The organism is Streptomyces sp. NPDC048590 (genome assembly GCF_043199535.1).
In the GTDB taxonomy this organism is placed as follows: domain Bacteria; phylum Actinomycetota; class Actinomycetes; order Streptomycetales; family Streptomycetaceae; genus Streptomyces.
In genome coordinates this window covers 99,141-211,170 of record NZ_JBICWC010000005.1, presented here as the reverse complement: position 1 = coordinate 211,170, position 112,030 = coordinate 99,141, and the positions used below count along the sequence as shown (strand labels likewise).

The following is a 112,030-nucleotide window of genomic DNA, read 5'->3' as shown; positions in this document are numbered from 1 at the left end:
GGAAGCCTTCGTACGCCGCGGTCCAGTCCTCGCGGTGCTCGATCAGGAAGTCCCTGGCCTCCCGGAACGTCTCCGTCGCACTCGTTGCCGGCATGTGTCCTCCTCGTTGCTGCCACGTCCCTTAACATCATGCGAACAGTGACCCGGATCTCACCACCCCCGGACGGGGGTAGGGGCGACGGGGCGGGGAGTCGACGACGTGCCGGAACCTGGCGAGGCCATCGAGCTGCGGTCCGCGCTGCTGGGCCTTCGCCGGACCAGCGGGCTGCCGGTGGTGTTCGGCGGGCTGCTGTCGGACGCCCGCCATGCCCGGATCGTCGAGCTGAGCGGGGCCCGGTCCCCGGCCCTGCGCGGACTCGTCATCTCGGCGGGGAGCGGTCTCGGCGGCAAGGCCATGGCCCTGTCCCGGCCCTGCGCGGTCACCGACTATCCCTCGGCGCGCCACATCAGTCACGAGTACGACACGGCGGTCGCCGCGGAGGGCCTGCGTTCGGTGGTGGCGGTGCCCGTCGTCGTGCGCCGCACGGTGCGCGGTGTGCTGTACGGGGCACTGCGTGAACCGCTCGCGCTCGGCGACCGTGTGTACGACGCCGCGGCCTCGGCGGCCCGGGACGTGGAACAGGCCCTGGCCGTACGGGACGAGGTGCAGGGCATCCTGGCGACCACCCGCGAGCAGATCGCCGGCCCGGGAGTCGCGGCGGGGCCCTGGGAGGACGTCCGCGAGGCGCACCGTGAGCTGCGGGCCCTCGCGCCGAGGATCGTGGATCCGGTTCTGCGTGACGAGCTGCTCGCGGTGTGCGGGCGGCTGGCGTCCGCCGCCGGGCCGGAGGCGGCACGGCCCGTAAGGGTGCCTCTGGCTCCGCGCGAGATGGATGTGATCGCCTGTGTGGCGTCGGGGGCCACGAACGCCGCGGCCGCCGAACGGCTGGGGCTCAGGCCGGAGACGGTGAAGAGCTATCTGCGGTCGGCGATGCGGAAGCTCGGTGCGCACACCCGGATGGAAGCGGTCGTGGCGGCCAGGCGCGCGGGGCTGCTGCCGTGACGGCCTCCCGGCGGTCCCGGCCGGTTGGCCGCGACGGTTACCGGGATCAGGCCGCCCCGAAGTCGATGAAGGTATCGAAGCGGACGTCGTACGTGGCGGAGGGCGACATCACCGTCATCAGGTGCGCGGCCTCCTCTCTGATCTCCTCCCGTGCCGTCCCTCCGAGTGGGCCGAGCGGCTGGACGGTGACGGTGGACTCGTCGGCGTTCCGGTCGAGGCGCCACACGGCGGCGAGGAATCCGTCCGCCAGCACCGTTCCGTAGGCCTGGTTGCCTGTTCCGTTGCGTCCCTTGTAGGCGGGCGGGATGACCCGGGTCCGGTCGGCGTGGCCGAGGAGTACGTTGTCGAACTCGGGGAGGAAGCGGGCCGGCGCCGGGGTGTCGGGGTCGGGGCGCGGTGCGTCGGGGAGGTCGAAGAGCTCCGCACCGTGTTCGTCGCGGAAGGTCACGAGTTCCGGCCTCAGCCGGTCGAAGACCTCCCGCATCCGGGTGAGGCCGGACCATGACTGCATGTCCTTCACCGAGGCGGGGCCGAACGCGCCGAGGTAGCGCAGGACCGTCGCGTCGGGCGACGCAGCCGGCCTGGCCGGGCTGTCGAGCCAGTGCTCGGCGGTCGTGAGGGCGACCTGCCCGCCTCGTTCCCAGAGCCCGCGCGGGGTGACCTGGACCAGGGGCAGCAGGCACCGGGCGGCGACCGCCAGTGCCCGGGGGTCGGCGTCCGGCCAGTGCGGGAGCAGTTCCTCCCGCAACTCCTTCATGGTGCGGGGCCGTTCCTCGACGAGCCTGCGGGCCAGCGAGGCCAGCCGGTCGAGGTCCACCCCTTCAAGCCCTCTGCGGAACACCCTCAGTTCCCGGTCGCGGGCCGGCTGGACCAGGGGCCGCAGGGTCAGGGCGTCCTCGGCGGTGTGGGTGTGGATGGTGGAGCGGATGGTCACGATCCTGACCACCTCACGCTTCTCCATCAGCGCCGAGAGCTCGGCCGGGTCGAAGTCCCGCAGCCGTGAGAAGAGCTGGAAGTACGGCGGTCTGGTGTTCTGCGCCTGCAGGCCCACGAGGCGGCTCACGGCCTCCTTCGCCGGGAGTGCGGCGCGGCGCAGCAGCAACTGGCGTTCCAGCGTGGCCCTGTTGAGTGCGCGTGCGGAGAGCAGGGGAGCGTTCGCGGCGGCCATGGCGGGCAGACTACGCGGACGGCCGTGGCGGCGTGGTGGAGCGACGCCACCGGACGCCGGTCCGAACGGCGACACCCCCAGGGTCGGCTGCATCACCGGCGAAGCGGTGCCCACCCTCATGATGGGGCGGTGATCAGTGTCCTGTTCGCCGTGCTGACGGCTCTCAGCAACGGCACCGCGTCGGTACTGCAGCGACGTGCGGCCCTGCGGGTGCCCGACAGCGAGGCGATGCGGCTTTCCCTCATCGGGCACCTTCTGCGGCAGAAGGTGTGGCTGGGCGGGATCGGACTCGTGATCGTCGCCGCCGTGTGCCAGGCGGTGGCGCTCGCCACGGGGCCGATCGCCGTGGTCCAGCCGATCTTCGTGATCGAGCTTCCGGCGACCCTGCTCATCGCGGGTTTCGTGATGCGTGTCCGTGTGGGGCGCACGGTGTGGGCGGGGGTGGCCGCCGTGACGCTGGGCCTGGCCCTCGGTATGGCCGCCGCCGCGCCGATCGGCGGCAGCGAGGACGTACAGGGTGCGGCCTGGATCCCTGCTCTGGTGGCGACCGGGGCGTTCGAGGCGGCCCTGATCGCCGCCGCGCTCTCCACCTCGGGAAACACCAGGGCCGCGCTGCTCGGCCTGGGCGCGGCCTGCGGTTACGCGCTCACCGCGGCGCTGATGAAGGACGCCATGGCCCGGCTGGACAGCGACGGTGTGGTCGGCCTGCTGACGGCCTGGCAGCTGTACGCCACCGCGGCTGCGGGTGTGGGCGCGCTGTTCCTCCTCCAGAACGCTCTGCAGGCCGGGTCGCTGGTGGCGGTGCAGCCGATGCTGACCCTGGGGGACGCGCTGATCAGCATCACCTACGGGGTGACGTTGTTCGGCGAGGAACTGCGCACCGGCTGGTGGCTGCTGCCGCAGCTGGCCGGGCTGGCACTGATCGCCGTCGGCTGTGTCGTACTCGCCCGTTCCCCGCTGGCGAGCGCGAGCACGCCGCAGGAGGCGCGGTGAACCGTCAGGGGCGTCCGCTCGCGGGGACGGCTTCGCCGGGCGGCACCGGTCCGGGAGGAGTCCCGTCGCCGAACGGACGGCCTCCCAACTGCTCCCGGTGGTGCGGGGTCAGCCAGCCCGAGAGGTCGGGACCGAGCGGGACGATGCCCGTGGGGTTGATCCCGGTGTGCACCTGGTAGTAGTGGCGCTTGATGTGGTCGAAGTCGACGGTGTCGCCGAAGCCGGGCGTCTGGTAGAGGTCGCGGACGTACGCCCACAGAACGGGGTCCTCGGCGATCTTGGAGCGGTTGCACTTGAAGTGCCCGTGGTAGACGGCGTCGAAGCGTACGAGGGTGGTGAACAGCCGGATATCGGCCTCGGTGATCGTGTCGCCGACGAGGTAGCGCTGTCCGGCGAGGCGTTCGGAGACCAGGTCGAGGCGGCGGAACACATCGACGTAGGCGGCCTCGTACTCCCCCTGTCCGGCGGCGAACCCGGCCCGGTAGACGCCGTTGTTGACGTCCCGGTAGATCCCGTCCATGACCGAGTCGATCTCGTCGCGCAGCGGCTCGGGGTAGAGGTCGGGTGCGCCCACGCGGTGCAGGGCGGCCCATTCGGTGGCGAGGTCCAGGGTGATCCGCTGGTAGTCGTTGGTGACGAGGGCACCGGTCGGTACGTCGACGATGGCGGGCACGCTGACTCCGCCGGGGTAGTCGTTCTCCCGTGCGTCGTATGCCTCGCTGAGGTAGCCGATGCCGAGCACCGGGTCCTTGCCGTCCTCGTCGAGGGTGAAGCGCCAGCTCCGGTCGTCCTGGATCGGGTCGGCGACGGCCAGCGAGAGGGCGCTCTCCAGACCCAGCAGCCGCCGCGAGACGAGGGCGCGGCTCGCCCAGGGACACGCTCGGCTGACGACGAGCCGGTAGCGACCCGCCTCGACGGGCCAGCCGTCGCGGCCGTCGGCGGTGATGCGGTCGGCGAAGTGGCTGCGGGACCGCTTGAACGGTTTGCGGCCGTACGAGTCGTTCCCGTCCTGCTCGCGGCCCTCGGTGTCGCTCATGGTGTTCTCCTCGGCGAGTGGGTGGCGTCCGCGGGGGTGGTGGCGGCCGTCTCCGCACGTCTTCTTCCCCGTCTGCCCGCCACGACGTCGGCGAGTGCGATGATCAGGGCGGCGAGGACGAACGCCACGGAGACGAGCAGTCCGTGGTCGTACGCCCCCGCCCAGTCTCCGGGGCCGAGCCGGGCGAAGAAGACGGAGCCCACCGCGGCGATCCCGATGGCCGAGCCGACCCGCTGGCTGGTCTGGAGCGTGCCGCCGGCGCTCCCCGCGTTGTTCACCGGGACCTCGGCGAGGGTGAGGGTCTGGTTGGGGGCGATGACGAGGCCGCTTCCCAGCCCGGCCAGCAGCAGCGGAGCGGCCATCGCGAGCCCGGCACCCCGGCCCGGTACCAGCTCCGCGGCCAGGGCGGTGAGCCCGAGTCCTGCCGCCACCATGACGAGACCGACGACGATGAGCGGCCGTCCGAACCGGCCGACGAGCCGTCCGCCGATGCTCGCGGAGGCGCCCGCGCCCAGGGCGAACGGGGTGATGGCCAGTCCGGCCTCCAGAGCGCTGTAACGCAGTCCGGACTGGAGATAGAGGGTGCTGATGAAGAAGATCGAGGTGAACCCCGCGAAGTACAGCAGGATCATCAGGCAGCCGAGCCAGAAGGACCGGAGCCGGAAGAGCGCGATGTTCAGCACCGGCTCGACACGGCGCCGGGCACAGCGGGACTCCCAGGCGACGAACACGGTCAGCAGCACCACGGACACCGGCACGAGGAGCCACTTGGCGTTGCCCGGCCACTGCTGGGCCTGGACGAACGGCAGCAGCAGGGTGAGGACGCCCGCCCCGAGCAGCAGGACGCCGACGGGGTCGAGGTCGCGGAGGCGGACCCGGCTCGCGGAGGGGGTGTCGGGGAGCAGCCGTCTGGCCAGCAGGAGACAGACGATCCCGATCGGGAGGTTGACGTAGAAGACCCAGCGCCAGCCCTCCTGCGCCCCGGCCCCCTGGATGATGAGGCCCCCCAGGAGGGGGCCGACCGCGGTGGAGATGCCGACGACCGTGCCGAACATGCCGAAGGCGCGGCCCCGCTCGCGTCCGGAGAACATCTGCTGGATGAGCGCGGAGATCTGGGGCGAGAGGAGACCGCCGGCCGCGCCCTGGAGAAGGCGGGCGATGACGAGCCAGAGGCTGGACTGGGCGGCACCGCACGCGGCGGACGCGAGGGTGAAGAGGGTCAGCCCGACCATGAACATCAGCCGGCGCCCCCGCGCGTCGCCCAGCCGGCCGCCGGGGATGAGGACGAGACCGAAAGCGAGCGCGTACCCGGAGAGCACCCATTGCAGGTCGGACTCCGGGGTGTCGAGCCCCTCCTTGATGGACGGCAGCGCCACGTTGACGATCGAGACGTCCAGCAGGGTCATGAAGCCCGCCACCAGGCACACGGCGAGCGCGCGCCAGCGACGTGGGTCGGTGGGGTCCGGGCCGGATGAGGGCGTGTCCCGGTCGCTCGCGCTGGCTGACATGATCCGCACCCTAGGCCGCGGTCCGCCGATCTCCGGCCGGGCACGCCGTACAGCCCGGCGTCGGGCCCCGGCGGGCCGCACGCCGGGTGAAGACGGTGCGTCTCCCCTACGATTCGCGGCGTGTGACGTCTCATCGGGGGTAGCGATGGGACATGACTGTCGGGAAAACGAGCGTTCTCGTCCTGGACTGCGCCGAACCCATGGAGCTGGCGCACTTCTACGCGGCCCTCCTCGACGCGGAGACGCGGATCGGGAGCGATCCCGACTTCGTCGAGATCGTCGGCAACAGCGGGGTGCACCTGGCCGTGCGCCGCGACCACGGATACGCGCCGCCCAGCTGGCCGCGACCGGAGGACTCCCTGCAGGCGCATCTGCGGGTACTGGTGGACCCGGGGGACATGGACGAGGCGGAGCGGGAGGCGATAGGCCTCGGCGCCCGGCCGGTGGACACGGGCGACACCAACAGCGGGCCGCGCGACGTCCGCGTGTACACCGATCCGGCCGGGCACTCCTTCTCCCTGGCCGTCTATCCGGCGCGCCGGCCGGAGCACACCGACGGGTGAACCAGTCCTGAAGGGTGCACCCGTGAGGTGCCGTCAGTTCGGGGACACCCACGGGGTGCCGCGCGCGGGCGTGTACACCGGCGCGCGGCTGCTCCGTCTGCCGGATGTCGCGCGAACCGGTGCCAACTGTCCTGCGGGCAGGAGGGAATGACGTCCGGAATTAACCTCCGGTCTCTTGCCACGACGGATCTACGCGCATAGCTTTTGGCCCCTCACCACACATTTGGGGGCAGTTCCCGTGCACATAGCCAGACCCGGTTCCGCCTTGCTGGCCGCCGCCGTCGCCGTGACCCTGTCGGTGACCGCGCTGCCCGCCGCGTTCGCGGCGCCCTCGTCGTCGGCCGTCATCTCCGAGGTGTACGGCGGCGGTGGCAACTCGGGCGCGACGCTGACGCGCGACTTCATCGAACTGGCCAACGCCGGGCAGAGCGCGTTCGGCCTGTCCGGCTACAGCGTCCAGTACCTCCCGGGCACGCCCTCCGCGGGGTCGCTCTGGCAGGTGTCCCCCCTGTCCGGCGCCGTTGCGCCGGGCGGCAGGTACCTGGTGGCGCAGGCCGCGGGCACCGGCGGCACGGTGGCCCTGCCGACCGCCGACACGACGGGCACGGTCGCGATGTCCGCGACCAGCGGCACGGTGGCGCTCGTCTCCGGCACGACACCGCTGACCTGCAAGACCCCGGCGGACTGTGCCACCGACACCCGGATCGTCGACCTCGTCGGCTACGGCTCCGCGGTCGTGCGGGAGGGATCCGGTCCGGTGCCCGGCGCCTCGGCGACCGCCTCCGTGGCGCGCGGGGCGGCCCTGGCGGACACCGACGACAACGCCGCCGACCTGACCGCGGGCGGTCCGACCCCCGTCAACACGGCGGGTGAGACGTCCGGTGGCTCAGGACCGGGCGAGCCCGGCGGGCCGACCGAGCCCGGCACGGTCCGGGTCCACGACATCCAGGGCACCACCCGTCTCTCCCCGATCGCCGGGCAGCCGGTCACCGGAGTCCCCGGCGTCGTCACCGGCGTGCGGACCTCGGGCTCGCGCGGGTTCTGGATCCAGGACACCGCGCCGGACGGCGACGACCGGACGAGCGAGGGCCTGTTCGTCTACACCGGCTCCTCGGCCCCCGCCGTGGCCGTCGGGGACTCCGTACTGGTCAGCGGCAAGGTGGCCGAGTACTACCCCGCCACCGGAGCCCAGTCGCTCACCCAGATCACCGCGCCGCTGACCACGGTCCTCTCCTCCGGCAACCCGCTGCCCGAGGCCGTCGTCCTCGACGCGTCCTCGGTGCCGGACGCCTATGTGCCGTCGGCCGGCGGCGCTTCGGTGGAGGGGCTCGCCCTCGAACCGTCGGCGTACGCCCTGGACCTGTACGAATCGCTGGAGGGCGCGCGCGTCACGATGGCCGACACCCGGGTGACGGGTGCGACGACCGCGTACGACGAGGTCTGGGTGACGGTCAAGCCGAGGGAGAACCCCACTCGGCGCGGCGGCACGCTGTACGCGTCGTACGAGGACCAGAACACCGGCCGGCTCAAGGTGATGTCGCTCGACCCGGCGCGGCCCGTCCCGGTCGCGAACGTGGGGGACGTGCTCTCCGGCACGACGACGGGAGTCGTCGACTACGCCTCGTACGGCGGGTACAACGTCCAGGCCACCGAACTGGGCGCGCTCCAGGACAACGGGCTGAAGCGCGAGGTGACGCGGAAGCAGAAGCGCAAGGAGCTCGCCGTCGCCACGTACAACGTGGAGAACCTCGACGCGGCCGACGCCCAGGACAAGTTCGACACCTTGGCGCAGGGTGTCGCGGTGAGCCTCTCCTCGCCCGACATCGTGTCCCTGGAAGAGATCCAGGACGACAACGGCGCGGTGAACGACGGCTCGGTGGGCTCCGAGGCCACCCTGAAGCGCTTCACCGACGCGATCGTCGCCGCGGGCGGCCCCAGGTACTCCTGGCGCTATGTCGCTCCCGAGGACGGCAAGGACGGCGGCGAGCCCGGGGGCAACATCCGCAACGTCTTCCTCTTCGACCCCGAACGGGTCGAGTTCGTGGACCGTCCGGGCGGGGACGCGACCACGGCGGTCGAAGCGGTGAGGACGAGGAAGGGCGCCGCCCTCTCCGTCTCACCGGGCCGGATCAACCCGACGAGCACGGCCTGGGACAGCAGCCGCAAGCCTCTGGTGGGAGAGTTCCGTTTCCGTGGTGAGTCCGTCTTCGTCATCGCCAACCACTTCGCCTCCAAGGGCGGTGACCAGCCCCTGCACGGCCGTTACCAGGAGCCGGCGCGCAGCTCGGAGACCCAGCGGGTGCGCCAGGCGGCGGAGGTGAACGCCTTCGTCACCTCGCTGCTGAAGGCGGACAAGTCTGCCCGTGTGGTGGCCCTGGGCGATCTCAACGACTTCGCCTTCTCCCCCACGGTGAGGACGCTGACCGGCGGGAAGGTGCTCAAGCCGCTGATCACCACCCTGCCGGCGCGCGAGCAGTACAGCTATGTGTACGACGGGAACTCGCAGACGCTGGACCACATCCTGACGAGTCCGGCCGTCCGGCGCTTCGACTACGACGTGGTGCACATCAACGCCGAGTTCGCGGAGCAGGCCAGCGATCACGACCCGCAGATCGTACGGATCGACGTGAAGGGCGGCGGCCACAGGCACTGACCGGATCCGGGTGGCGGCGCGAGCCGCCACCCGTTCCGCCTGGTGGGCGTGTGTCCGGCCGCCGATCCGGACCGCGACGCCCGTCGCCGACCGCCGGCGCTGCGGGACATGCCTCAGGCGACCGGTACGTCCGCTCCGGGCTGTGTCTGGTGAGGGAGCCGGGCGGCGGGTTCGAGCGGCTGGTCGGTGAAGAAGCGGGTCACCAGGGCGGCGACCTCCTCGGAGTGCTCCAGCACGACCCAGTGGTCGGACTCCGGGAGGGTCAGGAAACGGCTCCCCTCGATCGTCCGGGCGAACTCCCGCTGCAGCTCCGGTGGGGTGACCGTGTCGTGCTCCCCGGCGAAGACCAGGGCGGGTACGCCCGACAGTCCGCCGGTGAAGTCCGGCCGGTCCGCGAGGGCCCGGTGCAGCGAGTCGGCCGCGTGCGCCGAGTGGGTGAGGGCGTGCAGGAAGGAGCGGCGTACGTAGCGGCGCGCCAGCTCCCTGCGATGCACGGGTCTGGCGGGGTCCAGGCACATCAGCCCGTCGGCCGCCAGCGCCGCGAACCGCTCGGGATCCCCTTCGGACAGGGCCCGTTGGGCACGGTGCCAGTAGGCCAGCCGGTCCTCGTCGATGTGGGTGGGGACGCCGCCGAGGACGAGCCGGGCGACGCGGCCGGGATCGTGCCGGGCACAGCTGAACGCGATGGCGGCGCCGTAGGAGAAGCCGAAGAGATTGACCCTGGCGATGTCCAGGTCGTCCAGGATGCCGGTGACCGCCGCCCGCAGGACCTCGGCGCTCGGGCCGGGGGGCAGGGGGTCGGCCGTGCCCATGCCGGGCAGGTCGGCGGTGACCACATCGGTCAGCGGGCCCAGGTGGTCGTCCATCTGGGGCCAGCCGAACATGCCCTGGAGGGCTCCGCCGATCACGAGTACCGGTTCGGTCGCCGGAGCGCCGGCCGCCCGGTCGCCGGGCAGGACCCGGTAGCCGTAGCTCAGTCCGTCCACGGTCAGGGACCGGATGATCTCCTCGGGCATCGTCGTGCTCCTCGCTTCCCTCAGGCCCTGGTGAGCACGAGCGCGGCGTTGTGACCGCCGAACCCGAGTGATGTCTTCACCGCGCAGTCGAACGCCGCGCGCCGGGCCTCCTTGCTCACGACCTCCATGGGGATGGCGGGGTCGGGTGCGTCGAGGTTGACGGTCGGCGGGACCAGTTGGTGCTGGAGGGCGAGGACGGTCAGGGCGGTCTCGATGCCGCCGGCCGCTCCGAGGGTGTGCCCGGTCATGGCCTTCGTCGAGGTGACGAGGGCGTGTTCGCCGAGGACGCGGCGGAGCATGGTCGCCTCGATGAGGTCGTTGGCGACGGTCGATGTGCCGTGGGCGTTGACGTGGCCGATCTCGGCGGCGTCGATGCCCGCGTCGTCCAGGGCGGTGCGCAGGGCACGTTCGATACCGAGGCCGTCGGGGTCGGGGGCGACGGCGGAGTGCGCGTCGCTGGAGGCGCCGTAGCCGGCGACTCGGGCACGGATGGTGGCGCCCCGGGCACGGGCGTGTTCCGGACGCTCCATGACGAGCAGGCCGGCGCCCTCCCCCACGACGAAGCCGTCGCGGTGCGTGTCGAAGGGGCGGCAGGCGGCCGAAGGGTCGTCGCGGCGGGTGGAGACGGCCCTCATCTGGCAGGCGCTGGCGATGAGCAACCGGGAGCGGACCGATTCCGCGCCGCCGGCCACGACGATGTCGCAGGCCCCGGTGCGGAGCATCTGGTGTGCCGTGCCGATGGCGACGGTGCCGGAGGAGCAGGCGGTCGAGACGGCCTGGCTCGGGCCGTGCACCCCCAGGTCCATGGCGACGCTGCTGGCCGCGCCGTTGACGACGCTCAGCGGTGCGAGCTTCGGGGAGACCCGCCGCGCCCCGCGCTCGGTGAGGGTGGTGTGCTGGTCGTCGTAGAACGGCAGTCCGCCGTGCGCGGATCCGATGACGACGGCGACCCGCCCGCTGTCCCAGACCGCGGGGTCGAGTCCGGCGTCCGCGACCGCCTCGCGGGCGGCGACGACGGCCAGTTGCGAGAAGCGGTCCATGAGCCGCTGCGCCGCGACGCCCAGCACCGCCTTGGTGTCGAGGCCGTCGACGGTGTACATGAAGTCGCAGGGCAGACCTTCCAGTTCGGGAAGGTGCGGGACGGATGGGGCACCCGCGGTGTCACAGACCCCGCGCCAGGCGGCGTCGGCTCCCACTCCGGACGCGGTGACCAGGCCGATCCCGGTGACGGCGGCGCTGAAGGGTTCGATGCCCGGACGGGGCGACCTGCGCGCGAACGGCCCGCGCCCCGTCACGCGCCGGCCTTGGCGCACACGGCCGTGACCAGATGGGCCACGGTGTCGCGCGACGAGAGCACGACGTCCTCCAGGTCGACGTCCAGACGGTCCTCGATGAGGAGCCGGAGCTCTTCCAGCGCGAGGGAGTCCAGCCTCAACTGACGGAGCGGCACTTCGGGCCGGATGGCCTCCGGATCGGTTCCGAACCTGGTGACGAGCAAGGCGCTGATCTCTTCCGAGGTGCTCATGGCGACGCTCCTCCGCTCTGGGTACGCGGTGACGCCGGCCGCGTGGTGGGTGAGAGGGCCATCGGGGGCGCCGGCTGCTCGGGAACGACCCTTTATACGCCTTCGTGGCCGGCGATCCGGACGCCGTTCCCCCGTGAGGAGGGAGAGCGGCCAGGTGTGCGAATTCCCCAAGCCCCTACGGCCACTTCCATGCGCACGGGCGTACGGACGGGAAGCCCCCGAGGCCCCGCGCGACCGGTCCCGCCCACCGCACCCTCCGACAACTCGGCTGTCCGCGATGCCAGTTGTGGGGACCCGCCCCACGGCTGACGCCGACGACGACCGACCCGTACTCCCATGACCTCGCGCCGACCAGGCGGACCGGCACGATGTGCCGTCCAACAGGGCTCCCTCACGAGGTCTTTGAGCCGTAAACTTCGCGATCATGACCTTCGAAACCGTGTACTCCGCGCCTCCCGCCCCTGACGGGCCCGCCCTCTTCCCGACCATGTCGACGATGCGCGCCATGCGCCGCCTCAAGCCGGACGCCGTGCCCGAGGAAACCCTCGAACAGCTGATACAGGCGGCCGTCTGGGGTCCCAGCGGCGGCAACATGCAGCGCTACGAGTACGTGGTGGTGACCGATCGCGCGGTCATGGCCGACCTCGCGCCGCTGTGGAAGCGGTGCGTGGACGCCTATCTCGCGACGACCGGCAAGCACGCGCCCGAGGGCATGCCCGCCGAGGCGTACGGGCGGATGGTCGCGGCGATCGAGTACCAGCGTGACCACTTCGCGGAGACCCCGGCGCTGATCATCCCGTGCTACCAGTTCCCGGAGGCACAGTTCGACGAGGAGGGGCTCGGCGTCTACGCCGAGGCCCTCGGCCCGGCGGGCCTGGAGAACATGGCGGCCACCCAGACGCGCTTCCAGGCGCTCGCCGAGGGTTCCTGCGTCTACCCGGGCGTCCAGAACATCCTGCTCGCCGCCCGGGCACTGGGGCTCGCGGCCAACGTCACCATCTGGCACCTGATGCTGGAGCAGGAGTGGAAGAAGGCGCTCGGGATCCCTTCCGACATGCACACCTTCGCCGCCATCCCGGTGGGGTGGCCGCAGGGGAACTTCGGGCCGGTCCGTCGCCGCCCGGTGGCGGACGTCATCCACCGGGACCGCTGGTAGCGGATCGGCGGGCCGCCACCCTGCCGGGGTGACGGCCCGCCGATCCTCATCCGCCGCCGCGCACCTCCGCCGAGTCCACGCGCAGGGTCGCGTGCCGCACCTCGCCGTCCGGCCAGGTGACGCGCACCGATCCGCCGTCCTCGACCCGCACCCGGGGCAGCGGCGGCGGTGCGCCGGTCCCCGTCAGATACCCGCAGCAGACGAACAGCCCTTCGCCCGCGTCGCCTTCGAGGACCGGCACCGTGGTCCGGCGGGCGTAAGCCGTGGAGCCTGTCCGGACGGGGCGCGCGGGGCCGTCGAAGCCGTGCACGGCGTGCAGGGCGGAGATCATGCGCTCGCCGTCCGCCGCCCATCCGGAGGCCCGTACCCGGGTGCCGGGCGGTGCTCCCTCGACGCGGTGCACGCGCACCTCGACGGCGCCGCGCGCCAGGGTCATCGAGGCCGTGCGCACTCCGCCGCCGGGTTCGCGGGGCGCGGACGCCGCCCACCCGGGGCCTGAACCCAGCGGGGTGATCCGGCCGCGCGGGGCCGGCCTGCCGTCCTCGCCGACCGGGCCGAAGTGGTTGTCGGGTACCGCGTCCGGCTCCGTCGGGCCGGTGTGCGTGGAGTACGCCAGCCGGGCGTACAGCGGGTCGTCGCGGTCGGGCCGGACGATCTGCCCGTCGCTGCCGTGGTTGTGCACCCGTACGACACCGTCGGCCGCGGTGGACTGCACCAGCCAGCAGGGAGCCGCGAGAGCGGTGACCGCGTCGCCGGTCTCGGCCGGAGCCGGGCGTTCCACGGCCGTCCACTCCGGGTGGTCCGCGGGGAGCAGCAGCCCCACGAAGGCCTTGCTCGCCCAGTACGGCGAGGCCGGGCCCGATTAGTCCTGCACGATCGGCGGGTAGGGGCCGTGCCAGCCCCTGGAGAGCAGTCCGCCGTCCGCCGCGCCCCGGTCGAGGAAGTAGCGCAGGCTGCCCGAGGCGATACGGCGGGTGGTGCCCGTGGCGAGCGGGGTGCGGCCGGTGAGCGCGCCCGCCCACAGGGCGGAGGCGGCGGCGAACCTGTAGGTCAGGGAGCGGCCCTGGTGCAGCGGGGAGCCGTCGGCGCCGAACAGTCGCGCGTGGTCCTCGAGGTGACGGCCGAGCCGCTCGCCGTACTTCTCCAGCAGCGCGGCGTCGCCCGAGAGCCGTGCGTGCAGCACCGGGTAGAGGTGCAGGGCCCAGCCGTTGTAGTGGTCGAAGGAGCGCTCGGGGCCGTCGGTGTACCAGCCGCGGCCCGTGTACCAGGTCTCGATCTTCGCCAGGCCGCGGTCGACCGCCGACGACGAGGCCTCCACATGGTGTCCGGCCTCGGCGAGGAATCCGCCCACGGTCAGCGGGAAGAGCCACCAGTTGTTGTTCACCGGTGGGGTACCGAGCACCTCGGACAGCCAGTCGGCGGCGCGTTCCTGTACCTCCCGGTCCAGGAGGTCCCAGAGCCAGGGCCTGGTCAGCCGCAGGCCTAGTGCGACGGAGGCCGCCTCGACCCATGCCTGTCCGCACTCGGACGGCCTGGGCCAGGACTCGGCGTCGTCGCGGCCCGGGGTCCGGGTTCCGGCGGCGAGCCCGTCCGCGTAGCGCCGGAGGACACCGTGAGGATCGTGGCCGTCCGCTCCGGCCACCCGGAACGCGGCGAGCAGGAACGTACGGGCGAATCCCTCCAGGCCGTCGGACCGTCTGCCCGAGGCGCTCGGCTCCCCGGGCAGGGCGATCAGTGCGCCCTCGGGGGAGGCGTACGGGCGCACCCCGGCCAGCAGGGCATCGGCGACGCCCTCCCAGTGGGCGCGGGTCCAGCCGGTGTACGGGCTCGCGGTGCGGTCCTCGGGCGGCGGTGCGTCCATGTACTGGCTCCTGATCAGGGGTTCGGCCACGAGGGCGGGCGCGGCACGGCCGGGGTCAGACCAGTCGCAGGCTGCGGCGGGCGGTCGCCGCCGAGCTGGTGCCGGCGTACACGTCGATGCGGCCGCGCTCCAGCACGTAGGTGCCCGACGGGTCGTTGGTCCAGTAGCCGAGGTCTTCGGCTCCCAGGGTGAAGCGCACCCGGCGCTCCTCCCCCGGCCGCAGCGTGACGCGTTCGAAGCCGCGCAGCCTGCGGACCGGCTGGACGATGGCTGCCGCGACGTCGTGCACGTACAGCTGGACGACCTCGTCGCCCTCACGCTCGCCGGTGTTGGCGACGGACACCGTGACCTCGACGCACTCGCCGCGCTCCAGGGCGTCGAGTGCGATCTCCTCGTGGCTGAGCTGCGGCTCGCCGGTCACGAATGTGGTGTAGCTCAGGCCGTGACCGAAGACGAACTGCGGTCCGTCCGGCAGGTCGAGGTACTTCGAGACGTACTTCTCCACCTGGTCGTAGGGGCGGCCGGTGGACTCCCGGTTGTAGTGGACGGGGATCTGGCCGACGGTGCGGGGGAAGGACACGGGCAGTTTGCCGCCCGGGTTGACCGCGCCGAAGAGGATGTCGGCGACGGCGTTGCCCGCCTCGATGCCCGCGTGCCAGGCCTCCAGGACGGCGGGGGCGCGGTCCACCCAGCCGCCGACGGTGAGCGGCCGGCCGTTGACCAGGACGACCACGAAGGGCTTGCCGGTGGCGGCGACCGCCTCGATCAGCTGCTGCTGACCGGCGGGCAGGTCGATCTCGCTGCGGGAGGCGGCCTCACCGCTGATCGCGGAGTCCTCACCGACCACGACGACGGTGACGTCGGCGGCCCAGGCGGCCGCCGCGGCCATCGAGGGGTCACTGCCGGAGTGCCGGACGTCGGCCTCGGGCGCGGCGGCGCGGATCGCGTCGAGCACGCTGACCGATTCCAGCACGAGGCGTCCCGGCCCCGCCCAGGTGCCGTGCTGGTCCACGGAGTCGGCGTGCGGGCCGACGACGGCGATCGAGCCGCCCGCCGCGAGCGGGAGGACGGGACCGTCGTTCTTGAGGAGCACCATCGAGCGGGCCGCGGCGTCCCTCGCGGCAGCGCGCGCCCCGGCCGTGGGTCCGGTGATCTCGGTGGCCTCGTCCGTGTACGGGGAGTCGAAGAGGCCGAGCGCGAACTTCAGGCGCAGGATGCGGGTCACGGCGTCGTCGAGCCGTTCCGAGCTGATGCGCCCGGCCTCGAGCAGTTCCTGGCCGTGATCGAAGATGTGGGTGGACACCATCTCCATGTCGAGACCGTGTGTCAGGGAGAGTTCGGCCGCGTGAGCGGCGTCCTCGGCGTAGCCGTGTGCGACCAGCTCCATCACGCCGGTGTAGTCGCTCACCACGAACCCGTCGAAGCCCCACTCCCCCTTGAGAATGGTGTTCATGGTGTGGTCGTTGGCGTGCGCGGGCACACCGCCCACGGTGTTGAACGCCGCCATGACGGTGGTGACTCCCGCGTCGAGCGCGGCCTTGAAGGGCGGGAGGTAGTGGTTGCGCAGCCGCTGCTCGGACACGTCCACGGTGTTGTAGTCGCGGCCGCCCTCGGCACCCCCGTAGGCCACGAAGTGCTTGGCGCAGGCCGCCACATGGTCCTGGGTCGTCAGACCCGAACCGTCGGACGGTCCCTGGTAGCCGCGCACCTTGGCCACGGCCAGGACGGAGTTGAGGTAGGGGTCCTCCCCGCTGGACTCGGCGATCCGGCCCCAGCGCGGCTCGTGGGTCACGTCCATCATCGGGGAGAAGGTCCAGCGCACGCCCTGCGAGCGGGTCTCGGCCGCGGAGACCCTCGCGTCGGTCTCGGCGACGGCGGGGTCGAAGGCCGAGGCCTGCGCGAGCGGGATCGGGAAGGTCGTCCAGAAGCCGTGGATGACGTCGAAGCCGAAGAGCAGCGGAATGCCCAGCCGGGACTCCTCGACGGCCAGTCGCTGGAGATCGTTGGTCCACTTCGCACCGTGCAGGTTCAGCACCGAGCCCAGACGGCCGGCGCGTGCCGCCGCCTCGATCTCCTTGGTCTGGCCCCCGCCGGGACCGGTGGCTCCGGTCCAGGTCAACTGCTGGATCTGGCCCAGCTTCTCCTCGGTCGTCATCCGGCCGAGGAGTTCCTTGACCTTGTCGTCGTGCGCTCGGAGCATGTCGGGTCCTTCGTTGCCGGATGGCTGGGGCGGTGCGGGGACTCTTGCCGGACGGAACGGCTGGGGCTAACGTCACCCGAAGCAGAATGTAAGCGCATTCAGTTACGGGGGCAAGGAGTGGTCGCCCTTCGTACCGGAATCGACGGGACGACACCGGGGACAGCCTTGACCGAGAGAGCGCCGGCCCTGCGGGTCATGAGCTTCAATCTGCACGTCGACTGGGACGGTTCACCACGCCCCTGGGCTGACCGGCGGGAGGAGGCGGCCGCGCTGCTACGGGCCGCGCGGCCCCATCTGCTCGGCACCCAGGAGGGCCGCCTCCACCAGGTGGACGACGTACTGACCGCCCTCGGACCGGGTTACGCCAGGACGGGGCAGGGCCGGGAGGGCGGCGGGCGGGGCGAGCACATGGCCCTCTTCCACGACCGCGAGCGGCTCGAAGCCCTGGAACACGGCGACTTCTGGCTCTCCTCCACCCCTGAGGTCCCCGCCTCGGAGACCTGGGGCGGCGGCTGCCCGCGCATGGCCACCTGGGTCCGCTTCCGCGATCTGGCGACCGGGGGCGAACTCCTCGCTCTCAACACCCACCTGGACCATGAGAGCGCATACGCGCGTGCTCGTGCCGCCGCGCTGCTCGTGGAGCGGATCGACGCCCTGGCTCCCGGGCTGCCGGTCCTGGTCACCGGTGACTTCAACACCCCGGCCGGTGATCCCGAGGTCCACGGCGCCCTGCTCGCGAAGGCGGGCGCCGGCGGCCTGGTGGACGGCTGGGACGCCGCCGAGGTGCGCGGGCCCTCGTACGGCACCTTCCACGACTACGGTCCGCCCGCCGTGGAGGGGCCCCGGATCGACTGGATCCTCGCATCGCACGGAACCCGTGTGCGCGAGGCGGCGGTGGTCCTTCCGGGCTCCGTGGCGCCGAGCGACCACCTTCCCGTGACAGCCCTGCTTGAGCTGCCGGTGGGACATCCGGTGCCGTGACACGCTCGCGGCCTCACGCGACCCGCCGCCACACTCGCGCTCGCGCCGCCGACCGGCCGAACCGCTCACCCGGGGCCGACGCCGTACACTCCCGGCTCGTCCGGCCCGGCGCCGCCGCCCTCGATCCGCCCGCCCCGCCCCGTACCGACCCCGACCGTCCGCGTCCCGGAAGGACTCGCATGTCATCCCCACGCCCGGCCACCGAATGGCTCGCCGACGCCGTGCTCTACCAGATCTACCCGCAGTCGTTCGCCGACTCGGACGGCGACGGCATCGGCGACTTCGCGGGCGTCGAGGCCCGGCTCGACCATCTGCGGTGGCTGGGCGTGAACACGGTGTGGTTCAACCCGTGCTTCGCGTCGCCGTTCGACGACGCGGGCTACGACGTGGCCGACTACCTCCGCGTCGCCCCGCGCTACGGCACCAACGAGGACCTCGCCCGCCTCACCCAGGCCGCGGGCCGGCGCGGCATCCGCGTGCTGCTCGATCTCGTCGCGGGGCACACCTCCGACCAGCACCCATGGTTCAAGGCGTCCGCCGACGACCCGGCCGACCGGCGCTTCATCTGGGCCGACACCGATCAGGCCCCCGAGGGCTTCGTGGCCTCGCCCGGTACCCGGCCCGGTTTCTACCAGCCGAACTTCTTCGAGTCGCAGCCGGCGCTCAACTTCGGTCACGCGCGGATGGATCCGGCGGAACCGTGGCGCGTGCCCGTGGACTCCGAAGGCCCCCGCGCCAACCGGCAGGCGCTGCGCGACATCATGGACCACTGGCTGGGCCTCGGACTCTCCGGGTTCCGGGTCGACATGGCAGCGTCGCTGGTCAAGGACGACCCGGAGCACGCCGAGACCGCGAAACTCTGGAGAGAACTGCGCGGCTGGCTCGACCGGACCCACCCCGGGGCCGCGCTGCTCTCCGAATGGGGCGACCCGCAGGTCTCGGTCCCGGCCGGTTTCCACGCCGACTTCTTCCTCCAGTTCGGACCGCGCGGCGACGGCCTGCCGCTCCGCTCCCTCTGGAACAACTGGGAGGGGACGGTCAGCGAGCCCTGGGAGCCCCTCCAGCCGTACTTCGGAGCCACCGGCGAGGGCACCTTCTCCCTCTTCCACGACGCGTGGCGTGAGGCGACGGAGATCATCGGTGACGCCGGATTCATCTCGCTGCCCACCGCCAACCACGACTTCTCCCGGCTCTCGACGGGCCCGCGCACCGCCGAACAGCTCCCGGCGGCCTTCGCGTTCCAGCTGACGTGGCCCACGCTTCCCGCGATCTACTACGGCGACGAGATCGGCATGCGCTACGTGCCGGGCACGCCCACACGTGAGGGGAGCAGGCTGGGTCCGCGTTACGACCGGGCCGGGTCCCGTACGCCCATGCAGTGGGACGACTCACCGAACGCGGGCTTCTCCACCGCGCCCGCCGAGGACCTGTACCTGCCGCTCGACCCGGACCCGGACCGTCCGACGGTCGCCGCCCAGCGTGCCGACGAGGGCTCACTGCTCCATCTGGTCAGGCGCCTGATCGCGCTGCGCAAGGCCACGCCCGAGCTCGGCCCGAAGAGTTCCACCGAGGTGCTGCACGAGGGCTATCCGCTGGTGTACGTCCGTGGAGGCCGCTTCCTGGTCGTGGTCAATCCGCGGGCGGCGTCCGCCGAGGCCACCGCTCCGGCCGGTCGCGCCGGTGTGGTCGAGGCCGCGGGAGTCACCGTCACGGACGGCGTGATCCGGGCCGAGGGCTTCGGCTACGGCATCTTCGACCTCGGCGCGGGCTGACCGTCCCGTCCGCGTACCTGGGCGGGAGTGGCTCCCGGGGGCTTTCCCCGGGAGCCACTCCCGCCCCTTCCCGTGTCAGCCCTTGCGTACGGTGAACTCCGCGCGCCTCACCCGCAGTACGGTGCGGCCGCCCTCCGTGGTCACCCTGGCACCCTCGCAGCGTGCCGGGCCGTCGACGGCGACGACGGCCTCCTCGCCGAGGGTGCGGAAGGTGACCTCGTTCTTCCCGGTGCCGGTGATCCCGGCGGTCGCGTACGCGATGTGCATGCCGCCCGCGTCCAGACCGAGCGGGAGCACCGCGGCGGAGCGGCCGGGGAGGGTGAGCCGTTCACCGCCGAAGAGCGCCCTGCCCTTCTCGGTCACGGTGAGGGATTCCTCGTATCCCGAGGTGAGGTTGAACGCGTGCATCACCCTGCCGTTCTCGCCCCTGCTGGTGTGCAGGAGGACGGCGGGGCGGGTCGCGGAGTGGGTGATCGCCGGTCCGCCGCCGAGGACGGCGAGTGCCTTGCCCCAGAATTGGAGGTCGCCGCGGTACATGCAGGTGACGACCACGGCCCTGCCCTTGCCGACGGTGATGTCGAAGCCGCAGCCCTTCCCGGTGGTGTACTCACGGAGGACCGTGGTGCCGCGTCGGGCGGCGTAGAGGTGCGCCTGGCCCATGCGGATCTCGGCGATGCCCTCGGCCCAGCCGTGCGCGGTGACCGAGAGGCGGAAGCGGTCCGCGTCGGTCATCGTCCGCTGGAAGGTGAGGCCGAGGGCGTCGGCCAGCGCGGTGTACGCGCTGCCGTCCATGTCCTTGGCCGGCACCATGCCGGAGAGGAGCAGCTTGCCGCCGGCCTCCAGGTAGGCGACCAGGCGGTCCTGCGAGGCCCGCCCCAGGTACACGCCGGTGGCGAGCGCGAGTACGGGAGTCCTGGCCGGGTCGAGGTCGCGCGCCTGGATGTCGACGCTGTCGTAGCGCACCCCGTTGAAGAGGAGCGAGCGGGACAGCGCGGCGCGCGGGCCGAACCCGCGGGTCCCCTGTACGTCGGCGAGGACCGCGTCCGCGGACTTCCGCTCGGGCGGGTGGTACTCGGTGAGGTAGTGGTCGGGGACGAAGGCCAGTGAGACCGGGTCGTGCTCGGGCTTCATCGTCGCCAGGACCGGGGCGAGCGAGCGCACCAGGTGCGCGCTCTCCTTCGTCGGACCGAAGCTGACGCCCCGCCTGCCCTGGGGGTCGACCGGTGCGGCGAAGCCGTGCAGTTCGCCCGTGCTGCCGATCCGGTCGTTGCCGTTGCCGACCGGCTTGTCGAACTTGGGGTTGAACCCCCCGCTGAACAAGTAGTAGTTGAACATCCGGACGCCCTGGGCGAGGCAGAGTGCGGTCTTGAGCCAGGTGCTCTCGGCGTCGGTCTGGTTGCTGTTGTCATTGCCGTAGTCAGCGTGCCCGGCGTCGAACTCCAGCACTGAGAGCGGCTGTTCGCTTCCGCTGACTGCGGTGGTGAAGACGTTGATCAGGTAAAGGTCGGTGACGTTGTGGACGTCCAGGGAGCCGAGGTAGAAGTCGGAGCCGGGGATGACGTCCGGCTTGCCGCCGAAGGTCTCCATCAGCTGGCTGACGCCGATGGGGTAGTTCTCGGCGGTGCCGCCGCCGGTGCCGTGGATGTTGATCAGGTAGGGGATGCCGGTCAGGCCGTTCTTCTCGGCGTAGCCCTTGAGTTCGGCGGTGTAGCGCGCGAACCTGCCGCGCATGAAGGTGCCCAGGTCGTGCATGAGGGCGGCGGCGTAGGCGTCCTCGGGTTCGCGGATCGCGGGGTTGCGGTCCTCGGCGTTCCGGCCTGCGAAGGGGTAGCGGTCTCCGAGCCGTTCGCCGTACTTCTGCTCCAGCCAGGCGTTGAACGAGCCGAGCAGTCCGTCGGTGAGGTCGGGGCCGTTGCTGACCCAGGCCAGCATGCCGATCTCGTTGTCGAGCTGGCAGGCGATGACGCCCGGCCTCCCCCCGCTGCGCAGCCGGCGGGCGATCACCGGGATCACCGCGTCGTACCACCGCCGGGCCTCGTCGAGGAAGGCGGGGGCGAGGTAGTCGACGGTCTCGGTGGTGGCCTCGCGGCCGTCCCAGCCGGTCGCGACGATCTCCGGGTGCTCCTCGCGGACCCGTGCGGGCACGCCCTCGCCCTCCAGTTCCGCCATGGTGAACGGGCCGGGGCGGGCGATGACGTCGAAGCCGTTCTCGACGCAGAGGTCGAGGAACGCGCCCAGGTCACGCTCGGGCCGGGTGCGGCCGGTGACGTCGAGGGAGCCGTCCGCCGTCTCGTGCCACACCCAGGGGATGTAGGTGGCGATGGTGTCCAGACCGGCCTCCTTGGCACGGTCCAGGCGGGACTGCCAGTCCTGCTTCCGCAGCCGGAAGTAGTGGATCTCGCCGGCCATGACGACGGTGGGTTTCCCGTCGATCAGGATCTGCCGGTCCTTGAAGGTGACGGGCGGGACGGCCGCCGCTGCGGCCGTGCCGTCGGCGGCGTGCGCTGGGGTGGCGGCGCCCAGGGGCAGGCCCGCGGTTGCGGCGAGCGCGCCGGAGACCGCGAGTACGGTGCGGCGGCTGGGTGAGCTTGCGTGCTGCTGCGGTTCGGCGTGCGTCATTGCGGCTCCATGAGGCGTTCGGGCACGGCTCGGCCCGCCCCCGGCCGCGGCGGTGGCGGCGGGGCGGGGTGGTGACGAGTGGACGGGGTCCGGTCAGCCGGTGTGCGCGGGGGTGTCCCCGTAGTGCAGTTGCAGCGTGGTCAGCTGTTCGGTGAGCTCCTCGACGAGGTCCTGGCAGTCCGGGTCGTCGTAGCGGTTGTGCAGTTCGTCCGGGTCCGCGGCCAGGTCGAAGAGCTCCCATTCGGGCTCGCGGGTCTCGTCCTTGGCGCCGACCTGGCCCGAGCCGTGACCCGGGTAGTGGATCAGTTTGTGGGTGCGGGTGCGGATGCCGTAACTGGCCTGGACGTTGTGGCACACGTCCAGGTGCTCGAAGTAGCGGTAGTACACCGACTGCCGCCAGTCGTCCGGTCGTTCGCCCTTGAGCAGGGGGACGAGGCTGCTGCCCTGCATCCGTGGATGCGGCGCGACGCCTGCCATGTCGAGGATGGTCTGGGCGTAGTCGACGTTGATCGCGAGTTCTTCACAGCTGCTGCCGGGGCGGGTGACGCCAGGCCAGCGCACCACCAGCGGGATCCGCATCGACGGGTCGTACATGAACCGTTTGTCGAACCAGCCGTGTTCACCGAGGTAGAAGCCGTGGTCCGAGGTGTAGACGACGGCGGTGTCCTGGTCCAGGCCGGTGACGTCCAGGTAGTGCAGGACCCGGCCGACGTTCTCGTCGAGCGCCGCGATGACTCTCAGGTACTCCTTGATGTAGCGCTGGTAGCGCCATTCCCGCTCCTCACGCTCGTCCAGCCCTTCGGGGACGGGCGCCTTGAGGTCGTGCGGCTGGAGGTCGCGCATCCGCATCTCCGCCTCGGCGGCGGCGCGGGCCCGGTGGCTGTAGTCGTCGTGCAGCGTCCTCGGTGCCGGGATGTCCACGTGCTCGTACAGGTGGCGGTGCCGCTCGGCGGGTTCGAAGGCGCGGTGCGGGGCCTTGTGCTGGACGAGCAGCGCGAAGGGCTTGTCCGGGTCCCGGCGGTCGAGCCAGTTCAGGGCGAGGTCGGTGATGATGTCGGTGACGTAGCCGGTGTACTGCCGCTCCCCGTCCCGGGTCACGAACGACGGGTCGTGGTACACCCCGTGTTCGGGGAGCACTTCCCAGTGGTCGAATCCGACCGGGTCGGACTTCCCGCCGTGTCCCAGGTGCCACTTGCCGATGATGGCCGTCCGGTACCCGGCCGCCTGAAGCATCTCGGGGAAGGAGGGCTGGGTGGCGTCGAACTTCTGGCCCGGCTGTTCGAGCGTCGTCATGCCGTTGACGTGGCTGTAGGTGCCGGTCAGCAGGGACGCGCGCGCCGGGGAGCAGATGGCGTTGGTGCAGAAGGCGTTGTCGAAGCGCATGCCTTCGGCGGCGATGCGGTCGACGGCCGGGGTCCGGTTGATGACGCTGCCGTAGGTGCCGATGGCCGGGACGGCGTGGTCGTCGGTCATGAAGAACACGAGGTTGGGACGCCGGGTGCCCGTCGTGTCGTCGGTGCCGGTGGTGCTCACAGCCCGAAGTCCTCCTTGGCGAGCAGGGTGTTGAGGCGCCGGGCTCCGGCGCCGTGCAGGAAGGGGCGCTGCAGCAGCCCCGGTTGCAGGACCTGCGCGAAGGCGGCCGCCGCCATGCCCTGGTCGAGCGAGAGCATGCGGGTGGAGACCTTGCCCGTGGACACGTTGACGGAGTCGTAGAAACCCATCCCGTCCTCGTACACCTGGAAGTCGCGGGCGAGCCGGCGCAGGTTCTCCATGGCCTCCACCGGGCGGATCATCAGCGCCATCGCCCCGGCATGCGGGGTGACGACGCCGTTGGTGTACGCCGACGGGGCCGGCACCGGCTCGCCGTACGGTACGTACGTCCGGTCGGTGTTCGAGCAGTACCCGCCGGGGTTGATCCCGAGGAACTGCACTCCGTACTCCTGGTAGCCGCCCTCGGGGACGTTGCACGGCGAGAAGCCCCAGTAGCCGTACTCCGCGTCGATCAGGCCGTGGTCGCGCTGGCCGAGCACATGGTTGGTGAGGGTGGTGCGCCAGGAGGAGCTGAGGCGGGCGGAGGGCACGAACAGCTCGGGCATCAGCTGGCCGAACATGTCGCCGCCCCAGCCGGGCACGACGTTCCGGCCGCGGTAGGTGTAGTGGCCGTTGAAGTAGCGCACGCCGTCGCGGGTCACCCATGCGCCCTGCGGCGGCATCTCCTGCTTCTCCTCCGGGGCGAAGGTGCGCAGCATGTGCCAGTAGTGCTCGCGCGGCACGGAGCCGTCGGTGATGCCGAGGTAACCGGCCATGCGGGTCTCGGAGATGAGGGTGCCGTAGTAGTAGGGGGTGAGGGCGTTCTCCTCGACCTTGAAGCCGGTGTGCATGTGGCCGGGGTGGGCGACGGGGTCGGCGGCGTCGTACGGCTCGTAGAAGAACGACCAGTCGATGCCCGCGCGCAGGCGCCGGATGCGGGCGGCGAGGGCGGGGGCCGCGGCGTACTCGGCGATGCGGAGGCCGGTGTCGAGCCAGGCGTTGTCGACGGTCGAGAGCAGCAGGCTGACCTTGGAACCGCTGCCGGGCCACTCGTGCAGCACCTCGCCGGTGAACGTGTTGTACCAGTTCACCCAGAAGCCGTGGAGGCGCTCCATCTTCTCGACGGTGGTGATCGTGCGGGCGAGGCGGCGCTGCATCTCGGCCTCGGTGATCACGCAGAGGCCGGCGGCCGCGACGGTCGACCACATCCAGCAGCCGATGTTGGTGGTCGAGGTGTTCTCGCTCAGTACGGGGCTGCCGCCGCTGAGATCGATGTTGTCCGCGGGCAGGCCGCTGTCGGCGACCATCGCCTCCAGGGACCGGTAGGTGTCGGTGAACCAGCGCAGCAGCTGCGAACGGGTGTCGAGGCTGCGCGCCGTCGCCGTCACGGCGGGCGTTCCGAGGGTGAGCGCGGCGGACGTGCCGGCGGTCGCGGCCAGGAAGGTACGTCGTCTCATGGCGGTTCAACTCCTGCGGGTGGGAGGGAGTGGAAGGCTCGGACACGGGCCAGCCGCAGGGTGCGGCGGCCCGGCATGGGGAGGTTCAGCGAGGTACGCAGGTGCCCGTCCGGGTCTGCGTGCGCCGAGCGGTCGTGGCCCGGGACGTCGGCGCCGATCCGGTAGCGGGTGCCGGGTTCCAGGCCCGAGACCTCGACGACCACCTGGCGTGCCAGGGCCGGCACCGGGGCGGAGCCGGGGCGGTCGTGAGCGGAGTTGGCCAGGCGTACTTCGAGCGCGCCGTCGGCCTCGTCGGCGGTCGCGGTCACCAGGCCGCGCGCCCCGTCCCCGGTGACGTGTACGGCCCCGTACGCGCGTGCGTCGACCTCGACGCGTACCCGGGCGGCCTCGGCTCCGGGTGCGAGCGGGCAGCCGCTCACGGGTTCCGGCAGCGGCGTCCGGGCGCCGTCGGGCGTGCTCGGGGCGACCGTGTACCAGTAGCCGCGGCCCGGTTCGACCCGTGTGTCGGCGTAGTGCGGCCTGCACACGGCGGCGGTGTGCAGGAGCGTGTAGGGCCCTTCGTAGTGGTCGGCCCGTCGGACGAGATAGCCGGTCGCACCGGGCACCGGCTCCCAGTCGAGCATCACATGACCGGTGCGGTCCCGTGACCGCAGCACCGTGCCGTGCGTGAGCATGGTGAGCCTTTCGGATGCGGGCATGGCACCGGGAGGCCAGGTCCCTTCAGGGACGCCGGTTCACTTGAGACCGGAGGTCGCGATGCCCTGGGTGAAGTGGCGCTGCAGGGCGACGAAGACCACGACGACCGGGAGCACCACGAGGAAGGCACCGGCCATCAGTACGCCGTTGGAGCCGGCGGCCTTGGTGGGGTCGGTGGCGAAGGTGGCGAGCGCCACCGGCAGGGTGAACTTCTCCGGATCGTTCGTCGCGACGAGCGGCCACAGGAAGTTGTTCCAGGACCCGAGGAACACGAAGATCGTGAGCGTGGCGAGGGCCGGCTTGACCAGCGGCATGACGATGCGCCAGAAGATGTACCACTCGCCGGCGCCGTCGATCCGTGCGGCTTCGAGGAGTTCGTCGGGGATGGCCATCATGAACTGCCGCATGAGGAAGACCCCGAACGCGCCGGCCGCGAAGGGCAGGATGAGCGCGGCGTAGCTGTCGATCAGACCCATCTTGCTCATCATGACGAACTTCGGGAGGAGCATCAGGTTGCCCGGCACCATGAGGGCGCCCAGGACGACCGAGAGGACGACCTTGCGGCCGGCGAAGTTCAGTTTGGCCAGCGCGTAGCCGAGCATCGAGCAGAACACCAGGTTGCAGGCGGTCACGACGACGGCGACGAAGGCCGAGTTGAGGAAGTTCTGCCCGATGTCCATCAGGTCGAGCAGTTCGCGGAAGTTGGCGAGCGTCCACTCGGTGGGGATCCAGACGGGTGGGCTCGCCCCCAGGTCCTTCTGTGTCTTGAAGGCGGATATCGCCATCCAGAGGAAGGGCGCGGCCATCACCACGAGCCCCAGGCCGAGCAGCGTGTACGTCAGCGCCCTGGTCCCCGGCGTGCGCGAGGTGGCCGTACGTCCCCGTACCGGTTCACGTGCGGTGTCGAAGTCGGTGGCGCTCATCAGGTCTTGTCCTTCAGCAGGCGGAACTGGAGCAGCGTGACGGCCAGGACGATCGTGAACAGGACGTAGGCCATGGCGCTCGCGGAACCCATGTGGAAGAAGGTGAATCCTTCCTTGTACAGGTGCAGCGACACGGTGAGGGTGCTGTCGTCGGGGCCGCCGTCGGTCATCACGAACGGCTCCTCGAAGACGTTCAGGAAGCCGATGGTGGTCATCACCGCGACGTACAGCATCGTCGGCCGGAGCAGCGGGACCGTGATCCGGCGGAACTCCTGGAAGGCGCCGGCTCCGTCCAGCTTGGCCGCCTCGCGGACCTCGGCCGGGATGGCCTGGAGTCCGGCGAGGAAGAGCACCATCGCGGTTCCCATGTTGCGCCAGACGGCCATGACGATCAGGGAGGGCATGGCCAGGGCCTTCGAGGCCAGGAAGTCCGGTGTGGAAAAGCCCAGTTGGGCTCCGAGACCGGCGATCAGACCTTCCGAAGGGTCGAGCACGAAGCGCCAGATGACGGCCACCGCGACGATGGCGGTGACGACGGGCACGTAGAAACCGACCCGGAAGAAGGTGCGGAAGCGGTCGATGCCCGAGTTGAGGAGTACGGCCGCGACCAGGCCGCTGCCGATGGTCAGCGGGACGCCCAGCACCACGAAGTAGCAGGTGTTGAAGAGCGCGCGGACGAACTCCTCGTCGTCCGCGAGCGCGGTGTAGTTGTCCAGTCCGACGAACTGTGCGTCGAAGGGGTTGGTCACGTTGCGCAGGCCGAAGTCGGTGAAGCTCATCAGCAGCGTCGCGACGATCGGGAACGCCATGAAGGTCAGGAAGAGGACCAGGAACGGCGTCGAGTACAGCCAGCCGGCGAGGTTCTGCCGGGAGAGCCGGTCGGGGCGGAGCTCCTGACCCGCCGGGGCCCGCTTTCCGGAAGGACCGCCGGCCTGGGCCGGGGCACGGTCCGGGGCTGCCCCGGCCCGGGTGGCGGCGGTGCTCACTTCGAGATCAGCCCTTCGGTGGTCGTCTGGAGCTTCTTGGCCTCGGCAGCCGGGTCACCGCCCTGCGCGACCTTCTGCAGGGTTGCCTCGATCGCTGCGGCGATCTCGTTCCACTTCTCGAGGGCGGGGACCTCCTTGCCGGTGTCCAGGGCCTTGCGGAACACCGCCAGGCTCTCGGCCTCCGCGCCGTCCTTGAGCTGCGGCTGGTCGTAGGCTGCCTTGTTCGCCGGCAGCGACTTGGCCATCTCATACCACGAGGCCTGCATCTCGGGCGTGGTCAGGTACTGGGTGAACTTCTCGGCCGCGGCCTTGTGCTCGCTGTCCTTGAAGGTCACCAGCGAGGCGCCGCCGACCCAGGAGACCGATCCCTTCGGACCGGCCGGCAGCGGGGCGGTCTTCCACTTGCCCTTGAGCTGCGGCTGCTGCTCGTTGAGGTTCTGGACCATCCACGGGCCGGACATGAAGGTCGGCTCGTCGCCCTTCGCGAAGGTCTTGGCCACGTCGGAGCCCGGCACGAAGTTCTTCTTGGCCAGGCCGTCCTTGAAGTAGCTGCCCCAGGTCTCGAGAGCCTTCACCGCCTCGGGGGAACCGAGCGCGGACCTGCCGTCCTCGCCGACGATGTCGCCACCCTCGGAGTAGAGGAACTGCAGCCAGCCCTGCCAGGCACCGGTGTTGCCCGGCTGGAGCGCCGTGCCCCACTGCGAGCCGGCCTTGCGGTACGCCTCGGCGAGCTTGTGGTGGTCCTCCCAGGTGGCCGGCGCCTTGTCGACACCGCCCTTCTCGGCGAGGTCGGTGCGGTAGTACAGGCCGCGCACGTCGGCGTACCAGGGGACGCCGTAGGCGGTGCCGTCCACCACGTTGTTGTCCCAGGTGGCCGGGAAGAAGTCGGCCTTGTCGAAGACCTTCTCGTCGACCGGTTCCAGGGTGTCGAGCGCGATGAACTGGCCCATCATCGTGGAGCCCATCTGCGCCATGTCGGGGAGCTTGCCGGCGGCCGCGGCGGCGGTCATCTTCTGCCCGACCACGTCCCATCCGACCGGGGTCACCTTGACGGTGATGTTCGGGTTGTCCTTCTCGAAGTCCTGGGCGACCTCGGAGAGGCGCTTGGCCTCCTCACCCATGCCCCAGACGGTCAGCGTCTGCTTGGCGTCGGCGGCCTGCTGCTCACCGCTGCCGCCGCCGCATGCGGAGAGGGTCAGGGCTGCGACCACGGCTATGGAGATGCCTGCGACGGGCTTGGTGGGGCGTGCCATGGAGCTCCTCCTTGAGCTGCGTAAGCGCTATTTGAAAGCGCATACAGGACTCTGCAACAAGGCCCTGGATCGCTCAAGGGGGAGGAAGTAACGCTTCCGTAACGCGGGTGCGCCGGCGTTACGGGGCGTGTACCGGGACGGATCCGCCCATAGCCCGGTGCCGTAACAGGCGACGTCGGCCCTGTCCCGACGCCCGTTGCCCGCCGCGGCACTAGTGCCACGGCAGGCAACGTTTGCCCGTCAAGGAACGGCGTTCGGTGCGTGCTATCGGCGTGCCGGCCGGAAGCCCTCGTACTGGACGTACTTGGGCTTTCGGCCGGTGCGGCGAGAGTGCGTGCCGGGCGTCGCGACGGGGCGAACGTTGCCCGCCGCGGCACTAGACGGCCACATCCGGCGCACAGCCGCAGCTCTCGCGCCACATCGCCGTCACCGGCAGGAGCCGCGCCTCCGGGGACCGCTCCCGCCCTGAAAGCCTGGCGACCAACAACTCGACTGCCTCGACGCCCAGTTGGCTCATCGGCTGGCGCACGGTCGTGAGTGTCGGCCGCACGAGGCGGCTCAGCGGTATCCCGTCGAACCCCGTCACGGCGAGATCCCCCGGAACGTCCACGCCGCGCGCCTCCAGGGCATGCAGGGCCCCCACGGCCATCTGGTCGTTGGCGAACACCAGCCCCTGCGGCCGCGGCCCGTCCCCGGACGCGCCGAACAGTTCCTCGACCGCCTTGCGTCCGGCGGCCTGCGTCAGGTCGCCGCGTACGTCGGGCCCGGCCGGGAGGGGCAGCCCGGCTTCGAGGTGGGCCGCCTGGTAACCGAGGAACCGGGCCTCCCCGTCGGGCGAGTCCGCCGGCCCTCCGACGAACGCGAGCCGACGCAGCCGGTGGGTGCTGAGCAGGTGCCTGGTGATCTGGAGCTGTCCGTCGAAGTTGGCGACCTTCACGTGATCCAGGCCGTCGTACGGCTCTCCCGCGAGCAGTACGACGGGCACCCTCCTGGCCACCATCTCCAGAGCCTCCTCCGGAACGGCCTGGGCGAGGACGGCCAGCCCGTCGACCCGGCCCGCGACCTCCGTGAGGCGGGTTCCGGCCTCGTCGGCGTGCGAGGCGGCGATGAGCAGGGCGTACCCGTGGCGCCGGGCGGCCCGCTCCATGCCTCTGATCACCTCGTCCGAGTAGAGGGCGACCTCGCCGGGATCGGCCCCGGGCGCACTGTCGGACTCGGAGTCGTGGAAGTCGGGGTAGCACAGGCCGAGCACGCCGGTGCTGCGGCTGGCGAGCCCGCGTGCGCTGCCGCTCGGTACGTAGCCGAGCTCCCGTGCGCTCGCCAGCACGCGCTCCCGGGTCGGACCGCGTACCGAGTCCGGGTTCCGGTACACGCGCGACACCGTCGCGATGGAGACCCCCGCCCGCTCGGCGACGTCGTACACCGTCGGAGTACTCATCGCTGCGCATCACCTCTTCCGCCGTGGATTCCGTGATGGTCCCACACACCCCCATTGTCCATGGAAGCGCATTCAGCGGAATGCGGGCGTACCCCGCGACGCGGGGGCCCACCCGGCCGCCCCGGAGCGGGCGTACCGAGCCGGGCCCCGCACCGGCTTGCGGCGGCGGGGACGCCGGGGAGGCCCTAACTCCATTGGAGTGACGGGCAGTTGAACACGCGTAGACCTCATTGTCATGTGTTAATCACATGGATAGCCTGTGCGGGCTCAACGGCCCCCGGCCCACCGTCATCCGGGTCCGGCGGCCCCTCCTCTCCCCACAAGATCAGGAGCAGGCATGCCCCCACGCCCCGTCGGCCACACCCGAGGCCGCGCAGCCGTTCTGGCCTCCCTCACCGCCACCGTCCTGCTCGCCACCGGTCACCCGGCCGGCGCGGCACCGGCCGGGACGAACCCCATGAACAAGGCCCTCCAGGCAGCCGCCGAGAAGTACGGAGTACCGCGCGACCTGCTCGCCGCCCTCGGATACAGCGAGACGCACCTGAACGGCCACGACGGACGTCCCAGCCAGGACAACGGATTCGGCGTCATGCACCTCGTCAGCAACCCCGTGAACCGGTCCCTGGAGAAGGCCGCTTCCCTGACCGGCGAGCCGGCCGCGGAGCTCCGCGAGGACGACGGGACCAACATCCTGGGCGGCGCCGCCGTACTTCGCAGCCACGCCGACGCGCTGGGCATGGACGAGGCCGAGCGGGCGGACATCGACGCCTGGTACCCGGCGGTGGCCCGCTACGGCGGAGCCGAGGGAGCCGTCGCCTCCCTCTACGCCGACACCGTCTACACCTTCCTCGCGGAGGGGCTGCGGGCCACCGTCGCCGGGGGCGAGAAGGTGACCGTCACCTCCCGTCCGGTCTCCCCCGAGAAGGGTGCCCTGGCCAAGGCCGACGTCACCGCGCAGAGCCCGGACTACCCGCCCGCGCTCTGGGTCGCCGCCAACTCGGCGAACTTCGCCACAGGGCGCACGGCGACCATCGACAAGGTGGTCATCCATGTCACCCAGGGCTCGTACGCCGGAACCATCAGCTGGTTCCAGAACGCGACGTCGAAGGTCAGCTCCCACTACGTCGTACGTTCCTCGGACGGCCAGATCACCCAGATGGTCCGTGACAAGGACACCGCCTACCACGCCAAGAGCGCCAACGCCTCCTCGCTCGGGATCGAGCACGAGGGCTTCATCGACGATCCGTCATGGTTCACCGACTCCATGTACCGGTCGTCGGCGGCGCTGACGAAGTACCTCTGCGACCGGTACGGGATCCCCAAGGACCGCTCGCACATCATCGGCCACAGCGAGGCCCCCGGGAACGACCACACCGACCCGGGCGTGAACTGGAACTGGTCGTACTACATGCAGCTCGTCGGAGGCTCGGGCAGCGGGGCCGACGGTCTGAGCTTCTCCTCGTACACCACCCAGAAGTCGGGGTCGACCGGCGACCAGGTGAAGGCGGTCCAGACCCTGCTCAACCAGCAGGGTTACGAGGCCGGCACCGCCGACGGTGTCTTCGGCACCGCCACGAAGAGCGCCGTGCAGGCGTTCCAGACCGCGCGCGGCCTGACCGCGGACGGCACGGTCGGCCCGAAGACCTGGACCGCGCTGCTCTCGGCGGGCACGACCCCGGTGCTCAGCAAGGGGTCGTCGGGCGACGCCGTGAAGCGGCTGCAGCGCACGCTCACCGCTGCCCTGGGCAGAACGGTGACGGCGGACGGCGCCTTCGGCACCCTCACCGACACCGCGGTACGCGACTACCAGAGGTCGCGTGGCCTGGGCGTCGACGGCAGCGTCGGCCCGGACACGTGGAAGGCGCTGCAGGCGGGGCGCTGAGCGTACGGCCCCTCCGGCCGCAACGGTCAGAGGGGCCTGACCCGGGCCCGCAGCAGGCAGAACTCGTTGCCCTCGGGGTCGGCCAGGACGTGCCAGCTCTCGTCACCGCTCTGGCCGACATCGGCGCGCCTGGCTCCCAGGGCGAGCAGCCGCTCCAGTTCCGCGTCCTGATCGCGGTCGGTGGGGCTCACATCGATGTGCAGCGGCAGCTTCCCGGCCCGCGGCTCCCTGCCACTGCCGAGCACGAGCGTGGGCTGCGGACCGCCGAACCCCGGGCCGGGCGGACCGATCTCGATGCTGCCGTCCTCGTCCCGGCCGAGTTCGGCGTAGCCGAGGACCTCCTTCCAGAACTCCGCGAGCCTCTCGGGATCCGCGGCGTCGATGACCAGCTCACTGATACGGCATGCCATGCCCTCAGCGTAGGCCCGCGATCCGACGCGCTCCTGATTGCCTCGAATCGGCTGCGCGGCGCCCCACCCTCTCCCTATGATGGATAGCAGAGAGCGCCACTATCTATACGGAAGGTGGAAAGCCCGATGCCGACGCTTCCCTGGACCGTCCCTCAGCCGCCTCCGGCGGACGGCACGGTCGTGGTTATGGCCTCGCGGTTCGAGGTCCGTTCCCTGCGCGACGTCCCGCGTTTCCTCCTCAGGTCCCTGACCGCGTGGAAGCAGGTACGTTCGGCGCCCGGAGCGTTCGGCGCCTCGCTCGTCGCCCGGCCGGGAAAGAAGCTCTTCCTCACCCTGTCCGCGTGGGAGAGCCGCGAGGCGCTCTACGCCTTCGCGCGGACCGAGCCCCACCGGGGCATCATGACGGCCCTCGCACCGACGATGCGGTCGTCGACGTTCACCTTCTGGGAGGCTCCGGCCTCCGGGCTTCCGATCAGCTGGGACGAGGCGGAGCGGCGGGTCGAGGAGCAGCGACGGGCGGACGCCGGGGGCCGGGACGGGAGCGCGGCCCCCTGAACGAGCGGGAGCGGCACCCGGGTGCGCCGTTTCCGGCCGCGAGGTGTGCGGGCACAGCGGCGGTATGGGTGTGGGCCCGCGCCCCGGAAGGGGTGCGGGCCCACGACGACAGTGCTGATCAGAAGGTCACTTCAGGCCGAAGGCCCTGATGATCTCCTGGTCGACGGCCAGGCCGCCGGGGCCTTCGGCGTGCACCTTGAGCGAGACCGACGCCGCGCCCTTCGCCGGCGTCCTCAGCTGCGTGGTCCACGCTCCGGAGCCGTTCTTGGCCAGATCGACCGGGCTCCAGCGCTTGCCCTCGTCGTAACTGATCCACATCGAGGCGGACTTGGCCTTCACGGCGCCCTTCAGCCATTCCTGGGTGCCGGACTCCAGGCCGAGCTCGACCCGCTTGCCGGCCTTGACGTCACCCGCCAGATCGGTGTCGACATCGTAGTCGAGCTGCAGCATCGGGATGTCCGCCCTGGCGCCGTCGGGCAGCACGCCGGACCGGAAGGCCCACTCGGAGTGGGTGCGCGTGGAGGTCTTCCAGGTCTCCTCGTCCCTCACGGAGTCGATCACCAGGCGGTACGGAGTGCTTTCCTCCGGCAGGGGCCAGACGGCACCCGCCCGTCCCGCGCCCTTCTTGAGGAGCTTGTCGCCCTGGTAGAAGGCGTAGGAGGTGGTGTCGTACTCGTTCTCGGGCATTCCGCCGGAGTGGCCCTCACCCGAGTCGCTCCACGGGGTGATGTTGAACTGGATGGTGTCGTCCGCGCGGAACGGCCCCCAGTACGCGGTGCCCAGCCGCGGGCCCACCACCGGGGCGAACCACTCGTCGTGGTAGCTCAAGCCCGCCTTGTAGTCGGCCTCGGGGCCGCGGACCTCGTGCGCGGTGCCGTTGTCGGCGGTCAGGACGGAGTGGTTCTCGTACCAGAAGGAGTCGCCCGGGAGCGGGTTCACCCACTCGGTCCGGGTGCCGGGGAACTTCTCGTACTCCTCGAAGCCGAGACCCGGGCCGTAGTCCGGGATGTCGTAGCGGTAGCCGCCGCCGAGGGTCTCCTCGTGCCCGTAGAACGTGTTCGTGATCTCGGCGAGCTGACGGGTCGAGGGCGCGAAGGCCAGGGACCGGTCGGGCACGGCGCCGTCGTGACGGTCGACCAGGTCGTACAGGTACCCGGCGAACCTCTTCTCGGCGACGGTCACCTTCTTGCCGCGCCGGGCCGCCTCGATCAGGTCCTGCCCCGCGATCCGCTGTACCGAGACGACCGGGATCGAGGCCTGCTCGCCATAGGGAGCGTAGCGCTCGATCAGCCTGCCGCGGCCGTCGTTGACGACGAGGAGGGCCTGGGCGCCGGCCGCGAGGGCGTTCGCCAGACGGTCGGCGGGCGCCACCGCGTCGCTGCGCTCGACGACCACGGCCTTGCCCCTGGCGTTCAGTCCCTCGTAGTCCGCCTCTCCACCCTCGCCGGCGTAGACGGCGGTGAGCTTCGACGTCCGCCTGTCCGCGAGGGCGGAACCGTTCTGCGGGGTGGCGGGGACGTCCTGGCCGTCGGCCGTGACGTCGATCTGCTCCTCACCCTGGCGCCAGCGGGTCAGGAAGCTGAAGTCGCCCTGGGTGGGCTTCTTCGTGGGGCTCGCCCACAGCTGGTCGTACGTCAGGGGGATCTGGTAGGCGTCCCGCTGGACGACGCCGTCCGGCGAGGTGCGCGCCATGTCGTAACGCAGCTGCCGGGTCTCCGTCTCCTTGGGGGTGCGCACACTGATCCTGTGGGCCTCGGAGGCATCGAGGGTGACCGTGGTGGCCTTGGTCAGCAGGACTTCGGGAGCCCCGAGGAACGCCACCCCCTTCGAGTCCGCCCGGTCGCCGTCGACCTCCATGGTGCTCCAGGCGGTGTAGTTGCCCGGGGGCAGCCGCAGGGTGGTCTCGCCGTCGACGGGGACGATGCTGAGCTGGGGCTCACCGAGTGCCCCGAGGATGACGTTGTCCGCCGCCGGCTTGCCCGCCCGGTCGCGCAGACGCAGGGTCAGGTCGTACAGCTCGCGCTCCTTGGTCAGGGCGAAGCCGGTGTGGGCCACGGTCGCGCCCGAGCCGTCCTTGGCGACGACCTGTCCGGAGTACTGGGTGGCGTTCGCGACCTTCGACGGGTCCAGCGAGAGGACGGCCTGCGCCGTGGAGCCCGCGGGGACGGTCAGCTTCGGAGTGGAGAGCGTGTACGCCTCGGCGTCGGTGCCCGTGCTCAGGTCGAGCGTCACGTCCTGGTCACCCGTGTTGCGATAGGTGATGGTCCGCTCCGCGACCGGGTCGGACGCACTGTGCGGCCAGTCGTAGGAGGCGACCGCGACCGATCCGGTGGCTTCGATGGTGGTGTCGATCGCCGCCTTGACATCGAGGCGACCGGTGCCCTGCTGGTACGGCGTGTAGTCGGGGAGCTCCTGGGAGGAGCTCATCAGCGCGTCCTTGATGCGCTGCCCGGTCCATTCGGGGTGACGCTGCTTCAGGATGGCGGCCGCTCCCGCGACATGGGGGGTCGCCATCGAAGTACCGGACATCTGCTGGTACATGCCCTCGATACCGGGCACCGACTGCGAGGCCGCGGCGTTGATGTCGACACCCGGAGCCGAGAGGTCCGGCTTCAGGCCGTGGGACCGCACGAGCGGGCCCATGGAGGAGAAGGCTGCCCGCTCGTCCTGCTTGTCGACTGCGGCAACGGTGAGCGCGCTCGCCGCGGAGCCCGGCGCGCCGATCGTCCCCTCGCCATAGGCGTTGCCCGCGGCGATGACGAAGAGCGGTCCGCCGTCGGCGGACAGGGCGTCGACGGCCTGCGCCATCGGGTCGGTGCCGTCGTCCGGGATGCTGGAGCCGAGGCTCATGGACACGACGTCGGCGCCCTCGGCCTTCGCCCACTCCATGGCCTCGATGATCCCGGAGTCGGCGCCGGACCCGGTGTCGTCCAGCACCTTTCCGATGATCAGGTCCGCGCCGGGGGCGACGCCCTTGTTGACGCCGTCGGATGCGGCGCCCGACCCCGCGACGGTGGAGGCCACGTGCGTGCCGTGGCCGTGCTTGTCGTCGACCTCCTGACCGGGGACGAAGCTCTTCGACTCCTTGACGCGGTCCTTGACGTCCGGGTGCGTGGCGTCGATGCCGGTGTCCAGGACGGCGACCGTCGTGCCCGCCCCGTCGTAACCTGCCGCCCAGGCCTGCGGTGCGTTGACCTGCGGCACCGAGTCCTTGAGCGTGGCCCTGACCTTGCCGTCGAGCCACAGCTTCGCGATGCCGGCGTCGAGCGAACGGCTCTTCTCCGTGCGGGCGATGTCGCTCCAGAAGGCGCGGGCGTCACCCTTGTCGGCCTTGAGCGCCGCACCGTGGACGGACTCCAGGCGGCGGACGGTGGTGCTGCCCTCGGGCGCCGCGGGCAGCGAACGTCCCTTCGAGGCCGCGTAGGTGGCGATCAGCGGGATGCCGGCGGAACGCTTGTCGTCGTAGCCCATGGCGACCAGGGACGTGACGTTGAACAGCCGCTTGTCCAGCTTGTCCGCGGCGATGAGGGAGGTGGCCTCGTCGGGGACGACGAAGATCTCCTCGCCGGCCTGCTGGACGTGCACGCCGCCCTCGGCCCCGTCGGGGCGGTCGACGGTGACGGTGTCCTGAGCGCCCACGCCGTCGGAGTAGTGGACGACGTCGCCGGTGATCAGGGTGACCTCGTAGTCGTGGACCTGCGACGCACGGTGGTCCGCGGCGGCCGGCGGCTCGGTGGCGGCACCTGCCGAGGTCGCTACGGGGAGCATGACGCCGCTCACGAGGGCGACGGAGGTCGCTATGAGCAGGGCCCTGCGACCCGCGCGAGCGGGTCTCGCCCGGCCGGATGCGGAGGAGGGGGAAAATGTCATGCACCTGATTTACCGGCAAATCCGCTGCCATGGACCGCCTTACCGTGGCGTGAAACCGCCGTGGCGGTTATCCGCCCTCCAAGCACGTTCGCACGACTGCGAGTTCAGGCCACCGATGCCAGCGAGGTGCCGCTCTCGTGGTGGATCGGGGTGTGGGCGCCCTTCAAGGGCAGACCGCTGCCACCCCGCCGCTCGGCGACGATCTCCGCCACGATCGAGAGTGCCGTCTCCTCGGGCGTCCTGGCGCCGAGGTCCAGCCCGATCGGCGAGTGCAGCGCCGCGAGCTGACGTTCCGTCACTCCTACCTCGCGCAGGCGCTCGTTGCGCTCCAGGTGGGTACGGCGCGAGCCCATGGCGCCGACGTAGGCGACCGGAAGACGCAGCGCCAGTTCCAGCAGGGGTACGTCGAACTTGGCGTCGTGCGTGAGGACGCAGAGCACCGTCCGCGCGTCGACCTCGGTGGTGGCCAGATACCGGTGCGGCCAGTCCACGACGATCTCGTCCGCCTCCGGGAAGCGGGCGGCCGTGGCGAAGACCGGCCGGGCGTCGCAGACCGTGACGTGGTAGCCGAGGAAGCGGCCGGCCCGGACCAGGGCGGCGGCGAAGTCGATGGCCCCGAAGACGATCATGCGGGGCGGCGGGACGCTCGACTCGACGAGCAGGGTGAGGGGGCTGCCGCAGCGGGATCCCTCGGCCCCGACGGTCAGTTCTCCGGTGCGGCCCGCGTCGAGCATCGCCCGCGCCTCGGCGGCCACCGTGCGGTCCAGCTCCGGGTGTCCGCCGAGCCCGCCCTCGCGCGTCCCGTCGGAACGTACGAGCAAGGGCTTCCCCAGCAGGTCCGCGGGGCCCTCGGTGACACGGGCGACCGCAGCCGCCCGGCCCTCGGCGGCGGCAGCGAACGCCGCGGCGAACACCGGGCGCGCGGGGTCGTCCACGCGCACCGGGGTGACCAGGATGTCGATGACTCCGCCGCAGGTCAGACCTACGGCGAAGGCGTCGTCGTCGCTGTAGCCGAAGCGCTCACGGACGGTGTGGCCGTCCTCGAGCGCCTGCCGGCACAGCTCGTACACCGCGCCCTCCACACATCCGCCGGAGACCGAGCCGACGGCCGTTCCCTCGCCGTCCACCGCGAGGGCGGCGCCGGGCTGCCGGGGTGCGCTCCCGCCGACCGCCACCACGGTGGCGACGGCGAACGCGCGTCCCTGCCCGACCCACCGGTGAAGCTCCTCGGCGATGTCCAGCATGGCGTGTCTCCTTCTGACTGAGGTGCGGGGGGCGCGGGGGGTGTCAGCTGACGCCCAGCCAGCTCTCGATGGGATGGAGGGCGAAGTAGACGAAGAAGATCAGCGTCAGGACCCACATGAAGGCACCGACCTCGCGGGCCCTGCCCTGGGCGATCTTGATGGCCGTGTACGAGATGACGCCCGCGGCGACACCGGTGGTGATGGTGTACGTGAACGGCATCAGGACGACGGTGAGGAAGACCGGCACGGCGACCGAGCGGTCCGCCCAGTCCACGTGCCGGGCGTTCTGCATCATCATGGCGCCGATGACGACCAGGGCGGCCGCGGCCACCTCTGCCGGGACGATCGCCGTCAGCGGGGTGAAGAAGAGGCAGGCCGCGAAGAACAGCCCGGTGACGACCGAGGCGAGCCCGGTGCGGGCGCCTTCGCCGACGCCGGTCGCCGACTCGACGAACACGGTCTGGCCGGAGCCGCCGGCGACGCCGCCGATGGCACCGCCCGCGCCGTCGATGAACAGCGCCTTGGACAGGCCAGGCATCCGGCCCTTGTCGTCGGCGAGGTTGGCCTCGGTGCCGACGCCAATGATGGTGGCCATGGCGTCGAAGAAGCCCGCGAGTACGAGCGTGAAGACGATCATGCCGACGGTCATCACACCGACGTCGCCCCAGCCGCCGAACTCGACGTCGCCGAAGAGCGAGAAGTCCGGCGAGGAGACGGCGCTGCCGCTCAGCTCGGGCGGCCCGCTGCTCCAGGACTTGGGGTCGATGTCGCCGACGGCGTTGACCATGACCGCGATGACGGTGCCGACCACGATGCCGATGAGGATGGCGCCGGGGACGTTGCGCGCCTGCAGCATGAAGATGAGCAGCAGGGTCACGGCGAAGATGAGGACCGGCCAGCCGGTGAGTTCACCGGTGGGGCCGAGGGACAGCGGGGTAGCCGTGCCCTGGTGGACGAATCCCGCCTTGACGAGGCCGATGAGGGCGATGAAGAGCCCGATGCCGATGGTGATCCCGTGCTTCAGGGCGAGCGGGATGGCGTTCATGATCATCTCGCGGAGGCCGGTGACCACCAGGAGGCAGATCACCACACCGTAGATCACGCACATGCCCATGGCCTGCTGCCAGGTCATGGCCGGCGCGACCTGGGAGGCCAGCACACCGGAGACGCTGAGGCCTGCGGCGAGCGCGAGCGGCACCTTGCCGACGAAGCCCATCAGCAGGGTGGTGGCCGCCGCCGCGAGCGCGGTGGCCGTGATCAGTCCCGACTGGCCGAGGAGCTGGCCGTCGACGTCCTTGCCGCCGAGGATCAGCGGGTTGAGCAGCAGGATGTACGCCATGGCCATGAAGGTCGTGACGCCACCGCGCACTTCACGGGCGACGGTCGAACCGCGCTCGGATATGTGGAAGTAACGGTCGAGCCAGGATCGTCCGGCGGGGACGCGCGAGCCGGGGCCCGCGTCCTCCGCGCTCGTCCTGGGTTCTACGGACTGCTGGGTCATGTTGCCTGACTCCCAAGGTTCACAGGGGCACCCGCGTGGAGCTCGGAGACGTGCGGGATTTGGGATGCTGCGAGGCGCACGACCCGGGGGACGGCCCGAGACGAACTCATCGTGCAGACGGTGCGGTGGTGCTGGACTCCGGACGGTGCGCGGCGGGGAAGTGTGACGTTCTCGGCAGGAACGCACCGCCCGGAGGGTATTGACGAGCCGTCAGACTCCGGTGATGTGCTCGGGGCGCACCGGTGTCCGGTTGAGCTCGAGTCCGGTCGCGTTCCGGATCGCCGCGAGGACGGCCGGGGTGGACGACAGGGTGGGGGCCTCGCCGATGCCGCGCAGGCCGTAGGGGGCGTGCTCGTCGGCGAGTTCGAGCACGTCGACCGGGATGGTCGGCGTGTCGAGGATGGTGGGGATCAGATAGTCCGTGAAGGAGGGGTTGCGCACCTTCGCGGTCTTCGGGTCGACGATGATCTCCTCCATGACGGCAACGCCCAGCCCCTGGGTGGTACCGCCCTGGATCTGGCCCACGACCGACAGCGGGTTGAGCGCCTTGCCGACGTCCTGGGCGCACGCGAGCTCGATGACCTTGACCAGGCCGAGCTCGGTGTCCACCTCCACCACCGCGCGGTGCGCGGCGAAGGAGTACTGGACATGGCCGTTACCCTGCCCGGTGCGCAGGTCGAAGGCCTCGGTGGGCCGGTGGCGCCACTCCAGCTCGATGTCGACGGCCTCGCCCTCCAGCACGTCGGCGATGCCGGCCAGCACCTCACCGCCGTCGGTGACCACCTTGCCGCCTTCCAGCAGAAGTTCGGCGGTGGCCCAGGCCGGGTGGTAGGTGCCGAACTTGGCACGGCCGAGCTCGAGGACCTTCTCGCGGACGGCCTCGCAGGAGTTCTTGACCGCGCCGCCGGTGACATAGGTCTGGCGCGAGGCGGAGGTCGAACCCGCCGAGCCGACCTGGGTGTCGGCCGGGTGGATGGTGACCTGGCTGACGCCGAGTTCGGTTCGCGCGATCTGGGCGTGGACGGTGACACCGCCCTGCCCGACCTCAGCCATGGCGGTGTGCACGGTGGCGACCGGCTCTCCGTTGATGACCTCCATCCGCACCCGGGCGGTGGAGTAGTCGTCGAAGCCCTCGGAGAAGCCGACGTTCTTGATGCCGACCGCGTAGCCGACGCCTCGGACGACGCCTTCCCCGTGGGTGGTGTTGGAGAGACCGCCGGGGAGGGCCCGTACGTCGACGGATGTGCCGTCGGATCCCGCGGCCAGCCACTGCTGCTCGGGCGGCAGCGGCCGGGACTTGACCCGGCGCAGCAGCTCGGCGACCGGCGCGGGCGAGTCGCAGGGCTGTCCCGTGGGCAGCAGCGTGCCCTGCTCCATGGCGTTCAGCTGCCGGAGCTCGACCGGGTCCATGTCCAGGGCGGCGGCGAGCTTGTCCATCTGCGCCTCGTAGGCGAAGCAGGCCTGGACCGCGCCGAAGCCGCGCATGGCGCCGCACGGCGGGTTGTTGGAGTAGAGGGCGATCGCCTCGATGTCCACGTCTTCGACGACGTACGGTCCGACCGCGAGCGAGGAGGCGTTGCCGACGACGGCCGGGGAGGCGGAGGCGTAGGCGCCGCCGTCCAGCACGATCCGGCACTTCATGTGGGTGAGCTTGCCGTCCTTGGTGGCCCCGTGCTCGTAGTGCAGCTTCGCGGGGTGGCGGTGGACGTGCCCGAAGAAGGACTCGAAACGGTTGTAGACCATCTTGACGGGCTTGCCGGTGCGCAGCGCCAGCAGGCAGGCGTGGATCTGCATCGACAGGTCCTCGCGTCCGCCGAAGGCGCCGCCGACGCCGGAGAGCGTCATGCGGACCTTGTCCTCGGGGAGGCCGAGGACGGGCGCGATCTGGCGCAGGTCGGAGTGGAGCCACTGGGTGGCGACGTAGAGCTCCACGCCGCCGTCCTCGGACGGCACGGCGAGGCCGGACTCGGGGCCGAGGAAGGCCTGGTCCTGCATCCCGAAGACGTAATCGCCGGTGACGATCACGTCGGCCCGCGCGGCCGCGGCGTCGGCGTCGCCCCGGATGATGGGCTGGCGGTGGACGATGTTGGGGTGCGGGACGTGGCCGATGTGGTGGTCGTCCCGGCCTTCGTGGACCAGGATCGCGTCGGGCGCGGTCGCGGACGCCTCGTCCGTGATCAGCGGCAGTTCCGCGTAGTCGATCTTGATCTTGGCGGCGGCCCGGCGTGCCGTCTCGGGGTGGTCGGCGGCGACGATGACGACGGGTTCGCCGTGGTGGCGCACCTTGCCGTGGGCCAGGACGGGGGTGTCCTGGATCTCCAGGCCGTAGTTCTTCATCTCGGCCGGCAGGTCGTCGTAGGTCAGCACCGCGTAGACGCCGGGCGTGGCGACGGCCTCACCGATGTCGATGGAGCGGATCTCGGCGTGCGCGACGGTGGAGCGGAGCGTGTGGCCCCACAGCATGTCCTCGTGCCACATGTCCGAGGAGTACGCGAACTCGCCGGTCACCTTGAGGGTGCCGTCGGGGCGCAGGGTGGACTCACCGATGCCGCCCCGGGTCTGCGAACCCTGGGTGATCTTGGTGGGGGTGCCGGCCGGTACGGTCGCGGCTCGCGGGTGCAGCGCCATGGCTATCGGACCGCCTCTTCCTGACGGGCGGCCGCGAGGCGGACCGCGTCGAGGATCTTCTCGTAACCGGTGCAGCGACAGAGGTTGCCGGAGAGCGCCTCGCGGATGTCCTGGTCGGACGGGGAGGGCGTCGTCTCCAGCAGTTCGTCTGCGGCGACCAGCAGTCCGGGGGTGCAGAAGCCGCACTGCACGGCTCCGGCGTCGATGAACGCCTGCTGGACCGGGGAGAGTTCACCGGCCTCGGCGCTCTGCCCGTCGGTCGGCCTGGCCTGCCAGCGCTGGGCGGCGTCGAGCGAGGTCCCGCAGGCGCCGGCGGCGCATCCGGTGCCCGGGTGGGCGCCCTCGCGGTGCTTGGCGTAGTCGGCGAGGCCCTCGACGGTGACGACCTCGCGGCCCTCCGCCTGGCCGGCCGCGACGAGACAGGAACAGACCGGCACTCCGTCGAGGCGAACCGTGCAGGAGCCGCATTCGCCCTGTTCACAGGCGTTCTTGGAGCCGGGGAGTCCCATGCGCTCGCGCAGGACGTAGAGGAGGGACTCGCCCTCCCAGACGTCGTCGGCCTCCTGCTTGCGGCCGTTGACCGTGAAATTGACTCGCATGGTTATGCAGCTCCTTCGAGGGTGCGTCCCGCTCCGCGGAACTGCTCCCAGGTCCAGCCCAGCGTGCGGCGGGCCATGATGCCGACGGCGTGCCTGCGGTAGGCGGCGGTGCCACGTACGTCGTCGATGGGGTTGCAGGCCCCGGCGGCGAGCTGGGCGAACTGCTTCGCCACCGAGGGGGTGATGATCTTCCCGCTCTCCCAGAACCCGCCCTCCTCCAGCGCCGCGTTGAGGAAGTCCTCGGCCTCCTTGGCCCGTACCGGGGTGGGGGCCGCCGAGCCGATGCCGGTACGCACGGTCCGTGTCTCCGGGTGGAGCGCGAGGCCGAAGGCGCAGACGGCGATCACCATCGCGTTGCGGGTGCCGACCTTCGAGTACTGCTGCGGGCCGTCGGCCTTCTTGACGTGGACGGCCCGGATCAGCTCGTCCGGGGCGAGCGCGTTGCGCTTGACGCCGGTGTAGAACTCGTCGATCGGGATCATCCGCGTCCCCCGTACGGACGCGGCCTCCACCTCGGCCCCCGCGGCGAGCAGCGCCGGGTGCGCGTCGCCGGCGGGCGAGGCGGTGCCCAGGTTTCCGCCGACACCACCGCGGTTGCGGATCTGCGGCGAGGCGACGGTGTGCGAGGCGAGCGCGAGGCCGGGCAGCTCCGCACGCAGGTTGTCCATGATCGCGCTGTACGGCACGGAGGCGCCCAGGCGTACGGTGTCCTGGCCCACCTGCCACTCGGACAGGTCACCGATACGGTTCAGGTCCATGAGGTACTCGGGCCGCCGGTGGTCGAAGTTGATCTCGACCATCACGTCGGTGCCACCCGCGATGGGCACAGCCGTCGGGTGCTCGGCCTTGGCGGCGAGCGCCTCCTCCCAGCTGGCGGGGCGAAGGAAGTCCATCAGTGGCTCTCTTCTTCTCAATCGGGTCGTTCGGCTGGGGCAGGGGACGGCCGGCCCTCGGGGTCGTTCCTGGTGTTGTTGACTCGGTGTGTGGCCCAGTACACAAGGCTTGCTCCACTCGGTGCAGTCACCGAAACCATGAAGGAATTGGCTGGCCCCCATCCCCGTCTTGTAGATTCGAACGAATGGCGGGTACCGGTAACCTCACCGCAATTCACAGGTCACCTCCGTCGTCCCCCGCACCAACGAAGAGATCGGCGGCAATCGACGATGCGGCTGCGCGCACTGCTGGACACCGAGGCGCTGGGCCTGCGTCTGCTCGGCGGCGAGGACGAGCTGGACCGTTCGGTCCGGGGCGTCATGACCACCGACCTGCGCGACCCCAGCCGCTACCTCTCGGGCGGGGAGCTCGTCCTGACGGGGCTGGCGTGGCGCAGGGACGCCGCGGACTCCGAACCCTTCGCGCGCATCCTGGCGAACGCCGGGGTCGCGGGCCTCGCGGCGGGTGAGGCCGAGCTCGGCGCCGTCCCCGACGACCTGGTCGAGGCGTGCCTGCGCCACCGGCTCCCCCTCTTCGCGGTCGACGAGACCGTTGCCTTCGCGACGATCACCGAGTACGTGGTGCGTCAGGTCTCCGGAGAGCGCGCCGGCGACCTCGCGGCGGTCGTCGACCGCCACCGCAGGCTGATGACGTCGGGCCCCGCGGGCGGAGGCCCCGAGGTGGTCCTCGACCTGCTGACCTCCGATCTCGACCTGCACGCCTGGGTCCTTTCCCCCACCGGCCGGCAGATCGCCGGCGCGGGAGACCCCCTGACCCCCCGGACCGGGGCGGAGCTGGCCGGACGCCACCTCGCCGCGACCCGTACCGGCCGGCCTGGGCCGCACCGGGCCGAAGTGGACGGCACGTCCTATTCGCTGTTCCCGATCCGGAACACCGGTCGGAGCACGCTGCCCGCGCCCGCGCGCGATGTGCGCGAGTCGGTGCTCTCGGACTGGCTGCTGGCCGTCGCGGCCGACGCGGGCGACTGGCCGGACGCCCGGCTCGACCTGCTCCAGGGCGTCACCCAGCTGATCGCCGTCGAGCGGGACCGCAGGGACGCGGCCCGCTCGGTACGCCGCAGGCTGGCCCAGGAGGTGCTGGAGCTCGTCCAGACCGGTGCCCCGCCCGCCGAGATCGCCGCGAGGCTCCGGGTGGCCGCGCCGGTGCTGCTCCCGGGCCTCGGCACCGCCCCGCACTGGCAGGTCGTGGTGGCGCGGGTCGAGTGGGCGGAGGAGGACTCCGGGCTCTCGGGCGGCAGGGCGGCACAGGCTCTGCTGGAGGAGATCCTGGTGGACCCCGAGGTGTCGGGACCCGACTCGGCCGACCGAATCGCCGTGGCGCACACGGGCGAGGAGGCCGTCGCCCTCGTGCCGCTGACGGCGGAGGTCTCCGCGGCCCCGGACGCCGCGGACGCCCAGGGGGAGGCGGCGCCGCAGCCGCGCGACGCCGCTCTGCACGCCGACCTCCTGCTGGGCGCCGTACGCGCTCCGCTGGCCGCCGGTCTGGCCGACGACGGTCGCCTGACACTCGGTGTCAGCGCCGCCGTGCATTCCGCCGAGGGGCTGCGCGGCGCGCTGGAGGAGGCACGGCACGCGCGGCGGGTGGCCGCCGCGCGCCCCGGTCCGGTCTGCGCGGCCGGCCACCACGAGCTCGCCTCGCACGTCCTGCTGCTCCCGTTCGTCCCGGACGACGTCCGCAAGGCGTTCACCGCCCGGCTCCTGGACCCGCTGCGCGACTACGACCGGCGCCACCGCGCCGAGCTGATCGAGACGCTGGAGGCCTTCCTGGACTGCGACGGTTCCTGGACCCGCTGCGCGACCCGGCTGCACCTCCACGTCAACACGCTGCGCTATCGCGTCGGGCGTATCGAGCAGTTGACGGGTCGTGACCTTTCGCGCCTGGAGGACAAGCTCGACTTCTTCCTGGCCCTGCGGATGAGCTGAACTCCGGGGGTTCTCACTTCCCTCGCGGGCAACGGGTGATTGTGAAATCTTTCACCTGACATCGATCCCACCCCTTGGCCCGGCGTCCCATTCCGTGCTGAGATGCGCGCAGACCCTGGCCGACCGGCGGTCGCCGGCCGGCCTTCGCAGCTCGATGGCGCGCTCGGGGAGGGCAATGTGGCGCATACCGCCATGTCTGGTGCCGGAACGACAGCAGATGACGATCCGCCGCTCCAGACAGCGGTATGGCGGCTGCGCTCACGAGCCTGCTGGACGGACGCGGCCGCCCTGCTAGAACCCCGGGCGGCCACGGACCCGACGGCCGCCCTCCAGCGGACCTCACTGCTGATCGAGCGGTGCCTCTACACGGGCGCCGGCTGGACGGACGCCGAGGACGCCCTGCGCAGCGCCGAGGCCCTCGCCCATGACGACTCCGAACGCGGCGCCGCGGCCTGCGAGCGCGGCTACCTCGCCTACGCCTCGACGCTGCTCGGGGCACGCGACCGGGCCGACGAGGCGAGCGTGGCGCTCAGCCGGGCCGCCGCCCTGCTCTCCCCCGCCGCACCGGGCCGTCCCCTGCTGGACTTCCGCAGGGGGCTGATCGCCCAGAACATCGCCGACTCCCCCCAGGCGGCACGCGCGGCCTACCGCAGGGCACACGCCGGAGCCACGGCGCGGGGCGACGAACTGCTGCTCTCGTTCACCTGGCGCCATCTCGCATCCCTCGCCCTGCTCGAGGGCGAGCTCGCGGAGGCACGGCACGGCTTCGCCGAGTCGCTGCGGATACGGGAGGAGCTGGGGTACCTGGTCGGCACGGCTCCGGCGCTCATCTCGCTGGCGGACGCCGAGGCCGAACCCGAGGCGGCCGCGCGGCTGCGGGCCGAGGCGGGACGGCTCTTCCGGCTGCTGGGCGGGGTTCCCACCTGGCTCGCACCCCGTCTGGAGGCACCCGGCCCGGGGACGGTCGAGGCGAACTGACGGACAGCCCGCGCTCCGGAGGGCGCATGGGCTCCGCGGTGCCCAGGGGCCTGGCAGGCTCCGAGGTCACGCGGGGCCGGCAGCCCCAAAACCCGGCGGTCCCAGAGGTGCTGCGGGGCCTGGCGCTCGGCGGTCCGCCGGACGCCGGCCCCGCAGACTCGGCGCCCCGGTCGGCTCAGCGGTTCGCGCCCTCGAAGTGCTCGGCCACCAGGGAGCGCACCGCTGCGAAGTCCTGGGCGATGAGCGCGTCCAGCAGGGCGGTGTGTTCCGCGGCGTCGGCGCGCAGATCGGCGAGGCGGGCTGCCGGCGCGTTCGCCGGAGGCCACTGCGACCTGCGGTGGAGGTCGTCCGCGACGGCGACCAGCTGCTCGTTGCCCGCCAGAGCCAGCACCGCCCGGTGGAAGGCCCGGTCGCTCTCGGCGTAGGCCACGCGGTCCCCGATCGCCGCCGCCGCGACCGTCGCGTCGGCCAGCGGGCGCAGTGCGCACCAGCTCGCCGGAGGCACCGAGTGTGCGAGCCGGAGTACGACGGGGACCTCGATCAGCGCGCGTACCTCGGCGAGCTCCGCGATCTCCCGCGGCCCTCGCTCACTGACCCGGAAACCCCTGTTCGGCACGGTCTCGACCGCCCCTTCGACGGCCAACCGCTGCATCGCCTCGCGCACCGGAGTCGCCGACACGCCGAAACGGGCACCCAGCGCCGGGGCCGAGTAGACCTGCCCCGGGGCCAGCTCTCCGCAGGCGAGGGCGGAGCGCAGGGCGTCCAGAATCTGGCCGCGTACGGAGTGCCGCTGAACCGCACGGGGCACCTGCGGGTCCCTGGGCCCGTCGTGGGTGTGCTCACCACGTGCCTGCTCGGGCACCCGGGCGCCCTCCGGGCTGCCCGCGGAGACATGCGGGCGCACTTCCTCACACGCTCCGCCTTGCTCCACCTGGACCTCCTCGTGCTGGTGGGCCGGCTCGCGCGCGCCGGGCCCCATGTGCACGATAGGCGCAGGGGGCGCCGGTTCAAACAACACGATCTTCGGGTAAGGTAAGGCTAACCTGTAAAAGATCGCGATTCGGTGGTCCCCGCATGACCGTGCCCGCCCTGCTCACCGCCTCCGCCCCGTCGGCCCTGACGGCGGCGTACGAACGTCTGGCCGAGGTCTTCCCCGGCCTGCGCGCGGATGTGCTCACCGGCGGCGCCGAGGCGCCGACGGGTGGCGGCTGGGTCGGTGCCGCCGATCTCGCCTCGGGCGGCGCGGAGCTGGACGAGTTCCTGGCATGGGACGACGAGCAGGTGCTGCGCGACTACGGCACCCGGGCCCGGCCCGACGTGGTCGCCAGCTTCGGACTCCACCGGTACGCCTGGCCCGCGTGCCTCCTGGTCACCCTGCCGTGGTTCACGCACCGCCGCGTCCCCCGGATCCCCGTCGCCGATGTCTTCTTCCACCGGGGGCTGGGCCGCCTGGCCCTCCGCGTGGAGGAGTTCGCCTGCCTTCCCGACGACCCGGCGGCCGGGCAGCCCGGAGCCCGCGTGGTCGCCGACGAGGCGGCGCTGCGGGCCGAGGTCCTCGACGCCGTGGCCCAGCACATCGAGCCGGTGCTGGACGGCTTCCGGCCGCGGATGCGCCGCGGGAAGAGGGCCCTGTGGGGCATGGCGACCGACGAGATCGTCGAAGGTCTCTGGTACGTCGCGCACCTGCTGGGCGAGGAGGGCCGTGCCATGCGGGAGCTCGAGCTCCTGCTGCCGGGTACCACCAAGCCCTACGTGGGCACGGCCGGCTTCCGTGAACTGACCGGCCCGGAAGGGCAGTCGCTCCCCACACGCGACCGCGCGAGCTGCTGCCTCTTCTACACCCTGCGGCCCGAGGACACCTGCGTCACCTGCCCGCGCACCTGCGACGCCGACCGCGTACAGAAGCTGGCCGCCGCCTCCTGAGGCTCGCCGCGGTTCGCACCACCCGGCCGGGCGACAGCGATTCGAATGCAACTCGGCTTGATCGTGCGAGCATTCGAAGTTTTTCCGTCCAACGATGAGCCCCGCCGACCCAATGGCGTTCAGTTGCCAGGAAAACCCCTGGGAGCGACGGCATTTCCGCCACGATGGCGCCCGAAACGCCCTACGTGACGCAAGGGACCGCGCATGAGACTGACCGACATATCGCTTGACTGGCTGCTTCCGGGCGCCGTGCTGCTCGTGGGGGTCATGGCGGCGGTGACGGTGGTCGCGCGCGGCAAGCGCGCCGCTGAGAAGGCCGCGGCCGACGACAGCTGGGAACGAAGCGAGGAGCGCCGAAGGCGCAAGGAGGCGCTCTACGCCACCGCCTCGTACGTCCTGCTGTTCTGCTGTGCCGCGGTCGCCGCCGCCCTCTCCTTCCACGGGCTCGTCGGCTTCGGCCGGCAGAATCTCAGCCTCTCCGGGGGCTGGGAGTACCTCGTACCCTTCGGCCTCGACGGGGCCGCGATGTTCTGTTCGGTGCTCGCGGTGCGGGAGGCCAGCCACGGTGACGCCGCGCTGGGTTCCCGGCTGCTGGTGTGGACATTCGCCGGTGCGGCGGCCTGGTTCAACTGGGTCCACGCGCCACGCGGTATGGACCACGCCGGAGCCCCGCACTTCTTCGCGGGCATGTCGCTCTCGGCCGCGGTGCTGTTCGACCGCGCGCTGAAGCAGACCCGCCGTGCGGCGCTCCGCGAGCAGGGCCTGGTGCCCCGCCCGCTGCCGCAGATCCGGATCGTCCGGTGGCTGCGCGCTCCCAGGGAGACCTTCGGCGCCTGGTCGCTGATGCTCCTCGAGGGCGTACGCACCCTGGACGAGGCGGTCGACGAGGTACGCGAGGACCGGCGGGAGAAGGAGCAGGACCGCCACCGACGCAGGGACCAGGCGAAGCTGGACCGGGCCCACATCAAGGCCCTGAACCGGCAGAACCGGGTCTGGGGGCGCGGCGGCCGCGGCGGCCGCCAGGTGGACGTCCAGGCCATCGCCCCCGCGGCGGGTGGCGGCCCACCGGCCGTCGCGGAACCCGCCATAGCGGAACCGGGACAACTGCCCCTGCGCCCCCGGCCATCCCTGCAAGCCGCGAACCGCTCGAACTCCAGGAGCACTTCGGCACAGACGACGAGCGGTGACACCGCGACGGTCGACCTCACCGCAGAGGACGACACCCAGGCCCTGCCCAGGCTCGATTCACTCGAGCAGAAACTGAAGGACCTGGAGCAGCAGTTCGGCTGAGGTTCAGGGCTTGCCCCCTCTCAGCTCGAACCAGACGACCTTGCCCAGGGCCTGCGCCGTCACTCCCCAGGAGTCGGCCAGGTTCTGGACGAGGAGCAGGCCCCTGCCGTGCGTACCGTCGTCGGCGTTCGGTACGTACGGCGCGGGTTCCTGCCCTGGAACAAAATCCCGCACCTCGACCCGTACTCGTCCGGGAGCCGTCGTCACCGTGACGACCGCGCCGTTGCGCGTGTGGATGAGCGCGTTCGTCACCAGTTCGCTCAGAAGCAGTTCCGCCACGGCCACCTCCTCGGGCCCTCGGCTGCGTCTCAGGAACTCCCGCAGCTCCGCCCGGACACCAGCCACCCCCGACAGATCGGTGTGCCCCAGTCTGCGTCGCAGCCGCGTGGGCCCCTCCCGTCTCTCCGTCATGTCCCCCGAGCGCACACCGAATCGACCTCCCCCGGAATCCGTCGCGTCCTGTCATGTGTCGAACACCTTCCGGGGATGCATGCCCCACAGGCTGCGGGTCACGCGTCAACAAGTGAACGAAGGGCCGATCCCGTGCATGCGGCCCGTCGCGATGTCGCGTTTTTGTACTCACGGTTAACTTCCCAAAAATTCACATGAGTTGGCGTTGACGGATGGGGTTCTACGCGCGTCATCATGTGGGCATGCGAATCCCCCCACGGATCACCACGCTCGGCGGCGTCGCCGCCCTCCTCTCCGTCCTCTTCGTCGGCGGGCCGGTCACGGCCTCCGCCGCGACGGCTCCCTCGATCTCCGCGGTCGGCGGCATCTGCTACTCCGCCCTCCCCTCCCAGGCGCATGACACGCTCGACCTGATCGACGCGGGCGGCCCGTTCCCCTACGAGCAGGACGGCACGGTCTTCCAGAACCGGGAAGCCCTGCTGCCGAGTCAGGCCACGGGCTACTACCACGAGTACACGGTCATCACCCCCGGCTCGTCCGACCGCGGTGCCCGCCGGATCGTGACCGGCGAGGAGGCCGAGGAGGACTACTACACCGCGGACCACTACGAGTCCTTCGACCTGGTCGATCACGACTGCTGATCCCCACCCCCGGTCCGGTCCGCGCCGTAGTCCCCCACCTGCGGCGCGGGCCACCGGACCCGGTTCGGGTCACGCTTGTAGGCTCCCGCGCATGACCGTGACGTATGTGATCGACGGGTCCAGGGTGACCGGGCTTGACCGCTTCTGGGATGTGGTCGGCGAGGCGGTGAACGGTCCCGGCGGTTACTTCGGCCGCGGCCTCGACGCCTTCGCGGACTGCCTCTCAGGCGGTTTCGGCACACCCGAGGACGGGGATTTCGCCATCGAATGGCGTCACCACACCGAATCCGCACGGGCACTGGGCCACGAGGAGACCGCCCGCAGGCTCGAGGACCTGCTCCCGCGGGTCCACCCGGCCAACCGGGAGCGTGTCGAACGGGAGCTCGCACGGGCCAGGGCAGGTCAGGGCCCGACGCTCTTCGACGATCTGGTCGGCATCATCACCGACCGGACGGCTCCCGGAACTCTCCGACTGCTGTGAACCCGTGGCTCCCCGCGTACACCGCCCGCCACGGGACGGCCCCTACCGCCCGCCGAACCTGCTCCTGGTCGATTCGTCGGCCGGCAGGAACGTCTCCAGATGCAGGCCCTCCAGGGCCGTGTCGGTGGCGGTGCTGAGCGTCGCGGACGTGCTGAAGAAGCGCAACGGGCCGTCCTCACCCTCGATCTCGAGCGTGATCACCGGACCGCCCGAGCGGACGGTCCCCCTCTCCGTGGCGTACCCGGCGAGGTGTCCGGCGACCTCCGCGGCGAGCTCGCGGTGGCGCGGGTCATGGGTGCGCTCCGCACGGTGGCTCACCTGCCGGAGCAGATGACCACCCCACTCCGCGAGGTTCCCGATCCGCCCCGCGAGCCCGTGCGGATGCAGCGAGACCCGGACCACGTTGACCGGTGGCTCCAGCAGCTCCGGCGCGCACCCGGCCATCAGCGCGTCCACGGCGGCATTGGCGTCGACGATGTCCCAGTGATCGTCCAACAGCAGTGCCGGATAGGGCAGATGGGCGTCCAGGAGGCCGCGCAGACCGTCCATCACCACGGCGATCGACGCGTCGTCCCACGATCGGTCCCGGTAGCGGGGTGCGTACCCGGCGGCCAGCAGGAGTCCGTTGCGGTCCCGCAACGGCACGTCGAGGCTCTCCGAGAGGTGGATGATCATCTCGGCTGTCGGGTGGGCCCTGCCGGTCTCGACCCGGCTGAGGTGCCGGGTCGAGACACTCGAACGGTTGGAGAGCTCCTGCTGGCTGAATCGTCGCCTCTCCCGCCAGGTCCGCAACAGCGCGCCAACGGTGGGGATTTCGACCTGAGGCCTTACTGACGCGATGCTCATGGCCGTGAGCCTAGCGATCCGGGTCCAGGTCGCCATGACCTCCGAGGTCATGGCTCGGAGCGTGCCGTCCAGGCCACGATTCCGGTCGTAGGCAGACCGGAACGCACGGGAGGAACCCCATGAAGGACATCGTCGAGCAGTACCTGGCCACCTGGAACGCGACTGGCGACGAACTCGCGGCTCTGCTGTCCGAGCACTGGTCGCCCGAGGTGACCTACACCGACCCGATGGCCGAGGTCTCCGGCCACGAGGGCGTGGCCGCGGTCGTCGACGGAGTACGGGCGCAGTTCCCAGGGTTCGTGTTCAGCCGGGTCGGAGAGGCCGACGCCCACCACCAGCAGGTGCGGTTCCGCTGGGGCCTCGGCCCGGAGGGCGCCGAGCCGCTGGTGATCGGATTCGACGTCCTCGTGACCGACGGGTCGGGACGGATCACCGACGTACGCGGCTTCCTGGACGTGGTTCCGGCCTGACGGTACCTCCCGGCGGTGTGGTCCTCTGAGGGGACCACACCGCCGAAAGCAACGGCCGCTCCCCTGGTCCGATCACGGCCGGGGCACGTTGCGGATGTTCGAGCGGGCCATCTGGAGCATCCGCCCCACCCCGCCGTCCAGGACGATCTTGCTGGCGGAGAGGGCGAAGCCGGTGACCATGTCGGCGCTGATCTTCGGCGGGATGGAGAGGGCGTTCGGATCCGTGACCACGTCGACCAGAGCGGGCCCCTTGTGCTTGAAGGCGTCCTTGAGCGCGCCTTCCAGCTGCTTGGGCTTCTCCACCCGCACCCCGTAGGCCCCCGCCGCCCGCGCGATCGCGGCGAAGTCGGGGTTCTTGTTCGTCGTGCCGAACGACGGCAGGCCGGCGACCAGCATCTCCAGTTCGACCATTCCGAGCGAGGAGTTGTTGAAGAGGACCACCTTCACCGGCAGGTTGTACTGGACGAGCGTGAGGAAGTCGCCCATCAGCATGGAGAACCCCCCGTCCCCCGACATCGACACGACCTGCCGGCTCCGGTCGGTGAACTGCGCCCCGATCGCCTGCGGCAGCGCGTTCGCCATCGACCCGTGGCTGAACGAGCCGATCACCCGCCGCCGTCCGTTCGGCGTGAGGTAGCGGGCGGCCCAGACGTTGCACATCCCGGTGTCGACGGTGAACACGGCGTCCTCGTCGGCGAGTTCGTCGAGGACCGAGGCCACGTACTCCGGATGGATCGGGACGTGCTTCTCGACCTTGCGGGTATAGGCCTTGACCACACCCTCCAGCGCGTCGGCGTGCTTCTTCAGCATCCGGTCGAGGAACTTGCGGTCGGACTTGGCCTTCACCCGCGGGGTCAGGGCGCGCAGCGTCTCGCGTACGTCGCCCCAGACCGCGAGGTCGAGCTTGGACCGGCGGCCGAGGTGCTCGGGACGGACGTCCACCTGGACGATCTTCACGTCGGTCGGCAGGAACGCGTTGTACGGGAAGTCCGTGCCCAGCAGGATCAGCAGGTCGCACTCGTTGGTCGCCTCGTACGCGGCCCCGTAGCCGAGCAGCCCGCTCATCCCGACGTCGTACGGGTTGTCGTACTGGATCCATTCCTTGCCGCGCAGCGCGTGGCCCACCGGCGCTTTCACCCGTTCGGCGAACTCCATGACCTCGGCGTGCGCGCCCGCCGTGCCGCTCCCGCAGAAGAGCGTCACCCGTTCGGCCTCGTCGACCATCCGGCGGAGTGTCTCGATCTCCTCGTCCCCGGGCTTGACCGAGGGGCGCGAGGTGACCAGGGCGTGCTCGACCGACTTCTCCGGGGCCGGCCGCGAGGCGATGTCACCGGGCATCGAGACGACGCTGACTCCGCCGCGGCCGATGGCGTGCTGGATGGCGGTCTGCAGCAGGCGCGGCATCTGCTGCGGGCTGGAGATCATCTCGTTGTAGTGGCTGCACTCCTGGAAGAGCAGCTCGGGATGGGTCTCCTGGAAGTATCCGAGGCCGATCTCGCTCGACGGGATGTGCGAGGCGAGTGCGAGCACCGGGGCCATGGAGCGGTGGGCGTCGTAGAGCCCGTTGATGAGGTGCAGGTTGCCCGGCCCGCAGGAGCCGGCGCAAGCGGCGAGGGTGCCGGTGATCTGCGCCTCGGCTCCGGCCGCGAACGCGGCGGTCTCCTCGTGCCGGACCTGGATCCACTCGATCGACGAGTTGCGCCGGACGGCGTCGACCACCGGGTTGAGGCTGTCTCCCACGACGCCGTACAACCGCTTGACCCCCGCACGCACGAGGATGTCGACGAACTGTTCCGACACGTTCTGCTTGGCCATGGGTGCGTGCCCTCTCTGCCTCCGGCTGTCCTTGCTCCATCAACCCATGGCGTGCCGGGTTACGCCTCCCAGACAGCCGCGCTCGTACGGTCGTCGGCGTATCCCTTGACCCGGATCTGCGTGTCGGCCAGGTAGGCGGGCAGTCCCGGCGGCCCCTCGGACGACCAGCGCCGTGCCAGTTCCCGGGCCAGTTCCGGCTCCGAGCGCATCGGTTCGGCCAGACCATAACCGCAGAGCAGCAGGGTGTCGCCGGGACGGGCGACCGAGGCCCGGAAACGGAAGGGGCCGGCAGCCGGCGGTGAGGGCTCTCCGGTGTAAGGGGAAGGGGGTGTGGTGATCTGCAGATCCATCGTCAGCCGGTCCCCGCCCGGGCTCTCCTCGCCGGCGGCCTCGGGCTCCGGGAGCTCCGGATCGAGGTCCTGCCAGGCCCCGTCGCGCAGGCGGAAGAGACCTCCGGGCCCGATGCCGAAGAACACCCGGGTTCGGCAGTCCGGGTCGGCGGTGAGCAGAAGACAGCGCAGACCCGAGGTGTAGGCGGACTGATCGAGCCCCAGCTCGGCGGCGCGGGCCCGGAGCTTGCCGTAGGTACGGTCGGTGAGGCGGTGCAGACCTGACTTGAGGTCTCCCCTGCGTCCCGCCCTTATGTCGTCGGCGAGCCGGGCGTGGCTGCGGGCGACGGCTTCCGCGATCCAGCGGCAGGCCTCGGCCGCGGCCAGGTGTGCGCGCCCCCCGGTCCTGTCGCCACCCGCCACCGCGACGAGCACCAGTGCGCTGTCGCCTTCCCCGAAGCGGGCCGTGAGGAGGGCGTCGCGCCGGGGTTCACCGCGGAAGCGTGCGGAGTCGCCGCGCACCGAGGCTGCCCTGAGTGTGTACGTCCCGTACCGGGCGCCGTCCACGACGGTGTCGGGCACGACGTCACCGAGGTCCTCGGAGCCGGATGCGGGCAGGGCCCCCGGTTCGGCGTCGTAGGTGGGCGGACGGTCGCCGATGTGGGCGACGGCCGGGCGCTCCGCGGTCACCGGGGCGGGAGGGGCGGACGGCCGGGGGCGGGCCGGCGGAGCGGGCGGCGGCACGGCGAAGGTCTGCGGACGGGACGGCCCGTCGGGAGCTTCCCAGGGTGCCCGCTCCACCGGGACGGTGCGTGCCGGTCCCGGCGGCTCCTGTGCCGGCTCCGCCCTCGACGCCCGTGGATCGGGCAGGGGCACCACCGTGACCGGGTGGTCCTCGCCTCCCACGGTGTCCGAGACGGACTCGAACCGGTCGTCGAGGCTGTCGGGATCCCCGCCGGTCCCGGTGTCCGAGGCGGTCTCGTCCTTGTACAGCGCGCCCCACCAGTCGTCCTGGTGGGCGGGCGTCTCCCCCTGCTGGCTCATGTCCCTAGTCTCGACCGACGGAGGCGTACGAAACCGGGTCATCCGGAAAGTGGTCCGGAAGTGGCAGCTGTGTCGGCCCGCCGGACGTCCCCACCCCCCACGGGAAGGTCGCCCGGCGGACCGGTCCATGATCGGCCCGCCGCCCGTGGGCGTGGTCGCCGTTGTTCACCGCCAGGTTGTCAGAGGTACCGGGGGCAGGGGGCATGATGACCTCGGCGGGTTTACGCCGTGGCCGCTTCTCGCCACGGCGGGCCGGCCGAGGGTGGGCGCGGACACGCGCGGGTACGTATGCGGGGAGGGCCGGGGATGCTGGCAGCGATAGGGCTCGACGAGAGGCAGGAGGCGGCCTACCGGGCGCTCGTCACGACGGGTGCCGCGGAGCTCTCCAGTCTCGCGCGCCGGCTTGCCGTACCGGAGGCGGAGGCCGAGCGCGCGCTCCGTCGCCTGGAGCAGCAGGGGCTCGTGGCCCAGTCTTCCTCCCGTGCCGACCGCTGGGTCGCCGCGCCGCCCGGGGTCGCGCTGGGCGCTCTGCTCTCCCAGCAGCGCCACGAACTCGAGCAGGCCGAGCTGGCGTCCGCGCTGCTCGCCGAGGAGTACCGGGCCGAGGCGGCGGAGCCCGCGGCGCACGACCTCGTGGAGGTGGTGACCGGCGCGAGCGCCGTCTCCCACCGGTTCCATCAGCTCCAGCTGGGAGCCACGTCGGAGGTGTGCGCGCTGGTGACGGGAAAGCCGGTCGCGGTGTCCGGTATGGAGAACGAGGCCGAGGAACGGATGGCGATGCGGGGTGTGCGTTACCGCGTGGTCGTGGAACGCGACGTGCTGTCGTCCCCGTCGGGCATCGTGGAGCTGTCGGCGGCCCTGAGCCGCGACGAACAGTGCCGGGTGACCGACCGGGTGCCCACCAAACTGGTGATCGCGGACTCCGCACTGGCCATGGTGCCGCTGAGCGGCCGCAGCACCGAGCCCGCGGCACTGGTGATCCATGCCAGTGGACTGCTGGAGTCGCTGACGGGGCTTTTCGAGGCGGTGTGGCGGGACGCGATGCCGTTGCGGCTGGGGACGGGCGAGATCAGCGAGGAGAACGGGCCCGACGCGGACCCCACGGATCTGGAGATACTCTCGCTGCTCCTGGCGGGCCTGACGGACGCCAGCGTGGCGAAGCAGCTGGACCTCGGGCTGCGGACGGTTCAGCGGCGCGTCAAGGGCCTGATGGAGCTGACCGGGGTCACCACCCGTCTGCAGCTCGGCTGGCACGCCTACGAGCGCGGCTGGGTGGCACGCGCCCCGCGCTGACCGTCCTGGGGCCCGTGGCTTCGGCCGCCCGGAGAGCCGTGCTGACGGGCGCGACCGCGCCGACTCCTGCACGCTGGTCGAATGAGTGTGTGGCAGCTCGTTGCCGTCGGGGCGGTGATGCTGCTCGGGCTGGTCGGGGTCCTGGTGCCGGGAGTGCCGGGGCAGGCGATCGTCTGGGCCGCCGTCCTGTGGTGGGCGCTGACGGACCCGACGCCGGTCGCCTGGGGCGTACTGATCGGTTCCACCTGTCTGCTCCTGCTCGGCCAGGCGCTCAGACCGCTGCTTCCCGCACGGCGTCCCCGCGAGTCCGGCGCGCCCCGCCGGACGCTGCTGGCCGGGGGGATCGCGGCGATCGCCGGGTTCTTCGTGATCCCGGTGGTGGGCGCGGTCCTGGGTTACGTGGGCGCCGTCTACGGCGCCGAGCGCCTGCGCCTGGGCAGCAGGGCGGCGGGCTGGACCTCGCTCAGGTCCGTGATGCGGGCGACCGGATACTCCGTACTGGTGGAACTCTTCTGCTGCCTGCTCGCGGTGGGCGCCTGGCTGGGAGCCGTGGTCTGGGGCTGAGGCCGGCAGGCGGCGGGGTCCGGGCGTCCCGCGGGCTCGACCGCCCACGGGCTGCCCGGACCTGATCCGCTACCGCGCCCCTCCCCGCTTCAGCTCCATGGCCGCGCGCCCCTCGGCGCCCCTGCGCTTCCATTCGCGCAGCGTCTCGCTGCGCAGCCGGGCGTCGGTCTTGGCCGCGATGCGCTGGTTCTCCCGCAGGAGCTTGCGGTAGCTCTCGAGCCGCCGTTCGTGCAGTGATCCGTCCTCGATCGCGCCGAGCACCGCGCAACCGGGCTCGGCCTGGTGGGCGCAGTCGTGGAAGCGGCACCGCAGTGCCAGGTCCTCGATCTCCGAGAAGACCTGGCCGACGCCGGCCCCGGCGTCCCAGAGACCCACACCCCGGAGCCCCGGCGTGTCGATCAGGACACCTCCTCCGGGCAGTACGAGCAGGTTGCGAGTGGTGGTGGTGTGACGCCCCTTGCCGTCGACGTCCCGGGCCGCCTGTACCTCCATCACGTCCGAGCCGAGCAGGGTGTTGGCGAGCGTCGACTTGCCCGCACCCGAGATCCCGAGCAGCACGCTCGTCCCGCCCGACGCGATCGCGCCGAATACCTCGACGCCCTCTCCGGTGCTGGAACTGACGGGTAGCACCTGCACGCCGGGAGCGACGCGCTCGATGTCCTGGACGAGGTGGGACAGCGTGACGGCGTCCGGGACCAGGTCGGCCTTGGTCAGGAGGACGACCGGGTGAGCCGCATACCGCCCGGTGTTCCGCCCGTCGCCCAGCAGGGCGGCTCCCTCGGTGCTGGACATTGCGAGCGCGAGGAACCGTTCCAGCCGGCCGAGGTCCAGTTCGACGGCGAGCGAGACGCAGATGACGATGTGATCGATGTTGGTGGCGAGCACCTGCCCTTCGGAGCGCTGCGAGGACGTCGAGCGCACGAAGGCGGTGCGCCGGGGCAGGAGGGCGCGGACGAACTGCGGGTCGCCGTCCGGGTCGACGGCCACCCAGTCACCGGTGCAGACGATCCGCATCGGGTCACGGGGCACCACGAAAGCGGTGTCGGCCCTGAGCGTGCCGTCGGATGTGACCACGTCGCACTGCCCGCGGTCCACCCGCACCACGCGTCCCGGCAGGAGACCCTGCTCGGCGTACGGGGCGAAGGTGTCGGCCCATGCGTCGTCCCAGCCGTACGGAGCCAGCGGGTGCGACGGGGTGGAAGCCTGGAAATCGAGGAAAGACAAGGGGGAACCCTTCACAAGGGCGGCCCCGGCCACGCGCGTCGGGCGCGGGATGGAAGTCTCAGCCGGTGGCCGCGGAAGTGGGAACGATGCACTCCGGGTTGTGGGCAGCGCCCACCGCAACGACAGTCATCAATGTCCTCACCTCCTGGTTCCTCGAACTCCGCACACTGTAGCCCGGTGCCTCGGCCTGCCTCAAAGGGTTTTTCGGGGAGGTGAGCCGACGCGATCGACAGGTACCGCTTGGCGGCGTTCTTCCCCGATCAGGTGATACGCGTGCGTAAGGACGGGTCTCGGGCGGTTAGGGTGCCGGACATGACGTCACCGAAAACCGCCACTCCCCCTTATTCGCAGGCCCAGTTGGGAACACAGGTCCTGATCGGCTGGAGCGGGTCGAGCCGCCCGGGGGAAGCCGACAAGGCGTTCCTCCTCACCTACTCCCTGGGCGACGGCCCGGACGGAGCCGGCACCGGATCCACGGCGATGCGCACCGCACTGGAGCGCAGTGGACTCCGGGTGGGGGGCGAGACGCTGGACGCCACGCCGTTGCCGAACCTGCCGGTGAAGCTCGTCGTCCAGGCCGGACAGGCCGTGCTGACGCTCCCTCATTTCAAGGCGCAGTACACCGTTCCGCCCGAGTGGCTGGCGGCGGCCCGGTCCGAGGGCACGGTCCACGGGATGTTCGCCACCCGCCCGTGGCCCGCCGCCGTGCCCGGGCAGCCCGTCACCGAGGAACTGCTGCGGTCTTTCGTGGGCGATCCAGATGTCATCGCGTCCTCCGCCCACTGCCTGCTGCCGGTGCGCACCCTCGGCTGAGAGCGAGCCCTGGGTACGGACACGAAGAGGCCCACCACCCCCGTGGGGTGGTGGGCCCGACCGCTTCTTCAGGATGGCGCCGTGAGCCCGGCAGGACATGAGCGGCACACCGGCTGCACCGGGCCGCCCACGCCCGTGGGATCAGTTGTTGCCGACGCCGTTGCCGGAGATCACCGGGATGTCGTTCAGGATGTGCGACAGCGGCTCGTCACCCTTGGCCTGGGTGGAGTTGTCGGCGCACTGCTGGTTCTGCGGGTTGGACAGGACGTTGATGTCCTGGACCGCGATCGGGATGACACCGATCAGCGAGCCCACGTTGGCCTTGACCGGCAGGGCGACGCAGGGCTTGTTCAGCGAGCCCTGGACGAGGCTGAGCTGCGGGCTCTGGTTGCCCCGGGTCGCGCTGTTGCCGTACTCCGCCTCGGCACCGTTGCCGTTGCTCGTGGTCGTACCGTGGTCGTCGCCGATCGCCATGGCCGAGGGGGCCCCGGCGGCGGACAGGCCGATCAGGGATACGGCTACCGCGGCGCCGGCCATCATCTTCTTCATCACGCTTCACCTTTCGGAGCGTCCCGTTGTGGAACGTACTGATAACCCCAAGCGGAGCGATCAGTTCCGCTGCACCACTCGAACGAGTTTGATCACGCTCCGGGGGGACGCGCCGCCACGTCTACCGCTCCCTGCCGTCAGGTGTGCGCGCGTGCGGGACGAAGACGCCGTCCATGCCGGGCGAGGAACCCCCGGTCACGGGTTGCGTGGCCCCTTCACGGCCCTCCCCCCGTACTCCCGGGTCTTCGACGGCTCCACGCCATTCCGCGAGCAGCCGGTCGTAGATGGGCGTCGAGCTGTCCGGCGACCTGTCGCGGCCGGACGCGTGATGACTGTCGTACGGGTCCATGAGGCGCACCTACCCGGACGGGCCTGCCGCGTCGGCCCGTACTGCGGCAACCGGCCCAATTCCCGCACTATCGGGCTACCTGACGGATGGGCGACGCCGGACGGACCGGCCCCGGGCAGACCCGTGGGACCGCACCTCCGGCACCCGACCACCGGTCGGTCATGGCACGGACGGTACGGTCCCACAGGTGTTCACCGGCTACGACGAGGCGGGAAACGGTGCACCCCGGCCTGAATGGGCCGAGGGGAGAAAGCCGGAGTCGCGCGGTGTCAGTTGTTGCCCGCGCCGTTGCCGGAGAGCACCGGGATGTCGTTCAGGATGTGCGAGAGGGCCTCGTCACCCTTGGCCTGGGTGGAGTTCTCGGTGCACTGCTGGTTCTGCGGGGAGGACAGGACGTTGACGTCCTGGACCGAGATCGGGACGAGCCCGAGCAGGGAGCCGAGGTTGGCCTTGGCCGGCAGCGCGATGCAGGGCTTGTTGAACGACCCCTGGATGAGGCCGATCTGGGGGCTCATGTTGCCGTACGTGCTGCTGTTGCCGTAGTACTGCTCGGCACCGTTGCCGTTGCTCGTGGTGGTGCCGTGGTCGTTGCCGATCGCCATGGCCGAGGGGGCCGCGGCGGCGGAAACACCGGCGACGGATGCGGCCATGGCCGCCGACGCCAGAATCTTCTTCATCATGAACGTGCCCTTCTGGTTTTTCTGTTGCCCGCCTGTCCGGAGCGTTCTGCACAACTCCGCACAGTGACCGCCGGTTGCGCCGCTTCACTCGAACGATGCGTGTCGTCCGCCTTCTCCACGGGTGGCCGGAGAAGTCCGCGGAAATGCCCTCCGGGAGTTCCGCTCCCGGTCGGTCAGCCACCCACCGGGAGTCCCCCGAGAAGGGATCCCGTGGAACCGGCGAGCTCGCTCAGCGTGCCGGCGGACCGGCTGAGCAGGCCGTCCTCCCGCACGGTCTCGGCAGTCTCCGCGGCCGCTTCGACCAGCGGATTCACCGCCCGGTCCGGAATCCTCGGAACCGTGGCGGTCAGCTCGTCGACACCGGTGGTCAGACTCATCCTGGGCGCCGTCGGAACGGTCGCGCCGAATGCCGGAGCTGACGCCCCGGCGGCGGCTACGGAACCAGCGATCAGCGCGACGGTCTTGGCGTACTTCACTTCCCAGATCCTTTCCCCGGCGGCGTACGCCGCCTGTGTCCGGGACAACGATCAAGGGAACGCGGGGAAACTGTGCCCGGCGACGAATACCGCGACAGAGAAAGGCCCCGGAGCGCGGATCGCGCCCCGGGGCCTCTCATGACAAGCTGTCAGTTCGTCTGCAGACGACGTCAGTCGTTGATGCAGACGTTGCCGAAGGCCGGGTTCAGCAGACCGACGACGTTCACGGTGTTGCCGCAGACGTTGACCGGGATGTGGACCGGAACCTGAATGATGTTGCCGGACAGGACACCCGGGGAACCGACGGCAGCGGCCTCGGCGCCGGAGTCGGCCATGGCCGGAGCGGCGGCACCCAGAGCCATGAGGGTTCCGGCGGCGACGGCGGCAACCTTGGTGTACTTCACTTTCGTCCCTTTCTGCAGCGGAGTCCTGAGCGGTCACGCCTTTCGTTCCCGCACGAGCGCTTCTGCGAATGCGTTCGTAACTCCGAAGCTGTTATCCATAACGATTGACGAGCGGCGACGAAACGCCATGAAGGAAGTTTCTCTTGAATCCGCCCGATTGATGCAGGCCCGGGCCACACGATGGAGGAGTGTCGGCGGCCCGGACCGGTCCTGAGGCCGGGTCAGCTGTTTCCGGCACCGTTGCCGGACAGGACCGGGATGTCCGACAGGATGTGCGACAGCGGCTCGTCGCCCTTGGCCTGGGTGGAGTTGTCCGCGCACTGCTGGTTCTGCGGGTTGGACAGAACGTTGACGTCCTGGACCGCGACGGCGGCGAGAAGGCCGACGAGCGCTCCGGCGTTGGCCTTGACCGGCAGCGCCACGCAGGGCTTGTTCAGCGAGCCCTGGACGAGGCTGAGCTGCGGGCTCTGGTCGCCCCGGGTCGCGCTGTTGCCGTACTCCGCCTCGGCACCGTTGCCGTTCCACGTCGTCGTACCCGTGTCGTCACCGATCGCCATGGCGCTGGTCGCCGTGAGACCGAGGACGGAGGCGGCGACGGCTCCCGTAGCCAGAACCTTCTTGATCACGATTAGCCCTTCTCGTACTGATTGCCCCGCAGCGGAGCGACCTGATCAACTCGCCCTTCGCCGTTAGGTTCCCCCCGTTCACCCGAATGCCAGCCCCACGCCAGGAAGCCGAACACACGTGCGTGACCCTTTCGGGTGGTTACAGAATTTCCACGAGTCTCCAAGTTTCCCTCGTAAGCGCCGGCTCGTTATGGAGTCGTCCGCGTCGACGGAATGACTGCCATCAGGGTCACCGCCTACGCGAATTTCCCGGAGAAGGGCATGTAATGCGACAGGTTCTGAACAAAAGCATGATCGTCATGGCTGCGGCGTCCGGCATCCTGACCGCCGCCGGCGGTTATGCGCACGCCGACGCCTCCGCCGACGGTGTCGCCGCCAAGTCGCCCGGTGTCGGCTCGGGGAACGCCGTCCAGGTTCCGGTTCACGTCCCGGTCAACCTCTGCGGCAACACCGTCAATGTGATCGCCCTGCTGAACCCGGCGTTCGGCAACAAGTGCGCCAACGTCTCCTCCGGGCACGAGGGCGGGGGCGCGCACGGCGGCAGCCACGGCGGCGGTCACGGCGGCGGTCACGGACACGGTGGTTCGGGCGCGAGCGCCGACGGCAAGGCCGTCGGCTCGCCCGGCGTTCTCTCGGGCAACCTGGTCCAGGCACCGGTGGAGGTGCCGGTGAACGTCTGCGGAAACTCCGTCGACGTCGTCGGCGCGCTGAACCCGGCGTTCGGCAACAAGTGCGTCAACGACAGCGGCCACGACCGCCACCACCCGCCGGTGGAGCCCCCCGTGGAGGAGCCGCCCACCGAGGAGCCCCCCACGGTCACGCCTCCGACCGAGGAGCCCCCCACCGAGGAGCCGCCGGCTGTCACCCCGCCGACCTCGAAGCCCCCCGTGGACGAGCCTCCGGCCGGTAACCCCGGCCCGAACACCCCGGACACCCAGCTCGCCCAGACCGGCGCCGGCAGCATCGGCCTGGCCGCCGGTGCGAGTGCCGCCGCGCTCCTGGGCGGCGCGGTGCTCATGCGCCGCACCCGCGTCTCACGCGGCTGACCGGGCCTCCACCCTGCGGGGCCGGAAGGCGGAATCTCCCGCCGTCCGGCCCCGCAGTCGGTTCCGGGCCCCTCGCCGATCAGCCCGGAGTTGCCCGAGCATGACGTCCGACGTCTGATATCTGACGCCTTGGTACTGTCACTTGCTCCACGACCGGAACTCGAGGGGGTCGACAGGTGGGGAGTTCACCCACGTCAGGCGGAAAGCCCGGCAGGACGCTGCTCCGGCAGGAGGTCGCCGAGGGCATCAAGCGCCTCATCCTGGAGGAGCGGCTGCGCCCCGGCGACCCCCTGCCCACCGAGCCCGCCCTCTGCGAGGCGCTCGGCGCCAGCCGCTCCAGCGTGCGCGAGGCCGTCAAGATCCTGGACGCGCTGGACATCGTCGAGGTACGCCACGGCCACGGCACGTACGTCGGCCGGCTGAGCCTTTCGGCCCTGGTGGAGAGCCTGGCCTTCCGTGGACTGCTCTCTCCCGGCGACGACTTCCGGGTGCTGGCCGACCTCGTGGACGTACGCGAACTCTTCGAGCGGGGGATGGCCGAGCAGATCATCTCGCTCCTCCGACCCGCCGATCTCGACAGGCTGGACGCCCTGGTGGCCGAGATGCGCGGAACGGACGCCCACGCCGGCGAGGGTTTCGTGACCGCCGACCGGGCCTTCCACGCGCTCCTGGTCGCCCCGCTCGGCAACGACCTGATCGGTCAGCTGTCGATGGCCTTCTGGGACGTGTACGCGATCGTCGCCCCACACCTCGACGGATTCACCCACGCCGACGAGACTGCCACCCTCGCCGCGCACCAAGCCATCGTGGACGCCGCGCGCGCCGGTGACGTCAGCGGCTTCACGAAGGCGCTGGGCGAGCACTACGCCCCTGTCCGCCGCCGCATATCGGAGGCCCGCGCCTCCTGATCCGGCATGCGGCACGGCGGCTCGATCCAGGCGCCCCTGTGCCGGGCCGGCCGGTGCCGTACCGGCGCAGGGCACCGCCCTGGCGGGAACGCGAATCCGCCTGCCGTCGGACGGCGGGTCACTCCCGCCGGGGGCTGTCCCCCTCGGTCAGCCTCTCGCGGATGCCGTCGAAGTGCGTGCGCATCGCCCGCACCGCTCTCTCCCCGTCGCCCGCCGCCACCGCTTCGACGATCTCCAGATGCTGGGCGCAGGTGGTGTGCGGGTCCTGGTGGCCGTCGTCGAGATCCTCCCGCACCCGGTCCATGGCCGCCCAGAAGGCGTCCAGCACCTCGCTGAGCAGGTGGTTCTCGAGCGAGGCGTAGAGCGCGAGATGAAAGGCCCGGTCGGTGGAGCGGGCCACCCTGCCGGTCCGTGCCTCGGACTCCATCGTCCTGACGAGGCCGCGGAGCGTGTCCAGGTCCTGCGCCGGCACTCCGGCGGTGACTGCCCCGACAAGCCCGGCCTCGAGCACCTCCCGGACCCTCATCAGCTCCAGCAGCCCAGGTTCGCCGCGCCGGTGGCGGACGGCAGCACGGAAGGCGAGTCCCTCGGCGAACGGCGAGAGCGACAAGGATCCGACGAAGGTTCCTGATCCACGCCTGATCTCCACGGCGTTCACGGCCTGCAGCGACTTCAGCGCCTCACGCACCGAGACCCGGCCCGCGTCGAAGAGCTCCGTCAACTCGCCCTCGGTGGGCAGCGGATCGCCCGGGCCGAGCCGCCTGGCGAGGATCAGTTCCTTGATCCGGCGTTCTATGTCCTGGGCCATCGTGGGGCGGGCCACAACTGTCCTCCTGGGGTGGTTCTGCCTCTTGACCGTGCGCCGGGGCTTCTGTTTAAGGTGAGCCCAGACATAGGACATCTTACGTCTGATCTCCCGCCTCTCTGCGCCCCCCTGGGACGCGGAGGCGTGTACCAACTCCCTGGAGCCCACGAAATGCCCCTGACCGCACCGCTGCACGGCGTCGTACCGCCCGTCTGCACCCCCCTCGACGCCCACGGCGAAGTGGACACCGCCTCCCTCTCCCGGCTCGTCGGCCATCTCGTCGACGGGGGTGTGCACGGGCTGTTCGCCCTCGGCTCGACCAGCGAGGTCGCCTATCTGACCGACGCCCAGCGCGCCACAGCCCTGGAGACCGTGGTCACGGCCGCCGCCGGACGGGTACCGGTCCTCGCCGGCGTCATCGACACCACGACCGCCCGGGTCGTCGAGCACGCCCGGACCGCGGAGAAGCTCGGCGCGGACGCGCTGGTGGCCACCGCGCCCTTCTACACCCGCACCCACCCCAAGGAGATCGCCGGCCACTTCCGCAGGCTCCGCGCCTCGGTCGATCTCCCGCTGTTCGCCTACGACATCCCGGTGGCCGTGCACTCCAAGCTCCCCGCGGGCCTGGTCCGTGAGCTCGCCGAGGACGGCACCCTCGCCGGCCTCAAGGACAGCAGCGGTGACGAGGGCGGTCTTCGCCGGCTGCTCGTGGAACTCGGCGGGCGCGGGGGCCGGGCGAACGGACCCGTACCGGACTTCAGCGTGCTGACCGGCTCCGAGCTCACCGTGGACGCCGCTCTGCTGGCCGGGGCGGACGGCGTGGTGCCCGGCATCGGCAATGTCGACCCGGCCGGTTACGTCCGGCTGTACGAGGCGGCCCGGGCCGGTGACTGGGAGCTCGCGGCGCGGGAGCAGGAGCGTCTGGTCGCGCTGTTCTCCATGGTCGACGTCGGCCCGGAGCAGGACATGGGCCGCAGCTCCTCGGCGCTCGGTTCCTTCAAGCAGGCGCTGTGGCTGCTGGGCGTCGTCGACGACGGCTCCACCGTCTTCCCGCAGATCCAGCTGTCCGGTGAGTCCGTCGCGCTGGTCGCGGAGCGGCTGCGCGCCGCCGGACTCCAGCCCGTCCGATGAGCGAGGGGGCGGCCGGTGCGGTGGTGATCGGCCTCGTCGGCACCGCCATCACCGCACCGACCGCCCTGACCGCCCGTCCCGTGGCAGGCCTCCTCCCGCTCTGAACCGTCCGGACCGCTCAAGGGCACCCGCCCTCCCGCATCTTGGAGTCCAACGTGCAGAAAACGCCACCCTCGCTCCCCTGGTACCGCGAGGTGAGCGGTACCCAGTGGAAGTCGTTCTTCGCCGCCTGGATCGGCTATCTCCTGGACGGATTCGACTTCGTCCTGATCACGCTCGTCCTCACCGAGATCAGCGACGAGTTCGGCCTGAGCACGGTGCAGGCGGCCAGCCTGATCTCCGGCGCGTTCATCACTCGCTGGCTGGGCGGCGCCGTCCTCGGAGCCATCGGTGACCGGTACGGACGCAGGGCGTCGATGGTCCTGTCCATCCTGCTGTACTCGCTGGGCACCTTCGCCTGCGGCTTCGCCTGGAACTACCACAGCCTCTTCGCGGCACGCCTGGCGATCGGGATGGGCATGGCCGGTGAGTACAGCGCGAGTGCCACGTACGTCATGGAGAGCTGGCCGGCCAGGGTCCGCAGCCGGGCCAGCGGTTTCCTCATCTCGGGCTTCTCCGTCGGCTCGGTCCTGGCCGCGCAGGTCTACGACTGGGTGGTCCCCTCGCTCGGCTGGCGCTGGATGTTCTACCTGGGGCTGATACCGATCGTGGTGGCGCTGTGGATGCGGCGCGCCCTGCCGGAGGCCGAGGAGTGGGCGTCGGACGTCGCGGACCGGGGCTCCAAGCCCAATCCCTTCCGGCCGCTGTTCCGGACGCCGCGCCTGGCGGTGGTCAACACGGTCCTGACCGTCGCCGCCACGCTCTCCCTCTTCCTGGTCTTCACCCCGGGTGGTCAAGGGCTGGTGCCCGCACTGTCGGTGGTCGCCGGGCTCGCCCTCACGGCACTGGCGGTCCAGCTCGGCGGGAAGCGCGGGTGGCTGCTCTACCTCTCCATGATCGTGACGCTGTTCTTCGCGTTCCTCTACTCATGGCCCATCCAGTCCCTGCTGCCCACGTATCTGAAGACGGAGCTCGGGTACACCACCGGGCAGGTCACCGACGTGCTCTACTTCGCCGGCTTCGGCACGATGGTGGGCTGCTGGGGAGCGGGCTTCCTGGGCGACCGGATCGGCGCGCGGAAGGCCTACGCGCTGACACTGCTGGCCTCACTGGCCTTCGTCTACCCGGTCTTCGCGGTCAAGGACGATCTGCTGCTGCTCGGCTGTCTCCTCTTCCTGCTTCAGGCGACCAGCTTCGGGATCTCCGGACTGCTGCCCAGGTACATCGGCGGGCACTTCCCGACCGCGAGCCGGGGGGCCGCGCTCGGCTTCACGTACAACGTGGGGGCGCTCGGCGGAGCCGTCGCGCCGGTCCTCGGGGCGAATCTGGCCTCCGGGATGGACCTGGGCCAGGCGCTCGCGGTGCTGACGTTCGCCGGGACGGTGATCGTGGTGCTGCTGGTGGGCCTCGATCTGCCCTCGCGGCTCAACCGGCTGACCGATCCCGACGCCCGGGCGGACCATCTCGCGGCGCCCGCGGCTGCCGCGGAACGGGTGAGTACGGGCCCGGTCTCCTGACGGAGGCGGACGCGCGTGTGCCCGCCGGGAGATTCCGGCGGGCACACGCGGTTCAGCGTTCTACGGCCTCGAAGGGCTCCGAGGCCAAGGGCCTAAGGGTAGAAGTGCGTGAGCGACTCCGCGACACAGGCCGGCTTCTCGGAGCCCTCCAGCTCGAAGGTGAAGGCCCGTGTCATCTGGACGCCGCCCCGGGCGACCTCGGCCACCCCGGCCACGGTGGCGTGCAGCCGCACACGGCTGCCGACCGGGACGGGCGCCGGGTAACGCACCCGGTTGACACCGTAGTTGAGCGCTCGCCCCACGCCGGTGACCTGGAGCAGTTCACCGAACATCGGGATGCCCCAGCTCAGCACCATGTAGCCGTGGGCGATGGTGCGGCCGTACGGGCCGGACGCGGCGCGCTCGACGTCGGTGTGGATCCACTGGTGGTCGCCGGAGACGAACGCGTAGGCGTCGATCAGCTCCTGGGTGATCTCCTTCCACTCCGAGCGCCCGAGGTCGCGGCCTTCGAGGGCGAGGATCTCCTGGATGCCGTGCGCGGTGAGGGGCATGGGCGGAACTCCGTTCTGCGGGCGGACGGGTCAGACGGTGGCGGGAGCCGTGCGGGGTGCGGCGAGCGGCTCGCCCGCCTGCTCGTCGTGGTTGGGGCGCTTGAGCAGCAGGAGCATGCAGCCCAGGGTCAGTGCCACCTGGAAGACCGCGTAGGCGATGACCGCGGTGATCGATCCGGTCCGGTTGAGCAGGAACTGGCCGATGATCGGGGTCGTGCCGCCGAGCAGGGTGCCGCAGAGCTGGTAGCAGAGGGAGATACCGGTGTATCGCAGGTGGGCCGGGAAGCGGCTGGCGAGCATGCCCGCGAGTGCGGCGTAGTAGAGGCAGTGCGGGATGGTGGCGACGGCTACGCCGACCATGGCCAGGCCGTAGTTCTCGGTGCTGATGAGCACGAACATCAGTGGCATCAGGATGAGTTCGGGGACCAGCATCACGATGACGGCGCGCGACCAGCTCTTCATGCGAGTGGCAATGAGCGCGCCGAAGGGCTGGACGATGATCTGCGTGATGTTGGCGACGAGGATGATCGTCAGGAACGAGCTGCGGTCGAAGTCGAGCGACGAGGTGGCCCAGGACAGCGCGAACGTGGACTTGAAGTACGTCGCCGAGAGGCCGATGGTGCAGGCTCCGATGCCGAGGACGATCAGCATGGGGTGGCTTCGGAGGACCTCGGTGAGGGGGAGCTTGACGACTTCCTTCTTCTCGATGAGCTTGGCCATCGCGGGGGACTCGGCGACCTTGAGGCGTACCAGCAGGCCGACCATGACGAGGGCGGCGGAGGCGAGGAAGGGCACCCGCCAGCCCCAGGAGACGAACGCGTCGTCCGGCAGCTGGCTGATGGCGAGGAAGCTGAGCGTGGAGAGGGTGTTGCCGACGGGTGAGCCCTGCTGGGCGAACGCCCCGTAGAGCACGGACTTGCCCTTGGGGGCGTGTTCGGAGGCGATCAGTACGGAGCCGCCCCATTCGCCGCCGAGGCCGATGCCCTGGACCATGCGGATACACACGAGCAGGATCGGGGCGGCGATGCCGATGGAGGCGTACCCGGGCAGCAGGCCGATCGCGGTGGTCGAGACGCCCATCATCAGCAGGGTGATGACCAGGGTCTTCTTGCGGCCGAGCCGGTCGCCGTAGTGACCGAAGACGATGCCGCCGATGGGGCGGGCGAGGAAGCCGACCCAGAAGGTGGCGAAGGCGACCAGAGTGCCTATGGGGCCTTCGAGTTCGGGGAAGAACACCTTGTCGAAGACGAGCGCCGCCGCGGTTCCGTAGATGTAGAAGTCGAACCACTCGATGGTGGAGCCGATGAAGGCTCCGAATCCCGCGCGGTTGGCGGCTTTCGTTCGCTCGCGTGCGGTGGTCGCACTCATGGTGGCTCCCGTGAACATCGTTGATCAAGCGGATGGGGGGTACGCGGCGCGGCGTCGCCCGTGACGCCGCGCCGCGTGGGTGGAGAGGGGACGGGGGTGGTCAGGCGGCAATGCGCTCGAAGACCGCGGCAAGGCCCTGACCTCCGCCGATGCACATGGTCTCCAGGCCGTAGCGGGCCTGGCTGCGGTGCATCTCGCGGCTGAGGGTGGCGAGGATGCGGGCGCCGGTGGCGCCGACCGGGTGACCGAGCGAGACGCCGGATCCGTTGACGTTGATCCGCTGCTCGTGGTCCTTCTCGCCGAGGCCCAACTCGCGGGTGCAGGCGAGGACCTGGGCGGCGAAGGCCTCGTTGATCTCGATCAGGTCGAGGTCGCCGAGGGTGAGGCCGGCCCGTCCGAGCGCCGCGTGGGTGGCGGGGACGGGGCCGATGCCCATGGTCGCGGCGGGGACACCCGCGCGGGCGAAGGAGACCAGCCGGACGAGCGGGGTGAGACCGAGGCGTTCGGCTGTGGCGGCGCTGGTGACCAGGCAGGCGGCGGCCGCGTCGTTCTGCCCGCTCGCGTTGCCCGCGGTGACGGTGGCCTCCGGGTCGGACTTGGCCATGATGGGGCGCAGCGCCGCGAGTTGCTCGGCGGTGGTGTCGGGGCGGGGGTGTTCGTCGGCGGTGACGACGGTGTCGCCCTTCCTGCCGCGTACGGTGACGGCGACGGTCTCCGCGTCGTAGCGGCCCTCCCGCGCGGCGCGGGCGGCGCGTGCCTGTGAGCGCAGGGCCAGGGCGTCCTGGTCGGCGCGGCTGATGGAGTAGGCGCGACGGAGGTTCTCGGCGGTCTCGATCATGCCGCCGGGTACGGGGTGGTGGACGCCGCCGGCGGTCACCCTGCCGCGGGCCAGCGAGTCGTGGAGCTGGAGACCGGGCCCCTTGATGCCCCAGCGTCCGTCGTGCGTGTAGTAGGGGGCGGCGCTCATGACGTCGACGCCTCCGGCGATGACGACGTCGCTGAACCCGGCCCGGATCTGCATGGCCGCGTCGAGGACGGCCTGGAGTCCGGAGCCGCAGCGCCGGTCCGTCTGGATACCGGTGACGGTGTCGGGGAGGCCGGCGTCCAGGGCGGCCACCCTGCCGATGGCGGGGGCCTCGGACGTGGGGTAGGCGTGTCCGAGGATGACCTCGTCCACCCGGTCCGGATCGACGCCGGTGCGGGCGACGACCTCGGCGATCACGCGCGCGGCGAGCGAGGCCGGGGTCTGTGTGGCGAACGCGCCGCCGAATCGCCCGATGGGCGTGCGCAGCGGCTCGCAGATGACGACGTCGGTCTGATCGGGCACGGCGGAACACCTTTCGGCCGGTTCGGGGTGTGGGGCGACCTTCGCACTGGACCACTGAGTCGGTCCAATATCGAGTTACCTCTTGTTCAAGACGCCACGCGTCTCAATCGCGGGGTTCGGGGGTCGGCAGCGCCGACTCCGCGACCGCGAGCACGGCGCCCAGGGCGGCCGAGGGGTTGTCCGTGCGCCAGGCCAGCGCGGCCTGGCGCCGGACGGGCGGGCCTGCGAGGGGCCGGTAGACCAGCCCGTTCTGCTGGATGTGGCGCACGGAGGAGACGGTGAGCGTGACACCGACGCCCGCGGCGACCAGGGCCAGGATCGTGTACGAGTCGGGGGCCTCCTGCACCACGCGCGGGTTGAAGCCGGCTGCCTCGCACACCTGGAACGTCGCGTCACGCACGGTGGATCCGGCGTTCGCGGGGAAGGAGACGAAGGGTTCCTCGGCGAGGATGCCGATGGGGACGCTCTCCAGCCGCGTGAGCGGGTGGTCGGAGGGCAGCGCGCACAGCAGCTCCTCCTCGTCGATCACCCGGTAGGCCACTCCCGGCTGGGTGACGGGGAGCCGGACGAAGCCCAGGTCGAGCGATCCGTCGGCGACCCGGGAGAGGGCGACGTTGGCGTACGTCTGCCCCTTCATGGCCAGCTCGATCCCGGGGTGCGCGGCGCGCACGGCCCGGGTGAGCAGCGGCAGGGTCTCGTGACTGGAGGCGCCCGCGAAGCCGATGGTGACCCTGCCGTACTCCCCGCGTCCGGCGGCCTTCGCCGCCCGTACGGCGGTGTCGAGGTCGGCGAGGACCGTCCGTACGGGTTCGAGGAAGGACTCGCCCGCGCTGGTGAGCCGCACGGAGCGGGTGTTGCGCTCGAAGAGCTGGACACCCAGCTCCTTCTCCAGCTGCCGGATCTGCTGGCTGAGCGGCGGCTGCGCCATCTGCAGCCGTTTGGCGGCGCGGCCGAAGTGCAGCTCCTCCGCGACGGCGGTGAACGCGGTCAGATGACGCAGCTCCATCGGGCTTCCATTCATTAAAGATCAGTCTTGATCCGACCTTAATTTGGTATTGGACAGCAATCAATGACCGCTGACACGGTATGGACGACCAGCACGCACTCGCCGAGGAGCACCGTGGAGCGGACGGATACGGCCGACGGGCCCAGCAAAGTCATGTCGATGAGAAAGGCCGTCGCCGCCTTCGTGCACGACGGGGCCACCGTCGGCATCGAGGGGTTCACCCACCTCGTCCCGACGGCCGCGGGTCACGAGATCATCCGGCAGGGCCGCAAGGACCTCACCGTCGTACGGATGACCGCGGACATCGTGGTCGACCAGATGATCGCCGCGGGCTGCGTGTCCCGGCTGGTCTCGTCCTTCGTGGGCAACTCCTCGGCCGGTTCGCTCGGTGAGCTGCGGCGCAGGATCGAGCGCGCCGACCCGGCGCCGCTGGCGTTCGAGGAGTACAGCCACTACGGGATGGTCTGCCGCTATCTGGCCGGGTCCCAGCGGCTGCCCTTCTACCCGCTGCGCAGCTACGGCGGCAGTGACCTTCCGGGCGTCAATCCCGATCTGCGCAAGGTGACTTCGCCCTATCCGGGACCCGACGGCGAGCCGGAGCAGATCTACGTCGTGCCGCCTGTGAACCCGGATGTGACGATCATCCACGCCCAGCGGGCCGACCGCCGGGGCAACACCCAGATCTGGGGTCTGACCGGCATCCAGGCCGAGGCGGTGTACGCGGCCGACAAGGCGATCGTGGTCGTCGAGGAGCTCGTCGCGGACGAGGTGGTCCGCTCGGACCCCAACCGCACGCTGATCCCCTCCCACGCCGTGGACGCGGTCGTCGTCTGCCCGCGCGGGGCGCATCCCTCGTTCGCCCAGGGCTACTACGACCGCGACAACGCCTTCTACCGGGCCTGGTCGCACATCAGCAAGGACCCGGAACGGCTGCGGGCCTGGCTGGCCGAGTGGGTGTACGGGACGGCCGACCACGCCGAGTACGTCGACAGACTGGGCGAGGACTTCTGGGCGGGGCTCGCGGTCGGCGAGGCGCTCAGCGAACCGGTGAACTACGGGCGGCGGCTGTGAGCGCGCCGCGGGAGAAGGGACGCCCCATGACCACCACCGCACCGGGGACCGCCACGTCGTCCGAGCTGCTCTCGGTCGTCGCCTCGCGTGAACTGGCAGCCCGGCGCACGGTGTTCGCGGGAATCGGTCTGCCGACGCTCGCCACCGAGCTCGCCCGTCTGACGGTCGCACCGGGGATCGAGGTCGTGTACGAGTCCGGGGTGTGCGGTGCGCATCCCTCGCATCTGCCGGAGACCATCGCCGACGCCGTCCTCATCTCGGGTGCCGAGGCGGTGCTGTCGATGCCGGCGCTGTTCGGCTGTGTGCTCCAGGGCGGTCACATCGACGTGGGCTTCCTGGGCGCGGCGCAGATCGATCGGTGGGGCAACCTCAACACCTCGGTCATCGGCGACTGGGAGAGCCCGGCCGTGCGTCTGCCGGGCTCGGGCGGCGCGGTGGAGGTGATGGCCAACTCGCACGAGGTGTTCGTGGTGATGCGCCGGCACAACCCGCGCTCGTTCACCGAGGCCCTGGACTTCTGCACCACGCCCGGACCGGATCGCGCGCTCGCCGACGGAATCAGGCCGCTGGGCGCTGGAGTCACCAGGGTCATCACCGAGCTGGGCATCCTGGCAAGGGGCGGTGTCGGGGAGGAGCTCCGGCTGGTCGCCGTGCACCCCGGCGTGACGGTCGATCAGGTGCGCGAGGCCACGGGCTGGGACCTCCTCGTGGCCGACACCGTGTCCACCGTGCCCGCGCCGACGGCGGCCGAACTGCGTCTGCTGCGCGAGGATGTCGACCCCGACCGCGTCTACCTTCGCTGAACACCCGCCACATCTGCCGAGAGGACGTCACCGCCATGCGTATCAGGATCGTCGGCGCCGGAGCCATGGGCCGAGGCATCGCCCAGTGGGCCGCGGTCGCCGGGCACACCGTGGAACTCTGCGACGTCAGGACCGAGGCGGTGACGGCGGCCGTGGACTTCGTGCGTTCGATGCTGGAACGCGCGGTCCACAAGGGCCGGATGTCCTCCGGCGACGCCGCCGCCGCGCTGGAACGGCTGATCCCCCTGGACGACCCCTGGGCGCCGGGGCCGGAGGTGGAGCTGGTGGTGGAGGCCGTACGGGAGGACCTGGACACCAAGGCGGAGGTCTTCGGGAAGCTGGAGGGGGCCGTGCCGGAGTCGGCCGTCTTCGCGACGAACACCTCCTCCCTGTCCGTCACACGGATCGCCGCCGCTCTGCGGGATCCCGGGCGACTCGCCGGACTGCACTTCTTCAACCCCGTACCGCTGATGAAGATCGTCGAGGTGGTGCCGGGCGCGGCGACCCGTCCGGAGATCCCACCGGCCCTCACGGCGCTGGTCGAGAGCTGCGGTCACCGTGCGGTGACCGTCGCCGACACCCCGGGCTTCCTCGTCAACCACGCCGGACGGGGCCTGGTGACGGAGGCGCTGGCCCTGCTGGAGGAGTCGGTGGCCGACCCGGCCGGGATCGACCGGATCGCCCGGGACGTGCTGGGCCTGCGGATGGGTCCCTTCGAGCTCATGGATCTCACCGGGCTCGACGTGACGGCAGCGGTGATCGACTCGATCTGGGAGGGCTTCCGCCACGAGGACCGGCTGCGCCCGTCCTACCTCACCCCGAACCGGGTGGCGGCCGGGCTGCACGGGCGCAAGACCGGCCAGGGCTGGTTCCCGTACGGCTCCGGGGCCACGGGGCCGGCAGCGGAGGCCCCCGTGACGGGCGACGCCGGACGGCCGGTGTTCGTGGCAGGCCCGGAGGGTGACGTACTGCGGAGCGCGCTGAACGCCACGGGGGCGACGGTGGAGGACGGACCCGAGCCCTCGGCCGGTGCCGTCGTCCTCGTCCCTGTCTGGGGCACGACGGTGGCGGCCGCGGTCTCCGCGCTGGGGCTGCCCGCCGCCCGCACCTTCGGTGTCGATCCGCTGCCGGCTGTCGGTCGCCGGCGGGTGCTGTCCGTCACCCCGGCCGCCGACCCGGCCGCGGCGCGGGACGCCCGCGCGGTCCTGGCTCGCGCCGGGGAGGGACAGGAGCCCTACGCCGTCTCCGTGGTGCGGGACACCGCGGGTTCGGTGGCGCAGCGGCTGCTGGCATCGATCGTGTCCGTCGCCGCCTCGATCGCGGAGCGGTCGCTGGCCACCCCGGCGGACATCGATCTCGCCGTGACGACCGGCCTGGGCTATCCGGCGGGACCGCTGGCCTGGGGTGACCGGATCGGCGCCGCCCGGTTGCTGGAGCTTCAGCGCGGGCTGCACGCGACAACCGGCGACCCTCGCCACCGCCCGACCCGCTGGCTGACGGAGCGCGCCCAGCTGGGCCTTCGCCTGACCGATCCGGGCACCGCGCCGGCGGACTGCGTGTAGGACGAGCGGGGGCGGCGGCCTCCTCCCGGGTAGGGCCCGTGACCGGTTCGTGCAGGACACGGTCGCGGGCCCGTTCCCGTCCGAAGGGCCGCCGCGCGGTGACGCGGGACCGTGCCCTCGCCGCGTGCGCCCGGGGTCACCAGGAGGTCGGGGCGAACGTCAGGAGGCGTCCTTGTCGCGGGGGCCGTGCAGCCGGGACTTGAGGTCGTCCGGGGGCAGGAAGCGTGACCAGCGCTCGGGGAACTCGGACGGCATGGACACGTCCTCGTCGTCGTCGGCGTAGGCGTCCCAGTTGGGGGCCTGGGTTCGGGCGAGGAGTTCGGCCGCCTGCGCCGCCTTCACACGGTCGTTCGCGGCGCGCGCGGCCGCCGTCGCCAGCGACGGCCAGACCCGGTCGATCGCGGCATTCACGGCAGCGCCGACGAGTACGGCGAAAGCGGAGATTCCTATCCAGAGCAGGACGGCGATGGGGGCGGCCAACGAGCCGTAGATGGTGGGTCCTTCGACGGTGCTCGTGAGGTAGATCCGCAGGAGGAAACTGCCCAGGACCCACATCCCGAGGGCCACGAGAGCGCCGGGGACGTCCTCCATCCAGGGCGAACGGACCGGCACGGACACGTGGTAGAGCGTCGTCAGGAAGGCGATGGACAGGACGATGACCAGCGGCCAGTAGAGGACCGACAGCACCTCGGTGCCCCAGGGGACGAACTCCACGACCCGGTCGGGCCCGACGACCAGCAGCGGCAGTACGACGGCTCCCAGCAACAGGGCGACCACGTACAGCAGGAAGGCCAGCAGCCGGGTCTTGACGATGCCCCGGTGACCGTCCAGCCCGTACATCACGGTGATGGTGTCGATGAAGACGTTCACGGCGCGTGAGCCGGACCAGAGCGCGATCGCGAAGCCGATGGAGATGACGTCGGGGCGCGCCCCGGTTGTCACGTCGGCTATCAGCGGTTTGGCGATGTCGTTGACGCCCCGCTCGGACAGGACCGTCTGCACCGCGCCCAGGATGTTGCGCTCGATCGAGGCGACCGTGGTGGTGGACGTCCAGTCGTCGACGTAACCGAGCAGGCCGATCAGGCCGAGCAGCAGGGGAGGCAGCGACAGGAGGGTGAAGAAGGCCGCCTCGGCCGCGAGCCCCAGAATGCGGTACTCGACGCACGAATTGACCGTGTCCTTGAGCAACTGCCATGCCATCTGCCGCTTCGACACGTTGCGGTAGAGGACTCGGGCCCGGTGGAGCCGGCCCGGTGGCCGCTCGGGTGTTTCGTTTGCTGCCTGCACGTCCTTACCGTATCGGCACGGCAGCGAGCACCCGAACAGTGACCAACCAGGTACCACCGCTGACCGGCTACGACGTGGACGGGGGCGACGCGGCGCCGGCCGAGGCCGTCGAGCGGCATCTCCCGGCCGGGGTCCTGGAGGAGGCCCGGAGGGAGCTGCGTGCGCTGGGCCTGTGCGCGGGCTCCGGGCCGCGATCGTACGGCGCGCGCGTGCGCGGGAGGGCAGGACAAACGAAGGAGGGTGATGCTGCGCCGACACGGCACCACCCTCCACGCTTGTGCACCACCGCACGGCGGTCGAGGACTCCCGCACGGTGTCCCCACCACTCTCCTACGCCCCTGGGCCGGTCACCAGAGTTGCAAAGGGTTGCAATCATTGCGTGGAGGTCGGGTCGGAGGGCTCGCGGGCACGGCAGGATGGGTCCTTGGGGACCGGTTGCCGCACGCCGGGCCCACGCCTTGTTGGGGGGACCGTCATGGACACACGCCCTGCCGCGCCGGACCGGCCGGGAAGCGGACCCGGTCCGGTGGTGGCCGAGCGGCTGATCCACCGCGCCCGGGAGGCCCGGATGGCGGGCGAGCGTACGGCGGCGGCCCCGCGCGCGGAGATCGACGCGTCCTGGGACCGCGTGATGGCCAGCGGGATCGACCCCGGGCAGTCGCCGGAGAGCAGTCTCCTGGAGATGGACGAGATCGAGCACCGCCGCACCAGCACGGCGCTCGGCGAGGTGATGCCGCTGCTGCGGGAGGGGCTGGCCAGGAGCGCGGACGCGGCGCGGCAGATCATGGTCGTCACCGACCCCGAGGGGCGCGTCCTGTGGCGTCAGGGGCATGCGGCGGTGATGCGCAGAGCGAAGGACATCTGCCTGGAGGAGGGTGCGGCCTGGGCGGAGTCGGCGACGGGGACGAACGCCATCGGTACCGCGCTCGCCGCGCGGACCCCCGTCCAGGTGCACTCCGCCGAGCACTTCATCCGGGCCCTGCACGGCTGGACCTGCGCCGCGGCCCCGGTGCGCGACCCGCGGGACGGACGGCTGATGGGGATCGTCGACATCAGCGGCCCCGCCTCCACCTTCCACCCGGCGACGCTGGCCCTGGTCGGCTCGGTGGCCGCACTGGCCGAGAGCGAGCTGCGCGGACGGCACCTGGTCGCGATCGAGCGGCTGCGTTCGGTCGGCGCGCCGCTGCTGTGCAAGCTGGGCGGTCGCGCCCTGGTGGTGGACACCCACGGCTGGCTGGCCGCCGTCAGCGGGATGCCGCCCGTCGACCGGCTGCCGCTGCCGAAGTCGCTGACACCGGGTCCCGTCTGGCTGGCCCCGCTCGGGATGTGCCGGGTGGAGCCGCTGCCCGGCGGCTGGCTGGTGCAGGTCACGGACGGCGGTCACGACGGGCCCCCGCGACGGGTGGTGCTCGACCTGAGCCGCGAGCGGGATCTCGCGGTGCACGTGGCCGGCCCGGTGGGAAGCTGGAAGCACCGGCTCTCCCCCCGCCACGCGGAACTGCTGTACGCACTGGCGCTGCGCCGGGAGGGGCGTACGGCGGCGGAGCTCGCGCTGGACGTCTTCGGTGACGCCTCCAGGACGGTGACGGTGCGGGCCGAGATCTCGCGGATCCGCCGGCATCTGGCCCAGGTGCTGGCGCACCGGCCGTACCGGTTCCGCGAGGAGGTCGAGGTGGAGGTCGTCCACCCCGATGTGCCTGCCGACCTGTTACCGAGGTCGACCGCCCCGGTGGTGCTGCGGGCGAGGGCGCCCATGGGGGCGGTCTGAGCGGGGGCCGGGTTCGGCTCATGGCCGTGGCCATGGTTTTCTGACGTCATGAGCGACCGCGTCCCCTCCTCCCCCGCATTCTCCGATGTGACCGTCTGGTATCTCGAGCAGACGTCGCCCGCGGACCTGAACCCCGCGTCCGCCCCGGGGGACGGCGTGACGGTCGTACGCTCGCAGACTCCGCTGCCGGAGTTCAGCCGGTTCCTCTACACGGCGGTGGGTGCGGACGTGCGGTGGACCGACCGGCTGTCGCTGACCCACGCGCAGTGGCGGGAGATCCTGGAGCGGCCCGGCGGCGAGACCTGGGTGGCGTACGAGAACGGGACCCCGGCGGGCTTCATCGAGCTGGACGCCCAGGCGGACGGTGCGGTGGAGATCGTGTACTTCGGTCTGCTGCCCGCCTTCCGGGGGCGCCGGATCGGCGGACACCTGCTGTCCCACGGAGTGGCGCGCGCCTGGGACCTCGCGGAGCGCCACCCGGACCGGACGCCGACGAAGCGGGTCTGGCTGCACACCTGCTCGGACGACGGCCCCCACGCGATGGACAACTACCTCCGGCGCGGGTTCCGCCTCTTCGACACCCGCGTCGAGCGTGAGCCCGTGTCCGTCCACCCCGGCCTCTGGCCCGGCGCGGAGGCCTGAGCACACCTCACCGATATCGCTTTGTCGACAGATCGGCGTGACCAGGACCACACCGTCTCACATTTCAGGACCCCCACGTCCACATAGTGGATCGTGGTGGACTGGCCCGAGATCCGCGTGACACGCTTCCGTCATGTCTGGAACTGGAATTGCCTTGGTGAGTCGGCGGCACGTCGACCTCGGCCGCATGTCCAGCGCCATCTGTCCGGTCCGCTGAGAGTTTCCAGCACCGCGAATTTCCCGATTTCACGCTCCATCCCTGCGCACCGCCGCGCCTCGCGCGAGTGTGCAGTTCAGAGCCGCCCTCCTGCAGTCCCGAAGGACGTATAGCCATGGCCGCCAGCCCCGAGAAGCCTGCTACCGCCACGCCCCGCCGCAAGGCCGGACGTCACCGTGGTGAAGGTCAGTGGGCCATGGGTCACTTCACCCCGCTGAACGGGAACGAGCAGTTCAAGAAGGACGACGACAGTCTCAACGTGCGGACACGCATTGAGACGATCTACTCCAAGCGTGGATTCGACTCGATCGACCCCAACGACCTGCGCGGGCGCATGCGCTGGTGGGGTCTCTACACCCAGCGCAAGCCCGGGATCGACGGCGGCAAGACCGCCGTCCTGGAGCCGGAGGAGCTGGACGACCGCTACTTCATGCTCCGGGTCCGCATCGACGGTGGCAGGCTGACCACCCAGCAGCTCCGCGTCATCGGGGAGATCTCCGAGCAGTACGCACGCGGCACGGCCGACATCACCGACCGGCAGAACGTCCAGCTGCACTGGATCCGCATCGAGGACGTCCCCGCGATCTGGGAGAAGCTCGAAGCCGTCGGGCTCTCGACCACCGAGGCCTGCGGCGACTGCCCCCGCGTGATCATCGGATCGCCGGTGGCCGGTATCGCGGCGGACGAGATCATCGACGGCACCCCGGCGGTGGACGAGATCCACGAGCGCTACATCGGCAGCCCCGAGTTCTCCAACCTGCCGCGCAAGTTCAAGACCGCGATCTCCGGTTCACCCGTGCAGGACGTGGTGCACGAGATCAACGACATCGCCTTCGTCGGTGTCGTCCACCCCGAGCACGGCCCCGGCTTCGACCTCTGGGTCGGCGGAGGGCTCTCCACCAATCCGCGGTTCGCCGAACGCCTGGGCGCCTGGGTGCCGTTGGACGAGGTTCCGGATGTGTGGGCCGGCGTGGTGGGCATCTTCCGCGACTACGGCTACCGGCGCCTGCGCACCCGCGCCCGTCTGAAGTTCCTGATGGCCGACTGGGGTCCGGAGAAGTTCCGCCAGATCCTCGAGGACGAGTACCTCAAGCGTCCGATGATCGACGGGCCGGCGCCCGAGCAGCCCTCCTCCCGGTGGCGCGACCACATCGGTGTTCACCGGCAGAACGACGGCCGGTTCTACGTCGGATTCGCCCCGCGCGTCGGCCGGGTGGACGGGTCCACCCTCGCCAAGATCGCCGATCTGGCCGAGGCGCACGGCTCCGGCCGGGTCCGCACCACCGTCGAGCAGAAGATGCTCATCCTCGACGTGGAGCAGGACCGGATCGAGTCGCTGTCCGCCGGGCTGGAGGCTCTGGGCTTCCAGGTGAAGCCCTCCCCCTTCCGCCGCGGCACGATGGCCTGCACCGGGATCGAGTTCTGCAAGCTGGCGATCGTCGAGACGAAGGCGCGGGGTGCCTCGCTCATCGACGAACTCGAGCGCCGCATGCCGGACTTCGAGGAGCCGCTCACCATCAACATCAACGGCTGCCCCAACGCCTGCGCCCGTATCCAGACGGCCGACATCGGGCTCAAGGGCCAGCTGATGCTGGACGCCGACGGCAACCAGGTCGAGGGCTACCAGGTGCACCTCGGCGGCGCGCTCGGTCTGGAGGCCGGCTTCGGCCGCAAGGTCCGCGGCCTGAAGGTCACCTCCGCCGAACTCCCGGACTACGTCGAGCGGGTGCTCGGCCACTTCCAGGAGGAGCGCGAGGAGGGCGAGCGCTTCGCCACCTGGGCCGCCCGGGCCAGTGCGGAGTCGCTGTCATGAGCGAGCGAGCCGCGCCCTTCTACTGCCCCTACTGCGGCGACGAGGACCTGCGCCCGCACGAGACGGGGCACGGCGCCTGGGAATGCGCTTCCTGCAACCGTGCGTTCCAGCTGAAGTTCGTGGGTCTGCTGACCCGGGGACTCCAGCGCAACGACGTTGAAGGGGAAGGGACATGACGGACACTCTGCGAGCTGACGAACTCACCGAAGAGGACCTGAAGGACCTGGCGGAACGAGCGGGGCGCGAGTTGGAGGACGCCTCCGCCAGCGACATCCTGAAGTGGGCCGCCGAGACCTTCGGCAAGCGCTTCTGCGTCACGTCCTCCATGGAGGACGCCGTCGTGGCCCACCTGGCCTCGCAGGTCTTCCCCGGCGTGGACGTCGTCTTCCTGGACACCGGCTACCACTTCGAGGAGACCATCGGCACCCGGGACGCGGTGGGCGCGGTGATGGACGTCAACCTCATCACCCTGACCCCGCGCCAGACGGTGGCCGAGCAGGACGCCGAGTACGGACCGAAGATGCACGACCGCGACCCCGACCTGTGCTGCGCGCTGCGCAAGGTCAAGCCCCTGGAGGAGGGACTGACCGCGTACAGCGCCTGGGCCACCGGCCTGCGCCGCGACGAGTCCCCCACCAGGGCCGACACCCCCGTCGTGGGCTGGGACGAGAAGCGCCGCAAGGTGAAGGTCTCACCGATCGCCCGCTGGACCCAGGACGACGTGGACGCCTACGTCGCCGAGCACGGCGTACTGACCAACCCGCTGCTGATGGACGGCTACGCCTCCGTCGGCTGCGCGCCCTGCACCCGCCGGGTGCTGGAGGGCGAGGACGCACGCGCCGGCCGCTGGGCCGGGCGCGGCAAGACCGAGTGCGGGCTGCACGGCTGATGACGACTGATCAGGAGATATCGATGAGCGTGACGGAGACGGGGGCCACCGTCTGGCTCACCGGTCTGCCGAGCGCCGGCAAGACCACCATCGCCTACGAGCTGGCGGGCCGGCTGCGCGGCGAGGGGCACCGGGTCGAGGTGCTGGACGGCGACGAGATCCGGGAGTTCCTCTCCGCGGGCCTCGGCTTCTCCCGCGAGGACCGGCACACCAACGTCCAGCGCATCGGCTTCGTCGCCGAACTGCTGGCCGCCAACGGCGTGAAGGTCCTGGTCCCGGTCATCGCCCCGTACGCCGACAGCCGCGAGGCCGTGCGCAAGCGTCATCAGCAGGAGGGCACCGCGTATCTCGAGGTGCACGTCGCGACTCCGGTCGAGGTGTGCTCCGAACGCGACGTGAAGGGGCTCTACGCCAAGCAGGCGGCGGGCGAGATCAGTGGTCTCACCGGGGTCGACGACCCCTACGAGGCACCCGAGTCGCCGGATCTGCGGATCGAGTCGCACCAGCAGACCGTGCAGGAGTCCGCAGCGGCGCTCCGTGCGCTGCTCACCGAGAGGGGTCTGGCGTGAGCACCGTCACCACCGTGCCGGAAGGCACCGTCAATCCGTACGCGCTGAGCCACCTGGACTCCCTGGAGTCGGAGGCCGTGCACATCTTCCGTGAGGTCGCGGGCGAGTTCGAACGGCCGGTGATCCTCTTCTCCGGCGGCAAGGACTCGATCCTGATGCTGCACCTCGCGCTGAAGGCGTTCGCTCCCGCCCCGATCCCCTTCACGCTGCTGCACGTGGACACCGGGCACAACTTCCCCGAGGTCCTCGACTACCGCGACCGCACCGTGGAGAAGCACGGGCTGCGACTGCACGTCGCCTCCGTGCAGGAGTACATCGACGCGGGCAAGCTCCGTGAGCGTCCCGACGGCACCCGCAACCCCCTGCAGACCGTGCCGCTGACCGAGGCGATCCAGCAGCACCGCTTCGACGCGGTGTTCGGCGGCGGGCGGCGCGACGAGGAGAAGGCCCGCGCCAAGGAGCGCGTGTTCTCGCTCCGCGACGAGTTCTCCCAGTGGGACCCCCGACGGCAGCGCCCGGAGCTGTGGCAGCTCTACAACGGCCGCCACGCCCCCGGTGAGCACGTCCGCGTCTTCCCGATCTCCAACTGGACCGAGCTGGACGTATGGCAGTACATCGAGCGTGAGGGCATAGAGCTCCCGGAGATCTACTTCGCCCACGAGCGCGAGGTCTTCAGCCGCAACGGCATGTGGCTGACCGCCGGCGAATGGGGCGGCCCCAAGGAGCACGAGAAGACCGAGACCCGGCAGGTGCGCTACCGCACCGTCGGCGACATGTCCTGCACCGGCGCCGTCGACTCCGACGCCGCCACCCTGGACGCCGTCATCACCGAGATCGCCGCCTCCCGCCTGACCGAGCGGGGCGCGACCCGCGCCGACGACAAGATGTCCGAGGCCGCGATGGAGGACCGCAAGCGCGAGGGGTACTTCTGAGAACCCGGCTCGCGGCGCACGCCGCGGTCGCGTGCCCGGGCACCGCACCGCTCGGCGTGGCCGCCGGCCCACGGCGCTCCGCGTCACCTCCGTACTCCTCCCTGCCGCGCACGGCTCCGCACTCCGCTCCCTGAACCGGCCTGATCCACACGAGAGGCCCGCCATGACCACCACCGCCGAACAGCTCTCGGCCACCACCCTCCTGCGCTTCGCCACGGCCGGGTCCGTGGACGACGGCAAGTCCACCCTCGTCGGACGCCTGCTGCACGACTCCAAGTCGGTCCTCACCGACCAGCTGGAGGCCGTCGCCCTCGCGTCGACCAACCGCGGCCAGGAGGCCCCCGACCTCGCGCTGCTCACCGACGGGCTGCGGGCCGAGCGCGAGCAGGGCATCACCATCGACGTGGCCTACCGCTACTTCGCCACGCCCCGGCGCCGCTTCATCCTCGCCGACACCCCCGGCCATGTGCAGTACACCCGCAACATGGTCACCGGCGCGTCCACCGCCGAGCTGGCCGTCGTCCTGGTCGACGCCCGCAACGGCGTGGTCGAGCAGACCCGCAGGCACGCCGCGGTCGCCGCCCTGCTGCGCGTCCCGCACGTGGTCCTCGCGGTCAACAAGATGGACCTGGTGGACTACGCGGAGCCGGTGTTCGCCGCGATCGCCGAGGAGTTCACCGCGTACGCGGCCTCCCTGGGCGTCCCGGAGATCACCGCGATCCCGATCTCCGCGCTCGCCGGGGACAACGTCGTGGAGCCGTCCGCGCACATGGACTGGTACGGCGGCCCCACGGTCCTGGAGCACCTGGAGACGGTCCCGGTCAGCCACGACCTCACCGCCTGCCACGCGCGCTTCCCCGTGCAGTACGTGATCCGCCCCCAGACGGCCGACAACCCGGACTATCGCGGGTACGCCGGGCAGATCGCCGCCGGGGTGTTCCGGGTCGGTGAGACGGTGTCCGTGCTGCCGTCCGGGCGCACCACGACGATCGAGGGCATCGACGCGCTCGGCGAGAGCGTCGACATCGCCTGGGCCCCCCAGTCGGTGACGATCCGGCTGGCGGACGACATCGACGTCTCGCGCGGCGATCTGATCGCCCCGGCCGACGACGCCCCCGCCACCACCCAGGACGTGGAGGCGACGGTCTGCCACGTGGCCGACCAGCCGCTCACCGTCGGCCAGCGGGTGCTGATCAAGCACACGACCCGGACGGTCAAGGCGATCGTCAAGGACATCCCGTCGCGCCTGACGCTCGACGATCTCTCCCAGCACCCGGCCCCCGGCAAGCTGGTGGCCAACGACATCGGCCGGGTCGTGGTCCGCACCGCCGAACCGCTCGCCCTCGACGCGTACGCGGACTCCCGGCGCACCGGATCGTTCCTGCTGATCGACCCCGCCGACGGGACGACGCTGACGGCCGGCATGACGGGTGTGTCGTTCGCCGCCGAGGCGGAAGCGGACGCGGGCACCTCCGCCGAGGACGCGGAGTGGGACTTCTGATGAACGGTGACTTCTTCTCGACCTTCGCGAAGGAGGGCGGCCGCGTCGGCAGCGGCGCCCTCGGCAGCGGACAGGGCGGGGTCGGGCGATGTGCGTGATGACGTACGCGCACTGCCTGCGCGCCCCCGCGTACCACCCGCACCGCCAGTTCCGACGAAGACCTGCCGACCGCCCGGCCGCGCCGCCCCACTCCAGGGGGACGTGAGAACCGGGCCTACGAGAGGAAAGCCTCCCGTGCCTGTCACCCGTACCGCTCTCCGCCGCGGCCTCGCCGCCGCCGCAGCCCTGCCGCTCCTGGCCCTGGCGGCCACCGCCTGCGGCTACGGCTCCGAGGCGAAGGAGGACGACTCCGCGAAGGCGGACGTCGCCGCCGGCGGGAAGAAGCTCTCGGCCGACACCGTGAAGATCGGCTACTTCCCGAACCTCACGCACGCCACCGCCCTGGTCGGTATCCAGGAAGGTCTCATCGCCGAGGAGTTGGGCGGCACCGAGGTCAAGCCCTCGACGTTCAACGCCGGGCCCTCCGAGATCGAGGCGCTCAACGCGGGCTCGATCGACATCGGCTTCATCGGCCCCTCCCCCTCGATCAACGGCTTCGCCAAGTCCAAGGGCCAGAGCCTGCGCATCATCGGCGGCTCGGCCTCCGGAGGCGTGAAGCTCGTCGTCGATCCGAAGAAGATCAAGACCCTGGACGACCTCAAGGGCAAGAAGATCGCCACCCCGCAGCTCGGCAACACCCAGGACGTGGCCTTCCTCCACTGGATCGCCGAGAAGGGCTGGAAGGTCGACGCCCAGAGCGGCAAGGGCGATGTGTCCGTGGTCCGTTCGGACAACAAGGTGACCCCGGACGCCTTCAAGTCCGGTTCGCTGGACGGCGCCTGGGTCCCGGAGCCGACCGCTTCCAAGCTGGTCGCCGAGGGTGGCAAGATCCTCCTCGACGAATCGACCCTGTGGCCGGACAAGAAGTTCGTCATCACGAACATCATCGTGTCGCAGAAGTTCCTCTCCGAGCACCCCGACGTCGTGGACGCGGTGCTCCGCGGCACGGTGAAGACCAACAAGTGGATCAACGCCAACCCGGACAAGGCGAAGGCCTCGGCCAACGCGGCGCTGGAGAAGCTGAGCGGCAAGCCGCTGGCCGCCGAGGTGCTCGACCCGGCGTGGGAGTCCATCCAGATCACGGACGACCCGCTGGCCGCCACGCTCCAGGCGCAGGCGGACCACGCGGTCGGCGCCGGCCTGCTGGAGAAGCCCGACCTCAAGGGCATCTACGACCTGAAGCCGCTGAACAAGATCCTCAAGGCCGAGGGGCAGCCCGAGGTCGCCGACGCCGGTCTCGGCGCCCAGTAACCACCCGACCGCACCAGGTTCCCTGAAGACTCCCAGGAGGTGACGACCATGGCGACCACCACCCTCACCAAGGCCGAGGACCGTACAGCGGTCGAGCACGCCGCTCGCATCCGGAACGTCTCCAAGTCCTTCGCAGGACCCACGGGGCAGCAACTCGTCCTGGACGACATCACGCTCGACGTCGCCCCGGGTGAGTTCGTCACCCTCCTGGGAGCCTCCGGGTGCGGTAAGTCCACCCTGCTCAATCTCGTGGCCGGACTCGACCGCCCGACCGCGGGGTCCATCGAGACCCCCGGCGGGCGGCCGGCCCTGATGTTCCAGGAGCACGCCCTCTTCCCGTGGCTCACCGCGGGCAAGAACATCGAACTCGCCCTGCGTCTGCGCGGGGTGCCGAAGTCGGACCGCCGCCCGGAGGCCGAGCGGCTGCTCGAACTCGTACGCCTCGGCGGGGCGTACGGGAAGCGGGTGCACGAACTCTCGGGCGGTATGCGCCAGCGGGTCGCGATGGCCCGCGCGCTCGCCCAGGACAGCCAACTGCTGTTGATGGACGAGCCGTTCGCCGCGCTCGACGCCATCACCCGTGATGTGCTGCACGACGAACTGACCCGGATCTGGCGGGAGACGAACGCCTCCGTCCTCTTCGTGACCCACAACGTGCGCGAGGCGGTGCGGCTGGCGCAGCGCGTCATCCTGCTCTCCTCGCGCCCGGGGCGGATCGCCCGCGAGTGGACGGTCGACATCGAGCAGCCTCGCCGTATCGAGGACACCGCCGTGGCGGAACTGTCCGTCGAGATCACCGAAGAACTGCGTGGGGAGATCCGCCGACATGGCCAGCACTGAGACGAAGGCCGACGATCTGGCGGGGCTCGAAGCGGGCCTGGACGCGCTCGACGCGGTCCAGGTGCGCCGGACGCCCGCACGCGAGATCCTCCTCAACAAGGTTCTGCCGCCCGTGGTGGCGGTCGTCCTGGTGATCCTCGTCTGGCAACTGCTGGTCTGGGCGAAGGTCACCGACGACTACAAGCTCCCGCCGCCCGCGGCGGTCTGGGACAGCCTGACCGACATGTGGCTGCAGGGCACGCTGCTCGAGGTCATCTGGACGAGTGTGTCGCGCGGCCTCTTCGGCTTCGTGATGGCCGTCGCCATCGGCACCCCCCTGGGCATGCTGGTGGCACGGGTGAAGGTGGTCCGGGCCGCGATCGGCCCGATCCTGTCCGGGCTGCAGTCGCTGCCGTCGGTGGCATGGGTGGCTCCGGCCATCATCTGGCTCGGCCTCGACGACAGGACGATGTACGCGGTGATCCTGCTCGGCGCCGTGCCGTCGGTGGCCAACGGTCTCGTCTCAGGCGTCGACCAGGTGCCGCCGCTGTTCCTGCGGGCCGGACGCACGATCGGGGCGACGGGACTGCGCGGGACGATCCACATCGTCCTGCCGGCCGCGCTGCCCGGATACCTGGCGGGGCTCAAGCAGGGCTGGGCGTTCTCCTGGCGTTCGCTGATGGCCGCAGAGATCATCGCCTCCTCCCCCGACCTGGGCCTGGGGCTCGGCCAACTGCTGGAGAACGGCCGGAACAACTTCGACATGCCGGGGATCTTCCTGGCGATCCTGCTCATCCTCTTCGTCGGCATCGCGATCGACCTGCTGATCTTCAGTCCGCTGGAGCGGCGCGTACTGCGCAGCCGTGGTCTCCTGGTGAAGAGCTGATTTCCATGGCATCCCCGGTCCTCCTCGTCATCGCCCACGGCAGCCGCGACCCGCGGCACGCGGCGACCGTGCACGCTCTCACCGCGCGGGTACGGTCGCTGCGTCCCGGGCTGCGCGTGGAGACGGGTTTCCTCGAGTTCAACGCCCCGTCCGTGCCCAGGGTGCTGGAGCGCCTCGCCGCCGAGGGCACGGACGAGGTCGTGGCGCTTCCGCTGCTGCTGACCCGTGCCTTCCACGCCAAGTCGGACATCCCCTCGGTGCTGCGCGAGGCGAGGGCCCGGCTGCCCCGTCTCCGTATCCGCCAGGCCGAGGTCCTCGGCCCCTCGCCCCTCCTGAACACGGCCCTGGAGCAGCGGCTCACGGAGGCGGGGATCACGCCCGCCGACAAGGCCTCGACCGGTCTGGTCCTGGCCTCGGCGGGCTCCACAGACCCGGAGGCGATCGCAGTGATCGCTGAAATCGCGCGGGAGCTGCGGCACACCGGTTGGTGCGCCGTGCGGCCTGCGTTCGCCTCCGCTGTCACATCCGGGGGAATCCCCCGCACCGCCGACGCCGTACGCGCTCTGCGCGCCGACGGCGTACGGCGGGTCGCGGTGGCCCCGTACGTGATCGCCCCCGGCCGGCTCCCTGACCGGATCGCCGCGGGCGCCGAGGAGGCGGGGGCCGATGTGCTGGCCGACGTGCTGGGTCCGTCCGACGCACTCGCCCGCCTGCTGCTGAACCGGTACGACGAGGCATCTCTGCCCGCCGAGGGCGCGATGACCGCCTGAATTCCCTGGTAACGCGCGGAAGCGGTCCGGGCCCCTCCGGGGAGTCCGGACCGCTTTCTGTCAACGGCCGCTTTCAGGTCAGCAGTTGCCCGCCGGACGGTCGCGCTTCACCAGGTTGGTGTATCCGGTGGTGCCGTCCAGCCAGAGGACGCGGGTCCCGGCGTCCGAGGCGGGGTACACCTGGTCGCCGCGGTTGCACGAGACGCGGCGCGGGCCGCCCTTGCCCTCGGGGGTCGTCTGGTAGAGCTTCGGCAGCGTGTCGTTGGCGTAGCTCGTAGCCGCAGGCAGGCTCGTCACGGTGACGGCGTCGTCGGACGCGGTCAGGGCGTAGGCGTACAGCGATCCCTCGCCGGCCTCGGGGAGGACGGTGATGTGGTCCGAGCCGTCGAGCGCGGCACGCTCGACCGCTGCCTTGTAGCCGTCGGTCAGGTCCTGGTCGAAGATCCAGAAGACGCCGTCGTCGGTGATGGCGGTCTGACCGATGCCCATGGCGGTGTCCTTGTCCACGGGCATCAGCTTCTTGGTGCCCGTGGCGGTGTCGAAGACCTCCACGCCCAGCTTGTAGCCGCCGCTCTCCGGCCACATCTTGGCGTAGGCGATCTTGCCGTCCCGCACGGACGGCAGAGCTGTCGAGAGCTCGTGGCGGCCGTCGTCGACCATGCCGGACGCCCCGGTCCTGATGTTGATGTAGGCGACGTGCTGCACGCCGGTGTAGGGGTCCATCACCGAGTACACGAGGTAGTCACCGTCAAGGGCGACGCCCGACACGTTCGTCCCCGAGGCGCCCACGGTCTTGACCACCCCGCCGCCGACCGGGCGCACGTGGAACAGGATGCTCGTCGCCCCGTACTCGGCCCAGGCGACGTTCTTGCCGTCCGTGGTCGCGTAGACGTTGAAGTTGCCGTTGTTCGGGCTGACCAGCTTCTGTCCGCCCTTGCCGTTGGTGTTGCCGAGCCAGACGGAGTAGGGCTCGCTGCCGTCCTCGTTGCTCCGGGAGACTGCGTACTTGCCACCACCGGCGCCGACGCCGGTCCCGGAGACGTTGACCTTGCCGAGCAGGGTGTCGGTGTCCACGCCGAGCGCCGTCTCCCAGCCGGGCACGATGCCGTGCGCGTCGAAGGAGCGCTTCACGATCTTCATCTGGGCCTTGGTGGCGCCCAGTTCCTGGGCCGCCGCGATGACCGCGGCGCGACCCTCGGTGAACCCGTCGAGCGGGGTCATGTAGGCGGTCAGCGCCCGGTAGACGATCTTGTCGGCGAACGCGGGGTCCAGGTCCTGGCGGAGGTCCCAGAGCGCGCCGGAGAAGATCGTGGAGTTGAGGTGCACTCCGCCGTTGTCGGCCCGGTAGGAGACGCCGATGAAGTCCTTGGACGTGGTCGCGCCGTCGTCCAGGTCGCGCAGAGCGCAGTCACGCGGGCTCGCGGTGGTGCAGAGGTCCTCGCCGAGGAGCGCGGCGTCGGGGTCGTCCATGGATATGTGGTTGGCCGTGACGTCGATCGCGTTGCCGAAGTAGTCGGCGATCGCCTCGTTCATGGCACCCGACTGACCTGCGTAGACGAGACCCGCGCTGTGCTCGACGACGCCGTGGGTCATCTCGTGGCCGACGACGTCGGTGTCCGCCGAGAAGGTTCGGTAGTCACCGCCGCCCTGGCCGTAGACCATCTTCCCGCCGTCCCAGAAGGCGTTGTTGAACGGCTGGCCGTTGTTGACCACACCGACCAGGGAGTAGATGAAGCCGTCGTTGTCGTCCAGGCCCTTACGGCCGAAGTTGGACTTGTAGTAGTCGTAGACCTGGTGGGCGCCCCAGTGCGCGTCGACCGCGCCGGAGTTGGTGTAGTCCTCACCCAGCTCGGGGGTGGCAGGGCGGAAGGTCTTGATCCCGCTCGGCCAGACGCCCGACGCGGAGGCGGCCTCCTTGCCGCGGGCGTCATAAGTCGCCAGCAGCGGACCGACATTCGGGTTGGTGCCACGGAATCCGTAGTCGATGGTCTGGAGCGCGCCGTCGGTGCCCCGGTAAAGGTTCACGTCGACGGTCTCGCCGTTGTAGCGCTTGCCCGAGCCCTTCACCACGAGTTCCTGCGCGGCGGCGGTGGAGGCCTGCTCCGGGGCGTCGCCGGTGGCACCGGACGAAGCGGGAACACCGGCCGAGGCGCCGAAGGTCTTGATCGCGCTGTACTGGAGCAGCGGGAAGCCGGAGTGGGCGTCGACGTACACGTTCTGCTTGACCGGGCTGCCGTCGAGCGGGCTGGTGCCGGTAACGGTGATGTGCCGGGTGAGGACGCCGTCCCCCTGCGGCAGGACGGCGAGTCCTTCGGCCGAACCGGTCAGCGTGGACTTGGCGTCGGCGGACTTCAGGCTCGCCGAGCCCTCGGCGGCCGGCTTGCGTACCGGGCCGGAGCCGAGCTGGGTCATGACGGCGCCGACGGCCCGCTCGATCGCCTTCTGCTCGGTGACCTTCGGCTCCACGGTGTCCAGCTTCAGCCGGGTGAAGTACTTGCCCGAGGTGCCGGTGACGGTGCGCTTGCCGTCCTTCTTGTCCATGCGCACGACGTACTGCCCGCCGAGCACCGGTACGCCCTTGTACTTCTGCTGGAGGCGGACGGTCTCACGGCCGCCCTCGGTCTCGGTACCGGCGGAAACGAGGTTCTTGTCCGCGTCGGCGATGTGGTAGCGGCTCGACTTGGCCTTGAGGTGCCCACGCGCGGCATCGGCGGCGCTGCCTGTCGCGGCGGCGGCCTCGTCAAGGCCCGTGACGAGGGCCGGGGTGGCCGTCTCGTCGCCGGGCACCACCGAGGACGCGGCGGGGTCCGTGGCAGGCGCCGCCTGGGCGGCCGGGACGGCCGAGACCAGGAGGCCGGCAGCCGCGAGAAGCGCGGCGACTCCGTGGCCGACGGTCATGCCCGCCGGGATTCCGGATCTGACGGCTCTCCTACGGGGTGCTGTTCGCACGTTGTTCCTCCGTTAGCACTGGCACGGGACCGGATGTCGGTGCCCACATGCAAGTACCGGAGGCCCCCGGTGAACAATGTGTTCCAGGTGCCGACTTGTGTACGTGCACACTTGTGTACCCCGCAACGGACAGCGAAGATCGTCGCCGTGGACCAGTCGGATCAGGACGTACGGTGGCAGGCCCTCGGGCTGGGGTCGGTCGAGCTCAGGGTGTACGAAGCCCTGCTCAACGAGCCGGAACACGGCACCCGAGCCGCGCTGGCCCGAAGCCTGGGACTGCCCGTGCGCCGGGTCACCGCGGCGCTGGACGGGCTGGCCGGGCGCGGCTTCACTCTTCCGCCGGGGCAGGGGGCGAGGAAGCTTCCGAGCCCGGTCGCCCCCGCCACCGCGCTCCGAGGCCTGATCCATCTCAGCCAGGCGGATCTGCTGCACCGCTCGGCCGAACTGGAGGAGCTGACTGGGTCGGTGGACCGGATGGCCGCCCAGTTGCTGAGCACGGCACACGACACCGGCGCCTTCGGGATCGAGACGATCCACGGCAGCGAGGCGATCGCCGAACGCGTCGCCGGGCTCCTCGTGTCCGCGACCACCGAAGTGGCGCTGCTCGACCGGCCGCCGTACGCGGCGAGCGCCCCGGACGGCATGCCGGCCCCGCTGAACATGACCGACCCGGTACGGCGAGGGGTCCGGGTGAGGGCGGTGGTGGACCGGGAAGGGCTGAGCTTCCAGGGCCGCGCACGCGGGCTGGACGAACTCGCCGCGCACGGCGTGCAGATACGGGTGGGGACGGACCTTCCCACGAAGCTGATCACCGTCGACCGCCGGGTGACGCTGCTCCCGCCGACCGACGCGGCCGACCCCACCGCGTCGGCACTGCTGGTGAGCGACTCGCTGCTGAGCCACGCGCTGGTGCCGCTGTTCGAGGCGGTCTGGGAGCACGCCACCCCCATCGGGTCCGAATCGCACGGCCAGGTCACGGAGGAGGAACGGGAGTTGCTGACCATGCTGGCCTCGGGGTTGAAGGACGAGGCCATCGCGCGGCGGCTGGATGTCCATGTGCACACGGTCCGCCGTCGCATTTCCCGTCTGATGCAGGCGCTGAACGTCGAGACCAGGTTCCAGGCGGGAGTGCAGGCCACGCTCAGGGGCTGGCTGACGAACTGAGACCGGCGGGGGCAGCGCGCCCGATGACGTGGGCGGGCACGGCAGCGGGCCGCGCTCGGAAAGCGCGGCCCGCCGGAAGGACATATGTGCCGGGTCGGGTCTTCCTAGAAGACGCTGACGCCGTAGGCGTTGAGGGCCTCCACGACCGGCTGGAAGAAGGTGGTCCCGCCCGAGGAGCAGTTGCCGCTGCCGCCGGAGGTGAGACCCAGGGCGGTGCTGCCGGAGAACAGCGAGCCGCCGCTGTCGCCGGGCTCGGCGCAGACGTTGGTCTGGATCATGCCGTAGACGATGTCGCCACCGCCGTAGTTCACCGTGGCGTTGAGCCCGGTGACCGTGCCGCTGTGCACCCCGGTGGTGGAACCGGAGCGCTTCACCGCCTGGCCGACCCTGGGGTTCGCGGCCGTGGTGATGTCCTGGTAGCTGCCGTTGTAGAGGTAGACCCGGCCGTCCGCGTTGGCGGAGTTGCTGTGCCGGATCAGCCCGTAGTCGTTGGTCGGGAAGCTGCTGCCGGCACGCGATCCGAGCACCGACGTCTGACCGGAGTTGGTGTACCAGGTGCTGCCGATCTCGGTGCAGTGGCCCGCCGTCAGGGCGTAGTAGGTGCTGCCGCTGCGGACGTTGAAGCCGAGTGAGCAGCGACCGCCGCCGGCGTAGATGGCCTGGCCGCCCGCGATCAGCTTGTTGAACGTGCCCGGGGTCCGCTTGATGTCGGCCTTGGCGCCCGTGTCGGCGACCGACTTCTTGATCGTGGCGATCTCGGCGGCGGTGACCGTGCTGTCGACGGTGACGACGACCTTGCCGGTGTTCGCCTCGGTGTACCAGGCGGTGCCGGCGATGTCGGCGCCGCGTACCGCCGAACTGGCCTCGGCCAGCTCCGCCTTCGTCACGGTGGCGTCCGGGGTCGCGTGGGCGACCGCGGTGGGTGCCGCAAGCGCGACAGCGGTCACCAGACCCGAGGTCGCCGCGATGAGGCGAGCACGTCTGGAGATCGAGCCGAGGGGGGCGAAGCGCTTGAAGGTCACAGGGTCCTCCGGTTTTGGGGGGTGCCGGTCCGCTGGGTGGGCGGTCCGGGTGTGCGGCTCTCCACGACCAGTGGGATTTCTCGCCGTGGACCTGCCAACCGCACGCCACGAATCCTTGACTCCGCTTGGGCTGGTGACAAGGTCGCCTTCCGGACCGCCGCAGCGAGGGGGGCCGCCCGCTCCCGGTGGCCGCGTCGGCGCCCTCCGCACACCGGCGTCCGCTCACCGGACGGAGCCGGTCTGCGAATTGCTGCAAAGCGAGGAACACCGGGGCGGACTTCGGCCGTTGTCTACGCGCATCGCGTTCACACACGCCCGGCGCCGCCCGGAAGGCCGGCGGACGGGGGATCCCCGGAGTCCTCCCGGAAGCCGGTGACGCCCGTCCGTTCGGTCGGCTTTACCTGCCTTTTGCCCGGGCCGCCCTTCTGGCCGGAACTGGCCCTTCCGGCGAGAACCGGCCGGAGCCCGGGCCCGGATCAGTCCGGCTCCGCGTCCTTGCGCCGAGGGCCCCGCACGTGCTGCGGGCGTGCCTGGGAGGCGGCGGGCGCCTCAGACCTCTGCGAACGGGTCGTCGATGAAGGGGGTGGCCTGGTGGAAGTAGAGGCGCCAGCCGTCCCCGGTCAGCCGCCAGAGTGAACTGCGGTGGGAGCGGAGCCCTTTGGACTCGGTGTCGAAGGTGAGGTGCACCAGATCGGGCGCGAGCTGCTCACCTCTCATCCGGGACGCGGTGAGAGGTCCGGGGCGCGGCGCGTCGGGGTCCGTGAGCATGGCGATGATGGTGTCCCGCTCCCAGAGCCGACCACTGGTGCCGATCTCCCGGAAATCGGGGTGCAGGAGGCCGGCCAGTACGTCGGCGGACGCGCGCACCACGGGATCGAGCAGGCGGAGCTCGCCCTCGATCGCTGCGGCCACGGCCGGAGAGGGCTCAGTCACGCGTCATCTCCACGAGTCTCACGACGGTGTTCCAGTTACGGCTGGTGGCCAGGAGCCCACGGGTGACGGCGGGCCTGCCGAGGGCGACGGCGAGCTTGGAACGTCCCAGCCCGTCGGGGGCGTACAGGTAGAGGGCCTTGTCCCCGAGCCGGAACTCCTCGGGGCGGAAGGACTCCGCGTCGATCGAGGCGAAGCGCGCGGAGTCGACGGGCCGGTCGAAGTACGTCACATGGAGCTGCTTGCCCTCGAGTTCGGCCGCCGGGAAGGGGCATGCGTCGACGACTCCCGCGAGGTACGAGGCCGAGCGGACGAGACAGTCCACCGGGAACCCGAAGTGCGACTCGATGGCGTGCTCCACCTCGGCCCGGAGTGCTTCCTCGTCACCGGACGAGCTGCGGAACACCGCGTTACCGCTCTGCAGATGGGTCGCGACGTCCGCGTACCCCAGCTTCCCGAGCAGTTCGCGGAGTTCAGGCATCGGGACCTTGCGGTGCCCGCCGACATTGATCCCCCGCAGCAGTGCCGCGTACATCGCGCTCATGGTCCCCACCCTAGGGTGTCGGGCTCACCAGGTCCGCACGGGGCGCGTCGCCGGGGGCCCGATCCACCCGGCGCGCCGAGGGTCTGTCCGGCGGATCTTCGCGGGCCCGCGAAGATCCGCCGGACAGGCCCGAGACCGCCGCGCCCCGTGGGGGAGAGCGCGGCGGCCTCGGGGTCAGTTGTACCCGACCTACTCGACGATCTTCAGGAGCTTGTTGGCGGTTCCTTCGGTCGCGTCGGATATGGCGTCGGCCGTGGCCCCGCCGGTGAGCGCGGCGGCGACCTCCTCAGGGGTGGCGTCCGGATGCCCGGCCAGGTACACGGCGGCCGCGCCCACGACGTGCGGCGTCGCCATCGATGTGCCGGAGATGGTGTTGGTGGCGTCGTCGCCGGAGTTCCAGGCCGAGGTGATGTCGGAGCCGGGGGCGTAGATGTCCACGACCGCTCCGTAGTTGGAGAAGGAGGACTGCTGGTCGTCCTTGGTGGACGAGGCGACCGTGATCGCCTCCGGTACGCGTGAGGGGGAGCCCTCGCCCGCGTCGGTGGACTCGTTGCCCGCGGCGACCGCGAAGGTCACGCCGGAGGCGATGGCCTTCTGTACGGCGGCGTCCAGGGCGGGGTCCGCGGACCCGCCGAGGCTCATGTTGGCGACGGACGGGCCCTCGTGGTTGGCGGTGACCCAGTCGATGCCGGCGACGACCTGCTCGGTGGTGCCCGAGCCCTCGTCGTCCAGGACGCGGACGGCGACGATCTTCGCCTTCTTGGCCACACCGTGGGAGGCGCCCGCGATGGTTCCGGCCACGTGGGTGCCGTGACCGTTGCCGTCGTCCGCGTCGTCGTCGTTGTCGACGGCGTCGAAGCCCGAGGTGGCGCGGCCCTCGAAGTCCTTGTGGGTGACCCGCACACCGGTGTCGATGACGTACGCGGTGACGTCGCCGCCCGCAGAGTCCGGGTAGGTGTAGGCGCCGTCCCCTGCGGTCCCGGCCTGGTCGATCCGGTCCAGCCCCCAGGAAGGGGGGTTGTCCTGGGTGGCGTCGATGTGGAACTTCTTGTTCTGGACCACCTTGTCGACGGCCGGGTCGGCCGCGAGCCTCTTCGCCTCGGTCTCCGAAAGGCCATCGGCGGAGAAGCCGTTGACGGCGGAGCTGTAGCTCCTGCGGAGCTTTCCGCCGTACTCCTCGGCAAGATCGGCCTTGTCGGCCTTCTCGTCCAGCATGACGATGTAGCTGCCGGAGACGGCGGTCGCCGCGTCGGCTCCGTAGACGGTGCCCATCGCGGGCGCCGTCGCGGCCCCGGCGAGCGGCGTGGTGAGCAGAGTGACGCCGACGGCCGCCGCCACCGCGGTGGTCGCGGCAGTGAGCTTGACCGAGCGTATGCGCTTGTGAATCGCCATGAAGAGGGGTCTCCTCGTCATTCTTTGTGGGGGGATTGGCCCTCGGCCGGAAGATCTCCGGGGGCTGCCTCGAAACACTGCTCGATTGACGCGCTCAGATCAAGACCTTCATGCAGCCGTCACGGAGTCGGCGAACTTCGGTCACAGTTGCGACCGCCTCTTCACACCCGCGCAGGGGCAGGCCGCCCGAACACCGCACTCCATCACGTCGAACAGGCGCACCGGACGGGTGAACTCGCTCCAGGAGGCCGCGGGCAGGTGGACCCGGTACGCCGGATTGGCATCGTTCATCCGTGCACATCGCCAGTCATGCGCCCCGCACGCCGATGCCGGGCAACACACGGAAATCAGGGTCCACGGCCGCCACAGGGGTCGCCGCGTGAGGAGGGCCGGGGGCACCGAGGGATCTCGCGGGACGAGCCGGCGCGCGCTGCTCGCCGCGGCCGCCGCCTCCGCGGCCGGGCTCGCCGCGGTGCTCGCCACCGGCGTACCGGACACGCAGACCCCCGCGACCGAGGTGAACGGCAAGGCGCGCGGCAACCCGGCTCCGGGCGGAGGCCCGGCGCCGTGGGCCCCGGGAGTGTCCGGCGGCCCGGGGGCGGTCTTCAGCCCCCTCTTCACGAGCGATGGCCTGATCACCAACGAGTACGCCCACAGCCACCCGGACGCCGACGACGCGCGCCTCTCCGACGACTGGGACGTCACCAGCGGATCCCTCTTCGCCCACTGGTCCTGCGGGTGGACCGGGCCGCCGGACGGTGGACCCTCCGGCCCCGGCTCCAGCCCCCGCACGGGGTCCTCCGTCTTCCGTCTGGTCACCCACCGCCGGGACTTCGGCGACACCGCCGTGCGCTGCTGGATGTTCGTGAGACCTCCGGGCACGACCCCGCGCACCCCCGCCCGCGGCTGGGACGGCGGACACCTCTGGCTCCGCTACCACAGCCCGCAGGAGCTCTACGCGCTGAGCTTCTGCCGTCGTGACTCCACGGTCACCCTCAAACGGAAGTACCCACCGCGTGGTTTGCCGGGCGGGGAGGGGGTCTACACCACGCTCGCCACCGGGGAACACGCCCTCTCCTACGAGCGGTGGCACCACATCGCGGCCACGGCCGGCCGTTGCGACGAGGGGCATGTACGGCTCACCCTGGCCGTCGACGGCAGGACCGTACTGGAGGCCGAGGACACGGACCCGGGCCGACTGGCCGAGGCGGGCGGCGTCGGACTGCGGGGGGACAACAGCGAGATGGCGTTCCTCGGCTTCACCGCCGGACCCGGTTCCCGACCCACACACTGCCGGGCGGGAGACGCGGACGCCTGACGGCGCTCCGGCGGCCGGGAACGGAAGGGCGGCCGGCACCGGTCACCCTGCTCCCAGGTGACTGGTCACCGGTGACCGGGAACGGAGAGGTGGCCGGCTCGGACCGCCGTCCCCGCCTCACCGCCCCGGCAGTTCGGCCTCGATGAGGTCGGCGGCACGCCGGGTGCCTCCCTCCCCCGCCATGCGCTCCTGGATCCGCGCTAGCCTCGCGGCCACGTCGGGGTCGTCCACCAGCGCCAGGACCGCTGCGCGCAGCGAGGCCGCGTCCGCCTCCTCCTTCGGCAGATGCCGCGCGACTCCGAGCGCCTGCAGCATGTCGGCGTTGCCGAACTGGTCGACGGCCTGCGGGACCGCGACCATCGGGGTGCAGGTGGCGAGCCCCTCCTGGCTGCCGCCGGCCCCCGCGTGAGTGATGAACGCGTCCGCCTGCCGCAGGATCGCGAGCTGAGGCACCCAGGAGTGCACCTCGACGTTGCCCGGCACATCGCCCAGTTCCGACGGATCGACGTGCGCTCCGATCTGAAGCACGGTGTGCCATCCGGGCAGGTCCCCGAAGGCCTCGACGCACTCGCGGTAGAACGCCGGCTCGGCGGTGTAGGCGGAGCCGAGGGAGACCAGCAGGACCCTCTCCGCTTCGGCCGGCCGCTTCCACTCCCCCTGGTCGGCGCGTTCGCCCTGGCAGGCTCCGACGAAGGTGAAGCGATCGTGGTCCACGCGCTCGGCGTTGGGCTGGAGGGCCTCGGGGATGAGCACGAGGCCGCGCCTCGGCCGGGCCACGAAGTCGTCGGAGGAGAGGTCGCCCAGACCGTTCTCCGCGAGCCAGGAGGCGAAGCGCGCGAAGTACGCCCTGCCTCGTCCGGTCTTCCTCAGCTCGGCGTTCCCGGGCTGCCCGATCTCCTCGTCGTACCCCTCCCAGGGGACGAGGTTCGGCCAGAGCTGCACGGCGGGGACGTCCCAGCGGTGGGCGAGGACGCGTGCCGGGTAAGCGGTGATGTCGTGCAGGACCAGGTCGGGTTCGTCGCCCTCGAACGCCGCCAGGAGCTGGGGCAGCGCCTGGACGGCGTCGTCGAGGAAGGGCTCGACCCAGTCGATGGGTTCGCTGCCCCAGTCCTCCGGGGCGGTGGGCAGCGTGGAGGTGTAGATCACCGGCTCCGCCCCCGCGGCGGCGACCTTCTCGGCGAAGGAGGACGGGATCGCGTAGCTGACCCGGTACCCGCGGGCGACGAGCTCCCGGATCACTTCGAGGCTCGGGTTCACGTGCCCGTGGGCGGCGATGGAGAACATGGCGATGTGAGCACGCGGAGTCGTTGTCATGCCTCGAAGATAGACGAGACGAGACGTCTCGTCCAGTCTCTTTGGCGGACCGGATGAAGGATCGTGCACAAGAGCGGCGTCAGCGCTGGTAGCGGGCGAGCACCCGGTTCCCGTCGACCACCAGACGTCTCTTCAGCTCCTCCGTGTCGATGGCTCCGCTGTAGTACTCCTGGAGCGCCGGCGTGGCGACCTTGTCCTTCCACTCGGGGTAGCCGCGCACCGACTGCGCGGGCGCGGGCCGCAGTGCCCGGGCGAGGGCGGTCCCGGCCTCCCAGCCGTTCTCCTCGGTGTGCAGCGCCGGGTCCGCCAGGGCCTGCGTGCCGGTGGGCAGCATCCAGTCACCCCTGGCCAGCCGCACCATGTTGGCAGGGCGGAGCAGGAAGTCGACGAAGCTCATCGCCTCCTCCTTGTGCGGGCTGTCCTGGGAGATCGAGAGGGTCTGCGGGCTGACTCCCTGAGCGAGCCCGCCGCTGCCGGCCGGGGCGGGGAGTACCGTCCACTCGAAGCCCTCGGGAGCCTGTTCGGCGACCTGCTGCCGGTAGGAGAACCCCAGCGGAACCATGGCGTACTTGCCGCCGAAGAAGCCGGGAAGCGCGTCCGACCCTCCCATTCCCAGCGCCTGACGCGCCGCGCTCCCATCGGAGTTGACCTGGTCCCGGACCGTCCCGGGCATCACCTGGTCGCCCTCGCCGAAGCGGATGGTCACCTTGCCGTCGGCACCCCGGTGGAACAGCTGCCCGCCGGCCGAGAGCCCCAGGTTGAGAGTGACGGAGACCGGTTCCTTGAGCGGCCAGGCGACCCCGTACGTCCCCCGCTTCGTCAGCTTCTCGGTGACCTGCCGGAACTCGGACCAGCTCCACGGCTTCTCGGGGGTCGGTATCCGCACGCCCGAGGACTTGAGGATCTTCGTGTTGGCGATGAGGACCTTCGGCTCCTGGAGGAACGGAACGCCGTAGACGCCGTCACCGAAGGTGGTGGTCTCCCAGGAGGCGCGCGGGATGTCCTCGGTCAGCCGGCCGGGGAGCAGCTGCCTCAGGTCGGCGAGGTAACCGCCGTAGGCGAAGTCGGCCAGGTCGTCCGAGGCGTCGTGGATGATGTCGGGCGCCTCACCGCCCTCGAAGGAGGTGAGCAGCTGGTCGTGGACGTTGTCCCAGCTGCCTTGGACGTAGTCCACCTGGATGTCCGGATGGGCGGCGTTCCACTCGTGGACCAGCTGCTTGTTGGCGTCGACCGACTCCTTCTGCCAGGCCAGCGACTGGAAGCTGAGCCGGATCACACCGTCTTCCGCGCCACCTCCACCGTCCGCCGTGCAGCCTGCCAGCAGGAGGGCGAGTGCGGTGGTCACGGCGGCGGCGAACGCGGGAAGGCCCCGGCGGCGCATCAGTGCTTCACCGCCCCGGCCGTCAGACCGCCCGTGATGCGCTTCTGGATGAGCGCGAAGATCACGAGGGACGGGAGGGTGGCGAGGAAGGCGGCCGCGGCGAGCGGTCCGAGGTCGGCCACTCCTTCCGCGCCGAGGAAGTGGGTGAGTACGACCGGCAAGGTCTGCTTCTCCGGTGTCTTGAGCAGGACGAGCGCGAAGAAGAACTCGTTCCACGCGGTGATGAAGGCGAAGAGCGCGGTGGCCACGATCCCGGGAGCCAGCAGCGGGGCGACGACCGACATCAGGATCCGGCCCTTCCCCGCCCCGTCGACGGCGGCCGCCTCTTCGAGTTCGGGGGGCACGGCGCGTACGTAACCGGCCAGCATCCAGAGCGCGAAGGGCAGGGACCATACGACGTACACCAGGATCAGCCCCCACAGCGAGTTGATGAGGTGCAGGTTCTTGAGGACCAGGAACAGCGGGATGATCACCAGGACGAAGGGGAACGCCTGGCTGACGACGACCCATCCGGTGGCGGCCGCCGCCAGCCGTCCCCGGTGACGCGCCATCACATAGGCCATGGGCGTGGCGATGACGACGGCGATCAGGGCCGCGCAGAGCGCCGCGGTGAGCGAGTTCGCCGCCGCCCGCAGGAGCGGCTGTTCGTCGAAGGCCTGCCGGAAGTTGTCCAGGGTCGGGTTCCGGGGGATCCACGTCGGATGAAGCGACCCCAGCTCGCGGGCCGGTTTGAAGGCCGTGGAGAGCAGCCAGAGGAAGGGGAACGCGAGGAAGACGAGATAGCACAGGAGGGCGGCGTACTGCCCGGCGCGCGCGGTGGAACCGGTACGGAGGCTCATGCGTCCTCGCCTCCCCTCAGCCGGCCCACGAGGTAGAACGCGAGCAGTACGGAGATGACGGCGACCATCACACATCCCATCGCGGCGGCGTAGCCGAACTGGCCGTACCGGAAGGCCTCTTCGTAGGCGAAGAGCATCGGCAGCCGGGTCCGGCCGCCCGGTCCTCCGCTGGTCAGTACGTAGACCAGGGCGAAGGAGTTGAAGTTCCAGATGAAGTTGAGCGCGCTGATGGCGAGGGCGACCGGTCTGATCGCCGGCCAGGTGACCGTGCGGAATCGGCGCCAGGCGCCGGCTCCGTCCAGGGCTGCCGCCTCGTGGAGTTCGTCCGGGGTGTTCTGGAGTCCCGCGAGCAGCGCCACCGCCGTCTGCGGCATCCCCGCCCAGATCCCCACGACGATGACGGCGGGGAGCGCGGTGGCGAGTCCGGTCAGCCAGTCCCTGCCGTCGCCGAGCCCGAGATCGCGCACCGTCTCGTTGAGGATGCCCGCGTCGGGGTTGTAGACCAGCCGCCACATGATGCCGACGACCACCTCGGGCATGGCCCAAGGGATGATCGCGAGCGCCCGGGCGAGCCAGCGCATCCGCAGGTTCGCGTTGAGCAGCAGGGCCAGGCCGAGCGCCAGCACGAACTGGGGGACGGTGACTCCGACCGCCCAGACCAGGCCGATCCGGAAGGAGTCCCAGAACAGGCCGTCGTGCAGCAGGTCCTGGAAGTTCAGGAGACCGGTCCACCGGGTGGAGCGGGTCCGGCCGGACTGCGCGTCGGTGAAGGCCAGCGCTATGCCGTAGAGCAGCGGGCCCACACTGAGGATCAGAATCGGGATCAGCGCCGGCAACACCAGGAACCAGGCACCGCCGTCCCGGCGGATCCGCCCTTTTCCGTCCCGGGCGGCGCTGCCCCCTGCCCTGGGGCCCTGTGGCCCTGACCGCTTCGCCGCGGTCGCAGTTGTCATGAATTCGACCCCTTCATATGCATGGATCGGCTTCATCCGTCTATGGCCGCCCCGGCGGCCTCCGTCATCGTGCGGACGGACCGGGCGTTCGTCAAGGTGGCCTGCGCGGATGCGAAAATCGAGCCATGAACGAGATGCGGGCGCGCGAGGTACTGGACGCTGCCGGACTGCCCGGCGGGGCGGAACTCCTGGCATGGGGCGAGAACGCGGTGTTCGCCGACGGCGACCTGGTGGTCAAGGTCGGCCGGGACGCCACGGACCACCCGGAACTCCGCGAGCGTGCCGAGCGCGAGGTGGCGGTGGCGCGTTGGCTCGACGCCTGCGGTGTACCCGCCGTGCGGGCCGCCGAACCGGGTGCCCGGGTGGTGGAGGGCCACCCGGTGACCCTGTGGCACCGGCTCCCCGAAGCGGTACGCCCGCCCGAACCGCGTGATCTGGCCCCGCTGCTCTCTCAGGTCCACGCGCTGCCCTCACCCGAGGACTTCGTCCTGCCCCGCCGGGAACTGCTGGGTGGCGTCGAGCGCTGGCTGCGGCTCGCGGGTGACGCCGTCGACCCCGCGGACGCGGACTACCTGCGCGGCCGGCGAGACGGCTTCGCCAAGGCCGCTGCGGCACTGGCCCCGCACCTGAAGCCGGGCCCGGTCCACGGCGACGCACTGCCCCGCAACGTCCATGTCGGACCGGACGGCCCCGTCCTGGTCGACCTGGAGACCTTCTCCTCCGATCTGCGCGAGCACGACCTGGTGGTCCTCGCTCTCTCCCGCGACCGCTACGGCCTGCCCGCCGAGTCCTACGACGCCTTCACCGAGGCGTACGGATGGGACGTACGCACCTGGGAAGGGTGCGCCGTGCTGCGCGGCGCACGGGAGACGGCGAGCTGCGCCTGGGTCTCCCAGCACGCACCGTCGAACCCGAAGGCGCTGGCGGAGTTCCGGCGCCGGGTGGCGTCGCTGCGCGAGGACGATCCCGAGGTGCGCTGGTACCCCTTCTGATCTTCCGCCGGCCGGGACGCACCCGGACCGGCGGGGTCACCGGATCCCGCCGCCGGGTCAGCCGGACGCCGGATCGGGAGCGGACGAGGGACGGGAGCTCCCGGTGCCCGGCTCGTCCGGATCCAGGGACCGGATGCCCGGGATCGGTGAGGCCAGCAGCCAGAGGACCGACAACGCTCCCCCGACGGCGGCGACGAGGAGCGTCGCCCGCAGCCCGAACCAGGTCGCGAGCAATCCACCGAGAACTGCGCCGAGGGGGCGTACGCCGTAGTTGATCGTCCCGAACGCGCCCGCCGCACGACTGCGCATGCCATCGGGGATCAGGCTGGTCTGCAGGGCATTGAGGTTGACGTCGAAGATCATGACGCCGGCTCCGGACAGAAAACCAGCCGCGGCCAGGGCACCGGAGCGGGCCCAGAGCGGGCCGTCGGCCACTGCCGCCAGGCCGATGGGCGCGGGGAACAGTACCGACCCCACGACGACGGTGCGCCCCAGGCCCAGGCGACGGGAGAGTCTCGGAGCGAGAACCGCTCCGAGGACGGCCCCGGTCGAACCGATGCCCATGGCCAGCCCGGTGGCCCCCGGCGACAGCTCCAAAGTGCGGCCGGCGAACAGGACCAGCAGCCCGCTGCCGGCGACGAAGGTGAAGAAGTTGACCGTCACCACGCAGCCGAGGGCGGCGCGGAGTATTTCGTGGCGGACGACGAAGGAGACCCCCTCCCGGACACGTCGCAGCAGCAAGGGCGTGGATTCCCCCTTCACACCGACAGGCTGCTCGACGAGACGGATCCGCCCCAACAGGAACGCGGACACCACGTAGGAGATCGCGTCGACGGCCACTGCGACGGGCGCGGTGAGCGCCTGGACGAGCCCTCCGCCGGCCGCCGGACCGGCCACCTGGGACAGGGCTCTGCTCGCACTGAGCCGACTGTTCGCCTCGACGTAGGACGAGCGGGGCACCAGACCGACGAAGAAGGACGGATAGGCGGTGTTGAACAGCACCGCCGCGGTGCCGGTCAGCAGAGCCACGGCGTACAGCTGGCCGAGGGTCACCGCGTCGAGCAGCCAGGCGGCGGGGAGGCTGAGCAGCACGCCGGCGCGCACCAGATCGGCCAGGACCATCAGGCGGCGCTTGTGGACCCTGCGGTCGACCCAGGCTCCCAGGAAGATCGCGAGCAGGTTGGGAGTCCAGATGAGGGCGGTCAGCCCGGCCACCTGGTTCGCCGAGGCGCCGAGCGCCGTCACCGCGATCAGAGGCAGCGCCAGTTCGCTGATCCGGTCGCCGAACTGCGAGATCGTCTGTCCCGCCCAGAACAGGCGGAACCTCCCGTCGTGCCGGAGGGATGTCGTGGGAGTGGTCTCCGTGGCGCTCATCGCGACCGGCCGTCGTACCGCTCGCCGTCCTCCGCCCCCCGCTCCCCGGCCTGTTCCGGCAGCGCGTAACGCAGCATGCGGACACCGCGGCTTCCGGCCGGGCGGTCGGCGGGGTCTCGTGTCACGTACGGGGCGAGTACCCGCTCGATCTCGTCCTCGATCAGGGCGAGTTCCTCCGCTGACACGACCACGCGCGTGTTGGCCAGGCCGGAAGCCCTCTGCCACGCGGGGTCCAGATGCGGTTCGGTCTCGGCCACCCACCTGCCGGGCAGATCGCCGTAGCGCACGAACATCTCCAGCGAGAGCGCCCGCGCCGCGGACCTGCCCTCCTCGTCCTCCGGCGCCTCGAACCGGAAGCCACGTGCCACCGCCTCCCAGCGCCTTTCCCTGCGGTCCTGGCCTGCTGCGGCGTCTCGGACCAGCCCGAACCCGGCCAGGTGACGCAGATGCCAACTGGTCACCGAAGGAGTCGCTCCCACGTGGGGCGCGAGTCCGGTGGCAGTCGCCGGGCCGTGCCGCTGGAGGCGGTCGAGGATCGCCAGCCTCACCGGATGTGCCAGCGCCCGCATCGCCTGTGGATCAGTGATCTCTATGTCGCCCAGCCGGTTTCCGTCCATGACGTGAGAGCCTCCTCTCACATATTGTGAGAGTCAACTCTCATATTCGGCCACCGTCTCAGCCTCCACAGCAGGACGAAACGGGTAGAGCGAGCCCGGTCGGAGGGAGTTCGCGCTATCGTCCGGCATCGCCTTGAACCCGCCCGCCGGACCCGCATAGATTGATCACGTGGGCTTCTTCGACGCGTTGACCGGAACCAGACGTCCCGAGGACGGCGTCGCGCCGCGCCCGGCCGATGATGTGCGGAGGGCCCTGCTCGCCCTCAACAGCAACGAGGTCCCGTACGTCGTCCGCGACGGAGCGTCACATGACGCCGATCTGGTGGCGGAGTGGCGGATCGCCGAACCCGCCTGGCAGAACTTCTTCCTCTCCTCCCAGCTGACGCATGCCATCCGGATCCGTATGCGCCTGGCCGGATCGGAGCACGAAGTGCGCGCCGTGGAGGAGCAGTGGGAGGTCACCCGCGTCGGCAACCCCCCGCGGTTCCAGACCTCGGCGGCGTACGCCCGCGGGGCGGGCAGGACCGTCTCCCGCCGCTACACGCTCCAGCGCGGGGAGAGCGGACGCCTGGAGGCGACCGAGACCTTCAGCTTCGACAGCGCGCAGCTCACCGAGCCCTTGCGGAACGCCGCCCTCGAGTCCGGCTGGACCTGGCGCGGAGTCATCTTCGGCAAGCTGTAAACGTTGGCGTGTCCCGGGCCCGGATCACCCCATCCCGACCGCCGGCTCCCTCCGCGGGATGAGCGGCCAGGCGGCCTCGACGACCGCGGCCGGATCCGTGGTGCGCCGCAGATAGGCCTGGAGGGACCGCGACTGCTCGGCCGCCGCCCGGATCTGGAGGCCGTGCAGATCCACCAGCTCCATACCGCCGACGCGCTCGTGCACCGCCCCCATGCGCCGCACCACCCGGGCAGCGGCCACCGCGTCCGCCCGTGCGTCGTGCGCGTCGTCCAGCGTCACGCCGTAGTGCGCGCAGAGGGCGTGGAGCGCGCGCTTCCCCTTGCGGTACTTGTCGACGTGCTTGTCGATCACCAGCGGGTCGATGACCGGCGAGGGAGCGTCACCCAGCCGCTCGCTGACCGATTCGACGCCGTACCGAAGGCACTCGCGGTCGAGGAGCGAGAGGTCGTACCGCGCGTTCATCACCACCAGGGGCGTCCCGGTGCGCAGTCCTTCGGCGACCACCCCGGCGATCTCCTCGACCGCGGAGGCGGCCGGGGCTCCGTGTTCCCGGGCCCGCCGGGTGGAGATGCCGTGGATCGCCGACGCCTGTTCGGGTATGGCCACACCGGGATCCAGCAGCCAGGTGCGCTCCCGTGAGAGCGACCCGTCGGCCTCCAGCCGCACGACGGCCGCCGTCACGATCCGGTCGGTCTCCACGTCCGTGCCCGTCGTCTCCAGGTCGAACGCCGTCAGCGGCCCGGTCATCCAGCTCATCGCGCATCTCCTTCTGTGGCGCTTCCCCCAAGTCAGACCACCTTCGCACGCGCCACTGACAGCCGGGGAAGAGGTGTCAGGAGACGGGCCGCGAGTCCGTCCAGACCGACTCGAACTCCTCCCGGTACGTCTCGAAGAGGCCGTGCTCACTGTCCTGCCCCGCCCTGACCACCGCACGCCCTCCGCCGCGCAGCACCAGCACCGGCGCCTCCATGCCGCGCGCACGCCTCAGATAGGGCTGCACGACGCCGACCGCGTCGGACCCGTCGCCGTCCACCAGATAGGCCGTGAACCGCGGAGTCTCGTCGAAGACATGGATCTGGAAGGCGCCCGGATCACGCAGCTTGGAGCGGACCCGGCGCATGTGGAGGATGTTCATCTCCACCGAGCGGCTCAGTTCGCCCTTCTTGAGACCCAGTTCGCGCTCCCGGCGCTTGACCGCGCTGCTCGCCGGGTTGATGAACAGCAGCCGGACACGGCAGCCCGACTCGGCGAGGCGGACCAGTCTGCGCCCCGAGAAGTTCTGGGTCAGGAGGTTGAGGCCTATGCCGATGGCGTCCAGCCGGCGCGCCCCGCCGAACAGGTCCTCGGCGGGCAGCTGGCGCTGGAGCCGTACCCGGTCCGGGTGGACGGAGACCACGTCGGCGTAGCGGTCGCCGACCAGTTCCTCCACCGCGTCCACGGGCAGCCGGTCGGCGGACGGCACCGCGGCTCCGCCCCCGAGGATCTCCATCAGCCGCGCGGAGGCGCGTTCGGCCTGGGCCAGGACCGCCTCGTTCAGGGCCCGGTTGCGGGAGACGACGTTACGGGCGACCTCGAGCTCGTCCAGCGCCAGTTCCACCTCGCGCCGGTCGTCGAAGTAGGGCTCGAAGCACGGCCAGTGCTGGACCATCAGCTCGCGCAGCTGCGGCAGCGTCAGGAAGCTCAGGACGTTGTCGTCGGCCGGGTCGAGCAGGTAGCCCTTGCGGCGCGACACCTCCCGGACCGCGACGGCACGCTGCACCCACTCCTGGCCGGCGGGTCCCGCGGCGGCCACCACCCAGTCCTCGCCGTGCACCGGCTCGTAGATCGGCCGGATCACGGCGGAGACGACGGCGCGCAGCCGCTGCTCCACGAGATTCAGCCAGATGTACGCCCGCCCGGCCCGCTGGGCCCTGGTGCGGACCTCGTTCCACGCGTCCGCTCCCCAGTCCAGCTCAGCGCCGATCTCCATGGGCTGCGCGAGGGAGACGGCGCCTGGCGGGGCATCGGTCGACTCCCCCTCGTGAGCTGTGTCACCTGGGGGCAGCTCGAACCCTCCCGAGCTCACCCGCGTACCGCCTTCCACTCCCCCACCAACGATCAAGGAAGGGTACTCCGACAGCGGGAGCCGGTGCAGCAGGATGCACAGGCTCCTTACCCAACTCCCCTATGTGACATGACCGTTCCTTGCGGTGAGATCGGGTGGAGTGAGATGGTTCATAGCTATTGCGCACCCCTCGCACGCCGCATACGGGACGGAGGAGCCGCCCTGCGACCCGGACCCCCTGTCCGGGGGACACCGAGGTGTCCCAGGTTGACCGGCTCGACGGGATCGTACGACGGGACCCGGCCGCACCGGTCGACGTACTAGGTAGTGGACCGTCTTTCGGGGAGTATCGGGTCGAAATGGCCCAGCACCCGGATCAGAAGTGGAAGAGTCCTATCTATGCAGGTCTGGCCGGGACACGCGTATCCCCTCGGCGCCACCTACGACGGCGCCGGAACCAACTTCGCGGTCTTCTCGGAGGCCGCCGACCGAATCGAGTTGTGCCTCCTGCACGACGACGGTTCAGAAACGGCGGTGGAGCTCCGCGAGACCGACGCCTTCGTCCGTCACGCCTATCTGCCCGGAGTGATGCCGGGACAGCGCTACGGCTTCCGGGTGCACGGGCCCTACGAACCGCAGAACGGGCAGCGCTGCAATTCGGCGAAGCTGCTCCTCGATCCGTACGCACGTGCGATCTCGGGGCAGATCGAGTGGGGTGAGGCCGTCTACGGCTACCCGTTCGGCAAGCCGGACGAGCGCAACGACCTCGACTCGGCTCCCCACATGATGAGCTCCGTCGTCGTCAATCCGTACTTCGACTGGGGCGACGACCGCCGCCCGCGTACGGACTACCACCGCACGGTGATCTACGAGGCCCATGTGAAGGGCCTGACGATGCTCCACCCGGGCCTGCCCGAGGAACTGCGCGGCACCTACGCCGGGCTCGCGCACCCGGAGATCATCGCCCATCTGACGGAACTGGGCGTCACCGCGATCGAGCTGATGCCGGTGCACCAGTTCGTCCAGGACCACCGCCTCGCCGACGCGGGCCTCGCCAACTACTGGGGCTACAACACCATCGGCTTCTTCGCCCCGCACAACGCGTACGCCTCCTGGGGCGATCGCGGGGAGCAGGTGCTGGAGTTCAAGCAAGCGGTGAAGGCGCTGCACCAGGCAGGCATCGAGGTGATCCTCGACGTGGTGTACAACCACACCGCCGAGGGCAACCACCTGGGTCCGACGCTCTCCTTCCGGGGGCTGGACAACGCCTCGTACTACCGGCTGGCCGACGACCCGAAGTACTACATGGACACCACCGGCACGGGGAACTCCCTGCTGATGCGGTCCCCGCACGTCCTTCAGCTGATCATGGACTCGCTGCGGTACTGGGTCACCGAGATGCATGTGGACGGGTTCCGTTTCGACCTGGCGGCGACCCTCGCCAGGCAGTTCCACGAGGTCGACCGGCTGTCCTCCTTCTTCGACCTGGTGCAGCAGGATCCGGTGGTGAGCCAGGTGAAGCTCATCGCGGAGCCCTGGGACGTGGGCGAGGGCGGTTACCAGGTAGGCAACTTCCCGCCGCTGTGGACCGAGTGGAACGGCAAGTACCGGGACACCGTGCGTGACCTGTGGCGGGGCGAGCCGCGCACACTCGCCGAGTTCGCGGGGCGCCTGACGGGGTCCTCGGACCTCTACCAGGACGACGGGCGGCGCCCGCTGGCCTCCATCAACTTCACCACCTGCCACGACGGTTTCACCCTGCACGACCTGGTCTCGTACAACGAGAAGCGGAACGACGCCAACGGTGAGGGCAACCGGGACGGCGAGAGTCACAACCGCTCGTGGAACTGCGGGGCGGAGGGTGAGACGGACGACAAGGAGATCCTGGAGCTGCGCAGCCGTCAGATGCGCAACTTCATCGCCACGCTGATGCTCTCCCAGGGCGTGCCCATGCTGAGCCACGGCGACGAGTTCGCCCGCACCCAGCGGGGCAACAACAACGGCTACTGCCAGGACAACGAGCTGTCCTGGGTGCACTGGCCGGATCCTGCCGCCGCCTCGCGCGCCGAGGAGGGTGAGGAGGACGGAGCCGGCACGGACACGAGTCTGCTGGAGTTCACCCGGGCGATGGTGTGGCTCCGGCGGGACCACCCGGTCTTCCGGCGCAGGCGTTTCTTCCACGGCCGCCCGGTGGAGGGCACGCACGACGAGCTGTCGGACATCGCCTGGTTCACCCCAAGGGGCGAGGAGATGACCCAGCGGGACTGGCAGGCCGCGCATGCCAAGGCGATGACGGTCTTCCTGAACGGTCACGCGATCTCGGAGCCCGGTCCGCGGGGCGAGCGGATCGCCGACGACTCCTTCCTGCTGATGTTCAACGCCGCCGCCGAGAGCCTGGAATTCACCGTCCCCATGAACCACGGCAAGCAGTGGCAGGTCGTTGTGGACACGGCGGTCCCGGACGGGGTTCCCCCCGGCGCGGGGCCCAAGGTGTCCGCGGGTGAACGGGTGACGCTGGTCGGGCGGAGCCTGACGGTGCTCAAGCGTCCGGCGTAGGCCGATGGGGTGACGGGCACCGGCCGGGCAGCGGGCCGCCGGTGCCCGGAGGAGCGCGGAGGTGGGAGAGAGCCGTCCGGCTGGGTACGTACGAACCCATGACGCCCACCGCCACGTACCGGCTGCAGCTGCAGCCGGACTTCCCGTTCGCCGCCGCCGCGGACGCCGTGCCGTA

At 70.9% G+C, this 112,030-nt stretch carries 100 protein-coding genes and 2 pseudogenes (2 of these 102 only partly in view); 46 read left to right on the top strand and 56 right to left on the bottom strand.

What is annotated here, in order from left to right:
• Positions 1-94: the 5' portion of an AMP-binding protein gene (locus ACGFNN_RS16835; protein WP_393556537.1), read on the bottom strand. The gene continues 1,583 nt to the left of window position 1, outside the view; the window shows 94 of its 1,677 coding nt (coding positions 1-94); its start codon is at positions 92-94; its stop codon lies beyond the left edge, outside the window.
• Between the two features lie 105 nt (positions 95-199).
• Here ACGFNN_RS16835 and ACGFNN_RS16830 point away from each other — a divergent pair, with 105 nt between their 5' ends.
• Positions 200-1,042: a response regulator transcription factor gene (locus ACGFNN_RS16830; protein WP_393556535.1), complete on the top strand. Its 843-nt coding sequence runs from the start codon at positions 200-202 to the stop codon at positions 1,040-1,042.
• Between the two features lie 46 nt (positions 1,043-1,088).
• Here ACGFNN_RS16830 and ACGFNN_RS16825 read toward each other — a convergent pair whose 3' ends face one another.
• Complete coding sequence (locus ACGFNN_RS16825) at positions 1,089-2,210, bottom strand: winged helix DNA-binding domain-containing protein (protein WP_393556534.1); 1,122 nt, start codon at positions 2,208-2,210, stop codon at positions 1,089-1,091.
• A 129-nt stretch (positions 2,211-2,339) separates the two neighbouring features.
• Between ACGFNN_RS16825 and ACGFNN_RS16820 the strand changes: the two genes are divergently transcribed.
• A complete protein-coding gene (locus ACGFNN_RS16820; RefSeq protein WP_393556532.1) occupies positions 2,340-3,203 on the top strand; it encodes a DMT family transporter in 864 nt (287 codons plus the stop codon).
• 4 nt (positions 3,204-3,207) lie between these two features.
• Here ACGFNN_RS16820 and ACGFNN_RS16815 read toward each other — a convergent pair whose 3' ends face one another.
• Positions 3,208-4,239: a glutathione S-transferase family protein gene (locus ACGFNN_RS16815; protein WP_393556530.1), complete on the bottom strand. Its 1,032-nt coding sequence runs from the start codon at positions 4,237-4,239 to the stop codon at positions 3,208-3,210.
• Positions 4,236-5,747, bottom strand: coding sequence for an MFS transporter (locus ACGFNN_RS16810; protein ID WP_362548908.1), 1,512 nt, complete (start codon positions 5,745-5,747; stop codon positions 4,236-4,238). The genes ACGFNN_RS16815 and ACGFNN_RS16810 overlap by 4 nt, the downstream gene beginning before the upstream one ends.
• Before the next feature lie 152 nt (positions 5,748-5,899).
• Between ACGFNN_RS16810 and ACGFNN_RS16805 the strand changes: the two genes are divergently transcribed.
• Positions 5,900-6,310: a VOC family protein gene (locus ACGFNN_RS16805; protein ID WP_362548911.1), complete on the top strand. Its 411-nt coding sequence runs from the start codon at positions 5,900-5,902 to the stop codon at positions 6,308-6,310.
• Between the two features lie 238 nt (positions 6,311-6,548).
• Positions 6,549-8,963 (top strand): endonuclease/exonuclease/phosphatase family protein, encoded by a 2,415-nt coding sequence (locus tag ACGFNN_RS16800; protein WP_393556528.1) that lies wholly within the window; start codon positions 6,549-6,551, stop codon positions 8,961-8,963.
• Positions 8,964-9,076: 113 nt separating this feature from the next.
• Here ACGFNN_RS16800 and ACGFNN_RS16795 read toward each other — a convergent pair whose 3' ends face one another.
• Genes ACGFNN_RS16795 through ACGFNN_RS16785 form a run of 3 tightly spaced genes read right to left on the bottom strand, consistent with a single transcriptional unit; the run spans position 9,077 to position 11,504 of the window.
• Entirely contained in the window at positions 9,077-9,979 is a 903-nt protein-coding gene (locus tag ACGFNN_RS16795; protein ID WP_393556526.1) for an alpha/beta fold hydrolase, read from the bottom strand.
• Between the two features lie 20 nt (positions 9,980-9,999).
• Positions 10,000-11,274 (bottom strand): beta-ketoacyl-[acyl-carrier-protein] synthase family protein, encoded by a 1,275-nt coding sequence (locus ACGFNN_RS16790; protein WP_393556524.1) that lies wholly within the window; start codon positions 11,272-11,274, stop codon positions 10,000-10,002.
• A complete protein-coding gene (locus tag ACGFNN_RS16785; RefSeq protein ID WP_362548924.1) occupies positions 11,271-11,504 on the bottom strand; it encodes an acyl carrier protein in 234 nt (77 codons plus the stop codon). The genes ACGFNN_RS16790 and ACGFNN_RS16785 overlap by 4 nt, the downstream gene beginning before the upstream one ends.
• Before the next feature lie 424 nt (positions 11,505-11,928).
• Between ACGFNN_RS16785 and ACGFNN_RS16780 the strand changes: the two genes are divergently transcribed.
• Positions 11,929-12,660: a nitroreductase family protein gene (locus ACGFNN_RS16780; RefSeq protein ID WP_393556522.1), complete on the top strand. Its 732-nt coding sequence runs from the start codon at positions 11,929-11,931 to the stop codon at positions 12,658-12,660.
• 46 nt (positions 12,661-12,706) lie between these two features.
• On the opposite strand, the pseudogene ACGFNN_RS16775 reads toward ACGFNN_RS16780, so the two are convergent.
• Together ACGFNN_RS16775 and ACGFNN_RS16770 are read right to left on the bottom strand one after the other, a co-directional pair.
• A pseudogene (locus ACGFNN_RS16775) lies at positions 12,707-14,521 on the bottom strand (DUF2264 domain-containing protein).
• A gap of 55 nt (positions 14,522-14,576) precedes the next feature.
• Positions 14,577-16,721: a glycoside hydrolase family 3 N-terminal domain-containing protein gene (locus ACGFNN_RS16770; RefSeq protein ID WP_393556520.1), complete on the bottom strand. Its 2,145-nt coding sequence runs from the start codon at positions 16,719-16,721 to the stop codon at positions 14,577-14,579.
• A gap of 195 nt (positions 16,722-16,916) precedes the next feature.
• Here ACGFNN_RS16770 and ACGFNN_RS16765 point away from each other — a divergent pair, with 195 nt between their 5' ends.
• Entirely contained in the window at positions 16,917-17,702 is a 786-nt protein-coding gene (locus tag ACGFNN_RS16765; RefSeq protein ID WP_393556518.1) for an endonuclease/exonuclease/phosphatase family protein, read from the top strand.
• A gap of 179 nt (positions 17,703-17,881) precedes the next feature.
• Positions 17,882-19,474 carry an alpha-amylase family glycosyl hydrolase gene (locus tag ACGFNN_RS16760; RefSeq protein ID WP_393556517.1) on the top strand — a complete coding sequence of 531 codons (1,593 nt, stop codon included), beginning with the start codon at positions 17,882-17,884 and terminating at the stop codon, positions 19,472-19,474.
• Positions 19,475-19,549: 75 nt separating this feature from the next.
• On the opposite strand, the gene ACGFNN_RS16755 is transcribed toward ACGFNN_RS16760, so the two are convergent.
• From ACGFNN_RS16755 to ACGFNN_RS16720, 8 genes are all read right to left on the bottom strand, one after another.
• Positions 19,550-22,093 (bottom strand): beta-galactosidase, encoded by a 2,544-nt coding sequence (locus tag ACGFNN_RS16755; protein ID WP_393556515.1) that lies wholly within the window; start codon positions 22,091-22,093, stop codon positions 19,550-19,552.
• A gap of 93 nt (positions 22,094-22,186) precedes the next feature.
• Positions 22,187-23,626 carry a sulfatase gene (locus ACGFNN_RS16750; RefSeq protein ID WP_393556513.1) on the bottom strand — a complete coding sequence of 480 codons (1,440 nt, stop codon included), beginning with the start codon at positions 23,624-23,626 and terminating at the stop codon, positions 22,187-22,189.
• Positions 23,623-25,080, bottom strand: coding sequence for a glucoamylase family protein (locus ACGFNN_RS16745; protein WP_393556511.1), 1,458 nt, complete (start codon positions 25,078-25,080; stop codon positions 23,623-23,625). Before ACGFNN_RS16745 ends, ACGFNN_RS16750 begins: the two co-directional genes overlap by 4 nt.
• A complete protein-coding gene (locus ACGFNN_RS16740; RefSeq protein ID WP_393556509.1) occupies positions 25,077-25,778 on the bottom strand; it encodes a hypothetical protein in 702 nt (233 codons plus the stop codon). The genes ACGFNN_RS16745 and ACGFNN_RS16740 overlap by 4 nt, the downstream gene beginning before the upstream one ends.
• Positions 25,779-25,814: 36 nt before the next feature.
• Complete coding sequence (locus ACGFNN_RS16735; protein WP_362548954.1) at positions 25,815-26,699, bottom strand: carbohydrate ABC transporter permease; 885 nt, start codon at positions 26,697-26,699, stop codon at positions 25,815-25,817.
• Positions 26,699-27,685, bottom strand: a complete 987-nt coding sequence (locus ACGFNN_RS16730) for a carbohydrate ABC transporter permease (RefSeq protein WP_393556507.1) — start codon at positions 27,683-27,685, stop codon at positions 26,699-26,701. Before ACGFNN_RS16730 ends, ACGFNN_RS16735 begins: the two co-directional genes overlap by 1 nt.
• Entirely contained in the window at positions 27,682-28,938 is a 1,257-nt protein-coding gene (locus ACGFNN_RS16725) for a sugar ABC transporter substrate-binding protein (protein ID WP_393556505.1), read from the bottom strand. Before ACGFNN_RS16725 ends, ACGFNN_RS16730 begins: the two co-directional genes overlap by 4 nt.
• Positions 28,939-29,314: 376 nt before the next feature.
• A complete protein-coding gene (locus ACGFNN_RS16720) occupies positions 29,315-30,376 on the bottom strand; it encodes a LacI family DNA-binding transcriptional regulator (protein WP_393556504.1) in 1,062 nt (353 codons plus the stop codon).
• 337 nt (positions 30,377-30,713) lie between these two features.
• Between ACGFNN_RS16720 and ACGFNN_RS16715 the strand changes: the two genes are divergently transcribed.
• Positions 30,714-32,258 carry a peptidoglycan-binding protein gene (locus tag ACGFNN_RS16715; protein ID WP_393556502.1) on the top strand — a complete coding sequence of 515 codons (1,545 nt, stop codon included), beginning with the start codon at positions 30,714-30,716 and terminating at the stop codon, positions 32,256-32,258.
• 26 nt (positions 32,259-32,284) lie between these two features.
• Here ACGFNN_RS16715 and ACGFNN_RS16710 read toward each other — a convergent pair whose 3' ends face one another.
• The gene (locus ACGFNN_RS16710) at positions 32,285-32,668 is read right to left on the bottom strand and encodes a VOC family protein (protein WP_393556500.1); all 384 of its coding nucleotides are present in this window, start codon (positions 32,666-32,668) and stop codon (positions 32,285-32,287) included.
• A 126-nt stretch (positions 32,669-32,794) separates the two neighbouring features.
• On the opposite strand from ACGFNN_RS16710, the gene ACGFNN_RS16705 reads away from it, so the two are divergent.
• Complete coding sequence (locus tag ACGFNN_RS16705; RefSeq protein WP_393556498.1) at positions 32,795-33,223, top strand: DUF3291 domain-containing protein; 429 nt, start codon at positions 32,795-32,797, stop codon at positions 33,221-33,223.
• A gap of 126 nt (positions 33,224-33,349) precedes the next feature.
• On the opposite strand, the gene ACGFNN_RS16700 is transcribed toward ACGFNN_RS16705, so the two are convergent.
• The 6 genes from ACGFNN_RS16700 to ACGFNN_RS16675 all read right to left on the bottom strand — a co-directional run bounded on the left by ACGFNN_RS16700 (position 33,350) and on the right by ACGFNN_RS16675 (position 43,958).
• Entirely contained in the window at positions 33,350-37,093 is a 3,744-nt protein-coding gene (locus ACGFNN_RS16700; RefSeq protein WP_393556496.1) for a S8 family serine peptidase, read from the bottom strand.
• A gap of 104 nt (positions 37,094-37,197) precedes the next feature.
• Positions 37,198-38,337 carry an XdhC family protein gene (locus ACGFNN_RS16695; protein WP_393556494.1) on the bottom strand — a complete coding sequence of 380 codons (1,140 nt, stop codon included), beginning with the start codon at positions 38,335-38,337 and terminating at the stop codon, positions 37,198-37,200.
• Between the two features lie 43 nt (positions 38,338-38,380).
• A complete protein-coding gene (locus ACGFNN_RS16690; protein ID WP_393556492.1) occupies positions 38,381-39,838 on the bottom strand; it encodes an NCS2 family permease in 1,458 nt (485 codons plus the stop codon).
• Between the two features lie 210 nt (positions 39,839-40,048).
• Positions 40,049-42,466: a molybdopterin cofactor-binding domain-containing protein gene (locus tag ACGFNN_RS16685; protein ID WP_362548981.1), complete on the bottom strand. Its 2,418-nt coding sequence runs from the start codon at positions 42,464-42,466 to the stop codon at positions 40,049-40,051.
• 2 nt (positions 42,467-42,468) lie between these two features.
• A complete protein-coding gene (locus ACGFNN_RS16680; protein ID WP_365520075.1) occupies positions 42,469-43,065 on the bottom strand; it encodes a (2Fe-2S)-binding protein in 597 nt (198 codons plus the stop codon).
• A 2-nt stretch (positions 43,066-43,067) separates the two neighbouring features.
• The gene (locus ACGFNN_RS16675; RefSeq protein WP_362674416.1) at positions 43,068-43,958 is read right to left on the bottom strand and encodes a xanthine dehydrogenase family protein subunit M; all 891 of its coding nucleotides are present in this window, start codon (positions 43,956-43,958) and stop codon (positions 43,068-43,070) included.
• A 270-nt stretch (positions 43,959-44,228) separates the two neighbouring features.
• Between ACGFNN_RS16675 and ACGFNN_RS16670 the strand changes: the two genes are divergently transcribed.
• Both ACGFNN_RS16670 and ACGFNN_RS16665 read left to right on the top strand, forming a co-directional pair.
• The gene (locus tag ACGFNN_RS16670) at positions 44,229-45,941 is read left to right on the top strand and encodes a PucR family transcriptional regulator (protein WP_393556490.1); all 1,713 of its coding nucleotides are present in this window, start codon (positions 44,229-44,231) and stop codon (positions 45,939-45,941) included.
• Positions 45,942-46,133: 192 nt separating this feature from the next.
• The gene (locus ACGFNN_RS16665) at positions 46,134-46,919 is read left to right on the top strand and encodes a hypothetical protein (RefSeq protein ID WP_393556488.1); all 786 of its coding nucleotides are present in this window, start codon (positions 46,134-46,136) and stop codon (positions 46,917-46,919) included.
• Positions 46,920-47,094: 175 nt separating this feature from the next.
• Here ACGFNN_RS16665 and ACGFNN_RS16660 read toward each other — a convergent pair whose 3' ends face one another.
• Positions 47,095-47,850 carry a GntR family transcriptional regulator gene (locus tag ACGFNN_RS16660; RefSeq protein ID WP_393557076.1) on the bottom strand — a complete coding sequence of 252 codons (756 nt, stop codon included), beginning with the start codon at positions 47,848-47,850 and terminating at the stop codon, positions 47,095-47,097.
• Between the two features lie 143 nt (positions 47,851-47,993).
• On the opposite strand from ACGFNN_RS16660, the gene ACGFNN_RS16655 reads away from it, so the two are divergent.
• Both ACGFNN_RS16655 and ACGFNN_RS16650 read left to right on the top strand, forming a co-directional pair.
• Positions 47,994-48,842 carry a (2Fe-2S)-binding protein gene (locus ACGFNN_RS16655; RefSeq protein WP_393556486.1) on the top strand — a complete coding sequence of 283 codons (849 nt, stop codon included), beginning with the start codon at positions 47,994-47,996 and terminating at the stop codon, positions 48,840-48,842.
• Positions 48,843-49,046: 204 nt separating this feature from the next.
• Entirely contained in the window at positions 49,047-50,132 is a 1,086-nt protein-coding gene (locus tag ACGFNN_RS16650) for a DUF2637 domain-containing protein (protein ID WP_393556484.1), read from the top strand.
• Between the two features lie 3 nt (positions 50,133-50,135).
• Here the strand turns inward: ACGFNN_RS16650 and ACGFNN_RS16645 are convergent, their stop codons facing one another.
• A complete protein-coding gene (locus tag ACGFNN_RS16645) occupies positions 50,136-50,543 on the bottom strand; it encodes an ATP-binding protein (RefSeq protein ID WP_393556482.1) in 408 nt (135 codons plus the stop codon).
• 242 nt (positions 50,544-50,785) lie between these two features.
• On the opposite strand from ACGFNN_RS16645, the gene ACGFNN_RS16640 reads away from it, so the two are divergent.
• Positions 50,786-51,184, top strand: coding sequence for a ribonuclease (locus ACGFNN_RS16640; RefSeq protein ID WP_365520066.1), 399 nt, complete (start codon positions 50,786-50,788; stop codon positions 51,182-51,184).
• Positions 51,185-51,275: 91 nt separating this feature from the next.
• On the top strand, positions 51,276-51,665 hold the full coding sequence (locus ACGFNN_RS16635; protein ID WP_393556480.1) for a barstar family protein: 390 nt from the start codon (positions 51,276-51,278) through the stop codon (positions 51,663-51,665).
• 42 nt (positions 51,666-51,707) lie between these two features.
• Here the strand turns inward: ACGFNN_RS16635 and ACGFNN_RS16630 are convergent, their stop codons facing one another.
• Positions 51,708-52,511, bottom strand: coding sequence for a helix-turn-helix domain-containing protein (locus tag ACGFNN_RS16630; protein WP_393556478.1), 804 nt, complete (start codon positions 52,509-52,511; stop codon positions 51,708-51,710).
• Positions 52,512-52,630: 119 nt separating this feature from the next.
• Here ACGFNN_RS16630 and ACGFNN_RS16625 point away from each other — a divergent pair, with 119 nt between their 5' ends.
• Positions 52,631-52,981, top strand: coding sequence for a nuclear transport factor 2 family protein (locus tag ACGFNN_RS16625; RefSeq protein ID WP_393556477.1), 351 nt, complete (start codon positions 52,631-52,633; stop codon positions 52,979-52,981).
• Between the two features lie 72 nt (positions 52,982-53,053).
• Here the strand turns inward: ACGFNN_RS16625 and ACGFNN_RS16620 are convergent, their stop codons facing one another.
• Together ACGFNN_RS16620 and ACGFNN_RS16615 are read right to left on the bottom strand one after the other, a co-directional pair.
• The gene (locus tag ACGFNN_RS16620; RefSeq protein ID WP_393556475.1) at positions 53,054-54,796 is read right to left on the bottom strand and encodes a pyruvate dehydrogenase; all 1,743 of its coding nucleotides are present in this window, start codon (positions 54,794-54,796) and stop codon (positions 53,054-53,056) included.
• A gap of 59 nt (positions 54,797-54,855) precedes the next feature.
• The gene (locus tag ACGFNN_RS16615; protein ID WP_393556473.1) at positions 54,856-56,169 is read right to left on the bottom strand and encodes a protein phosphatase 2C domain-containing protein; all 1,314 of its coding nucleotides are present in this window, start codon (positions 56,167-56,169) and stop codon (positions 54,856-54,858) included.
• Between the two features lie 306 nt (positions 56,170-56,475).
• On the opposite strand from ACGFNN_RS16615, the gene ACGFNN_RS16610 reads away from it, so the two are divergent.
• Both ACGFNN_RS16610 and ACGFNN_RS16605 read left to right on the top strand, forming a co-directional pair.
• Complete coding sequence (locus tag ACGFNN_RS16610) at positions 56,476-57,462, top strand: helix-turn-helix domain-containing protein (protein WP_393556471.1); 987 nt, start codon at positions 56,476-56,478, stop codon at positions 57,460-57,462.
• A gap of 81 nt (positions 57,463-57,543) precedes the next feature.
• Complete coding sequence (locus ACGFNN_RS16605; RefSeq protein WP_362549026.1) at positions 57,544-58,026, top strand: DUF456 domain-containing protein; 483 nt, start codon at positions 57,544-57,546, stop codon at positions 58,024-58,026.
• Between the two features lie 69 nt (positions 58,027-58,095).
• Here ACGFNN_RS16605 and rsgA read toward each other — a convergent pair whose 3' ends face one another.
• Positions 58,096-59,250, bottom strand: coding sequence for a ribosome small subunit-dependent GTPase A (gene rsgA, locus ACGFNN_RS16600; RefSeq protein ID WP_393556469.1), 1,155 nt, complete (start codon positions 59,248-59,250; stop codon positions 58,096-58,098).
• Positions 59,251-59,562: 312 nt separating this feature from the next.
• Here rsgA and ACGFNN_RS16595 point away from each other — a divergent pair, with 312 nt between their 5' ends.
• Positions 59,563-60,063, top strand: a complete 501-nt coding sequence (locus ACGFNN_RS16595; RefSeq protein ID WP_393556467.1) for a DUF5949 family protein — start codon at positions 59,563-59,565, stop codon at positions 60,061-60,063.
• 141 nt (positions 60,064-60,204) lie between these two features.
• Here ACGFNN_RS16595 and ACGFNN_RS16590 read toward each other — a convergent pair whose 3' ends face one another.
• The 6 genes from ACGFNN_RS16590 to ACGFNN_RS16565 all read right to left on the bottom strand — a co-directional run bounded on the left by ACGFNN_RS16590 (position 60,205) and on the right by ACGFNN_RS16565 (position 63,147).
• The gene (locus tag ACGFNN_RS16590; protein WP_393556465.1) at positions 60,205-60,612 is read right to left on the bottom strand and encodes a rodlin; all 408 of its coding nucleotides are present in this window, start codon (positions 60,610-60,612) and stop codon (positions 60,205-60,207) included.
• 121 nt (positions 60,613-60,733) lie between these two features.
• Positions 60,734-60,961 (bottom strand): hypothetical protein, encoded by a 228-nt coding sequence (locus ACGFNN_RS16585; RefSeq protein WP_393556463.1) that lies wholly within the window; start codon positions 60,959-60,961, stop codon positions 60,734-60,736.
• A 269-nt stretch (positions 60,962-61,230) separates the two neighbouring features.
• Positions 61,231-61,641: a rodlin gene (locus ACGFNN_RS16580; protein ID WP_362549042.1), complete on the bottom strand. Its 411-nt coding sequence runs from the start codon at positions 61,639-61,641 to the stop codon at positions 61,231-61,233.
• 173 nt (positions 61,642-61,814) lie between these two features.
• On the bottom strand, positions 61,815-62,117 hold the full coding sequence (locus ACGFNN_RS16575; RefSeq protein ID WP_393556461.1) for a hypothetical protein: 303 nt from the start codon (positions 62,115-62,117) through the stop codon (positions 61,815-61,817).
• A 170-nt stretch (positions 62,118-62,287) separates the two neighbouring features.
• Entirely contained in the window at positions 62,288-62,521 is a 234-nt protein-coding gene (locus tag ACGFNN_RS16570) for a chaplin (RefSeq protein ID WP_393556459.1), read from the bottom strand.
• A gap of 221 nt (positions 62,522-62,742) precedes the next feature.
• Positions 62,743-63,147 (bottom strand): rodlin, encoded by a 405-nt coding sequence (locus tag ACGFNN_RS16565; RefSeq protein WP_362549051.1) that lies wholly within the window; start codon positions 63,145-63,147, stop codon positions 62,743-62,745.
• Between the two features lie 266 nt (positions 63,148-63,413).
• Here ACGFNN_RS16565 and ACGFNN_RS16560 point away from each other — a divergent pair, with 266 nt between their 5' ends.
• Entirely contained in the window at positions 63,414-64,193 is a 780-nt protein-coding gene (locus tag ACGFNN_RS16560) for a chaplin (RefSeq protein ID WP_393556457.1), read from the top strand.
• 176 nt (positions 64,194-64,369) lie between these two features.
• Positions 64,370-65,101, top strand: a complete 732-nt coding sequence (locus tag ACGFNN_RS16555; RefSeq protein ID WP_362673249.1) for a FadR/GntR family transcriptional regulator — start codon at positions 64,370-64,372, stop codon at positions 65,099-65,101.
• A 118-nt stretch (positions 65,102-65,219) separates the two neighbouring features.
• Here ACGFNN_RS16555 and ACGFNN_RS16550 read toward each other — a convergent pair whose 3' ends face one another.
• Positions 65,220-65,924, bottom strand: coding sequence for a FadR/GntR family transcriptional regulator (locus ACGFNN_RS16550; protein WP_393556455.1), 705 nt, complete (start codon positions 65,922-65,924; stop codon positions 65,220-65,222).
• Between the two features lie 153 nt (positions 65,925-66,077).
• Here ACGFNN_RS16550 and ACGFNN_RS16545 point away from each other — a divergent pair, with 153 nt between their 5' ends.
• Complete coding sequence (locus ACGFNN_RS16545; protein ID WP_393556453.1) at positions 66,078-67,037, top strand: dihydrodipicolinate synthase family protein; 960 nt, start codon at positions 66,078-66,080, stop codon at positions 67,035-67,037.
• A 155-nt stretch (positions 67,038-67,192) separates the two neighbouring features.
• Positions 67,193-68,653 carry a sialate:H+ symport family MFS transporter gene (locus tag ACGFNN_RS16540; protein WP_393556451.1) on the top strand — a complete coding sequence of 487 codons (1,461 nt, stop codon included), beginning with the start codon at positions 67,193-67,195 and terminating at the stop codon, positions 68,651-68,653.
• A gap of 92 nt (positions 68,654-68,745) precedes the next feature.
• Here the strand turns inward: ACGFNN_RS16540 and ACGFNN_RS16535 are convergent, their stop codons facing one another.
• From ACGFNN_RS16535 to ACGFNN_RS16520, 4 genes are all read right to left on the bottom strand, one after another.
• On the bottom strand, positions 68,746-69,204 hold the full coding sequence (locus tag ACGFNN_RS16535) for a MaoC family dehydratase (RefSeq protein WP_393556450.1): 459 nt from the start codon (positions 69,202-69,204) through the stop codon (positions 68,746-68,748).
• A 30-nt stretch (positions 69,205-69,234) separates the two neighbouring features.
• A complete protein-coding gene (locus tag ACGFNN_RS16530) occupies positions 69,235-70,572 on the bottom strand; it encodes an MFS transporter (protein ID WP_393556449.1) in 1,338 nt (445 codons plus the stop codon).
• Between the two features lie 100 nt (positions 70,573-70,672).
• Complete coding sequence (locus ACGFNN_RS16525; RefSeq protein ID WP_393556447.1) at positions 70,673-71,899, bottom strand: acetyl-CoA C-acetyltransferase; 1,227 nt, start codon at positions 71,897-71,899, stop codon at positions 70,673-70,675.
• Between the two features lie 103 nt (positions 71,900-72,002).
• Positions 72,003-72,905, bottom strand: coding sequence for a LysR substrate-binding domain-containing protein (locus ACGFNN_RS16520; protein WP_393556445.1), 903 nt, complete (start codon positions 72,903-72,905; stop codon positions 72,003-72,005).
• A 153-nt stretch (positions 72,906-73,058) separates the two neighbouring features.
• Between ACGFNN_RS16520 and ACGFNN_RS16515 the strand changes: the two genes are divergently transcribed.
• From ACGFNN_RS16515 to ACGFNN_RS16505, 3 genes are read left to right on the top strand one after another with little or no spacing between them, the layout of a single operon-like run.
• Positions 73,059-73,976, top strand: a complete 918-nt coding sequence (locus tag ACGFNN_RS16515) for a CoA transferase subunit A (protein WP_393557074.1) — start codon at positions 73,059-73,061, stop codon at positions 73,974-73,976.
• A gap of 26 nt (positions 73,977-74,002) precedes the next feature.
• Positions 74,003-74,779, top strand: a complete 777-nt coding sequence (locus ACGFNN_RS16510; protein ID WP_393556443.1) for a CoA-transferase subunit beta — start codon at positions 74,003-74,005, stop codon at positions 74,777-74,779.
• A 35-nt stretch (positions 74,780-74,814) separates the two neighbouring features.
• The gene (locus ACGFNN_RS16505; protein WP_393556441.1) at positions 74,815-76,341 is read left to right on the top strand and encodes a 3-hydroxyacyl-CoA dehydrogenase; all 1,527 of its coding nucleotides are present in this window, start codon (positions 74,815-74,817) and stop codon (positions 76,339-76,341) included.
• A 159-nt stretch (positions 76,342-76,500) separates the two neighbouring features.
• Here the strand turns inward: ACGFNN_RS16505 and ACGFNN_RS16500 are convergent, their stop codons facing one another.
• A complete protein-coding gene (locus ACGFNN_RS16500; protein ID WP_393556439.1) occupies positions 76,501-77,628 on the bottom strand; it encodes a YihY/virulence factor BrkB family protein in 1,128 nt (375 codons plus the stop codon).
• Between ACGFNN_RS16500 and ACGFNN_RS16495 the strand changes: the two are divergent.
• The 14 genes and pseudogenes from ACGFNN_RS16495 to ACGFNN_RS16430 form a co-directional block, all read left to right on the top strand.
• Positions 77,623-77,813, top strand: a pseudogene (locus ACGFNN_RS16495) (DNA alkylation response protein); the annotation flags it as partial. The gene ACGFNN_RS16500 and the pseudogene ACGFNN_RS16495 overlap by 6 nt on opposite strands.
• Before the next feature lie 290 nt (positions 77,814-78,103).
• Positions 78,104-79,396 (top strand): GAF domain-containing protein, encoded by a 1,293-nt coding sequence (locus ACGFNN_RS16490; RefSeq protein WP_393556437.1) that lies wholly within the window; start codon positions 78,104-78,106, stop codon positions 79,394-79,396.
• A gap of 48 nt (positions 79,397-79,444) precedes the next feature.
• The gene (locus tag ACGFNN_RS16485) at positions 79,445-80,038 is read left to right on the top strand and encodes a GNAT family N-acetyltransferase (protein ID WP_393556435.1); all 594 of its coding nucleotides are present in this window, start codon (positions 79,445-79,447) and stop codon (positions 80,036-80,038) included.
• 133 nt (positions 80,039-80,171) lie between these two features.
• On the top strand, positions 80,172-80,255 hold the full coding sequence (locus ACGFNN_RS16480) for a putative leader peptide (protein ID WP_349817346.1): 84 nt from the start codon (positions 80,172-80,174) through the stop codon (positions 80,253-80,255).
• A gap of 115 nt (positions 80,256-80,370) precedes the next feature.
• Positions 80,371-82,068, top strand: a complete 1,698-nt coding sequence (locus ACGFNN_RS16475; RefSeq protein WP_393556433.1) for a nitrite/sulfite reductase — start codon at positions 80,371-80,373, stop codon at positions 82,066-82,068.
• A complete protein-coding gene (locus ACGFNN_RS16470; protein WP_393556432.1) occupies positions 82,065-82,244 on the top strand; it encodes a hypothetical protein in 180 nt (59 codons plus the stop codon). Before ACGFNN_RS16475 ends, ACGFNN_RS16470 begins: the two co-directional genes overlap by 4 nt.
• Positions 82,241-82,957, top strand: a complete 717-nt coding sequence (locus ACGFNN_RS16465; protein WP_393556430.1) for a phosphoadenylyl-sulfate reductase — start codon at positions 82,241-82,243, stop codon at positions 82,955-82,957. Before ACGFNN_RS16470 ends, ACGFNN_RS16465 begins: the two co-directional genes overlap by 4 nt.
• 23 nt (positions 82,958-82,980) lie before the next feature.
• A complete protein-coding gene (cysC, locus tag ACGFNN_RS16460; protein ID WP_362549102.1) occupies positions 82,981-83,526 on the top strand; it encodes an adenylyl-sulfate kinase in 546 nt (181 codons plus the stop codon).
• Complete coding sequence (gene cysD / locus ACGFNN_RS16455) at positions 83,523-84,458, top strand: sulfate adenylyltransferase subunit CysD (protein WP_362549105.1); 936 nt, start codon at positions 83,523-83,525, stop codon at positions 84,456-84,458. The genes cysC and cysD overlap by 4 nt, the downstream gene beginning before the upstream one ends.
• A 163-nt stretch (positions 84,459-84,621) precedes the next feature.
• Positions 84,622-85,959 (top strand): sulfate adenylyltransferase subunit 1, encoded by a 1,338-nt coding sequence (locus tag ACGFNN_RS16450; protein WP_393556427.1) that lies wholly within the window; start codon positions 84,622-84,624, stop codon positions 85,957-85,959.
• A 234-nt stretch (positions 85,960-86,193) separates the two neighbouring features.
• On the top strand, positions 86,194-87,309 hold the full coding sequence (locus ACGFNN_RS16445; protein WP_393556425.1) for an aliphatic sulfonate ABC transporter substrate-binding protein: 1,116 nt from the start codon (positions 86,194-86,196) through the stop codon (positions 87,307-87,309).
• Between the two features lie 48 nt (positions 87,310-87,357).
• Positions 87,358-88,149, top strand: coding sequence for an ABC transporter ATP-binding protein (locus ACGFNN_RS16440; RefSeq protein WP_362549114.1), 792 nt, complete (start codon positions 87,358-87,360; stop codon positions 88,147-88,149).
• Positions 88,136-89,014: an ABC transporter permease gene (locus ACGFNN_RS16435; protein WP_393556422.1), complete on the top strand. Its 879-nt coding sequence runs from the start codon at positions 88,136-88,138 to the stop codon at positions 89,012-89,014. The genes ACGFNN_RS16440 and ACGFNN_RS16435 overlap by 14 nt, the downstream gene beginning before the upstream one ends.
• Before the next feature lie 5 nt (positions 89,015-89,019).
• A complete protein-coding gene (locus ACGFNN_RS16430) occupies positions 89,020-89,784 on the top strand; it encodes a sirohydrochlorin chelatase (protein ID WP_393556421.1) in 765 nt (254 codons plus the stop codon).
• A gap of 78 nt (positions 89,785-89,862) precedes the next feature.
• Here the strand turns inward: ACGFNN_RS16430 and ACGFNN_RS16425 are convergent, their stop codons facing one another.
• The gene (locus ACGFNN_RS16425) at positions 89,863-92,682 is read right to left on the bottom strand and encodes a M4 family metallopeptidase (protein WP_393556419.1); all 2,820 of its coding nucleotides are present in this window, start codon (positions 92,680-92,682) and stop codon (positions 89,863-89,865) included.
• A 198-nt stretch (positions 92,683-92,880) separates the two neighbouring features.
• Between ACGFNN_RS16425 and ACGFNN_RS16420 the strand changes: the two genes are divergently transcribed.
• Positions 92,881-93,897, top strand: a complete 1,017-nt coding sequence (locus ACGFNN_RS16420) for a LuxR C-terminal-related transcriptional regulator (protein ID WP_393556417.1) — start codon at positions 92,881-92,883, stop codon at positions 93,895-93,897.
• Positions 93,898-94,001: 104 nt separating this feature from the next.
• Here ACGFNN_RS16420 and ACGFNN_RS16415 read toward each other — a convergent pair whose 3' ends face one another.
• The 5 genes from ACGFNN_RS16415 to ACGFNN_RS16395 form a co-directional block, all read right to left on the bottom strand.
• Positions 94,002-94,919, bottom strand: a complete 918-nt coding sequence (locus tag ACGFNN_RS16415; protein ID WP_393556415.1) for a S1 family peptidase — start codon at positions 94,917-94,919, stop codon at positions 94,002-94,004.
• 549 nt (positions 94,920-95,468) lie between these two features.
• Positions 95,469-95,852 carry a DUF4440 domain-containing protein gene (locus tag ACGFNN_RS16410; protein ID WP_393556413.1) on the bottom strand — a complete coding sequence of 128 codons (384 nt, stop codon included), beginning with the start codon at positions 95,850-95,852 and terminating at the stop codon, positions 95,469-95,471.
• A complete protein-coding gene (locus tag ACGFNN_RS16405; RefSeq protein WP_393556411.1) occupies positions 95,845-96,393 on the bottom strand; it encodes a DUF1697 domain-containing protein in 549 nt (182 codons plus the stop codon). The genes ACGFNN_RS16410 and ACGFNN_RS16405 overlap by 8 nt, the downstream gene beginning before the upstream one ends.
• Positions 96,394-96,582: 189 nt before the next feature.
• Positions 96,583-97,785, bottom strand: a complete 1,203-nt coding sequence (locus ACGFNN_RS16400) for a S8 family peptidase (RefSeq protein WP_393556409.1) — start codon at positions 97,783-97,785, stop codon at positions 96,583-96,585.
• A gap of 141 nt (positions 97,786-97,926) precedes the next feature.
• On the bottom strand, positions 97,927-98,076 hold the full coding sequence (locus ACGFNN_RS16395; RefSeq protein WP_393556407.1) for a hypothetical protein: 150 nt from the start codon (positions 98,074-98,076) through the stop codon (positions 97,927-97,929).
• Between the two features lie 88 nt (positions 98,077-98,164).
• On the opposite strand from ACGFNN_RS16395, the gene ACGFNN_RS16390 reads away from it, so the two are divergent.
• Positions 98,165-99,103, top strand: a complete 939-nt coding sequence (locus tag ACGFNN_RS16390; RefSeq protein WP_393556405.1) for a hypothetical protein — start codon at positions 98,165-98,167, stop codon at positions 99,101-99,103.
• A gap of 117 nt (positions 99,104-99,220) precedes the next feature.
• On the opposite strand, the gene mgt is transcribed toward ACGFNN_RS16390, so the two are convergent.
• The 4 genes from mgt to ACGFNN_RS16370 all read right to left on the bottom strand — a co-directional run bounded on the left by mgt (position 99,221) and on the right by ACGFNN_RS16370 (position 103,590).
• Complete coding sequence (mgt, locus tag ACGFNN_RS16385) at positions 99,221-100,417, bottom strand: macrolide-inactivating glycosyltransferase (RefSeq protein ID WP_393556403.1); 1,197 nt, start codon at positions 100,415-100,417, stop codon at positions 99,221-99,223.
• Positions 100,418-100,496: 79 nt separating this feature from the next.
• On the bottom strand, positions 100,497-101,798 hold the full coding sequence (locus tag ACGFNN_RS16380; RefSeq protein WP_393556402.1) for an ABC transporter substrate-binding protein: 1,302 nt from the start codon (positions 101,796-101,798) through the stop codon (positions 100,497-100,499).
• The gene (locus tag ACGFNN_RS16375) at positions 101,798-102,637 is read right to left on the bottom strand and encodes a carbohydrate ABC transporter permease (RefSeq protein ID WP_393556401.1); all 840 of its coding nucleotides are present in this window, start codon (positions 102,635-102,637) and stop codon (positions 101,798-101,800) included. The genes ACGFNN_RS16380 and ACGFNN_RS16375 overlap by 1 nt, the downstream gene beginning before the upstream one ends.
• Positions 102,634-103,590, bottom strand: a complete 957-nt coding sequence (locus tag ACGFNN_RS16370) for a carbohydrate ABC transporter permease (RefSeq protein ID WP_393556399.1) — start codon at positions 103,588-103,590, stop codon at positions 102,634-102,636. Before ACGFNN_RS16370 ends, ACGFNN_RS16375 begins: the two co-directional genes overlap by 4 nt.
• Before the next feature lie 125 nt (positions 103,591-103,715).
• Between ACGFNN_RS16370 and ACGFNN_RS16365 the strand changes: the two genes are divergently transcribed.
• Positions 103,716-104,582, top strand: a complete 867-nt coding sequence (locus ACGFNN_RS16365) for a phosphotransferase (protein ID WP_393556397.1) — start codon at positions 103,716-103,718, stop codon at positions 104,580-104,582.
• A 57-nt stretch (positions 104,583-104,639) separates the two neighbouring features.
• On the opposite strand, the gene ACGFNN_RS16360 is transcribed toward ACGFNN_RS16365, so the two are convergent.
• Positions 104,640-105,956 carry an MFS transporter gene (locus tag ACGFNN_RS16360; protein ID WP_393556395.1) on the bottom strand — a complete coding sequence of 439 codons (1,317 nt, stop codon included), beginning with the start codon at positions 105,954-105,956 and terminating at the stop codon, positions 104,640-104,642.
• A complete protein-coding gene (locus ACGFNN_RS16355; RefSeq protein ID WP_393556393.1) occupies positions 105,953-106,573 on the bottom strand; it encodes an ArsR/SmtB family transcription factor in 621 nt (206 codons plus the stop codon). The genes ACGFNN_RS16360 and ACGFNN_RS16355 overlap by 4 nt, the downstream gene beginning before the upstream one ends.
• Before the next feature lie 169 nt (positions 106,574-106,742).
• Between ACGFNN_RS16355 and ACGFNN_RS16350 the strand changes: the two genes are divergently transcribed.
• Positions 106,743-107,255, top strand: a complete 513-nt coding sequence (locus ACGFNN_RS16350; RefSeq protein WP_393556391.1) for a hypothetical protein — start codon at positions 106,743-106,745, stop codon at positions 107,253-107,255.
• A gap of 24 nt (positions 107,256-107,279) precedes the next feature.
• On the opposite strand, the gene ACGFNN_RS16345 is transcribed toward ACGFNN_RS16350, so the two are convergent.
• Both ACGFNN_RS16345 and ACGFNN_RS16340 read right to left on the bottom strand, forming a co-directional pair.
• Complete coding sequence (locus tag ACGFNN_RS16345; RefSeq protein WP_393556390.1) at positions 107,280-108,011, bottom strand: 3'-5' exonuclease; 732 nt, start codon at positions 108,009-108,011, stop codon at positions 107,280-107,282.
• Positions 108,012-108,087: 76 nt separating this feature from the next.
• The gene (locus tag ACGFNN_RS16340; protein WP_362549167.1) at positions 108,088-109,320 is read right to left on the bottom strand and encodes an SAV2148 family HEPN domain-containing protein; all 1,233 of its coding nucleotides are present in this window, start codon (positions 109,318-109,320) and stop codon (positions 108,088-108,090) included.
• 378 nt (positions 109,321-109,698) lie between these two features.
• Between ACGFNN_RS16340 and glgX the strand changes: the two genes are divergently transcribed.
• Positions 109,699-111,855 (top strand): glycogen debranching protein GlgX, encoded by a 2,157-nt coding sequence (gene glgX / locus ACGFNN_RS16335; RefSeq protein ID WP_393556388.1) that lies wholly within the window; start codon positions 109,699-109,701, stop codon positions 111,853-111,855.
• 98 nt (positions 111,856-111,953) lie between these two features.
• Positions 111,954-112,030, top strand: partial view of a malto-oligosyltrehalose synthase gene (gene treY / locus ACGFNN_RS16330; RefSeq protein ID WP_393556386.1) — the 5' end (the start) only. Its footprint extends 2,320 nt past the window's final position; 77 of the gene's 2,397 nt are visible here — the first part of the coding sequence; the start codon lies at positions 111,954-111,956; its stop codon lies off the right edge, out of view.

What these genes read in the sequence shown, in the direction of transcription:
- ACGFNN_RS16760 (WP_393556517.1), top strand. Translation starts at nt 17,882, where the DNA reads ATGTCATCCCCACGCCCGGCCACCGAATGGCTCGCCGACGCCGTGCTC.
- ACGFNN_RS16440 (WP_362549114.1), top strand. Translation starts at nt 87,358, where the DNA reads ATGGCGACCACCACCCTCACCAAGGCCGAGGACCGTACAGCGGTCGAG.
- ACGFNN_RS16675 (WP_362674416.1), bottom strand. Translation starts at nt 43,958, where the DNA reads ATGGACTTCCTTCGCCCCGCCAGCTGGGAGGAGGCGCTCGCCGCCAAG.
- ACGFNN_RS16650 (WP_393556484.1), top strand. Translation starts at nt 49,047, where the DNA reads ATGAGACTGACCGACATATCGCTTGACTGGCTGCTTCCGGGCGCCGTG.
- ACGFNN_RS16480 (WP_349817346.1), top strand. Translation starts at nt 80,172, where the DNA reads ATGTCTGGAACTGGAATTGCCTTGGTGAGTCGGCGGCACGTCGACCTC.
- ACGFNN_RS16670 (WP_393556490.1), top strand. Translation starts at nt 44,229, where the DNA reads ATGCGGCTGCGCGCACTGCTGGACACCGAGGCGCTGGGCCTGCGTCTG.
- ACGFNN_RS16405 (WP_393556411.1), bottom strand. Translation starts at nt 96,393, where the DNA reads ATGAGCGCGATGTACGCGGCACTGCTGCGGGGGATCAATGTCGGCGGG.
- ACGFNN_RS16745 (WP_393556511.1), bottom strand. Translation starts at nt 25,080, where the DNA reads ATGAGACGACGTACCTTCCTGGCCGCGACCGCCGGCACGTCCGCCGCG.
- ACGFNN_RS16825 (WP_393556534.1), bottom strand. Translation starts at nt 2,210, where the DNA reads ATGGCCGCCGCGAACGCTCCCCTGCTCTCCGCACGCGCACTCAACAGG.
- ACGFNN_RS16640 (WP_365520066.1), top strand. Translation starts at nt 50,786, where the DNA reads ATGCGAATCCCCCCACGGATCACCACGCTCGGCGGCGTCGCCGCCCTC.
- ACGFNN_RS16435 (WP_393556422.1), top strand. Translation starts at nt 88,136, where the DNA reads ATGGCCAGCACTGAGACGAAGGCCGACGATCTGGCGGGGCTCGAAGCG.
- ACGFNN_RS16430 (WP_393556421.1), top strand. Translation starts at nt 89,020, where the DNA reads ATGGCATCCCCGGTCCTCCTCGTCATCGCCCACGGCAGCCGCGACCCG.
- cysC (WP_362549102.1), top strand. Translation starts at nt 82,981, where the DNA reads ATGAGCGTGACGGAGACGGGGGCCACCGTCTGGCTCACCGGTCTGCCG.
- ACGFNN_RS16795 (WP_393556526.1), bottom strand. Translation starts at nt 9,979, where the DNA reads ATGCCCGAGGAGATCATCCGGTCCCTGACCGTGGACGGACTGAGCTAC.
- ACGFNN_RS16710 (WP_393556500.1), bottom strand. Translation starts at nt 32,668, where the DNA reads ATGGCATGCCGTATCAGTGAGCTGGTCATCGACGCCGCGGATCCCGAG.
- ACGFNN_RS16685 (WP_362548981.1), bottom strand. Translation starts at nt 42,466, where the DNA reads ATGGCGCTGCACCCGCGAGCCGCGACCGTACCGGCCGGCACCCCCACC.
- ACGFNN_RS16625 (WP_393556477.1), top strand. Translation starts at nt 52,631, where the DNA reads ATGAAGGACATCGTCGAGCAGTACCTGGCCACCTGGAACGCGACTGGC.
- ACGFNN_RS16520 (WP_393556445.1), bottom strand. Translation starts at nt 72,905, where the DNA reads ATGGAGCTGCGTCATCTGACCGCGTTCACCGCCGTCGCGGAGGAGCTG.
- ACGFNN_RS16805 (WP_362548911.1), top strand. Translation starts at nt 5,900, where the DNA reads ATGACTGTCGGGAAAACGAGCGTTCTCGTCCTGGACTGCGCCGAACCC.
- ACGFNN_RS16610 (WP_393556471.1), top strand. Translation starts at nt 56,476, where the DNA reads ATGCTGGCAGCGATAGGGCTCGACGAGAGGCAGGAGGCGGCCTACCGG.
- ACGFNN_RS16780 (WP_393556522.1), top strand. Translation starts at nt 11,929, where the DNA reads ATGACCTTCGAAACCGTGTACTCCGCGCCTCCCGCCCCTGACGGGCCC.
- ACGFNN_RS16785 (WP_362548924.1), bottom strand. Translation starts at nt 11,504, where the DNA reads ATGAGCACCTCGGAAGAGATCAGCGCCTTGCTCGTCACCAGGTTCGGA.
- ACGFNN_RS16490 (WP_393556437.1), top strand. Translation starts at nt 78,104, where the DNA reads ATGGACACACGCCCTGCCGCGCCGGACCGGCCGGGAAGCGGACCCGGT.
- ACGFNN_RS16510 (WP_393556443.1), top strand. Translation starts at nt 74,003, where the DNA reads ATGACCACCACCGCACCGGGGACCGCCACGTCGTCCGAGCTGCTCTCG.
- ACGFNN_RS16595 (WP_393556467.1), top strand. Translation starts at nt 59,563, where the DNA reads ATGACGTCACCGAAAACCGCCACTCCCCCTTATTCGCAGGCCCAGTTG.
- ACGFNN_RS16580 (WP_362549042.1), bottom strand. Translation starts at nt 61,641, where the DNA reads ATGATGAAGAAGATTCTGGCGTCGGCGGCCATGGCCGCATCCGTCGCC.
- ACGFNN_RS16770 (WP_393556520.1), bottom strand. Translation starts at nt 16,721, where the DNA reads ATGCTCCGAGCGCACGACGACAAGGTCAAGGAACTCCTCGGCCGGATG.
- ACGFNN_RS16605 (WP_362549026.1), top strand. Translation starts at nt 57,544, where the DNA reads ATGAGTGTGTGGCAGCTCGTTGCCGTCGGGGCGGTGATGCTGCTCGGG.
- ACGFNN_RS16645 (WP_393556482.1), bottom strand. Translation starts at nt 50,543, where the DNA reads ATGACGGAGAGACGGGAGGGGCCCACGCGGCTGCGACGCAGACTGGGG.
- ACGFNN_RS16735 (WP_362548954.1), bottom strand. Translation starts at nt 26,699, where the DNA reads ATGAGCGCCACCGACTTCGACACCGCACGTGAACCGGTACGGGGACGT.
- ACGFNN_RS16535 (WP_393556450.1), bottom strand. Translation starts at nt 69,204, where the DNA reads ATGCCCCTCACCGCGCACGGCATCCAGGAGATCCTCGCCCTCGAAGGC.
- ACGFNN_RS16355 (WP_393556393.1), bottom strand. Translation starts at nt 106,573, where the DNA reads ATGGACGGAAACCGGCTGGGCGACATAGAGATCACTGATCCACAGGCG.
- ACGFNN_RS16380 (WP_393556402.1), bottom strand. Translation starts at nt 101,798, where the DNA reads ATGCGCCGCCGGGGCCTTCCCGCGTTCGCCGCCGCCGTGACCACCGCA.
- ACGFNN_RS16810 (WP_362548908.1), bottom strand. Translation starts at nt 5,747, where the DNA reads ATGTCAGCCAGCGCGAGCGACCGGGACACGCCCTCATCCGGCCCGGAC.
- ACGFNN_RS16630 (WP_393556478.1), bottom strand. Translation starts at nt 52,511, where the DNA reads ATGAGCATCGCGTCAGTAAGGCCTCAGGTCGAAATCCCCACCGTTGGC.
- ACGFNN_RS16720 (WP_393556504.1), bottom strand. Translation starts at nt 30,376, where the DNA reads ATGAGTACTCCGACGGTGTACGACGTCGCCGAGCGGGCGGGGGTCTCC.
- ACGFNN_RS16465 (WP_393556430.1), top strand. Translation starts at nt 82,241, where the DNA reads ATGACGGACACTCTGCGAGCTGACGAACTCACCGAAGAGGACCTGAAG.
- ACGFNN_RS16655 (WP_393556486.1), top strand. Translation starts at nt 47,994, where the DNA reads ATGACCGTGCCCGCCCTGCTCACCGCCTCCGCCCCGTCGGCCCTGACG.
- ACGFNN_RS16395 (WP_393556407.1), bottom strand. Translation starts at nt 98,076, where the DNA reads ATGAACGATGCCAATCCGGCGTACCGGGTCCACCTGCCCGCGGCCTCC.
- ACGFNN_RS16450 (WP_393556427.1), top strand. Translation starts at nt 84,622, where the DNA reads ATGACCACCACCGCCGAACAGCTCTCGGCCACCACCCTCCTGCGCTTC.
- ACGFNN_RS16470 (WP_393556432.1), top strand. Translation starts at nt 82,065, where the DNA reads ATGAGCGAGCGAGCCGCGCCCTTCTACTGCCCCTACTGCGGCGACGAG.
- ACGFNN_RS16545 (WP_393556453.1), top strand. Translation starts at nt 66,078, where the DNA reads ATGCCCCTGACCGCACCGCTGCACGGCGTCGTACCGCCCGTCTGCACC.
- ACGFNN_RS16620 (WP_393556475.1), bottom strand. Translation starts at nt 54,796, where the DNA reads ATGGCCAAGCAGAACGTGTCGGAACAGTTCGTCGACATCCTCGTGCGT.
- ACGFNN_RS16590 (WP_393556465.1), bottom strand. Translation starts at nt 60,612, where the DNA reads ATGAAGAAGATGATGGCCGGCGCCGCGGTAGCCGTATCCCTGATCGGC.
- ACGFNN_RS16755 (WP_393556515.1), bottom strand. Translation starts at nt 22,093, where the DNA reads ATGACGCACGCCGAACCGCAGCAGCACGCAAGCTCACCCAGCCGCCGC.
- ACGFNN_RS16515 (WP_393557074.1), top strand. Translation starts at nt 73,059, where the DNA reads ATGTCGATGAGAAAGGCCGTCGCCGCCTTCGTGCACGACGGGGCCACC.
- ACGFNN_RS16635 (WP_393556480.1), top strand. Translation starts at nt 51,276, where the DNA reads ATGACCGTGACGTATGTGATCGACGGGTCCAGGGTGACCGGGCTTGAC.
- ACGFNN_RS16815 (WP_393556530.1), bottom strand. Translation starts at nt 4,239, where the DNA reads ATGAGCGACACCGAGGGCCGCGAGCAGGACGGGAACGACTCGTACGGC.
- ACGFNN_RS16740 (WP_393556509.1), bottom strand. Translation starts at nt 25,778, where the DNA reads ATGCCCGCATCCGAAAGGCTCACCATGCTCACGCACGGCACGGTGCTG.
- ACGFNN_RS16485 (WP_393556435.1), top strand. Translation starts at nt 79,445, where the DNA reads ATGAGCGACCGCGTCCCCTCCTCCCCCGCATTCTCCGATGTGACCGTC.
- ACGFNN_RS16690 (WP_393556492.1), bottom strand. Translation starts at nt 39,838, where the DNA reads ATGACCCAGCAGTCCGTAGAACCCAGGACGAGCGCGGAGGACGCGGGC.
- ACGFNN_RS16725 (WP_393556505.1), bottom strand. Translation starts at nt 28,938, where the DNA reads ATGGCACGCCCCACCAAGCCCGTCGCAGGCATCTCCATAGCCGTGGTC.
- ACGFNN_RS16370 (WP_393556399.1), bottom strand. Translation starts at nt 103,590, where the DNA reads ATGACAACTGCGACCGCGGCGAAGCGGTCAGGGCCACAGGGCCCCAGG.
- ACGFNN_RS16400 (WP_393556409.1), bottom strand. Translation starts at nt 97,785, where the DNA reads ATGGCGATTCACAAGCGCATACGCTCGGTCAAGCTCACTGCCGCGACC.
- ACGFNN_RS16665 (WP_393556488.1), top strand. Translation starts at nt 46,134, where the DNA reads ATGTCTGGTGCCGGAACGACAGCAGATGACGATCCGCCGCTCCAGACA.
- ACGFNN_RS16475 (WP_393556433.1), top strand. Translation starts at nt 80,371, where the DNA reads ATGGCCGCCAGCCCCGAGAAGCCTGCTACCGCCACGCCCCGCCGCAAG.
- ACGFNN_RS16360 (WP_393556395.1), bottom strand. Translation starts at nt 105,956, where the DNA reads ATGAGCGCCACGGAGACCACTCCCACGACATCCCTCCGGCACGACGGG.
- ACGFNN_RS16615 (WP_393556473.1), bottom strand. Translation starts at nt 56,169, where the DNA reads ATGAGCCAGCAGGGGGAGACGCCCGCCCACCAGGACGACTGGTGGGGC.
- ACGFNN_RS16680 (WP_365520075.1), bottom strand. Translation starts at nt 43,065, where the DNA reads ATGCGAGTCAATTTCACGGTCAACGGCCGCAAGCAGGAGGCCGACGAC.
- mgt (WP_393556403.1), bottom strand. Translation starts at nt 100,417, where the DNA reads ATGACAACGACTCCGCGTGCTCACATCGCCATGTTCTCCATCGCCGCC.
- ACGFNN_RS16375 (WP_393556401.1), bottom strand. Translation starts at nt 102,637, where the DNA reads ATGAGCCTCCGTACCGGTTCCACCGCGCGCGCCGGGCAGTACGCCGCC.
- ACGFNN_RS16700 (WP_393556496.1), bottom strand. Translation starts at nt 37,093, where the DNA reads ATGACATTTTCCCCCTCCTCCGCATCCGGCCGGGCGAGACCCGCTCGC.
- glgX (WP_393556388.1), top strand. Translation starts at nt 109,699, where the DNA reads ATGCAGGTCTGGCCGGGACACGCGTATCCCCTCGGCGCCACCTACGAC.
- ACGFNN_RS16695 (WP_393556494.1), bottom strand. Translation starts at nt 38,337, where the DNA reads ATGCTGGACATCGCCGAGGAGCTTCACCGGTGGGTCGGGCAGGGACGC.
- ACGFNN_RS16530 (WP_393556449.1), bottom strand. Translation starts at nt 70,572, where the DNA reads ATGAGTGCGACCACCGCACGCGAGCGAACGAAAGCCGCCAACCGCGCG.
- ACGFNN_RS16345 (WP_393556390.1), bottom strand. Translation starts at nt 108,011, where the DNA reads ATGAGCTGGATGACCGGGCCGCTGACGGCGTTCGACCTGGAGACGACG.
- ACGFNN_RS16505 (WP_393556441.1), top strand. Translation starts at nt 74,815, where the DNA reads ATGCGTATCAGGATCGTCGGCGCCGGAGCCATGGGCCGAGGCATCGCC.
- ACGFNN_RS16705 (WP_393556498.1), top strand. Translation starts at nt 32,795, where the DNA reads ATGCCGACGCTTCCCTGGACCGTCCCTCAGCCGCCTCCGGCGGACGGC.
- ACGFNN_RS16765 (WP_393556518.1), top strand. Translation starts at nt 16,917, where the DNA reads ATGAGCTTCAATCTGCACGTCGACTGGGACGGTTCACCACGCCCCTGG.
- ACGFNN_RS16425 (WP_393556419.1), bottom strand. Translation starts at nt 92,682, where the DNA reads ATGACCGTCGGCCACGGAGTCGCCGCGCTTCTCGCGGCTGCCGGCCTC.
- ACGFNN_RS16365 (WP_393556397.1), top strand. Translation starts at nt 103,716, where the DNA reads ATGAACGAGATGCGGGCGCGCGAGGTACTGGACGCTGCCGGACTGCCC.
- ACGFNN_RS16560 (WP_393556457.1), top strand. Translation starts at nt 63,414, where the DNA reads ATGCGACAGGTTCTGAACAAAAGCATGATCGTCATGGCTGCGGCGTCC.
- ACGFNN_RS16715 (WP_393556502.1), top strand. Translation starts at nt 30,714, where the DNA reads ATGCCCCCACGCCCCGTCGGCCACACCCGAGGCCGCGCAGCCGTTCTG.
- ACGFNN_RS16585 (WP_393556463.1), bottom strand. Translation starts at nt 60,961, where the DNA reads ATGGACCCGTACGACAGTCATCACGCGTCCGGCCGCGACAGGTCGCCG.